This window comes from Pseudomonas sp. XS1P51, from assembly GCF_054897845.1.
The window spans coordinates 3,818,021-3,930,863 of sequence record NZ_CM142707.1; the positions used below are offsets into that span (position 1 = coordinate 3,818,021).

The 112,843-nt window shown below is 59.2% G+C and carries 105 protein-coding genes, 2 tRNA genes, 1 other RNA gene, 2 pseudogenes and 1 riboswitch (1 of these 111 only partly in view); of the genes and pseudogenes, 51 read left to right on the forward strand and 59 right to left on the reverse strand.

The genetic code is table 11. The annotated features are described in order from the left end of the window. The 4 genes from ACYZUD_RS17715 to ACYZUD_RS17730 all read right to left on the reverse strand — a co-directional run. Positions 1 to 1,017 carry the 5' portion of a transporter substrate-binding domain-containing protein gene (locus ACYZUD_RS17715; RefSeq protein WP_462025060.1) on the reverse strand. Its footprint begins 126 nt before the window's first position, so 1,017 of the gene's 1,143 nt are visible here — the first part of the coding sequence; the start codon lies at positions 1,015 to 1,017; its stop codon lies beyond the left edge, outside the window. Between the two features lie 141 nt (positions 1,018 to 1,158). Further along, positions 1,159 to 1,416 carry a hypothetical protein gene (locus ACYZUD_RS17720; RefSeq protein ID WP_008026610.1) on the reverse strand — a complete coding sequence of 86 codons (258 nt, stop codon included), beginning with the start codon at positions 1,414 to 1,416 and terminating at the stop codon, positions 1,159 to 1,161. Between the two features lie 263 nt (positions 1,417 to 1,679). Then, the gene (locus tag ACYZUD_RS17725) at positions 1,680 to 2,087 is read right to left on the reverse strand and encodes a hypothetical protein (RefSeq protein WP_462019465.1); all 408 of its coding nucleotides are present in this window, start codon (positions 2,085 to 2,087) and stop codon (positions 1,680 to 1,682) included. Continuing rightward, positions 2,050 to 2,679 carry a nucleotidyltransferase domain-containing protein gene (locus tag ACYZUD_RS17730; RefSeq protein ID WP_462019467.1) on the reverse strand — a complete coding sequence of 210 codons (630 nt, stop codon included), beginning with the start codon at positions 2,677 to 2,679 and terminating at the stop codon, positions 2,050 to 2,052. The genes ACYZUD_RS17725 and ACYZUD_RS17730 overlap by 38 nt, the downstream gene beginning before the upstream one ends. A 192-nt stretch (positions 2,680 to 2,871) precedes the next feature. Here ACYZUD_RS17730 and ACYZUD_RS17735 point away from each other — a divergent pair, with 192 nt between their 5' ends. The 6 genes from ACYZUD_RS17735 to ACYZUD_RS17760 all read left to right on the forward strand — a co-directional run bounded on the left by ACYZUD_RS17735 (position 2,872) and on the right by ACYZUD_RS17760 (position 11,431). Further along, a complete protein-coding gene (locus ACYZUD_RS17735) occupies positions 2,872 to 4,032 on the forward strand; it encodes an efflux RND transporter periplasmic adaptor subunit (RefSeq protein ID WP_462019468.1) in 1,161 nt (386 codons plus the stop codon). Then, on the forward strand, positions 4,029 to 7,130 hold the full coding sequence (locus tag ACYZUD_RS17740) for a multidrug efflux RND transporter permease subunit (RefSeq protein WP_462019469.1): 3,102 nt from the start codon (positions 4,029 to 4,031) through the stop codon (positions 7,128 to 7,130). The genes ACYZUD_RS17735 and ACYZUD_RS17740 overlap by 4 nt, the downstream gene beginning before the upstream one ends. A gap of 9 nt (positions 7,131 to 7,139) precedes the next feature. Then, positions 7,140 to 7,817: a heavy metal response regulator transcription factor gene (locus ACYZUD_RS17745; RefSeq protein ID WP_462019470.1), complete on the forward strand. Its 678-nt coding sequence runs from the start codon at positions 7,140 to 7,142 to the stop codon at positions 7,815 to 7,817. After that, the gene (locus ACYZUD_RS17750; protein WP_462019471.1) at positions 7,807 to 9,171 is read left to right on the forward strand and encodes a heavy metal sensor histidine kinase; all 1,365 of its coding nucleotides are present in this window, start codon (positions 7,807 to 7,809) and stop codon (positions 9,169 to 9,171) included. Before ACYZUD_RS17745 ends, ACYZUD_RS17750 begins: the two co-directional genes overlap by 11 nt. A gap of 191 nt (positions 9,172 to 9,362) precedes the next feature. Next, positions 9,363 to 9,587, forward strand: coding sequence for a hypothetical protein (locus ACYZUD_RS17755; protein ID WP_462019472.1), 225 nt, complete (start codon positions 9,363 to 9,365; stop codon positions 9,585 to 9,587). A gap of 347 nt (positions 9,588 to 9,934) precedes the next feature. Then, positions 9,935 to 11,431, forward strand: a complete 1,497-nt coding sequence (locus ACYZUD_RS17760) for a diguanylate cyclase (RefSeq protein ID WP_462019473.1) — start codon at positions 9,935 to 9,937, stop codon at positions 11,429 to 11,431. A gap of 158 nt (positions 11,432 to 11,589) precedes the next feature. Here the strand turns inward: ACYZUD_RS17760 and lpxC are convergent, their stop codons facing one another. The 18 genes from lpxC to rsmI all read right to left on the reverse strand — a co-directional run bounded on the left by lpxC (position 11,590) and on the right by rsmI (position 31,078). Then, positions 11,590 to 12,501, reverse strand: coding sequence for a UDP-3-O-acyl-N-acetylglucosamine deacetylase (lpxC, locus tag ACYZUD_RS17765; protein ID WP_095130494.1), 912 nt, complete (start codon positions 12,499 to 12,501; stop codon positions 11,590 to 11,592). 112 nt (positions 12,502 to 12,613) lie between these two features. Then, complete coding sequence (ftsZ, locus tag ACYZUD_RS17770) at positions 12,614 to 13,807, reverse strand: cell division protein FtsZ (RefSeq protein WP_017340680.1); 1,194 nt, start codon at positions 13,805 to 13,807, stop codon at positions 12,614 to 12,616. Between the two features lie 71 nt (positions 13,808 to 13,878). Next, positions 13,879 to 15,138 (reverse strand): cell division protein FtsA, encoded by a 1,260-nt coding sequence (gene ftsA, locus ACYZUD_RS17775; RefSeq protein WP_462019474.1) that lies wholly within the window; start codon positions 15,136 to 15,138, stop codon positions 13,879 to 13,881. Between the two features lie 15 nt (positions 15,139 to 15,153). Next, positions 15,154 to 16,020 carry a cell division protein FtsQ/DivIB gene (locus ACYZUD_RS17780; RefSeq protein ID WP_462019475.1) on the reverse strand — a complete coding sequence of 289 codons (867 nt, stop codon included), beginning with the start codon at positions 16,018 to 16,020 and terminating at the stop codon, positions 15,154 to 15,156. A gap of 4 nt (positions 16,021 to 16,024) precedes the next feature. Then, a complete protein-coding gene (locus tag ACYZUD_RS17785) occupies positions 16,025 to 16,981 on the reverse strand; it encodes a D-alanine--D-alanine ligase (protein WP_462019476.1) in 957 nt (318 codons plus the stop codon). Continuing rightward, a complete protein-coding gene (gene murC / locus ACYZUD_RS17790; RefSeq protein WP_462019477.1) occupies positions 16,978 to 18,438 on the reverse strand; it encodes a UDP-N-acetylmuramate--L-alanine ligase in 1,461 nt (486 codons plus the stop codon). The genes ACYZUD_RS17785 and murC overlap by 4 nt, the downstream gene beginning before the upstream one ends. Then, positions 18,431 to 19,501 (reverse strand): undecaprenyldiphospho-muramoylpentapeptide beta-N-acetylglucosaminyltransferase, encoded by a 1,071-nt coding sequence (gene murG / locus ACYZUD_RS17795; protein ID WP_462019478.1) that lies wholly within the window; start codon positions 19,499 to 19,501, stop codon positions 18,431 to 18,433. The genes murC and murG overlap by 8 nt, the downstream gene beginning before the upstream one ends. Beyond that, positions 19,491 to 20,708 carry a putative lipid II flippase FtsW gene (gene ftsW / locus ACYZUD_RS17800; protein ID WP_462019479.1) on the reverse strand — a complete coding sequence of 406 codons (1,218 nt, stop codon included), beginning with the start codon at positions 20,706 to 20,708 and terminating at the stop codon, positions 19,491 to 19,493. Before ftsW ends, murG begins: the two co-directional genes overlap by 11 nt. Next, on the reverse strand, positions 20,705 to 22,051 hold the full coding sequence (gene murD / locus ACYZUD_RS17805) for a UDP-N-acetylmuramoyl-L-alanine--D-glutamate ligase (protein ID WP_462019480.1): 1,347 nt from the start codon (positions 22,049 to 22,051) through the stop codon (positions 20,705 to 20,707). Before murD ends, ftsW begins: the two co-directional genes overlap by 4 nt. Positions 22,052 to 22,056: 5 nt before the next feature. Continuing rightward, positions 22,057 to 23,139: a phospho-N-acetylmuramoyl-pentapeptide-transferase gene (gene mraY, locus ACYZUD_RS17810; protein ID WP_462019482.1), complete on the reverse strand. Its 1,083-nt coding sequence runs from the start codon at positions 23,137 to 23,139 to the stop codon at positions 22,057 to 22,059. Beyond that, positions 23,139 to 24,506, reverse strand: coding sequence for a UDP-N-acetylmuramoyl-tripeptide--D-alanyl-D-alanine ligase (locus tag ACYZUD_RS17815; RefSeq protein WP_462019483.1), 1,368 nt, complete (start codon positions 24,504 to 24,506; stop codon positions 23,139 to 23,141). The genes mraY and ACYZUD_RS17815 overlap by 1 nt, the downstream gene beginning before the upstream one ends. After that, entirely contained in the window at positions 24,499 to 25,962 is a 1,464-nt protein-coding gene (locus ACYZUD_RS17820; protein WP_462019484.1) for a UDP-N-acetylmuramoyl-L-alanyl-D-glutamate--2,6-diaminopimelate ligase, read from the reverse strand. The genes ACYZUD_RS17815 and ACYZUD_RS17820 overlap by 8 nt, the downstream gene beginning before the upstream one ends. Next, entirely contained in the window at positions 25,962 to 27,701 is a 1,740-nt protein-coding gene (locus ACYZUD_RS17825; RefSeq protein ID WP_462025061.1) for a peptidoglycan D,D-transpeptidase FtsI family protein, read from the reverse strand. Before ACYZUD_RS17825 ends, ACYZUD_RS17820 begins: the two co-directional genes overlap by 1 nt. Further along, positions 27,701 to 27,994, reverse strand: a complete 294-nt coding sequence (gene ftsL, locus ACYZUD_RS17830) for a cell division protein FtsL (RefSeq protein ID WP_003205353.1) — start codon at positions 27,992 to 27,994, stop codon at positions 27,701 to 27,703. The genes ACYZUD_RS17825 and ftsL overlap by 1 nt, the downstream gene beginning before the upstream one ends. Then, positions 27,991 to 28,938: a 16S rRNA (cytosine(1402)-N(4))-methyltransferase RsmH gene (rsmH, locus tag ACYZUD_RS17835; RefSeq protein WP_462019485.1), complete on the reverse strand. Its 948-nt coding sequence runs from the start codon at positions 28,936 to 28,938 to the stop codon at positions 27,991 to 27,993. Before rsmH ends, ftsL begins: the two co-directional genes overlap by 4 nt. Then, on the reverse strand, positions 28,935 to 29,390 hold the full coding sequence (gene mraZ / locus ACYZUD_RS17840; RefSeq protein ID WP_201120587.1) for a division/cell wall cluster transcriptional repressor MraZ: 456 nt from the start codon (positions 29,388 to 29,390) through the stop codon (positions 28,935 to 28,937). The genes rsmH and mraZ overlap by 4 nt, the downstream gene beginning before the upstream one ends. 353 nt (positions 29,391 to 29,743) lie before the next feature. After that, an RNA gene (gene rnpB / locus ACYZUD_RS17845) (RNase P RNA component class A) lies at positions 29,744 to 30,097 on the reverse strand. A 75-nt stretch (positions 30,098 to 30,172) separates the two neighbouring features. Then, positions 30,173 to 31,078, reverse strand: a complete 906-nt coding sequence (rsmI, locus tag ACYZUD_RS17850; RefSeq protein WP_462019486.1) for a 16S rRNA (cytidine(1402)-2'-O)-methyltransferase — start codon at positions 31,076 to 31,078, stop codon at positions 30,173 to 30,175. A 176-nt stretch (positions 31,079 to 31,254) separates the two neighbouring features. Between rsmI and ACYZUD_RS17855 the strand changes: the two genes are divergently transcribed. The 5 genes and pseudogenes from ACYZUD_RS17855 (at position 31,255) to ACYZUD_RS17875 (ending at position 36,119) form a co-directional block, all read left to right on the forward strand. After that, on the forward strand, positions 31,255 to 33,066 hold the full coding sequence (locus ACYZUD_RS17855; RefSeq protein ID WP_462019487.1) for a penicillin-binding protein activator: 1,812 nt from the start codon (positions 31,255 to 31,257) through the stop codon (positions 33,064 to 33,066). Further along, entirely contained in the window at positions 33,066 to 33,428 is a 363-nt protein-coding gene (locus ACYZUD_RS17860) for a YraN family protein (protein ID WP_019582357.1), read from the forward strand. Before ACYZUD_RS17855 ends, ACYZUD_RS17860 begins: the two co-directional genes overlap by 1 nt. 104 nt (positions 33,429 to 33,532) lie before the next feature. Then, positions 33,533 to 34,126: a phosphoheptose isomerase gene (locus ACYZUD_RS17865; protein WP_008025961.1), complete on the forward strand. Its 594-nt coding sequence runs from the start codon at positions 33,533 to 33,535 to the stop codon at positions 34,124 to 34,126. Further along, positions 34,123 to 34,701: a BON domain-containing protein gene (locus tag ACYZUD_RS17870; protein ID WP_462019488.1), complete on the forward strand. Its 579-nt coding sequence runs from the start codon at positions 34,123 to 34,125 to the stop codon at positions 34,699 to 34,701. The genes ACYZUD_RS17865 and ACYZUD_RS17870 overlap by 4 nt, the downstream gene beginning before the upstream one ends. Positions 34,702 to 34,957: 256 nt before the next feature. After that, positions 34,958 to 36,119: pseudogene (locus tag ACYZUD_RS17875) on the forward strand (transposase). Between the two features lie 117 nt (positions 36,120 to 36,236). Here the strand turns inward: ACYZUD_RS17875 and ACYZUD_RS17880 are convergent. The 7 genes from ACYZUD_RS17880 to rplM all read right to left on the reverse strand — a co-directional run bounded on the left by ACYZUD_RS17880 (position 36,237) and on the right by rplM (position 41,122). Continuing rightward, positions 36,237 to 36,650, reverse strand: coding sequence for a ClpXP protease specificity-enhancing factor (locus tag ACYZUD_RS17880; RefSeq protein WP_008155980.1), 414 nt, complete (start codon positions 36,648 to 36,650; stop codon positions 36,237 to 36,239). Positions 36,651 to 36,666: 16 nt separating this feature from the next. Then, positions 36,667 to 37,284, reverse strand: a complete 618-nt coding sequence (locus ACYZUD_RS17885) for a glutathione S-transferase N-terminal domain-containing protein (protein WP_008155978.1) — start codon at positions 37,282 to 37,284, stop codon at positions 36,667 to 36,669. A 148-nt stretch (positions 37,285 to 37,432) separates the two neighbouring features. Then, on the reverse strand, positions 37,433 to 38,215 hold the full coding sequence (locus ACYZUD_RS17890; RefSeq protein ID WP_462019489.1) for a cytochrome c1: 783 nt from the start codon (positions 38,213 to 38,215) through the stop codon (positions 37,433 to 37,435). After that, entirely contained in the window at positions 38,215 to 39,426 is a 1,212-nt protein-coding gene (locus tag ACYZUD_RS17895) for a cytochrome b (RefSeq protein ID WP_462019490.1), read from the reverse strand. The genes ACYZUD_RS17890 and ACYZUD_RS17895 overlap by 1 nt, the downstream gene beginning before the upstream one ends. Continuing rightward, entirely contained in the window at positions 39,426 to 40,019 is a 594-nt protein-coding gene (petA, locus tag ACYZUD_RS17900; RefSeq protein WP_007905300.1) for a ubiquinol-cytochrome c reductase iron-sulfur subunit, read from the reverse strand. The genes ACYZUD_RS17895 and petA overlap by 1 nt, the downstream gene beginning before the upstream one ends. A 267-nt stretch (positions 40,020 to 40,286) precedes the next feature. Further along, a complete protein-coding gene (gene rpsI, locus ACYZUD_RS17905) occupies positions 40,287 to 40,679 on the reverse strand; it encodes a 30S ribosomal protein S9 (RefSeq protein WP_003205364.1) in 393 nt (130 codons plus the stop codon). 14 nt (positions 40,680 to 40,693) lie between these two features. Then, on the reverse strand, positions 40,694 to 41,122 hold the full coding sequence (gene rplM / locus ACYZUD_RS17910) for a 50S ribosomal protein L13 (RefSeq protein ID WP_007905295.1): 429 nt from the start codon (positions 41,120 to 41,122) through the stop codon (positions 40,694 to 40,696). A gap of 245 nt (positions 41,123 to 41,367) precedes the next feature. On the opposite strand from rplM, the gene ACYZUD_RS17915 reads away from it, so the two are divergent. Further along, complete coding sequence (locus ACYZUD_RS17915; protein ID WP_462019491.1) at positions 41,368 to 42,408, forward strand: NADP(H)-dependent aldo-keto reductase; 1,041 nt, start codon at positions 41,368 to 41,370, stop codon at positions 42,406 to 42,408. A 133-nt stretch (positions 42,409 to 42,541) separates the two neighbouring features. On the opposite strand, the gene ACYZUD_RS17920 is transcribed toward ACYZUD_RS17915, so the two are convergent. After that, complete coding sequence (locus ACYZUD_RS17920) at positions 42,542 to 43,678, reverse strand: acyl-CoA dehydrogenase family protein (RefSeq protein WP_462019492.1); 1,137 nt, start codon at positions 43,676 to 43,678, stop codon at positions 42,542 to 42,544. 244 nt (positions 43,679 to 43,922) lie between these two features. Here ACYZUD_RS17920 and ACYZUD_RS17925 point away from each other — a divergent pair, with 244 nt between their 5' ends. Next, complete coding sequence (locus ACYZUD_RS17925) at positions 43,923 to 44,819, forward strand: GlxA family transcriptional regulator (RefSeq protein WP_462025062.1); 897 nt, start codon at positions 43,923 to 43,925, stop codon at positions 44,817 to 44,819. 184 nt (positions 44,820 to 45,003) lie between these two features. Here the strand turns inward: ACYZUD_RS17925 and zapE are convergent, their stop codons facing one another. The 3 genes from zapE to ACYZUD_RS17940 all read right to left on the reverse strand — a co-directional run bounded on the left by zapE (position 45,004) and on the right by ACYZUD_RS17940 (position 48,198). After that, positions 45,004 to 46,098 (reverse strand): cell division protein ZapE, encoded by a 1,095-nt coding sequence (zapE, locus tag ACYZUD_RS17930; RefSeq protein ID WP_462019493.1) that lies wholly within the window; start codon positions 46,096 to 46,098, stop codon positions 45,004 to 45,006. A gap of 90 nt (positions 46,099 to 46,188) precedes the next feature. After that, on the reverse strand, positions 46,189 to 47,544 hold the full coding sequence (locus tag ACYZUD_RS17935) for a tryptophan--tRNA ligase (protein WP_462019494.1): 1,356 nt from the start codon (positions 47,542 to 47,544) through the stop codon (positions 46,189 to 46,191). A 24-nt stretch (positions 47,545 to 47,568) separates the two neighbouring features. Then, the gene (locus ACYZUD_RS17940; RefSeq protein WP_462025063.1) at positions 47,569 to 48,198 is read right to left on the reverse strand and encodes an alpha/beta hydrolase; all 630 of its coding nucleotides are present in this window, start codon (positions 48,196 to 48,198) and stop codon (positions 47,569 to 47,571) included. A 144-nt stretch (positions 48,199 to 48,342) separates the two neighbouring features. Here ACYZUD_RS17940 and ACYZUD_RS17945 point away from each other — a divergent pair, with 144 nt between their 5' ends. Further along, a complete protein-coding gene (locus tag ACYZUD_RS17945) occupies positions 48,343 to 48,777 on the forward strand; it encodes a Z-ring associated ZapG family protein (protein ID WP_403107237.1) in 435 nt (144 codons plus the stop codon). A 129-nt stretch (positions 48,778 to 48,906) separates the two neighbouring features. On the opposite strand, the gene ACYZUD_RS17950 is transcribed toward ACYZUD_RS17945, so the two are convergent. Further along, positions 48,907 to 49,635 (reverse strand): OmpA family protein, encoded by a 729-nt coding sequence (locus ACYZUD_RS17950; protein ID WP_462019496.1) that lies wholly within the window; start codon positions 49,633 to 49,635, stop codon positions 48,907 to 48,909. A gap of 114 nt (positions 49,636 to 49,749) precedes the next feature. Next, positions 49,750 to 50,394, reverse strand: coding sequence for an MBL fold metallo-hydrolase (locus ACYZUD_RS17955; RefSeq protein WP_462019497.1), 645 nt, complete (start codon positions 50,392 to 50,394; stop codon positions 49,750 to 49,752). 214 nt (positions 50,395 to 50,608) lie between these two features. Between ACYZUD_RS17955 and ACYZUD_RS17960 the strand changes: the two genes are divergently transcribed. Beyond that, a complete protein-coding gene (locus ACYZUD_RS17960; RefSeq protein ID WP_462019498.1) occupies positions 50,609 to 54,262 on the forward strand; it encodes a M10 family metallopeptidase C-terminal domain-containing protein in 3,654 nt (1,217 codons plus the stop codon). Positions 54,263 to 54,332: 70 nt separating this feature from the next. Here the strand turns inward: ACYZUD_RS17960 and ACYZUD_RS17965 are convergent, their stop codons facing one another. The 5 genes from ACYZUD_RS17965 to ACYZUD_RS17985 form a co-directional block, all read right to left on the reverse strand. Next, positions 54,333 to 57,071, reverse strand: a complete 2,739-nt coding sequence (locus ACYZUD_RS17965) for a LuxR C-terminal-related transcriptional regulator (RefSeq protein WP_462019499.1) — start codon at positions 57,069 to 57,071, stop codon at positions 54,333 to 54,335. A 275-nt stretch (positions 57,072 to 57,346) separates the two neighbouring features. After that, positions 57,347 to 58,711: a DUF1329 domain-containing protein gene (locus ACYZUD_RS17970; RefSeq protein WP_462019500.1), complete on the reverse strand. Its 1,365-nt coding sequence runs from the start codon at positions 58,709 to 58,711 to the stop codon at positions 57,347 to 57,349. 30 nt (positions 58,712 to 58,741) lie between these two features. After that, positions 58,742 to 60,604, reverse strand: a complete 1,863-nt coding sequence (locus ACYZUD_RS17975; protein WP_462019501.1) for a DUF1302 domain-containing protein — start codon at positions 60,602 to 60,604, stop codon at positions 58,742 to 58,744. Positions 60,605 to 60,941: 337 nt separating this feature from the next. Then, the gene (locus tag ACYZUD_RS17980) at positions 60,942 to 62,624 is read right to left on the reverse strand and encodes a fatty acid--CoA ligase (RefSeq protein WP_462019502.1); all 1,683 of its coding nucleotides are present in this window, start codon (positions 62,622 to 62,624) and stop codon (positions 60,942 to 60,944) included. Between the two features lie 247 nt (positions 62,625 to 62,871). Next, positions 62,872 to 63,501: a LysE family translocator gene (locus ACYZUD_RS17985; protein ID WP_462019503.1), complete on the reverse strand. Its 630-nt coding sequence runs from the start codon at positions 63,499 to 63,501 to the stop codon at positions 62,872 to 62,874. 240 nt (positions 63,502 to 63,741) lie between these two features. Here ACYZUD_RS17985 and ACYZUD_RS17990 point away from each other — a divergent pair, with 240 nt between their 5' ends. From ACYZUD_RS17990 to ACYZUD_RS18000, 3 genes are all read left to right on the forward strand, one after another. Continuing rightward, entirely contained in the window at positions 63,742 to 64,707 is a 966-nt protein-coding gene (locus ACYZUD_RS17990) for a 2-hydroxyacid dehydrogenase (RefSeq protein ID WP_462019504.1), read from the forward strand. Between the two features lie 33 nt (positions 64,708 to 64,740). After that, a complete protein-coding gene (locus ACYZUD_RS17995; protein ID WP_462019505.1) occupies positions 64,741 to 65,739 on the forward strand; it encodes a methyltransferase in 999 nt (332 codons plus the stop codon). 39 nt (positions 65,740 to 65,778) lie between these two features. After that, positions 65,779 to 65,903, forward strand: a riboswitch (yybP-ykoY riboswitch). An 88-nt stretch (positions 65,904 to 65,991) separates the two neighbouring features. Next, positions 65,992 to 66,576, forward strand: coding sequence for a TMEM165/GDT1 family protein (locus ACYZUD_RS18000; protein ID WP_462019506.1), 585 nt, complete (start codon positions 65,992 to 65,994; stop codon positions 66,574 to 66,576). Between the two features lie 120 nt (positions 66,577 to 66,696). On the opposite strand, the gene ACYZUD_RS18005 is transcribed toward ACYZUD_RS18000, so the two are convergent. Next, positions 66,697 to 67,515, reverse strand: a complete 819-nt coding sequence (locus ACYZUD_RS18005; RefSeq protein WP_462019507.1) for a M48 family metallopeptidase — start codon at positions 67,513 to 67,515, stop codon at positions 66,697 to 66,699. Positions 67,516 to 68,967: 1,452 nt separating this feature from the next. Here ACYZUD_RS18005 and ACYZUD_RS18010 point away from each other — a divergent pair. Further along, positions 68,968 to 69,027, forward strand: a pseudogene (locus ACYZUD_RS18010) (hypothetical protein); the annotation flags it as partial. A 198-nt stretch (positions 69,028 to 69,225) separates the two neighbouring features. After that, positions 69,226 to 69,930: a methyl-accepting chemotaxis protein gene (locus tag ACYZUD_RS18015; protein WP_462025064.1), complete on the forward strand. Its 705-nt coding sequence runs from the start codon at positions 69,226 to 69,228 to the stop codon at positions 69,928 to 69,930. Between the two features lie 72 nt (positions 69,931 to 70,002). Here the strand turns inward: ACYZUD_RS18015 and ACYZUD_RS18020 are convergent, their stop codons facing one another. The 3 genes from ACYZUD_RS18020 to ACYZUD_RS18030 are packed head-to-tail and all read right to left on the reverse strand — an operon-like array spanning position 70,003 to position 71,119. Next, a complete protein-coding gene (locus ACYZUD_RS18020) occupies positions 70,003 to 70,626 on the reverse strand; it encodes an SOS response-associated peptidase (RefSeq protein ID WP_462019508.1) in 624 nt (207 codons plus the stop codon). Positions 70,627 to 70,661: 35 nt separating this feature from the next. After that, positions 70,662 to 70,922, reverse strand: a complete 261-nt coding sequence (locus ACYZUD_RS18025; protein WP_462019509.1) for a putative signal transducing protein — start codon at positions 70,920 to 70,922, stop codon at positions 70,662 to 70,664. Positions 70,923 to 70,936: 14 nt separating this feature from the next. Continuing rightward, positions 70,937 to 71,119, reverse strand: a complete 183-nt coding sequence (locus tag ACYZUD_RS18030) for a CPXCG motif-containing cysteine-rich protein (protein ID WP_462019510.1) — start codon at positions 71,117 to 71,119, stop codon at positions 70,937 to 70,939. 142 nt (positions 71,120 to 71,261) lie between these two features. Here ACYZUD_RS18030 and ACYZUD_RS18035 point away from each other — a divergent pair, with 142 nt between their 5' ends. Continuing rightward, positions 71,262 to 72,425 carry a 1-acyl-sn-glycerol-3-phosphate acyltransferase gene (locus ACYZUD_RS18035; protein WP_462019511.1) on the forward strand — a complete coding sequence of 388 codons (1,164 nt, stop codon included), beginning with the start codon at positions 71,262 to 71,264 and terminating at the stop codon, positions 72,423 to 72,425. A 318-nt stretch (positions 72,426 to 72,743) separates the two neighbouring features. Next, positions 72,744 to 73,715: an IS110 family RNA-guided transposase gene (locus ACYZUD_RS18040; protein WP_462019512.1), complete on the forward strand. Its 972-nt coding sequence runs from the start codon at positions 72,744 to 72,746 to the stop codon at positions 73,713 to 73,715. A gap of 81 nt (positions 73,716 to 73,796) precedes the next feature. Here the strand turns inward: ACYZUD_RS18040 and ACYZUD_RS18045 are convergent, their stop codons facing one another. After that, a complete protein-coding gene (locus tag ACYZUD_RS18045) occupies positions 73,797 to 74,075 on the reverse strand; it encodes a hypothetical protein (protein ID WP_462019513.1) in 279 nt (92 codons plus the stop codon). 195 nt (positions 74,076 to 74,270) lie between these two features. On the opposite strand from ACYZUD_RS18045, the gene ACYZUD_RS18050 reads away from it, so the two are divergent. Continuing rightward, the gene (locus ACYZUD_RS18050) at positions 74,271 to 74,477 is read left to right on the forward strand and encodes a hypothetical protein (protein ID WP_462019514.1); all 207 of its coding nucleotides are present in this window, start codon (positions 74,271 to 74,273) and stop codon (positions 74,475 to 74,477) included. Positions 74,478 to 74,754: 277 nt separating this feature from the next. On the opposite strand, the gene ACYZUD_RS18055 is transcribed toward ACYZUD_RS18050, so the two are convergent. Further along, entirely contained in the window at positions 74,755 to 75,339 is a 585-nt protein-coding gene (locus tag ACYZUD_RS18055) for a YajG family lipoprotein (RefSeq protein ID WP_462019515.1), read from the reverse strand. A 251-nt stretch (positions 75,340 to 75,590) separates the two neighbouring features. Here ACYZUD_RS18055 and ACYZUD_RS18060 point away from each other — a divergent pair, with 251 nt between their 5' ends. Together ACYZUD_RS18060 and mqo are read left to right on the forward strand one after the other, a co-directional pair. Then, a complete protein-coding gene (locus ACYZUD_RS18060; protein WP_462019516.1) occupies positions 75,591 to 75,824 on the forward strand; it encodes a hypothetical protein in 234 nt (77 codons plus the stop codon). A gap of 739 nt (positions 75,825 to 76,563) precedes the next feature. Beyond that, a complete protein-coding gene (mqo, locus tag ACYZUD_RS18065) occupies positions 76,564 to 78,072 on the forward strand; it encodes a malate dehydrogenase (quinone) (protein ID WP_462019517.1) in 1,509 nt (502 codons plus the stop codon). Positions 78,073 to 78,238: 166 nt separating this feature from the next. Here mqo and ACYZUD_RS18070 read toward each other — a convergent pair whose 3' ends face one another. Together ACYZUD_RS18070 and ACYZUD_RS18075 are read right to left on the reverse strand one after the other, a co-directional pair. Beyond that, positions 78,239 to 78,526 carry a PA4642 family protein gene (locus tag ACYZUD_RS18070; RefSeq protein WP_462019518.1) on the reverse strand — a complete coding sequence of 96 codons (288 nt, stop codon included), beginning with the start codon at positions 78,524 to 78,526 and terminating at the stop codon, positions 78,239 to 78,241. A gap of 63 nt (positions 78,527 to 78,589) precedes the next feature. Next, positions 78,590 to 79,075 (reverse strand): hypothetical protein, encoded by a 486-nt coding sequence (locus ACYZUD_RS18075; RefSeq protein ID WP_462019519.1) that lies wholly within the window; start codon positions 79,073 to 79,075, stop codon positions 78,590 to 78,592. Positions 79,076 to 79,226: 151 nt separating this feature from the next. Between ACYZUD_RS18075 and dauA the strand changes: the two genes are divergently transcribed. Further along, entirely contained in the window at positions 79,227 to 80,948 is a 1,722-nt protein-coding gene (dauA, locus tag ACYZUD_RS18080) for a C4-dicarboxylic acid transporter DauA (RefSeq protein WP_462019521.1), read from the forward strand. Positions 80,949 to 80,955: 7 nt separating this feature from the next. Here dauA and ACYZUD_RS18085 read toward each other — a convergent pair whose 3' ends face one another. Both ACYZUD_RS18085 and ACYZUD_RS18090 read right to left on the reverse strand, forming a co-directional pair. After that, positions 80,956 to 81,429 carry a WbuC family cupin fold metalloprotein gene (locus tag ACYZUD_RS18085; protein WP_462019522.1) on the reverse strand — a complete coding sequence of 158 codons (474 nt, stop codon included), beginning with the start codon at positions 81,427 to 81,429 and terminating at the stop codon, positions 80,956 to 80,958. Positions 81,430 to 81,433: 4 nt separating this feature from the next. Next, positions 81,434 to 81,991: a hypoxanthine-guanine phosphoribosyltransferase gene (locus ACYZUD_RS18090; RefSeq protein WP_017340733.1), complete on the reverse strand. Its 558-nt coding sequence runs from the start codon at positions 81,989 to 81,991 to the stop codon at positions 81,434 to 81,436. Positions 81,992 to 82,168: 177 nt separating this feature from the next. Between ACYZUD_RS18090 and upp the strand changes: the two genes are divergently transcribed. Together upp and ACYZUD_RS18100 are read left to right on the forward strand one after the other, a co-directional pair. Further along, positions 82,169 to 82,807 carry a uracil phosphoribosyltransferase gene (gene upp / locus ACYZUD_RS18095; protein ID WP_462019523.1) on the forward strand — a complete coding sequence of 213 codons (639 nt, stop codon included), beginning with the start codon at positions 82,169 to 82,171 and terminating at the stop codon, positions 82,805 to 82,807. A 2-nt stretch (positions 82,808 to 82,809) separates the two neighbouring features. Beyond that, the gene (locus tag ACYZUD_RS18100) at positions 82,810 to 84,084 is read left to right on the forward strand and encodes a uracil-xanthine permease family protein (RefSeq protein ID WP_462019524.1); all 1,275 of its coding nucleotides are present in this window, start codon (positions 82,810 to 82,812) and stop codon (positions 84,082 to 84,084) included. A gap of 112 nt (positions 84,085 to 84,196) precedes the next feature. Here ACYZUD_RS18100 and hemH read toward each other — a convergent pair whose 3' ends face one another. After that, positions 84,197 to 85,222, reverse strand: a complete 1,026-nt coding sequence (gene hemH / locus ACYZUD_RS18105) for a ferrochelatase (protein WP_462019525.1) — start codon at positions 85,220 to 85,222, stop codon at positions 84,197 to 84,199. 13 nt (positions 85,223 to 85,235) lie between these two features. Then, positions 85,236 to 86,138, reverse strand: a complete 903-nt coding sequence (locus ACYZUD_RS18110; protein WP_462019526.1) for a TIGR01777 family oxidoreductase — start codon at positions 86,136 to 86,138, stop codon at positions 85,236 to 85,238. A 196-nt stretch (positions 86,139 to 86,334) separates the two neighbouring features. On the opposite strand from ACYZUD_RS18110, the gene ACYZUD_RS18115 reads away from it, so the two are divergent. The 7 genes from ACYZUD_RS18115 (at position 86,335) to ACYZUD_RS18145 (ending at position 92,317) form a co-directional block, all read left to right on the forward strand. Beyond that, a complete protein-coding gene (locus tag ACYZUD_RS18115; RefSeq protein WP_462019527.1) occupies positions 86,335 to 87,321 on the forward strand; it encodes an NAD(P)/FAD-dependent oxidoreductase in 987 nt (328 codons plus the stop codon). Beyond that, positions 87,318 to 87,578, forward strand: a complete 261-nt coding sequence (locus ACYZUD_RS18120) for a TIGR02450 family Trp-rich protein (RefSeq protein ID WP_462019528.1) — start codon at positions 87,318 to 87,320, stop codon at positions 87,576 to 87,578. The genes ACYZUD_RS18115 and ACYZUD_RS18120 overlap by 4 nt, the downstream gene beginning before the upstream one ends. Positions 87,579 to 87,754: 176 nt before the next feature. Then, the gene (locus tag ACYZUD_RS18125; protein ID WP_462019529.1) at positions 87,755 to 88,714 is read left to right on the forward strand and encodes a 2-thiouracil desulfurase family protein; all 960 of its coding nucleotides are present in this window, start codon (positions 87,755 to 87,757) and stop codon (positions 88,712 to 88,714) included. After that, the gene (locus ACYZUD_RS18130; RefSeq protein WP_462019530.1) at positions 88,714 to 89,655 is read left to right on the forward strand and encodes a MerR family transcriptional regulator; all 942 of its coding nucleotides are present in this window, start codon (positions 88,714 to 88,716) and stop codon (positions 89,653 to 89,655) included. The genes ACYZUD_RS18125 and ACYZUD_RS18130 overlap by 1 nt, the downstream gene beginning before the upstream one ends. A 16-nt stretch (positions 89,656 to 89,671) precedes the next feature. Next, the gene (phrB, locus tag ACYZUD_RS18135) at positions 89,672 to 91,117 is read left to right on the forward strand and encodes a deoxyribodipyrimidine photo-lyase (protein WP_462019531.1); all 1,446 of its coding nucleotides are present in this window, start codon (positions 89,672 to 89,674) and stop codon (positions 91,115 to 91,117) included. A gap of 26 nt (positions 91,118 to 91,143) precedes the next feature. Next, on the forward strand, positions 91,144 to 91,926 hold the full coding sequence (locus ACYZUD_RS18140) for an SDR family NAD(P)-dependent oxidoreductase (RefSeq protein ID WP_462019532.1): 783 nt from the start codon (positions 91,144 to 91,146) through the stop codon (positions 91,924 to 91,926). Positions 91,927 to 92,011: 85 nt separating this feature from the next. Further along, positions 92,012 to 92,317, forward strand: a complete 306-nt coding sequence (locus ACYZUD_RS18145) for a YkgJ family cysteine cluster protein (protein WP_462019533.1) — start codon at positions 92,012 to 92,014, stop codon at positions 92,315 to 92,317. A 125-nt stretch (positions 92,318 to 92,442) separates the two neighbouring features. On the opposite strand, the gene ACYZUD_RS18150 is transcribed toward ACYZUD_RS18145, so the two are convergent. The 6 genes from ACYZUD_RS18150 to hemA all read right to left on the reverse strand — a co-directional run bounded on the left by ACYZUD_RS18150 (position 92,443) and on the right by hemA (position 97,818). Beyond that, a complete protein-coding gene (locus ACYZUD_RS18150; RefSeq protein ID WP_462019534.1) occupies positions 92,443 to 92,961 on the reverse strand; it encodes an acyloxyacyl hydrolase in 519 nt (172 codons plus the stop codon). A 124-nt stretch (positions 92,962 to 93,085) separates the two neighbouring features. Then, a complete protein-coding gene (gene murI / locus ACYZUD_RS18155) occupies positions 93,086 to 93,877 on the reverse strand; it encodes a glutamate racemase (protein WP_462019535.1) in 792 nt (263 codons plus the stop codon). Continuing rightward, entirely contained in the window at positions 93,870 to 94,625 is a 756-nt protein-coding gene (locus ACYZUD_RS18160; protein ID WP_462019536.1) for a molybdopterin-synthase adenylyltransferase MoeB, read from the reverse strand. Before ACYZUD_RS18160 ends, murI begins: the two co-directional genes overlap by 8 nt. Further along, positions 94,619 to 95,449 (reverse strand): peptide chain release factor N(5)-glutamine methyltransferase, encoded by an 831-nt coding sequence (gene prmC, locus ACYZUD_RS18165; protein WP_462019537.1) that lies wholly within the window; start codon positions 95,447 to 95,449, stop codon positions 94,619 to 94,621. The genes ACYZUD_RS18160 and prmC overlap by 7 nt, the downstream gene beginning before the upstream one ends. Beyond that, on the reverse strand, positions 95,450 to 96,532 hold the full coding sequence (gene prfA, locus ACYZUD_RS18170) for a peptide chain release factor 1 (RefSeq protein WP_462019538.1): 1,083 nt from the start codon (positions 96,530 to 96,532) through the stop codon (positions 95,450 to 95,452). Further along, entirely contained in the window at positions 96,529 to 97,818 is a 1,290-nt protein-coding gene (hemA, locus tag ACYZUD_RS18175; protein ID WP_462019539.1) for a glutamyl-tRNA reductase, read from the reverse strand. Before hemA ends, prfA begins: the two co-directional genes overlap by 4 nt. 323 nt (positions 97,819 to 98,141) lie before the next feature. Between hemA and ACYZUD_RS18180 the strand changes: the two genes are divergently transcribed. The 8 genes from ACYZUD_RS18180 to ychF all read left to right on the forward strand — a co-directional run bounded on the left by ACYZUD_RS18180 (position 98,142) and on the right by ychF (position 105,065). After that, positions 98,142 to 99,866 (forward strand): tetratricopeptide repeat protein, encoded by a 1,725-nt coding sequence (locus ACYZUD_RS18180; protein WP_462019540.1) that lies wholly within the window; start codon positions 98,142 to 98,144, stop codon positions 99,864 to 99,866. Between the two features lie 4 nt (positions 99,867 to 99,870). After that, entirely contained in the window at positions 99,871 to 100,488 is a 618-nt protein-coding gene (gene lolB, locus ACYZUD_RS18185; protein WP_462019541.1) for a lipoprotein insertase outer membrane protein LolB, read from the forward strand. A gap of 2 nt (positions 100,489 to 100,490) precedes the next feature. After that, entirely contained in the window at positions 100,491 to 101,342 is an 852-nt protein-coding gene (ispE, locus tag ACYZUD_RS18190) for a 4-(cytidine 5'-diphospho)-2-C-methyl-D-erythritol kinase (RefSeq protein ID WP_462025065.1), read from the forward strand. A 37-nt stretch (positions 101,343 to 101,379) separates the two neighbouring features. Next, a tRNA-Gln gene (locus tag ACYZUD_RS18195) sits at positions 101,380 to 101,454 on the forward strand. A 46-nt stretch (positions 101,455 to 101,500) separates the two neighbouring features. After that, positions 101,501 to 102,442, forward strand: coding sequence for a ribose-phosphate pyrophosphokinase (locus ACYZUD_RS18200; protein ID WP_003208392.1), 942 nt, complete (start codon positions 101,501 to 101,503; stop codon positions 102,440 to 102,442). Between the two features lie 141 nt (positions 102,443 to 102,583). After that, positions 102,584 to 103,186 (forward strand): 50S ribosomal protein L25/general stress protein Ctc, encoded by a 603-nt coding sequence (locus ACYZUD_RS18205; protein WP_462025066.1) that lies wholly within the window; start codon positions 102,584 to 102,586, stop codon positions 103,184 to 103,186. A 170-nt stretch (positions 103,187 to 103,356) separates the two neighbouring features. Further along, positions 103,357 to 103,941 (forward strand): aminoacyl-tRNA hydrolase, encoded by a 585-nt coding sequence (gene pth / locus ACYZUD_RS18210; RefSeq protein ID WP_462019542.1) that lies wholly within the window; start codon positions 103,357 to 103,359, stop codon positions 103,939 to 103,941. A 23-nt stretch (positions 103,942 to 103,964) separates the two neighbouring features. Then, complete coding sequence (gene ychF / locus ACYZUD_RS18215) at positions 103,965 to 105,065, forward strand: redox-regulated ATPase YchF (RefSeq protein ID WP_008011955.1); 1,101 nt, start codon at positions 103,965 to 103,967, stop codon at positions 105,063 to 105,065. A gap of 187 nt (positions 105,066 to 105,252) precedes the next feature. On the opposite strand, the gene ACYZUD_RS18220 is transcribed toward ychF, so the two are convergent. After that, positions 105,253 to 106,470 carry an MFS transporter gene (locus ACYZUD_RS18220; protein ID WP_462019543.1) on the reverse strand — a complete coding sequence of 406 codons (1,218 nt, stop codon included), beginning with the start codon at positions 106,468 to 106,470 and terminating at the stop codon, positions 105,253 to 105,255. An 845-nt stretch (positions 106,471 to 107,315) separates the two neighbouring features. On the opposite strand from ACYZUD_RS18220, the gene ACYZUD_RS18225 reads away from it, so the two are divergent. The 8 genes from ACYZUD_RS18225 to ACYZUD_RS18260 all read left to right on the forward strand — a co-directional run bounded on the left by ACYZUD_RS18225 (position 107,316) and on the right by ACYZUD_RS18260 (position 112,763). Beyond that, a complete protein-coding gene (locus ACYZUD_RS18225) occupies positions 107,316 to 108,851 on the forward strand; it encodes a methyl-accepting chemotaxis protein (protein ID WP_462025067.1) in 1,536 nt (511 codons plus the stop codon). A gap of 116 nt (positions 108,852 to 108,967) precedes the next feature. Further along, positions 108,968 to 109,044 (forward strand) — tRNA-Met (locus ACYZUD_RS18230). Positions 109,045 to 109,213: 169 nt separating this feature from the next. After that, positions 109,214 to 110,446 (forward strand): tyrosine-type recombinase/integrase, encoded by a 1,233-nt coding sequence (locus tag ACYZUD_RS18235; RefSeq protein ID WP_462019544.1) that lies wholly within the window; start codon positions 109,214 to 109,216, stop codon positions 110,444 to 110,446. A 165-nt stretch (positions 110,447 to 110,611) separates the two neighbouring features. Next, positions 110,612 to 110,914, forward strand: a complete 303-nt coding sequence (locus ACYZUD_RS18240; RefSeq protein ID WP_462019545.1) for a hypothetical protein — start codon at positions 110,612 to 110,614, stop codon at positions 110,912 to 110,914. Beyond that, a complete protein-coding gene (locus ACYZUD_RS18245) occupies positions 110,890 to 111,504 on the forward strand; it encodes a DUF6387 family protein (RefSeq protein WP_462019546.1) in 615 nt (204 codons plus the stop codon). The genes ACYZUD_RS18240 and ACYZUD_RS18245 overlap by 25 nt, the downstream gene beginning before the upstream one ends. A 161-nt stretch (positions 111,505 to 111,665) precedes the next feature. Further along, positions 111,666 to 111,932 carry a helix-turn-helix transcriptional regulator gene (locus ACYZUD_RS18250; RefSeq protein WP_462019547.1) on the forward strand — a complete coding sequence of 89 codons (267 nt, stop codon included), beginning with the start codon at positions 111,666 to 111,668 and terminating at the stop codon, positions 111,930 to 111,932. A 1-nt stretch (position 111,933) separates the two neighbouring features. Next, complete coding sequence (locus ACYZUD_RS18255) at positions 111,934 to 112,293, forward strand: hypothetical protein (RefSeq protein WP_462019548.1); 360 nt, start codon at positions 111,934 to 111,936, stop codon at positions 112,291 to 112,293. Positions 112,294 to 112,301: 8 nt separating this feature from the next. Beyond that, positions 112,302 to 112,763, forward strand: a complete 462-nt coding sequence (locus tag ACYZUD_RS18260) for a Rha family transcriptional regulator (RefSeq protein WP_462019549.1) — start codon at positions 112,302 to 112,304, stop codon at positions 112,761 to 112,763. Positions 112,764 to 112,843 lie beyond the last annotated feature (80 nt).

Sequence of the window (112,843 nt, forward strand, 5' to 3'; positions counted from 1 at the left end):
ATCTGCGAAGTCGTTGATATCGGCAAGAATGATCGTGCATTTGGCCACATGCGCCAAGGACGAACCGTTACGTTGTAGTGCGCCACGCAGGTTCTCCATGGTCTGGGTCATCTGCGGGACAATGCCGCCCTCGACCAGCTTGCCATCGGCACCCGACCCGAGCACGCCAGACAGATAGAGGGTCTGGCCGATTTGCACCGCTTCGGAGAATGGGAGGTTTTCTTCAGCGGGGAAGTAGCGTGGCGAATCTGGCGCTGCGTCCGGGAAGTAGCGCTCGATGATCGCCTGGTACGGGCCATTTTGCATGATTCGCTCAAGGGCCGCATTCAGGTCATCGCGCAATGCGGTGTCGGTTTTGCGCACGGCCATGGCCACGCCACTGCCGAGCATCGGATCCATGAGAGCGGAGCCGACAAAGGCAAACGCTTGCCCTTGAGGCTGACTCAACAAGGCCAGGTTGATTTCAATCGAGTCTTGCAACGTGGCATCGATTTCACCCGCTAACAGGCTGTCGATCAAATGATTGTTGAAATTGAAACTGCGCACCGTTACTCCTGCCGGGGCCCAGCGTGCTTTTGCGAAAGCTTCGCGACTGGTGCCCGCCAGGACACCGATCCGTTTGCCCTTGAGTGATTGCGCGTCCGGTTGCAGCTTCGAGCCCCCGCGAGCCACCAGGTGACTACTCAAGGGATACAGATCGTTGGTGAAATCGATCCGCTCGCGACGCGCGGGTGTAGCGGTCATCGGCATGATGACATCAAATTTCCCGGCTTCCAGCGCATGGATGTTGGTGGCGTAGTCCTGATCGACCCAGACACAGCGCGCCTTGAGTTCGGCACACAGCGCATTGCCCAGCTCGATGTTCAAACCGACCAGCTCACCTTTGTCGTTTCGACTCTCGAAGGGTGGAACCAGCGCTTCGACTCCGAAACGGATCTGTGGATCGACCGCAGTCGAGACACACCCGGTGGTCAGAACCACCAGCGACAAAGCAGAGAGGATTTTTACCAGCGACATTTCGGTGACCTTCATCAAGCATTCAGGGACATGAATACTTCACGAGTGGCCACCGACGTTTCCAGAGGACGAATCGCTCATCCTTGTGAGAACCGTCTCAGTCTCAGAAAGAACTTTTACCGGGTAAAAAGCGCCGGACGGTCAGCGTTTGCCCATCGAGCGACGAGTGCCGGGAGGCGCTGCACCGGGGGTCTTGGTGTGGCCGTTCTTGGCGCCGTTCTTGTACCAGGGCTGGCTGGCGGTTTTCGCAGCGGCCAGTTCACCCGGTTTGAACGGGAACTTGAACGCCGGGATCGCGGCTTTGGTTTCGCTGTCTGCGCTGGAGTCGACGCTGTCTGGCAGGTCTGCCTGGTCGTCGCTCAAGGCGTCGGCAACCGGCGGTTGTGTCGGGGAAGTCATGAAAGCTCCGGGTGATGCAATAGAGTCGGGCCCGGTCAGCGAGCCGCGAAAGGCGGCAGTATACCTGTCTCGGGAGCTGCAAGCTTCAAGCCCCGAGCGAGTCCGTCGGGTTTTGTAGCGACTGCCATCGCGAGCAGGCTCGCTCCCACAGGGGTTCGGCGTCGATCACAACCGATCCAGTGTGGGAGCGAGCCTGCTCGCGATGGGACCAATGCAGGCAGCAGCTATTTGGGGCAGACTCGCTATCAGAGTCCGGTCAGCCGTTATTTCACGCAGCTCAACAATTGCGATGTGCTCTCCACCAATTGCGCCAACAACGCTTCATCCTCATCCATATAACCTTCGTACTCCGCCAGGTTGCGCCGCTCATGGCACAAGGCGAATAGCCGAACCTGCACTTTGCTCACATCAGCTGTATGAACCAGGCACTGGAACACCAGATATCGTTTATCGGAACGGTAGCCACACAAACGCAGGGCCGTGAGCGCCATGGCATGGGCAGCGTTGTAAGCCAGATCGAATCGACTCGCGAAAGACAGCGAAGAAGCTTGCGCATCATTCAGACGATCGACAGCCGAACGCATCAACCCTTCGCACTCCTTGCGATCCGGCGGCTCGGCTTTGAGTCCACCGCTACGTAACAGGTTCTCCAGATTCTCGTTGCTGCCCATCCTTGGACTCCAAAGGGTTTTCTCCCATCAGGTTGATCTTGTCCTGCTGCGCTACCCGCACGACAAAACTGTTTTCAGCAGCCAGTTTCGCCCCCCAGTCATCGAGGGTGTAGAGCGTGGGGTTGAGGGTGCGGCCCAATTGTTCTTCCACAGGTATAAGCCGCTCCATTACCTCACTGTAGTGCAGGCCTTCACCGATCAGCATGAGATCAATGTCACTGGATGCGTTTGCCTGACCCTTGGCGATGGAGCCATACACGAATGCCCAGATGATCTGCTCTGAAAATGTCTGGAGAGCTTGACGCAGAGGCTCGGCAATGCCGAACGTTTTGCGGGCGATGCCCAACAGTTCGGCATAAATCGGACAGGCAGGATTGGCCTGGTAGTGAGTCTGGTTGCCCAGCCGGGTCATGGTCAGTATTCCCGCGCGCTGCAACCGATCCAGCTCACGCATCAGGTTGCCTTTACCGACTTGAGCCCAGCGAGCGATCTCGTTGGCGTAGAAACTTTGGTCAGGTTTGCCGAATAACAGGCCCAGCACTTTTTGCTGAGTGGCCGTGAACAAGGCTTCGCTGAGAGAAAGGTTTTTCACAGTGACAACCAATAAGTCCCAAAAAGGGAACGATAGGTCCCTTTTTGGGACTTATCAAGCCATATGATTCACAACGCACCAAACTGACAGCGCCGTCAGTTAGCTGTCACCTTCCTGACCGGCGAACAGGTTTATAAAGGAAGGTATAACCCTGACAAAACTCCGACCATCCAGCCCCGGCGCCCCACTCGCATGCGAATTCAGAAAAAAACCGCCTTCATCGCAGGTCTGCTGATTGCCCTCGCAGCGCTGGGCACCTGGTACCTCACCAAACCTGCCACGGCGAAACTCGCAGCCCCCACCGCCATCCCGGTGCGCGTGGTCAATGTGGCCGAAAAAGACGTCCCTCGTTACGTCAGCGGCATCGGCTCGGTGCTGTCCCTGCACAGCGTCGTGGTGCGCCCGCAAATCGACGGTATCCTCACCAAAATCCTGGTCAAGGAAGGCCAACTGGTCAACAAAGGTGACCTGCTGGCCACCATCGACGACCGCTCGATCCGCGCCAGCCTCGACCAGGCCCGCGCGCAACTGGGCGAAAGCCAGGCGCAGCTGCAAGTGGCGCTGGTCAACCTCAAGCGCTACAAACTGCTGAGTGTCGACGATGGCGTGTCCAAGCAGACTTACGATCAGCAGCAAGCCCTGGTCAACCAGCTCAAGGCCACTGCCCAAGGCAATCAGGCGTCGATCGACGCCGCTCAGGTGCAGCTTTCCTACACACAGATCCGCTCCCCGGTCACCGGCCGCGTCGGGATTCGCACGGTAGACGAAGGAAACTTCCTGCGCATGACCGACACCCAAGGCCTGTTCACGGTGACCCAGATCGACCCGATCGCCGTGGAGTTTTCCCTGCCGCAGCAAATGCTGCCAACCTTGCAAGGCCTGATCGGCGACCCACAACGTGCGCAAGTAAAGGCCTACATCGGCGCCGATACCGATGGCGAAACCGGCAACCTGCTGGGTGAAGGTCATCTGACCCTGATCGACAACCAGATCAACGCCAACACCGGCACCATCCGCGCCAAGGCTGAATTCAATAACCCAGGGCAAAAGCTCTGGCCGGGTCTGTTGGTGACGGTAAAAATTCAGACAGCGCTGGAAAAAGATGCGCTGGTGGTACCGCCCACCGTCGTACAACGTGGGCTCGATCAACACTTCGTCTACCGGGTCAACGGTGACAAGGTCGAAACCGTCCAGGTGCAGATGGTCTATCAAGGCAGCGGTCAGGACATCATCAAAGGGGTGAAACCCGGCGACATATTGGTCAGCGACGGCCAGTCGAGACTCAAGCCCGGTTCGACGGTCCAGGTACTGACCGAGCCTGCGCAAGTGGTCCAATCGGAGCCTAAACCATGAAGGGCCACGGCTCGGTTTCCGCATGGTGCATCGATCATCCGGTCGCGACGATCCTGCTGACCTTTGCCCTCGTATTGCTCGGTGTCATCGCCTTTCCGCGACTGCCGATCGCGCCATTGCCGGAAGCCGAATTCCCGACCATCCAGGTGGCCGCGCAACTCCCCGGCGCCAGCCCGGAGACCATGGCTTCATCGGTGGCCACGCCCCTTGAAGTGCAATTCAGCGCCATCCCCGGCGTGACCCAGATGACGTCGAGCAGCGCCTTGGGCTCGACCAACCTGACCCTGCAATTCACCCTCGACAAAAGCATCGACACCGCCGCTCAGGAAGTCCAGGCCGCGATCAACACCGCCGCCGGCAAACTGCCCAAGGACATGCCGACCCTGCCGACCTGGCGCAAGGTCAACCCGGCCGACAGCCCGGTGCTGATCCTCAGCGTCAACTCGACCCAAATGCCCGGCACCGAACTCAGCGACTTGGTGGAAACCTTGCTCTCCCGTCAGATCAGTCAGATCGACGGTGTAGGCCAAATCAACATCACCGGTCAGCAACGTCCGGCGATCCGCGTTCAAGCCTCGGCTGACAAACTAGCTGCCATCGGCCTGACCCTGGCGGACATTCGTCTGGCGATCCAGAACACCAGCCTCAACCTGGCCAAAGGTGCGTTGTATGGCGAGTCGAGCATTTCGACGCTGTCGACCAACGACCAGTTGTTCCATCCTGAGGAATACAGCCAACTCATCGTTTCCTACAAGGACGGTGCCCCAGTTCACCTGAAGGATGTGGCCAAAGTCGTCAACGGTTCGGAAGATGCCTACGTGCAAGCCTGGGCCGGTGATAAGCCTGGGGTGAACCTGGTGATTTCCCGGCAACCGGGCGCCAACATCGTCGAAACCGTGGATCGCATTCAGGCCGCCTTGCCCGGCCTCGAAGCCATGCTGCCGGCGTCAGTGCAGGTCAAAGTGCTGGTCGACCGCACCCAGACCATCCGCGCCTCGCTGCACGAAGTGGAAGTCACCCTGCTGATCGCGATCATGCTGGTGGTGGCGGTGATGGCGCTGTTCCTGCGCCAGTGGTCGGCGACCCTGATCGTGTCCGCCGTGTTGGGTGTTTCGCTGGTCGCCAGTTTCGCCCTGATGTACATCATGGGTTTCAGCCTGAACAACCTGACGCTGGTAGCGATCGTGGTGGCCGTGGGGTTTGTGGTCGACGATGCGATTGTGGTGGTGGAGAACATTCACCGTCACCTTGAGGCTGGTGACGGCATGCGCGAGGCGGCAATCAAAGGTGCCGGCGAGATTGGTTTCACCGTGGTCTCCATCAGCTTTTCGCTGGTGGCGGCGTTTATTCCGTTGCTGTTCATGGGCGGCGTGGTCGGGCGACTGTTCAAGGAATTCGCCCTGACCGCCACTTCGACGATCATGATTTCGGTGGTGGTCTCGCTAACCTTGGCGCCGACGCTCGCCGCGCTGTTCATGCGCGCGCCGGTGCATCACGCCCACAGCAAACCCACGTTTGGCGAACGCTTGCTGGCAGGCTATGAAAAACTTCTGCGCCGCGCCCTCGCCCACCAGAAGCTGATGATCGGGGTGTTCTGCCTGTCCCTCGGTCTGGCCATCGCCGGGTACATCTTCATCCCCAAAGGCTTCTTCCCCGTGCAGGACACCGGGTTTGTCCTCGGCACCACCGAAGCCGCCGCCGATATTTCCTACGGCGACATGGTAAAAAAACACCTCGCGATGGCTGAAATCGTCGCCGCGGATCCGGCGGTTCAAGCGTTTTCCCACTCGGTCGGCGTCTCTGGCAGTAACCAGACCATCGCCAACGGTCGCTTCTGGATCTCCCTGAAAAAACGCGGCGACCGCGACGTCTCCGCCAGCCAGTTCATTGACCGGATTCGTCCGCAACTGATGAAAGTCCCGGGCATCGTGCTGTACCTGCGCGCCGGCCAGGACATCAACCTCAGCTCCGGCCCGAGTCGCGCTCAGTACCAATACGTGCTCAAGAGCAACGACGGCGCGACGCTCAGCACTTGGACCCAACGCCTCACGGAAAAGCTGCGCAGCAACCCGGCCTTCCGCGACATCTCCAATGACCTGCAACTGGGCGGCAGCATCACCCATATCAGCATCGACCGCAGCGCCGCCGCGCGTTTCGGCCTGACCGCCAGCGATGTCGACGAAGCGCTGTACGACGCCTTCGGCCAGCGCCAGATCAACGAATTCCAGACCCAGATCAACCAGTACAACGTGATCCTGGAGCTGGACACCAAGCAACGTGGCAAGGCCGAAAGCCTCAACTATTTCTACCTGCGCTCGCCCCTGAGCGGGGAAATGGTGCCGCTGTCGGCCCTGGCGAAATTCGATGCGCCGACCGTCGGCCCGCTGTCCATCGCCCATGATGGCATGTTCCCGGCCGCCAACCTGTCGTTCAACCTCGCGCCCGGTGTGGCGTTGGGCGATGCCGTCATCATGCTCAACCAGGCCAAAGCCGAAATCGGCATGCCGGCGGCCATGAGCGGCAACTTCCAGGGTGCGGCGCAGGCCTTCCAGAGTTCGCTGGCCAGCCAGCCATGGCTGATTCTGGCGGCGCTGGTGGCGGTGTACATCATTCTCGGCGTGCTCTACGAGAGCTTCGTCCATCCATTGACCATCATCTCGACGCTGCCGTCAGCGGGGCTCGGGGCGGTGATCATGTTGTGGATTTGCGGGCAGGACTTTTCGATCATGGCGCTGATCGGGTTGGTGCTATTGATCGGGATCGTGAAGAAAAACGGCATTCTGATGATCGACTTCGCCCTCGAAGCCCAGCGCAAAGGTGGCCTGCCACCGGAAGAAGCGATTTACCAGGCCTGTATCACGCGGTTCCGGCCAATCATCATGACCACCCTCGCTGCCCTGCTCGGCGCCCTGCCGCTGATGCTCGGTTACGGCACCGGCGCCGAACTGCGCCAGCCCTTGGGGATCGCGGTGGTTGGCGGCTTGCTGGTGAGCCAGGCGCTGACGCTGTTTACCACTCCGGTCATATACTTGTGGCTTGAGCGGCTGTTCCATCGGCCCGAACCAGCACCATTGCCGGCGCTGGCGACCACAGACTGAGGCGGGGTCATGCGCGTTCTGATTATCGAAGACGAGGAAAAAACCGCGGATTATCTGCACCGCGGTCTGACAGAACAGGGATACACCGTGGACCTGGCGCGCGATGGCGTCGAAGGCCTGCATCTGTCGCTGGAGAGCGACTACGCGGTGATCGTCCTCGACGTGATGTTGCCGGGCCTCGATGGCTTCGGTGTACTGCGCGCATTGCGTGCGCGCAAGCAAACCCCGGTGATCATGCTCACCGCCCGCGAGCGTGTGGAAGACCGCATCAAAGGCCTGCGCGATGGCGCCGACGATTACCTGGGCAAACCGTTTTCCTTCCTTGAACTGGTGGCGCGCCTGCAAGCGCTGACACGCCGCAGCGGTGGCCATGAACCAGTGCAAGTGAGCATCGCCGACCTGTGGATCGATTTGATCAGCCGCAAGGCCACCCGCGCCGGCACTCGTCTGGACCTGACCGCCAAGGAGTTCTCGCTGCTTAGCGTGCTGGCCCGTCGGCAAGGTGAAATCCTCTCGAAAACGGCGATTGCCGAAATGGTCTGGGACATCAATTTCGACAGCGACGCCAACGTCGTCGAAGTCGCGATCAAACGCCTGCGGGCCAAGCTCGACGGGCCGTTTGACGAGAAACTGCTGCACACGATTCGTGGCATGGGTTATGTGCTGGAGAGCCGCGGTGTCCAGTAATTCGATTGCGCTGCGCCTGAGCGGGATGTTTACGCTGGTGGCGCTGCTGGTGTTTTTGTTGATCGGCTGGGCGTTGTACCAGCAGGTCGATAAAGGCTTGGGCCTGTTGCCCGAAGCAGAGCTGGACGCGCGTTACAGCGTGCTCGAATCCACGGTCGGACGTTACGGCACCCCCGAGCATTGGGTGAAGATCAACAACAAGCTCAAGCTGCTCGGCGAAGAAGACAAGCGCATCAGTTTCTGGATCATCAGCGGCGATCCACACTACGAATACGGCAACCTGACGCCGCAGATCCGCGCCTTTGCCGAAGGGCCGCTGGGCATGCGCGACCTGAATCTGCCGGACCAGCCTTACCCGCTGAAAGTGCTGGTCAGCCAGTTCCCGGCCAAGGACCAACGTCCGCCGCTGCGCTTCATGATCGGCATCGATACCGAGACGTTTCTGCAGACTCAGCACCATTTATTGATTGCGCTGATCAGTCTGGCGATTATTGGTGTGCTGCTGGCCTCGGCCCTCGGTTATTGGGTGGCGCGGATCGGCCTCAAGCCATTGATCAAGTTGTCCCAGGAAGCCCAGCGACTGGCGCCCCCCTTGCGCTCCGGGCGTCTGCGATTGTCGTCGTTGCCGCCGGAACTCAATCAGTTCGTCAACTCGTTCAACTCCACGCTGGAGCGGGTCGAACAGGCCTACTCGCGCCTTGAATCGTTCAACGCCGACGTCGCCCACGAACTGCGCTCGCCGCTGACCAACCTGATCGGCCAGACCCAGGTGGCGCTGACTCGCGGACGTTCGGCCGAGCATTACTTCGAAGTGCTGCAATCAAACCTCGAAGAGCTGGAACGACTGCGTTCGATCATCAACGACATGCTGTTCCTCGCCAGTGCCGATCAGGGCAGCAAGGCCACCAAACTGACGTCTACCTCACTGGCCGATGAAGTGGCGACGACGTTGGAGTACCTGGATTTCATCCTCGAAGACGCGCAGGTTCAGGTGCAGGTCAGTGGTGATGCGCAGGTGCGGATCGAGATTGCTCACCTGCGCCGGGCGTTGATCAACTTGTTGAGCAATGCGGTGCAGCACACAGAACCCGGGCAAGTGATTCAGGTGCGGATCGAGGTCGAGGAGCATCAGGTCAGCATTGGTGTGGCGAACCCGGGTTCGCCGATTGCCAGCGAGCACCTGCCGCGCCTGTTCGAGCGTTTCTATCGGGTCGATGCCTCGCGCAGCAACAGCGGCAACAACCACGGCCTGGGGCTGGCGATCGTCAAGGCGATTGCGCTGATGCATGGCGGTGATGTATTCGTGCGCAGCGATCACGGCATGAATACCTTCGGCATCCACCTCCCCGTCTGACCGTTACCTAAAAGATCGCAGCCTTCGGCAGCTCCTACAGAGGAACGCATTCCAACTGTAGGAGCTGCCGAAGGCTGCGATCTTTGCTCTTATTGCAACAGTCCTTTCATGAATCCACTCTTTTTCCCTTCTCTAAAGCCCCTTATCTTTGCCGCACCAAACAGCACTTGCCAAGCAAGAAGGTTTTAAAGATGTCCAACACTATGGGTATTGCCAGCGCTTTCGTTTTGTCCTCGTTGTTCCTCTCCCCGCTCGCCATGGCTGAAGAGTCGCAGACCTTCGTCACGCACAACGCAGCGCGCGCCGCGGCGTTCGACGAGTATCAGAGCGAAATGACGGCCAAGGCGCCAGACGCTGCGCAACCCCCTCAAGCGTCGACCATTCAGGCCCAGCCACGGGTCGAGAAAGACAGCTGATCCAGCGTCTTCGCTCTGTTTCCCTCGACACTTTTCATCGGCTCTTCCCTTTGAAAAGTTGTCTTCAAGCCGCTGCTATCAGCGGCTTTTTTTCGTCACTACACCGACGGTTCATTGCAGCAGCTGCAACGATGGATGTCCTCGTGAATAGAGGCAGATGAATAGCGGGGGTCGTCGACTACCCGTTCAATGTCTTCTAAGCTTCAATAAGTAAAAGGCCAGCACGTTTTGCTGGCCTTTTTTTTGTACGGGATTTATACAGGCGCTGTGAACGCACCGGTTTCTGGGACTCTGCCCGATTCTTGCAAAAGAACTTTCATAACGCCTCATTAGCAGAAGTCAGAACCATGAGTGTGAGCAGTGCGATATCTCTCTTTCCGATCCGTTCGACGCGATCAGAACGACTTCTGGTTCTCAGCAGTTTGCTGTTGGTGATTGCCATCCTGAGCATCGTCGCCTTCCTGCTGATCCGTGAACGCGCCAATGCCGAACTGTCGGCCACTCGCTCAGCCTCCAATATCGTGCAATTGATCGACGCCGACGTGCTGCGCAATGTCGAACTCTATGACTTGTCCTTGCTCGGTTTGATCGCCGCCTCGCAGCGTGAAGACCTGAAAGCCGTTTCCCCGGCCATCCGCCATTTGGCCTTGTTCGACCGCGCCACCGCTGCGCCATACAAGGGCGATATTTTGTTGCTCGACAAACAGGGCAACGTGACTGCCGACTCGGCCTCGGTGGAACCCAGAAAAGGAAACTTTGCCGACCGCGAATACTTCCAGTCCCATGTGAACAATCGCGACCCGAGCATGTTCATCAGCCGCCCCTTCCGCTCCAGGCAGGCCGAACATGAGTGGCGCATCAGTTTCAGTCGCCGGGTCAGCGGCACACAGGGCGAATTCCTCGGGGTGGCCGAAGCGGCCATGCGCTTGAGTTACTTCGATCAGTTGTTCAATAGTTTGAGTATCGGTCGTGACAGCTCGGTCAACCTGATCAGCACCGATGGAATTCTTCTGGCCCAGGAGCCTCGTCTGGCCGAAGAGCTGATCGGCAAGGACTTCAGCAACCGCCCCAACTTCCAGCGCATCGTCAAAGAAGGCAACGGTAGTTTCACCGGTGTTTCAAGCCGCTACCAGGATGAGCGCCTGTACACGTTCTCAAGGGTCGGCAACTTGCCGTTGATCGTCATTGTGGCGCTGTCCAGTGATGAGGTGTTTGCGTCATGGAAGCGCACGGCGGTGGTGGTCAGCCTTGCGACCATCGCGCTGTGCGTCAGCCTGCTGTGGCTGACCTGGTTGCTCAGCCGGGAATTGCGCCTGCGTCATCACGCCGAGCAGGAACTGGCGCAACTGGCGGCCACCGATGCCTTGACCGGCCTGGCCAACCGCCGAACGCTGGATCAGGCCCTGCGCCATGAGTGGTTTCGCGCCCAACGGTCTGGCCAGCCGCTGTCAGTGCTGATGATCGATGCTGATCACTTCAAAGCGTTCAACGATCGCCATGGCCATCAGGGCGGCGACGATGCCCTGCGGTCACTGGCCAAGGTCATCAGTGCTCACGTCCGACGACCGGCTGACCTGGTCGCTCGTTATGGCGGCGAGGAGTTTTCGGTGATTCTTGCGGAAACCGACGGCGCGGGGGCGCAGCAGATTGCCGAGCACATCCGTGCAGCGGTGGAGCAGTTGCCGTTGGTAGAAAGTGCCGAATCGCCGATGACTGTCAGTATTGGGATCAGCACCTGGACGACGGCGAAAGAGATCATCTTGGAGCAGTTGCTGTTTGCCGCGGACAAAGCGCTGTATCAGGCCAAGGAGGGTGGGCGTAATCGGGTGGTTAGCGCGGACTAAAGCAAGATCAAAAGATCGCAGCCTTCGGCAGCTCCTACATTTTGAATGCGTTTCCCTGTAGGAGCTGCCGAAGGCTGCGATCTTTTGATCTTCTGGTGCCAAGACATAAAAAAAGGCCACCCGAAGGTAGCCTTTAAAAAACTAGAGAGGTTTTTTACTTACACGGCCGCGACGGGACGCATGTAAGAGATCGGTGCAGTGCTGGCGTCTTCGAAAGTCACGACTTCCCAAGCATCTGTCTGCTCAATCAACTTGCGCAGCAGCTGGTTGTTCAATGCATGTCCGGACTTGAAGCCCTTGAACTCACCAATCAGGCTATTGCCCAGCAGGTAGAGGTCACCAATTGCATCGAGGATCTTGTGCTTCACGAATTCGTCTTCATAGCGAAGGCCGTCTTCGTTCAGTACACCATCCGCGTCGACCACAATAGCGTTTTCAACGCTGCCGCCGAGTGCGAGGTTGTGCTTGCGCAGGTACTCGATGTCACTCATGAAACCAAAGGTACGGGCGCGGCTGACTTCTTTTACGAACGAAGTGCTGGAAAAATCCACGCTTGCACTTTGTGTGCGGTCACGGAAAACCGGGTGATCGAAATCGATCTCGAAGCTCACTTTGAAACCTTCGAAAGGGACGAAAGTGGCGCGCTTGTCGCCGTCTTCCACTGTCACTTCCCGCAGGATCCGGATGAACTTCTTGGCTGCGTCCTGTTCTTCCAGGCCGGCCGATTGAATCAGAAATACGAAGGGTCCAGCGCTACCATCCATGATCGGAACTTCGGACGCGGAGAGCTCGACGTAGGCGTTATCGATGCCCAGGCCAGCCATGGCCGAGAGCAAGTGCTCCACCGTATCCACTTTGGTGTCACCACTGACCAATGTGGTCGACATCGTGGTTTCACCAACGTTTTCCGCGCGGGCAGGAATCTGCACCACAGGGTCGAGGTCGGCACGAACAAACACAATGCCGGTGTCGATAGGTGCAGGCTTGAGGGTCAGGTATACCTTCTCCCCGGAGTGCAGGCCTACACCTGTAGCACGGATAATATTTTTCAGTGTGCGTTGTTTAATCATGGCTTGGGCCGCTTCAGCGCAAATTGCGAACTGGTATCAACAAAGGCTGGCGATGATAGCAGACCAGACCTTTGCTGAACACCAATCACCTTCATAGCCCTGATACATTCCATTAATCGGCCTGACGACGCAGGAAAGCCGGGATATCCAGGTAGTCCAGGTCATCTTGCGGATTCATCTTCGCGGCAGTCGCAGCACCGGCCTGAGCCTGGTTGCGCATGACGGTCGGACGGTCCAGGTCACGGTAGTTCACCGCTGGCGCTTCCTGACGAGCGGGAGCCGATTGTTGCGGCTGGGAGGCCATGGAGGTGTGAACGGTGTTGTCGATGACCTTCACAGGCTTCTCGATTTTCGCGCCCAGACCAGTGGCAACCACAGTCACGTGCAACTCATCGCGCATGTCCGGATCGATAACGGTACCGACCTTGACCATCGCGTGCTCGGAAGCAAAGGCTTCGATGATGCTACCCACATCCGAGTACTCACCCAGAGACAGGTCAGGACCGGCGGTGATGTTCACCAGGATGCCGCGTGCGCCTTGCAGGTTCACGTCTTCCAGCAGCGGGTTGCGAATGGCCGCTTCGGTGGCCTCACGTGCACGGTTCGGACCGCTGGCGCAGCCAGTGCCCATCATCGCCATGCCCATTTCGCTCATCACGGTACGCACGTCGGCAAAGTCGACGTTGATCATGCCTGGACGCTTGATGATGTCGGAGATACCGCGAACGGCACCGGCCAGTACATCGTCGGCCTTGGCGAAAGCCGACAAGAGGCTTGCGTCTTTACCAAGGATGGTCAGCAGCTTCTCGTTGGGAATGGTGATCAACGAGTCGACGCTTTCAGACAGCAGACGAATACCTTCGTCAGCGATCTGCATACGCTTGCGACCTTCGAACGGGAACGGACGAGTCACCACCGCAACGGTGAGAATCCCCATTTCCTTGGCCACTTCAGCAATGATCGGCGCAGCACCGGTACCGGTACCACCGCCCATGCCGGTGGTGATGAACACCATGTTGGTGCCCTGCAGGACTTCGGCAATGCGCTCACGGTCTTCGAGAGCGGCCTGACGACCTACTTCAGGGTTGGCGCCAGCGCCGAGACCTTTGGTCACGCCGGTGCCCAGTTGCAGGATGGTCCGCGCGCCGATGGATTTCAGCGCCTGGGCATCAGTGTTGGCGCAGATGAATTCAACGCCTTCAATGTTGCTCTTGACCATGTGATTGACAGCGTTGCCGCCGCCTCCGCCAACACCGATAACTTTAATAACCGGGCTTGCGGGGATGTTGTCTACGAGTTCGAACATTTTCCCTCTCCTTTCATTTCTCTAGTTTTTTCGCCTACTGCCTGTATCTACAACGGTGCTGCGGTAAATCTTTAGAAATTGCCTTGTACCCAGCTCTTGATGCGATCGAGCAAGGCGGCTTTCGGTTCTTCGTTGTTGTAACTGTCGCGGCTGCTGATGCCCGAGAACGAAATCCCGTCGGACTGCTTCTGCAGGCCGTACATCAACAGGCCAACGCCGGTGGAATAAATCGGGTTGCGGACCACGTCATCCAGGCCCTTGACGCCATGGGGCACGCCCAGGCGGACCGGCATGTGGAAGATTTCTTCGGCCAGTTCGACCGCGCCTTCCATTTTCGAAGTACCGCCGGTCAGCACGATGCCGGCCGGGATCAGGTCTTCGTAGCCGCTGCGACGCAGCTCGGCCTGGATCAGCGTGAACAGCTCGTCGTAACGCGGCTCGACCACTTCGGCCAGTGCCTGGCGGGACAGCTCGCGCGGTGGACGGTCGCCAACGCTTGGAACCTTGATGGTTTCACCGGCACCGGCCAGTTTGGCCAGGGCGCAGGCGTAGCGAATCTTGATTTCTTCGGCGTACTGGGTCGGGGTGCGCAACGCCATGGCGATGTCGTTGGTCACCTGGTCGCCCGCAATCGGGATCACCGCGGTGTGACGGATCGCGCCTTCGGTGAAGATCGCGATGTCGGTGGTGCCGCCGCCGATGTCCACCAGGCACACGCCCAGCTCTTTCTCGTCATCGGTCAGGACCGAATACGCGGACGCCAGTTGCTCGAGAATGATGTCGTCGATTTCCAGACCGCAGCGGCGCACGCATTTTTCAATGTTCTGTGCGGCGTTGACGGCGCAGGTGACCACGTGGACCTTGGCTTCCAGACGCACGCCGGACATGCCCAGCGGCTCACGAACGCCTTCCTGGTTATCGATCACGTAATCCTGCGGCAGGGTGTGCAGCACGCGCTGGTCAGCCGGGATTGCCACGGCCTGGGCGGCGTCGAGCACGCGCTCAAGGTCGGCGGAGCTGACTTCGCGATCCCGAATCGCCACGATGCCGTGGGAGTTCAGGCTGCGGATGTGATTGCCGGCCACGCCGACGAACGCCGAGTGGATGCGGCAACCGGCCATCAGCTGCGCTTCTTCGATCGCGCGCTGGATCGACTGCACGGTGGACTCGATGTTCACCACCACGCCCTTCTTCAGGCCGCGGGACGGATGAGTGCCGATCCCGACGATTTCCAGCGTGCCGTCGTCCGAGACCTCGCCTACCAGCGCCACCACCTTGGAGGTGCCGATATCGAGACCGACGATCATTTTGCCGCTTTGCACGTTTGCCATGGGTCCTGCCTCTTCTTAATTCTTCGCGACAGCGGGTTGGGCTGTCGTGGGCGCTACAGGTTCCCGCCAGCCAACAGCGAGGCCGTTGGCGTAGCGCAGATCGATGCGCGCAATGTTCGTAATCTGTTCTTTGAGCGTCTTGTCATAGATGGCAATGAAGCGGCGCATCTTTTCCACCAGGTTGCCGCGTCCCAGCAGCAGTTCGATTCCCGGGCCCGCGCTGCCGGCGCCGGTGGTCAGGAACCAGCTGCCTCGTTCACGCAACTCCAGGCGTGCAATCGAGAAGCCCAACGGCCTGAGCATCTGGCTCAGCACCTGGTATTGCTGCATCACTTGCTGTTGAGCCCGTTGTGGGCCGAACAGCTGTGGCAAGTGTTCGTAGTTCGCCAGCTCACGCGGGGTGAACGCCTGCCCCTGGTTGTTCAACAGCGATTCATCGCCCCAACGGGCCACCGGCAGTTGTTCTTCCAGGCGGATCACCACTTGATCCGGCCATACCCTGCGCACTTCGGCGTGGGCAATCCATGGCATCTGTTCCAGCTCGGTGCGCATGCTCGCCAGGTCGATGGTGAAGAAGCTCGACGCCACGTACGGGGCGATCCGCTGCTGCACCGCTTGCTGGCTGATGTAACTCAGGTCGCCCTGCACCGCGACCTTGGTGATCGGCCGGTCGGCGTACGGCAGCAAACGCTGTGCGCCTTCGTAAGTGCCGAACCCCAGCGCGACCAGCAACACGGGCCAGAACAGGCTTTTGAGAAAACCAAAATTGGCTTTCGGCAGGCGCGCGGACATCGGCTCTTTGGCCACCATTCGGCTGGCACCCCGCGGCACCGGCTTGCGGCCGGGTGCGGGTGGCTGATGTCTTAACTGTGCGCCTTGCATGTTCTTAACCTCTTGCCTCAACACTCGCGGCCAGAATCGCCAGTACCAGTTGCTGGAAATCCAGGCCGGCAGCACGGGCCGCCATCGGCACCAGACTGTGATCGGTCATGCCCGGTGCGGTGTTGACTTCCAGGAACCAGAACTGCCCGTCGGCGTCCTGCATCACGTCTGCCCTGCCCCAACCGGCGATACCCAGCGCCTCACAGGCTTTCGCCGTGAGGTCCATCAGTTCTTTTTCCTTGTTTCTGTCGAGCCCGCACGGGATCCGGTACTGGGTATCGGAAGCCACGTACTTGGCGTCGTAGTCATAGAAACTGTGCGTCGTGCCCAGGGCAATCGGTGGCAACACCTGGTCACGCAGGGTGGCGATGGTGAACTCCGGACCTTGAATCCATTGCTCAACCAACACTTGCGAATCGTAGGTACTGGCCGCTTTCCACGCGTCGATCAACGCAGGAGAGGAAGTCACTTTGGCCATCCCGATACTTGAACCTTCATGAGCCGGTTTGACGATCAATGGGAAGCCCAGTTCCGTCGCCGCCGAAATACAATCGGCCTCGGAACTCAGCACCGCGTGGCGTGGCGTCGGAATGCCGAGGCTGTGCCAGACCTGCTTGGTACGCAGCTTGTCCATGGCCAGTGCCGAGGCCAGGATGCCGCTACCGGTGTACGGAATGCCCAGGCATTCCAGCAGGCCTTGCATGCTGCCGTCTTCACCGCCACGACCGTGGAGAATGATGAAGGCGCGGTCGATCTTTTCGTTCAGCAGTCGCTGCAACAGGTCATCGCCCACGTCGAGGCCGAACGCGTCCACACCGGCACTTAGCAGCGCGTCGAGAACAGCGTTACCCGACTTCAGGGACACCTCACGCTCGGCACTCTTGCCGCCGAACAGCACGGCGACGCGGCCGAAGTCTTTCGGCGCGATCGTGGAGACGAGGTTGGCGTAAGCAGCAGTCATTTCAACTTCCCCACGCTTGGCGCGGCAACCGCGCCAGCGAACAACGGACTCTTCAACAGTTTTGGTGCGAGGCCGCCGATATCACCGGCGCCTTGGCACAGCAGAATGTCGCCGGCACGCAGCAGCGGCTTGACCAGCGGCGCAAGATCGACACCGCGCTCGATGTAGATCGGGTCGAGCTGACCGCGCTGGCGGATGCTGTGGCACAACTGACGGCTGTCGGCGCCCGGGATCGGCTCTTCACCGGCCGGATAGACTTCCATCAACAGCAAGACGTTGGCATCGGCCAATACCTGGACGAAATCGTCGTACAGGTCGCGAGTACGGCTGTAGCGGTGCGGCTGGTAGACCATCACCAGACGACGCTCCGGCCAGCCACCGCGCACGGCTTTGATCACGGCGGCGACTTCGGTCGGGTGGTGACCGTAGTCGTCGACCAGCATGACGTTGCCGCCCTCTACCGGCAGTTCGCCGTAGACCTGGAAGCGACGGCCGACACCCTGGAACCCGGACAAGCCCTGGACGATGGCTTCATCGCTGACGCCCTCGTCGGTGGCGATGCAAATGGTGGCCAGCGCGTTGAGCACGTTGTGGTTGCCCGGCATGTTCACCGAAACATCCAGCGGCTCGCGGTCTGGACGCAGCACAGTGAAGAAGGTCTGCATGCCTTGCTGGCGTACATTGATGGCGCGCACGTCGGCGTCTTCGCCGAAGCCGTAAGTGACGGTCGGGCGTTTGACCAGTGGCAGGATTTCACGCACCACCGGATCGTCCAGGCACACCACCGCCAGACCGTAGAACGGCAGGTTGTGAAGGAACTCAACGAAGGTTTTCTTCAGTTTGTTGAAGTCACCGTCGTAGGTCGCCATGTGATCGGCGTCGATGTTGGTGACCACGGCCACCAGCGGCTGCAAGTGCAGGAAACTGGCGTCGCTTTCGTCGGCTTCGGCGATCAGGTAGCGGCTGGTGCCGAGCTGGGCATTGGTACCCGCCGCATTCAGACGGCCACCGATGACGAATGTCGGGTCCAGGCCACCGGCGGCGAACACCGAAGCGATCAGGCTGGTGGTAGTGGTTTTGCCGTGCGTGCCGGCAACGGCGATGCCGTGGCGGTAGCGCATCAGCTCAGCCAGCATTTCTGCACGCGGCACCACCGGAATCCGGCGTTCCAGGGCGGTGGCGACTTCCGGGTTGGAGGTGTTCACGGCACTCGACGTCACCAGTACATCGGCGTTCGCGGCGTTCTCGGCACGGTGGCCGATAAAGATCTGGGCACCGAAGGATTCGAGACGCTCGGTCACCGGCGAAGCCTTCAGGTCGGAACCGGACACTTCATAGCCCAGGTTCAGCAACACCTCGGCAATCCCGCACATGCCCACGCCGCCGATACCGACGAAGTGGATGCGACGGATGCGGCGCATTTCCGGTTGCGGCATGGCTTTCTGATTCTCAACCATGGGCCACCTCCAGGCAGGTATCGACCACGTTACGGGTAGCATCGGGTTTGGCCAGGCGGCGTGCCGCGGTGGCCATCTCATTGAGTCGTTGCGGTTGCATCAGGACCTCTGTCAGGCGTGCGGCAAGATCCGTTGCGCCAGTCGTTCTTTGCGGCATCAGGAAGGCAGCGCCTTCACGGGCCAAATAATCGGCGTTGCGGGTCTGGTGATCGTCGATCGCGTGGGGCAAAGGCACCAGCATCGAGGGCAGACCGGCGGCAGCCAGTTCACTGATGGTCAGCGCGCCTGCGCGACATACCACCAGGTCGGCCCAGCCATAGGCTTGGGCCATGTCTTTGATGAAAGGCTGCACTTGCGCCTCGACGCCAGCCGCGCGATAGCGCTCTGCAGTCACTTCATCGTGGTTTTTGCCGGCCTGATGAAACACTTCCGGGCGCAGGTCGGGGGCGACTTGCGACAGGGCTTCAGGCAGCAACTTGTTCAACGGTTCTGCGCCCAGGCTTCCGCCCAGGATCAGCAAACGCGCCTTGCGACCGGCCAGGGCTGGTCGCGGTGTGTCGAGGAACAGCTCGGTGCGCACCGGGTTACCGGTGGTCCGTCGGCTGTCCGACAGGGTAAAGGTGTCGGGGAACGCTTCACAGACTCGGGCGGCCAACGGCACCAGCAACCGATTGGCGGTACCCGCCACGGCGTTCTGTTCATGAACGATCACCGGTACGCCGGCCAGTTTGGCTGCAACGCCACCAGGGCCAGTCACATAACCACCGAAGCCGACGACGCACACCGGCTGCAGCTGGCGAATGATCGCCCGCGCCTGCCAGATGGATTTGAGCAACATGAACGGTGCCTTGAGCAGGGACAATTTGCCCTTGCCGCGCAGACCGCTGGCATTGATCCGGTGCAACTCGATACCGGCCATCGGCACCAGGTCGTTCTCGATGCCGCGCGGGGTCCCGAGCCAGTGCACGGTGTAACCGCGGGCCTGGAACTCATGGGCACAGGCCAGCGCCGGGAACACGTGGCCGCCGGTGCCGCCCGCCATGATCAATACGTTAGCGCCCATGGGTCGGCTCCTCGGCGAAGTCGCTCTCATGGAACTCCATCTCTTCACTGCCCAGATGGGTTCGACTCTCCCATTCGATGCGCAGCAACAAGCCGAGACAGGCACAGCAGATCACCAACGAACTGCCGCCATAACTGAGGAACGGCAGGGTCAGGCCTTTGGTCGGTAGCAGGCCGACGTTCACCCCGATGTTGATCAGGAACTGACCAATCCACAGGAACGACAAACCATAGGCGATGTAGGCGGCGAAGAATTGCTTGGCCTTCTCGGCCCAATAACCGATGTACATGCCGCGAATACAGACAAACACGAACAGCGCGACGGTGCACAAGGAACCCACGGCGCCGAGCTCTTCGGCCAGGACCGAGAACACGAAGTCGGTGTGGGCTTCCGGCAGGTAGAACTGTTTCTGCACGCTGTTGCCCAGGCCCACGCCCAGCCATTCGCCGCGACCGAAAGCGATCAATGCTTGAGACAACTGATAGCCGGCACCGAACTGGTCAGCCCACGGATCCGCAAAGTTGGTCAGACGTGCCATTCGATACGGCTGCACTTGAATCAACAGCACCACCGCGGCGACCGCGAGCACAACCATCAAGGAAAAACGGAACAACCCGACGCCGCCGAGGAACAGCATCGCCGCAGCGGCACCCATCATCACGACGGTGGCACCGAAGTCTGGCTCCATCAGCAACAGGCCGGCCATTGGCAGCAGCACGATGAATGGCTTGAAGAAACCCATCCAGCTTTCGCGGACTTCTTTCTGACGACGCACGAGGTAACCAGCGAGGTAAATAACGACAAATACCTTGGCGATTTCCGACGGCTGAACGTTGAAGAAACTGAAACCGATCCAGCGCATCGAACCGTTCACTTCACGGCCGATCCCCGGGATGATCACCATCACCAGCAAACCGAACGCGCCGATCAGCATCAGCCAGCCCAGGCGTTGCCAGGTCGCAATCGGAATCATCATGGTGACGATGCAGGCACCCAGGCCCAACACGATATAGATGAGGTGGCGAATCATGTAATACAGGGCACTGCCCGACTGCACTGCCGCCACTTCGGTCGAAGCCGATGCAATCATGACCAACCCCAGGCCGAGCAATGCCAGGCAGCCGGCGAGCATCGGGAAGTCGAGGTCGATGCCGCGCCCGGTGATGATCGGCGACGGGTACGGCTTGATGATATTTCGCAGGCTCATGCCAAGTCCTCCACGGCGCGGACAAACTGGTGACCGCGATCTTCGTAGTTCTTGAACATGTCGAAACTGGCGCAGGCCGGTGACAGCAGCACGGCATCGCCCTTTTCTGCGATGGCGCGGCATTGCTCGACCGCTTCGATCAGCGAGTTGACGCGAATCAGTGGCACGGTGTCGCCGATGGCCTGACCGATCAGCTCGGAATCACGGCCCATCAACACCACAGCGCGGCAGTTGGCCGCCACCGGATCACGCAAATCCTTGAACTCGGCGCCCTTGCCGTCGCCGCCGGCGATCAGCACGAGTTTGCCGTCGATGTCCGCACCCAGACCTTCGATGGCCGCCAGTGCGGCACCGACGTTGGTGGCTTTGGAATCGTTGTAGTAGCTCACGCCGTCGAGGTCACGGACCCACTGGCAGCGATGTTCCAGACCGGCGAAAGTGCGCAGGCTCAAGAGCATGGCGTCGAACGGCAGGCCGACGGCGTGCCCCAGGGCCAATGCCGCCAGGGCGTTGGACTGGTTATGCGCACCGCGAATTTTCAGATCGCGCACCGGCATCAGGTTCTGGAATTCGAAGGCCAGGTATTTCTCGCCGTCTTCTTCCCGAATACCAAAGGCCTTGAAATCGGGTTTGCTCAAGCCGAAGGTCCAGCACGGCTGGCCCTCGCCCATCAACGGACGACTCAGGGCGTCCTGACGGTTGACCACAAACTGTTTGGCGCCACGGAAGATCCGATGCTTGGCCAGGTGATAGGCCGGCAGACCGCTGTAACGGTCCATGTGGTCTTCGCTGACGTTGAGCACAGTCGCCACTTCGGCACCGAGGTGGTCGGTGGTTTCCAGCTGGAAGCTCGACAGCTCCATCACGTACAGCTCGACGTCGTCGCTGAGCAGGTCCAGCGCCGGCGTGCCGAGGTTGCCGCCGACGGCGACGCGCTTGCCAGCCGCAGCCGCCATTTCGCCAACCAGCGTGGTGACGGTGCTTTTCGCGTTGGAACCGCTGATGGCGACGATCGGCGCTTTCGCGTTACGCGCGAACAACTCGATGTCACCGGACAATTTCACGCCACGGGCGGCGGCGGCCTGCAGCGCCGGGGTCGCCAGGGCCAGGCCGGGGCTCACGTAGAGCTCGTCGGCACGGCACAGAAATTCGACGTCCAGCTCGCCACAACGCACTTCCACGTGCGGATAGTCACGCTTGAGCGTGGCCAGTTCCGGTGGATTTTCCCGCGTATCGGCGACAGCAAACGACGTGCCCCGGTTCGCCAGGAAGCGAACCAGGGACATGCCGCTCTTGCCGAGGCCGACAACGATGCGGAAGTGGTCAGAAGCGATCAGAGACACTCGTTCTACCTCAGCTTCAGGGTGGCAAGGCCGACCAGTACGAGAATCACGGTGATGATCCAGAAACGGACGATCACACGCGGCTCGGGCCAGCCCTTGAGTTCAAAGTGGTGGTGAATCGGTGCCATGCGGAACACGCGGCGACCGGTCAGCTTGAAGGAAGCAACCTGGATGACGACCGACAGGGTCTCCATCACGAACACGCCGCCCATGATGAACAGGACGATTTCCTGACGGACGATGACCGCGATGGTGCCCAGGGCCGCGCCCAGCGCCAGTGCGCCGACGTCGCCCATGAAGACTTGCGCCGGGTAGGTGTTGAACCAGAGGAACCCGAGGCCCGCACCGATCAACGCACCGCAGAACACGATTAGCTCGCCTGCGCCCGGTACATAAGGGATCAGCAGGTATTCAGCGAACTTCACGTTACCCGACAGGTAGCAGAAGATGCCCAGGCCACCGCCCACCATCACGGTCGGCATGATCGCCAGGCCGTCGAGGCCATCGGTCAGGTTGACCGCGTTGCTCGAGCCGACGATCACGAAGTAGGTCAGGACAATGAAGCCCGCGCCCAGCGGAATGCTGTAGTCCTTGAGCATCGGCAGGATCAGGGTGGTTTCGACCGGTGTCGCGGCGGTCATATAAAGGAAGATCGCTGCGCCGAGGCCGAACACCGACTGCCAGAAATACTTCCAGCGGCTCGGCAAGCCACGGGAATTCTTCTCGATCACTTTGCGGTAGTCGTCGACCCAACCGACGGCGCCGAACAGCAACGTCACCAGCAACACAGTCCAGACATAACGGTTGCTCAAATCAGCCCAAAGCAAAGTGCTGACGCCAATGGACGACAGAATCAGCGCGCCGCCCATGGTCGGGGTGCCCGACTTGGACAGGTGCGATTGTGGACCGTCGTTGCGAACGGACTGGCCGATCTGACGGTTCTGCAAAGTGCGGATCATCCACGGGCCATAGCACAGCGACAAAACCAGCGCGGTCAGCACACCGAGGATCCCGCGCAGCGTCAGGTACTGAAAGACCGCGAAGCCTTTGTAGAACTGTTGCAGATACTCCGCTAGCAGCAGCAGCATTAATGTTTCTCCAGACGGGTCCCGCACAAAGCGGCGACGATGTTTTCCATCGCAGCGCTGCGCGAGCCCTTGATCAAAATGGTGGTGTTTGTGTCTTGCTCGGCGCCCAGGGCCTTGATCAGTTCAGCCTGAGTGGTGAAGTGATAAGCCTGCTCGCCGAAAGCGTTCACGGCATGGACCATCATTGGCCCGACGGCATACAGCGCGCAAACCTTGCCACGGGCGTACTCGCCCACGTCGCGATGTCCCTGCTGCGCCCAATCGCCCAACTCGCCGATATCCCCGAGCACCAGAACGGTGCGGCCGGAAAAGCCGGCGAGTATATCAACGGCGGCGCACATGGAGGTGGGGTTCGCGTTGTAAGTGTCATCGATGACGCGCATGCCATTGCTGGCCAGTTGCGCGACGGTGCGGCCCTTGACCGGTTGCACCGCGCCGAGGCCGGTGGCGATGCCGAACAGCGACACGCCCAAGGCATGAGCGGCAGCGGCAGCGGCCATCGCATTGGCGACGTTATGGGTGCCGAGCAGGTTCAGTTGAACCCGTTCCACACCTTCAGGACTGTGTAGGTTGAAGGCCGGGCAACCGCGCGCGTCGCGGTCCAGGTCGCTGGCATAGAAGTCGGCGCTGACGCTGCTGAGTGCGAAGGTCAGCACTTTGCGACCGGCGGCGCGGGTCTTCCAGATTTCGAACGCCTTGTCGTCAAGATTGAGCACGGCGACGCCATCGGCATCCAGCCCTTCGATGATCTCGCCTTTGGCTTCAACGATTTTTTCCGGCCCACCGAACTCGCCGACGTGGGCGGTCCCTGCATTATTGAGGATGGCCACGTGCGGTTTGGTCATGCCGACGGTGTAGGCAATTTCGCCGAGCCGCGAAGCACCCAGCTCGATCACGGCGGCGGTGTGTTCTGGCGCCAGTTCGAGCAGGGTCAGCGGAACGCCGAGGTCATTGTTCAGGTTGCCACGGGTTGCCAATACCGGACCACGGGTGCGCAGGATGCTTGCGAGCATTTCCTTGACCGTGGTCTTGCCGCTGGAGCCGGTAATCGCCGCCACAGGGTGGGTAAACGCAGCACGATTCATCGCACCCAACTGGCCCAATGCCTGGCGGGTGTCGTTGACCAGCAGTTGCGGCAGTGTGCTGTCGGCCACTTCACGCTCGACCAACGCCGCCACGGCGCCTTTTGCGGCAACGTCATTGAGATAGTCATGACCATCGAAACGCGGGCCGGTCAGGGCGATAAAGAGTTGGCCTGGCTGGATCGCACGGCTGTCGATGCTGACGCCATTGAAACTCGCGTCGACAGAGACCAGACGGGCATTCAATGCGCCAGTCAGTTCGCTCAGTTTCAAGGCTTTAAGCATGGGCCACCTCCCACGCGGTCAAGGCGTGATCGGCCTCGACCAGATCGGAGAAGTCATGGCGTTGGCCGTTGATTTCCTGATAGTCCTCGTGACCTTTACCGGCCAGGACAATCACGTCATCCACCGAAGCGCTGGCGATCAACTGGGCAATCGCCTGACCACGACCCGCAACGAAGGTGACTTTATCCACAGCCGTGAAGCCGGCGCGGATGTCATCGAAAATCACTGCAGGGTCTTCGGTGCGCGGGTTGTCATCGGTGACCAGCACGCCATCGGCCAGACGCTCGACCACTTCAGCCATCAGCGGACGCTTGCCGCGATCGCGATCACCGCCGCAACCGAACAGGCACAACAAACGGCCTTTGGCGTGAGGACGCAGGGCCCTCAAGACTTTTTCCAGCGCATCCGGTGTGTGGGCGTAATCGACCACCACCAAAGGCTGAGTGCCGCCGCCAAGACGCTGCATGCGACCGGCCGGGCCTTCGAGTTTCGGCAGGACCTTGAGGATTTCGTCCAGTGCGTAATCCAGGCCGAGCAACGCACCGACCGCGGCCAACACGTTGCTCAGGTTGAAGCGACCGAGCAAGGTGCTGCGCAAATGGTGCTCGCCTTGCGGCGTGACCAGCGTGGCGCGCACGCCTTCGTCGTCGAACTGGGCTTCGCGGCAATAGAGGTAGGCGCTGGAGTCTTCCAGGCTGTAGGTGATCAGTCGCGACTCGCGCTTTTCGGCAGCCAGTTGCCGGCCGAAATCGTCGTCGAGGTTAATCACCCGGCATTTCAAATCGTTCCAGGCAAACAGCTTGGCCTTGGCTTCGCCGTAGGCCTCCATCGTCCCGTGGTAATCCAGATGATCGCGGGACAGGTTGGTCATCACCGCCACATCGAACGCCAACGCGGTGACGCGGCCCTGATCCAGGCCATGGGAAGAAACTTCCATGGCCACGGCTTTGGCGCCGGCCTTTTTCAGGTCGGCGAGGGTCGCTTGCACGGCGATCGGGTTCGGCGTGGTGTGCAGGCCGCTTTCCAGCGCGCCGTAGAAACCGGTGCCCAGCGTGCCAACGATACCGCAATGTTGGCCAAGCAAATCCAAGGCTTGCGCAACCAACTGCGTCACGCTGGTTTTGCCATTGGTGCCGGTCACGCCGACCAGATTCAGGTGACGGCTCGGGTCACCGTAAAAACGCCCGGCGATGTCCGACAGCTGCGCCGCCAGGCCTTTGACCGGGATCAGCGGCACGTCGGTGATCGGTAATACGGTAGCGCCTTCGACTTCATAAGCCACAGCCGCGGCACCGCGCTGCAATGCGTCGGCGATGTGCGCACGACCGTCAAACTTGCCGCCAGGGACGGCGAGAAACAGATCGCCTGCCCGCACGTTGCGGCTGTCCAGGGTCAGTTCGCGGATCAACAGATCGCGACCGGCGTGGGCGAAAATCTTGTTCAGACTAAGAGACATCAGCCGCGCCCTCCATTGGCTTTCAGCGGGATGACCGGGGTTGCATTGGCTTGTTGAACAGGCGGCAGGTTGTCCGGGGTGACGTTCATCAGGCGCAAGGTCCCGGACATCACTTTGCTGAACACCGGCGCCGATACCAGGCCACCGAAGTAACCGGCCTTGGTCGGCTCATCAATCACCACGACGATCGCGTAACGCGGGTCGCTCATCGGACCGAAGCCTGCGAACAGCGAGCGGTAGGAGTTCTCGGCGTAGCCTTTGGTACCAACCGACGTTTTACGTGCGGTACCCGACTTGCCGCCCACGTGATATGCCGGCACCTGCGCACGGAATACGCCGCGCGGGGCTTCGATCACTTGTTGCAACATGGTTTGCATGGTTTTCGCGACCGCTTCGGGCAGCACTTGCGTGGTCTGCGGCGCCTTGTCGGTTTTGATCAGCGTCAGCGGCGCGAGGCGACCATTGTTGGCCAGGGCCGAGAAGGCGTGGACCAGCTGGATCGCCGTCACGGAAATACCATAGCCATAAGACAGCGTGGCGGTTTCAGCCTTGCGCCATTCGCGGTAGTTCGGCAGGTTGCCGACGCGCTCGCCCGGGAAGCCGAGGCCGGTGTCCTGGCCGAGGCCGACTTTCTGCGCCAGACGGAAAATCGTTTCGCCGCCGATATCGAACGCGACCTTACTCATGCCGACGTTACTGGAATTGATCAGAATGCCGGTCAGGTCGAGCACCGGGCCTTCGGTCTTCGATACGTCCTTGATGGTGTATTTACCAATCTGCAAGGAGCCCGGATACACCTCGACAGTGTCGGTTGGCTTCCAGCGACCGGTTTCGATGGCGGCGCTCATGGAGATCGCTTTCATGGTCGAACCCGGTTCGAACACGTCGATCATCGCGCGGTTACGCATCATCGCCGGTTGCAGGTTGCGACGGTTGTTCGGGTTGTAGGTCGGCTGGTTGACCATGGCGAGGATCTCGCCAGTCTTCACGTCCATGATCACCAGGCTGCCGGCCTTGGCGCCGTTCTCGATGATTGCGTTACGCAACTCACGGTTGGCCAGGTATTGCAGGCGCAGGTCAATGGACAACGCCAAGGGCTTGCCGGCCTTGGCGTTTTTGGTCACCTGAACATCTTTGATAAGTCGACCGCGCCGGTCCTTGATGACCTGTCGCTTGCCGGCAACCCCGGCGAGCCATTCGTCATAGGCCAGCTCGACACCTTCTCGACCGTGGTCATCGATGTCGGTAAATCCGACCATGTGGGCGGTGACTTCACCGGCCGGATAGAAACGCCGGAACTCTTCGATGCCATAGACGCCCGGCACTTTCAGATCGAGCACGGACTGGCCCTGCTCAGGCGTCAGCCCGCGCACCAGGTAAATGAATTCTTTGTTGGCCTGAGCTTCGAGACGTTCAGCCAGGGCTTTAGGGTCTTGCCCCAGAGCCGCCGCCAGTGCAGGCCATTTTTCTTTGGCCAGTTGCATTTCCTTGGCGTTGGCCCACAGGGTGGTGACCGGCGTACTGACGGCCAAAGGCTCGCCGTTACGGTCGGTGATCAGACCACGGTGAGCCGGAATCGGAATATGACGAACGCTGCGCGCATCGCCCTGGCCTTTAAGGAAGGCACGGTCGACCACTTGCAGGTCAATGATGCGCCAGGCAATCGCCGCCACCATGACGCCGAGCAAACCCAGCACCAGGCGGAACCGCCATGGGAACAGTGCGCCTTCGAGTTTCATCATGGCGCCACCATCTGCACTTCAGCGGCGCCAGGAATGCGCATCTTCAGTTGCTCGGTCGCCAGCACTTCGATACGGCTGTGGGCGGTCCAGGTGCTCTGCTCGAGAATCAACCGGCCCCATTCCGCCTGCGCCTTGTCGCGCACGCTCAACTCGTTATACAGCGAGTTCAACAGCTGACGGTTCCAGTGGGCGCTATAGGAGACACCGATGGCTGACACGAGCACGCCGATAAACAGCAGCAGCATGAAAAAGCTTCCGCCGGGAAGTGGCTTGGCGAAAAGCTTGCTCACCGCAGCTTCTCCGCGACGCGCATGACGGCGCTACGGGAGCGTGGGTTGGCTTTGAGTTCGGCCTCGGAGGCGGACTGCGCTTTGCCATGGACTTTGATTTTCGGTTCGAAGGCGACGTGACGTACCGGCAGGTTGCGCGGCAGGTTATCGGCTTCGCCTTTCACCAGTTTGCGCATGAACAGTTTGACGATGCGGTCTTCCAGCGAGTGGAAGCTGATCACCACCAGACGGCCGCCGATCTCCAGGGACTCCAGTGCGGCTTCAAGGCCGGCTTCCAGATCACCCAGTTCGTTGTTGACGTGAATACGCAGTCCCTGAAACGCGCGGGTTGCAGGGTTCTTGCCCTTTTCCCAGGCAGGGTTGGCAACTTTCAGGACTTCAGCCAGATCACCCGTGCGCTCGAACGGCTTGATGTCACGACGCTCGGCCACAGCACGGGCCATGCGGCCGGAAAAACGTTCTTCGCCGTATTCCTTGAACACCCGGGCGATTTCTTCCACCGGCGCGGTGTTGACGAATTCGGCAGCGCTGATCCCGCGGGACGGGTCCATGCGCATGTCGAGCGGGCCATCATTGAGAAAACTGAAGCCGCGCTCAGGGTCGTCGAGCTGTGGCGAGGACACGCCCAGGTCAAGCAGAACACCGCTGACCTTGCCGTCCAGACCGCGTTCGGCGACTTCAGAACCGAGCTCGGCAAAGCTGCGCTGCACAACGACAAAGCGGCCGTCTTCGGCCGCTAGCGCTTGCCCGGTGGCAATCGCTTGAGGATCTTTATCAAATCCGAGCACTCGACCATCGGGCCCCAGCTTGCTGAGGATCAACCGACTGTGCCCGCCTCGCCCGAACGTGCCGTCCAGATAGCAGCCATCAGGACGTACGGCGAGAGCCTCCACGGCTTCGTCAAGCAGTACGGTGATGTGGTTAAAGCCGCTATCAATAGTCACAGGATCAAATCACGCAGTTCATCAGGCATGGCGCCCGGTTGTTGAATAGCAGCCAGGTCAGCGGCAGAAACCGCATCCCAGGCATCCTCGTCCCACAATTGGAACTTGTTCAGTTGGCCTACCAACATCGCGCGTTTATCCAACTTGGCATATTCACGAAGACGCGGCGGAACCAGAAAACGACCACTGCCATCGAGTTCGAGGTCGACGGCATTACCAATCAGTAAACGTTGCAGGCGGCGGTTCTCTTCGCGAAGCGAAGGCAGTGCGCGCAGTTTGGTTTCGATAATTTCCCACTCATCGAGGGGGTAAACACACAAACACGGATCAACGGCATCAATTGTGATGATCAGCTGGCCGGAACTACGCGAAACGAGCTCGTCACGGTACCGGCTCGGCATGGCGAGACGGCCCTTTGCATCGAGACTGATAGCGTTAGCTCCGCGAAACACGTCAGCGTTTCTCCAAATATTAGCGTTTTGCGCTCAAAAAACCCACTTCATGCCACTTTCCGCCACTTGTGCACACTATAGGAATGCGGCCACTGCACCGTCAAGGCGCGGATTAAAGGAAAACCCTTACAGAACTGAGATTTAGGAGCGTATTAGGAGGGGTAACGAGAATCTGACGTGCCATTCAGCCCAATAACTTGAACCAGCACTGAGGGCTGCGCTCGAAAGTTAAAGTAATTTGTTAAGAGTAAGATTTTTTCGGTATTACGAAAGTGCTTCTGCTGATGTTTCTGGAAGGAGGGAAACTGCTACTACAGAGCCCTGCTCAATGATTCAAACAGGGAGGGAAAAAGGTGGAGAGTCGATCTGTAAGCCGGGTTCTGTCTTGAACAGTCATTCGTCTACGATGGCCATCACTGGACATCTTTAGCAACCTACCCGGTCCCAGCGCGGGCCACGCCTTGGGACCCTATTTGGTCTTGCTCCAAGTGGGGTTTACCTAGCCACGAACTGTTGCCAGACGTGCGGTGCGCTCTTACCGCACCTTTTCACCCTTACCGGCGCCGAAGCGCTTAGGCGGTTATTTTCTGTGGCACTTTCCGTAGGCTCACGCCTCCCAGGCATTACCTGGCACTTCGCCCTATGGAGCCCGGACTTTCCTCCCCCCCCTAATTTTCATAGAGGGCAGCGACTGTCCGATCGACTCTCCGCCGCGAAGGTTAACGGCAGAGCGGCCGAAGAACAAGCGTTAAACGCCGTCAGCCACGCCTGCACGTCGGGTTTTACTCGCCCTTCTGCTTATCCAGCGCTACCTGGTAAAGAACATTCTTGCGCTCGCCGGTAATTTGCGCCGCCAATGCCGCCGCACGCTTGAGCGGCATCTCTTCGAGCAACAGGTTGAGGATGCGCATCGCTTCACTGCTGACGGCGTCTTCGGTCTCGGGGGCGGACCAGCCGGCCACCAACACCACGCATTCACCACGCTGCTGATTGCTGTCCGACTCGACGAACTCGCGAAGCTCGGCCAACGGCAAACCTTTAAGGGTTTCAAACGTCTTGGTCAGTTCGCGTGCCAGCAATGCCGGACGCTCCGCACCGAACACCAGCTCCATGTCTTGCAGGCACTCAAGAATGCGGTGCGGCGCTTCATAGAAAATCAGCGTGCGCGGCTCTTCCTTTACGAGTTCCAGGCGAGCGCGCCGCCCGACTGCCTTGGCCGGCAGGAAGCCTTCGAAGATGAAACGGTCCGACGGCAGGCCCGCCGCCGACAACGCCGCAATCAACGCGCAGGCGCCCGGAACCGGCACCACATTAATTCCCGCCGCGCGGGCCTGACGCACCAGGTGATAACCCGGGTCGGAAATCAGCGGTGTCCCGGCGTCGGAGATCAGCGCCACATCGTCACCGGCGAGCAAGCGCGTAATAAAGCGGCTACCTTCATCGCGCTCGTTGTGCTCATGGCAGGCTGCCAGCGGCGTGGGAATGCCGAAGTGCTGCATCAACCGCTGGGAGTGGCGGGTGTCTTCGGCGGCGATCAAGGCGACCTCGCGCAGGATCTTCAGCGCACGCGCACTGATGTCGTCCAGGTTGCCGATGGGCGTCGCCACCACATAAAGCGAGCCAGCAGCGGAATTCAAAGCACCTGGAGCAGTCAAAGCGCACACCTCATGATCGGTAAAAGCCGCCATTGTAGCGCGTAGCGACGTTCGCGATACGCGCAAGCCACCCTCGGTTTTTCGGCCTTTTGTGCAGTACTGCAACATTTGCACGAGCTAAATTGATCGATTCACACCAGTAACATCGCGCCCCGGCCAGCGCTTGGGTACAATTCCACGCTAATTTGATCGAGTATCAGGAACACTACATGATCGCTTGCCTGCGGCTGTTCACTGCCCTCTGCCTCGCTGCCTTGCTGGCGGCTTGCGCCAGCTCGCCCTCTTCCAGCCTTGGCGAACTTCCACGGACCCCGGATGCCAGTATCGAGCAACTGCTCGACCAGGCCGCCAAAAGCAAAACCCCGGAACAAGCCGCCCTGTTGCGCCTGAGCGCGGCAGACCTGGCCTATCGCCAGGGGAATGCCGGCCAGTCCGCGCAAATCCTGCAACAAGTGCCTGTCGAGCAACTCAAGCCAGGCCAACAGGTCTTCGCCAGTACGCTGGCGGCTGAACTGGCCATGGTCCGCAATCAGCCCAAAGCGGCGCTGACTGCCTTGAGCCATCCGAGCCTTCAACGCTTGAGCGAATTGCCCGTCGAGCAACAGGTTCGCACCGGCACCGTGCATGCCCGCGCCCTTGAGGCCGATGGCCAGACCTTGGCCGCCGCACGAGAGCGCATCTTTATTGCACCAATGCTCGAAGGTGAAGCAGCGAGCAAAAACCACGAAGCGATCTGGACCCTGATCGCGTCGTTGCCGGCCGATCAACTGCAGCCGACTGCCACCGGCGACCTCGGCGGCTGGATGAGCCTGGCCCTGGCCGTTAAAACCGCCGGCACCCTGGAACAGCAGCAGGCCGCGATCGACACCTGGCGCGCCCAGAATCCGAAACACCCGGCCGCCATTCAACTGCCGCTGCCGCTGACCAAACTCAAGGAACTGGCCAGCCAGCCCCTGAGCAAAATCGCCCTGCTGCTGCCGCAAGACGGCCCGCTCGCGTCGGTCGGCAAAGCGCTTCGCGAAGGTTTTATGGCTGCGCACTACCAGGCGCAACAAGCCGGTCAGAAGCCGCCAGCCATCGAGTTTTATGACAGCTCGCGCCTGACCTCCATGGACGAGTTCTATCGCAAGGCCCAGGCCGACGGCGTTCAATTGGTCGTCGGCCCGCTGGAGAAGCCGCTGGTCAAACAGCTCAGCGCTCGCCCGCAACTGCCGATCACCACCCTGGCGCTGAACTACAGCGAAGGCGAACAAGGTCCGGCGCAGTTGTTCCAGTTCGGTCTTGCGGCTGAAGACGAAGCCCGTGAAGTATCCCGCCGCGCTCGTGCCGACGGCCTGCACCGCGCCGCCATCATGGTGCCGAAAGGCGAATGGGGCGACCGTGTACTCAGAGCGTTCAGCCAGGACTGGCAAGCCAACGGCGGCAGCATCGTCGCCACCGAGCGCGTCGATCAGCCGGTTCAACTGGCCCAGCAGATTGCCGATATGTTCCAGCTGCGTCAGAGCGAAGGTCGCGCCAAGAGCCTGCAGAGCACCGTTGGCTCGCAGGTAGCCGCCCAACCTTCTCGTCGACAGGACATCGAGTTCATCTTCCTTGCTGCAACGCCGCAACAGGCCCAGCAGATCAAACCGACCCTGAACTTCCAATACGCGGGCGACGTACCGGTTTACGCCACGTCCCACGTATTCAGTGCCAGCGGTGACGTGAACCAGTACAACGACATGAACGGCATTCGCTTCTGCGAAACCCCATGGTTGCTCGACACCAGCGATCCGCTGCGCAAACAAGTGACCACTCAATGGCCACAAGCCGCCGGCAGCCTGGGTCGTCTGTACGCGATGGGGGTTGATGCCTATCGCCTGGCACCGCGCCTGGGGCAACTCAAGGCTCTGCCGGACAGCCGCATCGAAGGTCAATCGGGCAGCTTGGGCATGACTCAGAATCAACGAGTGGTGCGTCAGTTGCCGTGGGCCCAGTTCGTCAATGGCCAGGTTCAACGCCTGCCGGATACTTCGCACTGATGCCCGACAGGTCACGCCAGCAAAGCGGTAAGGATGCCGAGCGCCATGCGCTCGAGCATCTTCAACAACAGGGTCTGCGCCTGCTGGCGCAGAACTGGTTGTGTAAACGCGGCGAGCTTGATCTGGTCATGCTTGATGGCGATACAGTAGTATTCGTTGAAGTCCGCTACAGAAAAAACACTCAATGGGGTGGCGCGCTCGATAGCATCGATGAGCGCAAACGGCAGAAGCTGATTTTTGCCGCGCAGTATTTTCTTCAGCGCGAGTCGCGTTGGGCCAATTCCCCTTGCCGTTTCGACGTGGTTGCCATCGACAGCAACCTCGATCAGTTGAATTGGTTACAGAATGCCTTCGACAGCTGATCGCGTACGTCCCGAACCGGACACTTTCACCCAACAATTTTGCTCTTTGCTTTGCGGGCTGCACATTCATGTGCCGAGTAGCCGCGCTAATTAAGGTCACACAGATGGACATGCAATCCCGAATTCGCCAGCTTTTTCAGGCCAGTATCGACACCAAGCAAATGGCGATGGACGTACTTGCACCGCACATCGAGCAAGCCAGCCAGGTGATGGTCAACGCCCTGCTCAACGAGGGCAAAATGCTGTCCTGCGGCAACGGCGGTTCCGCCGGTGACGCACAGCACTTCTCGTCGGAGCTGCTCAATCGCTTCGAGCGCGAGCGTCCGAGCCTGCCAGCCATCGCGCTGACCACCGACAGCTCGACGATCACCTCGATCGCCAACGACTACAGCTACAACGAAATCTTCTCAAAACAGATCCGCGCGCTCGGCCAGCCGGGTGACGTATTGCTGGCGATTTCCACCAGCGGCAACTCGGCGAACATTATTCAAGCAATCCAGGCCGCACATGATCGCGAAATGATTGTCGTAGCATTGACCGGTCGTGATGGCGGCGGCATGGCGTCACTGCTATTGCCCGAGGACGTCGAGATTCGCGTACCGGCCAACGTCACTGCACGTATTCAGGAAGTCCACCTGCTGGCGATCCATTGCCTTTGCGACTTGATCGACAGCCAACTGTTCGGGAGTGAAGAATGACCCCTAATCGCCTAGGCCTACTGGCCTTGACCCTGTGCCTCGGCATCAGCGGCTGCACCTCGGTGGTTAAAGCCAGCCGTGAAGCGCCGATTGAAGATGACCGCGGCACCCGCACCTTCGGCAGCAAGATCGACGACTCCCTGATCGACACCAAGGTCGGTGTGAACGTCGCCAAGGCCGATCCGGCCCTGGACAACGACTCGCACATCGTCGTCACCAGTTTCAACGGCGTGGTACTGCTCGCAGGCCAGACGCCGCGTGAAGACCTCAAGGCCAAGGCCGAACAGGCTGCCGCCGCGGTCCAGCGCGTGAAGAAGGTGCATAACGAACTGCAAGTACTGCCACCCTCCGGCTTCCTTGCCCGCCAGAACGACACCTGGCTGACCTCCAAGATCAAGACCCAGATGCTCACCGACCCGAACATCCCAGGCTCGCGCATCAAGGTTGTTACCGAGAACGGCATCGTCTACCTGTTGGGCCTGCTGACCAAGCAGGAAGCGGCTCAGGCGACCAACCTGGTGCAAGGTGTTTCCGGCGTGCAGAAGATCGTGAAGCTGTTCGAATACATCGACTGACACCTGCTTACTGGGTGATGGCATCCTTGGATCGCCATCGACCTGTAGGAGCTGTCGAGTGAAACGAGGCTGCGATCTTTTGATCTTTTAAAAGCAAAATCAAAAGATCGCAGCCTCGTTTCACTCGGCAGCTCCTACGTTTGAAATGGTGAAGTAATAAAAAAGGCGATCCATCCGCAGACTGTGTGAAAACCTAGCAATCTGCTGGCCGGTTAAAGAAAATGCCCGTATCGCGCAAGATACGGGCATTTTTCTTATGCGCTATATCCAAGGTGAAAACCGCTCCCAGACAGCACTGTTTCCAGTGTCGCTGGACGAACTTATTCCTGATGACCATCTGGTTCGCGTCATCGAAGCCTATGTTTCGCTTCTGGACTTTGAGCCACTGGGTTTCGACAAAGCCAGACCCAAGGCCACCGGACGCCCTTCGTACGATCCTGCCCTCAAGCCGCAAACAGATGACCCCGAAAAAACTCAAGCACCAGGACGCGGTGCTCAATCAGCGAATTGCGCGCTATCTGGCGCAGCTCGATGAAGCGGATCGTAATGAGGGAGGAGAGTCGATCAATCGCTCAGCCGTGCAAACGGCTCTTCGGGAGTTGCAGATAAAAAAGGCCAATAACCAGACCTGCCAAGGGCTGATGGAAGCTCAAGGTCTGGTTCAACCCATTGTGGGCGAGTCCGATGCGCAAAAAATGCGGACGCCTTCTGGCACGTTCGTGGCGTACAACATCCAAAGCGCTGTGGATGCTGAGCATTGTCTGATTCTGCACCACGAGGTAACTCAGGATGGCGCCGATCGGCAGCAGCTTGAGCCGATGGCAAAAGCTGCTAAAGCTGAGCTGAATCAATCGCAATTAAGCGTCACGGCCGATGCCGGCTACTCCAATGGCGAACAGTTTCAAGCCTGTGAAGATGCCGGCATCACGGCGTTCGTACCGCCTAATCGCTCGGTCAACAATCAAGGTGACGGTACTGAGTTTTTTGATCGCACGGACTTCAAATACGAGGAACAACGCGACGCTTATCAATGCCCTGGCGGTAAATTGCTAACACTTAAGCAGATTAACAAAGGCAATCGGATTTATCAGGCGACTATCGCCGATTGTGACGTTTGTCCGTTAAAAAGCCGCTGCACCCAAACGAGCCGCCGCTACCTCACGCGCCATGCTCATGAAGCCGCTTTTGAACGGATGGAGCAGCGAATGCGGGCCCATCCCGAGATGATGGTTAGCCGGCGATCCATCGTCGAACACCCCTTCGGCAATCTCAAGCAATGGCTATTTGGCAATGGCCGGTTCTTGCTGCGACAGCTGAAAGGCGCCAGAGCCGAAATGGCATTGGCGGTACAAGCCTACAACCTGAAAAGGGCGATCAAGGTGCTGGGAGCACAAAAGCTGATGGCGTTGATGGGCTGAGAGGCCCTTTATTTTTCAGATTTCAGAAAAGCAAATGCCCCGACAAGTCGGGGCATTTGTTTTTAAGCAGCGGCAGACTGCGTTTTCACACAGTCTGCATCCGGATCGCCTTTTTTATTACTTCACCACTTTCAAACTGGGTCGACCGCTGGGACGCGGCGGCTCGCTGTCGGGTGGCGGGATATCATCATCCGGCTCGATCTCTTCCTCGTCTTCCATTGGCGATTCCAGATCAAACACCATGCCCTGACCGTTCTCCCGAGCGTAAATGCCCAGGATCGATGCGATAGGCACGTACAGGGTGTGCGGCACGCCACCGAAGCGCCCCTCGAAGCTGACCGCTTCGTTGTCCATGTGCAAATGACGCACGGCCGCCGGCGATACGTTCAGGACAATCTGTCCATCACTGGCAAAACCCTGAGGCACCTGCACCGACGGATACTCGGAATTGACCAGCATGTGCGGGGTGCAATCGTTGTCCACAATCCACTCGTAGAGCGCGCGGACCAGATAAGGTCGACTGGAGTTCATAGCGGCTCCTTAAGCCTTAGCGCATATCGCGTTCGACACCAGACAGACTCGCCTGGAAAGCCTCACGCGCAAACGAGCGCTCCATATAATCAAGCAGCGGCTTGGCAGGCCGCGGCAGTTCAATACCCAGAATCGGCAATCGCCACAGTATTGGCAATAGGCAGCAATCCACCAGACTTTGTTCCTCACTGAGGAAAAACGGCTTGTCGGCGAACAACGGCGACACGCCAGTCAGGCTTTCGCGCAGCTCTTTACGAGCCACGACACGGGCTGCTTCCTTGGACCGGGAATCCAGGATCAGATCCACCAGGCCACACCAGTCACGCTGAATACGATGAATCAGCAGACGACTGTTGGCACGCGCCACTGGATAAACCGGCAGTAAAGGCGGGTGCGGGTAACGCTCATCCAGATATTCCATCACCACGGTCGACTCCCACAGCGCCAGGTCACGATCGACCAGGGTGGGCAGACTTCCGTAAGGGTTCACTTCAATCAGTTTAGGCGGCTGGCGACCAGCTTCCACGTAAATGATCTCGGCGCTGACACCCTTCTCTGCAAGCACGATGCGCACTCGGTGGGAATAGTGGTCGGCGGGGTCGGAGTAACAGGCCAACCGATTGGTCACGCCCATGGCGGTCCTCCTCGCTTGTTGAAATTATCGGAAACGGAAAAACGCGCGCGCCCAGAGGACGCCTCTCGTAACGCCTGGATCACCAGGCTCGTTACACCTTCAGAGACGCCCTTGGGCGCGCGCGATTGACAGCAATTTTACAGCTTTATCAATGGACGTCTTTCCAGTATTCGCGTTTAAGCAAGTAAGCGAATACGAAGAAGAACGCCAGGTACAGCAACACATAGGTACCGATGCGCTGATGCTGCAGCTTCACCGGGTTGGCCGAGTAGGCCAGGAAGGTCACCAGGTTCTTGACCTTCTCGTCGAACTGCTCTTCGTTCAGCGTGCCGGTTTTTGGCAGCACGGTCAGCTGGTCGCACGCCTCATGAGTCAGAGCCGTACCGGTCAGCGGATCGTATTGCTTCTTACCGTCTTCGACGATTTGAACTTGTTTACAGCCTACCACCTGACGACCCTGCAGGCCGACCAGAACGTTAGGCATCCCGACGTTCGGGAACACCTTGTTGTTCACGCCCCAAGGACGCGACGGGTCTTCATAGAACGAACGCAGGTAACCGTAGAGCCAGTCAGTACCACGAACGCGAGCCACCAGGGTCAGGTCGGGCGGAGCCGCACCGAACCAGGTCTTGGCGTCTGCCGGCTGCATGCCGATGTTCATGTGGTCGCCAATCTTGGCGCCGGTAAACACCAGTTTCGACAGCATGAGATCGTGAGGAATGCCCAGATCATCGGCTACACGCTCGTAACGCTGGAACTTGGCGCTGTGGCAACCCATGCAGTAGTTGGCGAACGTACGTGCGCCATCCTGCATGGCAGCCTTGTCGGAAACGTCGATGTCGACTTTTTCCAGCTCGGGACCACCGTGTTCAGCCGCGAAGGACAGTACAGGCATGGCAGCAAGAATCAGTACAGCAAATAGCTTTTTCATCAGCCAGTCACCCTTTCCGGAACCGGTTTTGTCTTCTCGAGCCTGGTGTAGAACGGCATCAGAATGAAGTAGGCGAAGTACAGGAAGGTACAGATCTGCGACAGCAGCGTACGGCCTGGAGTCGGAGCCAGAACACCCAACACACCCAGGATCACGAACGAGATGCAGAACACCCAGAGCCAGATCTTGCTCAGCCAGCCTTTGTAACGCATCGACTTGACCGGACTACGGTCCAGCCACGGCAGGACGAACAGCACAGCGATGGCCGCGCCCATGGCGATAACGCCCAGGAGCTTGTCCGGAACCGCCCGCAGAATCGCGTAGAACGGCGTGAAGTACCAGACCGGAGCAATGTGCTCTGGAGTCTTGAAGGCGTTCGCCACTTCAAAGTTCGGCTTCTCGAGGAAGTAACCGCCCATTTCCGGGAAGAAGAACACGATCGAGCAGAAGATGAACAGGAACACCACCACGCCGACGATATCTTTCACGGTGTAGTACGGGTGGAAGGCAATGCCGTCCAGCGGTACACCGTTTTCGTCTTTGTGTTTCTTGATGTCCACGCCGTCCGGGTTGTTCGAACCGACTTCGTGCAGCGCCAGAACGTGCAGCACCACCAGACCGAGAATCACGATCGGCAACGCGACAACGTGCAAGGCGAAGAAGCGGTTCAGGGTAATACCGGAAATCAGGTAGTCACCACGGATCCACTGAGTCAGGTCGTTACCGATAACCGGGATCGCACCGAACAGCGAGATGATCACCTGGGCTCCCCAGTAGGACATCTGGCCCCACGGCAGCAGGTAACCCATGAACGCTTCAGCCATCAGCGCCAGGTAGATCAGCATGCCGAAGACCCACACCAGCTCACGCGGCTTCTGGTACGAACCGTAGAGCAAGCCACGGAACATGTGCAGATAGACCACGATGAAGAACGCCGAAGCGCCGGTGGAGTGCAGCAGACGCAGGATCGAGCCGTACTCGACGTCGCGCATGATGTATTCGACGGAAGCAAACGCTTCTTCCGCCGACGGGGTGTAGCTCATGGTCAGCCAGACACCGGTGACGATCTGGTTAACCAGAACGAGCAGTGCCAGGGAGCCAAAGAAATAGAAGAAGTTGAAGTTCTTCGGGGCGTAGTACTTGCTGAGATGGTCTTCCCACATTTTGGTCGCGGGAAAGCGCGCATCAACCCAATCCATGAACTTGCTCATCACGCTTTCTCCGTATCGACGCCAATGACAATGATGTCATCGGTCTCATAGGAATGCGGGGGAACTGGCAGGTTCAAAGGCGCAGGTTGCGACTTGTAGACGCGACCAGCCAGATCGTAATGGGAACCGTGGCAAGGGCAGAAATAGCCACCTACCCAATCCTTGCCCAGATCCGCAGGTGCCACTTCTGGACGGAAGGTCGGCGAGCAACCCAGGTGCGTGCAAATACCGATCAGCAGCAGAACCTCTGGCTTGATCGAACGCGTTTCCGGGTCGACATAAGTCGGTTGTGTCGAGTTCTTGGAGGTCGGGTCAGACAACTGGCCCTCGATCTTTTTCAGATTCCCCAGGATTTCCTCGGTACGGCGGACAATGAACACCGGCTGACCTCGCCACTCAGCAATCATCTGCTGGCCTGGCTCGATTTTGCTGACATTCACTTTCACCGGTGCACCTGCGGCTTTCGCCTTGGCACTGGGAAACCATGACCCCACGAACGGGACCGCAGCCCCCACCGCTCCTGCAGCACCCACCACGGATGTGGCTGCTACCAAGAAGCGACGCCGGCCTGCATTCACGCCGTCATTGCTCATTCAGTCCTCTCCCATCAGCTTTGTGGCCTGTTAAATCAGGCATCTACTAAGTAAAAATCTGAACTTATAAAAATTTTGCCGAATGGTAATGAAAAGCCCCAATTCTGACAAGGTAATTACCGAGGGGCTCCACTGCCAAGCCTTGCAGTATAGGGCCTCTACGGATGTGGCAAGTTGTCACAGAGCAATTCCCTGATAAATCGCGCCCATAAAAAAACGCCCAGCTTCGCGAGGAAACTGGGCGTTCTTTTTGAACGCGAAAGCGAATTAACGCTTCGAGTACTGCGGACGCTTACGCGCTTTACGCAGACCAACTTTCTTACGTTCAACTTCACGTGCGTCACGGGTTACGAAGCCGGCTTTGCGCAGAGCACCGCGCAGAGTTTCGTCGTAGTCCATCAGAGCGCGAGTGATACCGTGGCGGATTGCGCCAGCTTGACCACTTACACCACCGCCGATCACGGTGACGTAGATGTCGAACTTCTCGACAGTCTCAGTCAATTCCAGCGGCTGACGAACTACCATGCGGGCAGTTTCGCGGCCGAAGAAATTATCCAGCGAACGGTTGTTGATGGAGATGTTACCAGTGCCCGGACGCAGGAAAACGCGTGCGGTTGCGGTCTTGCGACGGCCAGTGCCGTAATTTTGAGTCGCCGACATAATGAACTATTCCGTTAAAACTTCAGTTCTTGGGGCTGCTGAGCAGTATGAGGGTGTACAGCGCCCGCATAGACTTTCAGCTTACGATACATGTCGCGACCCAGCGGGTTCTTAGGCAGCATGCCTTTGACCGCGGTCTCGATCACGCGCTCAGGGGCTTTAGCGATCAGCTTTTCGAAGTTGATCGACTTGATGCCGCCCGGGAAACCGGAGTGGGAGTAGTAGATTTTGTCGGTGGTTTTAGCACCGGTTACACGAATCTGCTCGGCATTGATAACGACGATGTAATCGCCAGTGTCAACGTGAGGAGTGTACTCAGCTTTATGCTTGCCACGCAGACGGCTCGCGATTTCGGTGGCCAGACGACCCAGGGTCTGACCTGCAGCGTCGACGACAAACCAGTCGCGCTGTACTGTTTCCGGTTTAGCAGTAAAAGTTTTCATTCTTTATAGCCTCAGGGGCCGCCCTGTAAATTAGACGGCGGATCTTACTGAATAGTGCGTACTTTGACAAGTCAAAGGCAGCCGGATACAGACGCTTTCGGGGGCTCGGGTCGGCGCGTCCGTTCAACGGCAAGATTCTTCGGCGGCGGCGCATCACTTCCACTGCAGAAAGAGGTGCGCAATTATGCAGATTGCGAAAAATAATTCAACCTGCTTTTATGATTGTTTTGCCCAAGGAGCACCCGATGGACTATCGCCAGCTAGGCCGAACCAATCTGAACGTGAGTGCAATCTGCCTCGGAACCATGACCTGGGGCGAGCAAAACAGCGAAGCTGAAGCCTTCGCCCAGATTGAACGGGCCAAAGGCGCCGGGATCAATTTCATCGACACCGCCGAGATGTATCCGGTACCACCCAAGGCCGAAACCTACGCCACCACCGAACGCTACATCGGTAATTACTTCAAAAGTCGCGGTGATCGCGCCGACTGGATCCTGGCCAGCAAGATCGCCGGCCCCGGTAACACCATCGACTACATCCGCGACAAAAACCTGCGGCACAACCGCCAGCACATCACCGAAGCCGTGGACGCCAGCCTCAAGCGCCTGCAGACCGACTACATCGACCTCTATCAGCTGCACTGGCCGGAGCGCAGCACCAATTTCTTCGGTCAGCTGGGCTACAAGCACAAGAGCGAAGCCAACCTCACCCCGCTGGAGGACACCCTCGAAGCGCTGGACGAGCAAGTCAAGGCCGGCAAGATCCGCCACATCGGCCTGTCCAATGAAACGCCGTGGGGCACCATGCGCTTCCTGGCCCTGGCCGAAGCCCGTGGCTGGCCGCGCGCGGTGTCGATCCAGAACCCCTACAACCTGCTCAACCGCAGCTTCGAAGTCGGCCTGGCGGAAATCGCCATTCGCGAACAGTGTGGCCTGCTCGCCTATTCGCCGCTGGCATTCGGCTTCCTGTCGGGCAAGTACGAAGGTGGCGCACGTCCGCCGAAAGGTCGCCTGAGTCTCTACAGCCGCTTCAGCCGCTATTTCAATCCGCAGTCGGAAGCCGCGTGCAGTCGTTATGTGGCTCTGGCCCGCGAACACGGCCTGGATCCGGCTCAGATGGCATTGGCGTTTGTCACGCAACAGCCGTTCGTGACCAGCAACATCATCGGCGCGACGACGCTGGAACAACTGGACAGCAACATTGCCAGCTTCGAACTGAAACTTTCCGATGAAGTGCTGGCGGGGATTGAGGCGATTCACAAGGATCATCCGAATCCAGCGCCTTGATTGATCTTTAGATCCATTCGCAAGCAGGCTCGCTCCCACAAGGATTCGGTGTCGATCACAACAGGGTGATCAGTTGCAGATCCAGTGTGGGAGCGAGCCTGCTCGCGATGGCGGTCTGCCAGTCACGGCGCCATCAAAGCGACCGCGCAATAATCTCCTTCATGATTTCGTTAGTCCCGGCATAGATCCGCTGCACCCGCGCATCCGCCCACGCCCGGGCGATCGGGTATTCCCACATGAACCCGTAGCCACCATGCAACTGCACGCACTCGTCGAGCACCTTGCACTGCAGGTCCGTGCCCCAATACTTGGCCATCGCCGCCGTCGGAACGTCGAGCTTGCCTTGCAGATGCAGTTCCAGACATTTATCGACGAAGACCCGACCGATTTGAATCTCGGTCGCCATCTCCGCCAGTTTGAATCGGGTGTTCTGGAAGTCGGCGATGGCCTTGCCGAACGCCTTGCGCTCGCGGGTGTAATCCAGCGTCCATTGCAGTGCGGCTTCGGCCGATGCCAGGCCACCAACGGCGACGGTGAGACGCTCTTGCGGCAACTCTTGCATCAGATAAGCGAAACCCATCCCCGCCTGCCCCAAGAGGTTTTCCTTGGGCACCCGAACGTCCTGGAAGAACAATTCCGACGTGTCCTGGGCTTTCATGCCGACCTTTTCCAGGCGCTTGCCCTTGGCGAAGCCCGGAGTGTTGGCCTCCACCAGAAACAGACTGGTGCCTTTCGCGCCGGCCTTCGGATCAGTCTTGGCCACGACAATCACCAGGTCAGCGAGAAAACCGTTAGTGATGAACGTCTTGGAACCGTTGATCACATACTCGTCGCCATCGAGCACGGCGGTGGTTTTCACCCCTTGCAGATCGGAGCCGGCGCCCGGCTCGGTCATGGCAATGGCGGTGACCATCTCGCCGGACACCAGTTTTGGCAGGTATTTGTGTTTCAGCGCTTCACTGCCGTAATGCAGGATATAAGGCGCGACGATGTCCGAATGCAGGGAAAAACCGATACCGGTCAGGCCGAGACGACCCACCTCCTCGATCACCACGGCGCTGTAGAGAAAGTCCGCCCCCAACCCGCCGTACTCTTCCGGCAAGTGCGAACAGAGCATTCCCGCCTCCCCTGCCTTGTTCCAGAGTTTACGGTCGATGTAGCCTTGTTTTTCCCATTGCCCATGGAACGGCACGGCCTCTTTTTCGAGGAACGTTCGCACGCTGTCACGAAAAAGTTCGTGCTCGGAACTGAACAAGGTTCTGGGGATCATGCGGCACCTGTCGTTATTGTTAGAAGGAATTGACCTTCAGAGACTAAGCCCCGCTTCCGATACAGGACACTGGACACATCAGACAAAAAATAAGACGATCCAGCCGTCTGGTGACCACTTTCCCCTATAAGAATAAAGTTGAATTATGTCTATCCAAGTCTCCACGCCCTTGCGGCGCGTCAGCATCCTGGCTATCGACCGGGTTTTCGCTTCCACCCTCATGCAAGCCAAGGATTTCTTCCATCTGGCCAGCCTGCGTTACGGCAAACAGCTGGGCCAGGGCCTGACGCCCGCGTTCGAAACCCGGCTGGTCAGCCCCGACGGCAAACCGGTAAACAGCTTCAGTGATGTGATCATGCCGGTAGATGGCGGCCTGGAAAACGCCGACGTCATCATCCTCCCGGCGTTCTGGGACGATTTCGAAACCCTTTGCCAACGTTACCCACAAGTCCTGCCGTGGCTGCGCCAGCAACATGCGCGCGGCGCGGTACTGTGCGGCGAGGCCACCGGGGTGTTCTGGCTCGCCGAGGCCGGGTTGCTCGACGGCAAGGAAGCGACCACCTACTGGCGCTTCTTCAACGCCTTTGCCGAGCGTTTCCCGAAGGTACAGCTCAATCAGGACAAGCACCTGACCGACGCCGACAACCTGTATTGCGCCGGCGGTACAACCTCGGCGTGCGATCTCTACATCTACTTGATCGAGCGGTTCTGTGGCGCCAACGTGGCTCAGGCCGTGGCCCGCGACATTCTCTATGAAGTGCAACGCAGCTACTCGCCGGGAAGAATCGGTTTCGGTGGCCAGAAACTGCACCAGGACGTGATCATCCTGCAGATCCAGCACTGGCTCGAAGAACACTTCGCCGACAAATTCCGCTTCGAAGACGTCGCCCGCGAACACGGCATGAGCATCCGCAACTTCATGCGCCGCTTCCAGACCGCCACCGGCGACAAGCCGCTGCATTACCTGCAACGCCTGCGTATCGAGACGGCCAAGGGCTTGCTGTCCGGCAGCCGCAAGAGCATCAAGACCATCAGCTATGAAGTCGGCTACGACGATGCGAGCTTCTTTGCGCGGCTGTTCCGCCAGCACACGGAGTTGTCGCCGAACCAGTATCGGCAGCAGTTTCAGCAGGCAGCTTAAAGGCTAGACACAAATCCAATGTGGGAGCGAGCCTGCTCGCGATAGCGGCTGTACATCCAACAATGATGTGACTGACATACCGCTATCGCGAGCAGGCTCGCTCCCACAGGGATTGTACGGAGCCAAACAGCGCGCACAAAAAAAGGGCCTGCGTTGCAGGCCCTTTTTTATTTTCCGAACCGTCCTACGGCTTGTGCGCCCGGGACAGGAATTCGTGGGACTGCATTTCCAGCAGACGGCTGAGGGTGCGCTGGAACTCGAAGTTCAGGCGACCGCCGGTATAGAGGTCTTTGAGCTCGACTTCAGCAGAAATGATCAGCTTCACGTTACGGTCGTAGAACTCGTCGACCATGTTGATAAAGCGTCGGGCGATGTCGTCGGTGGTGACACTCATCTGCTCGACACCACTGAGCAACACGGCGTGGAAGATCTTGCCCAGCTCGATGTAATCGTTCTGGCTGCGCGGGCCGTCGCACAGTTCGCGGAAGTCGAACCAGGCCACGTCATCGCACGTGCGCAAGGCGCGGATTTCGCGGTTCTCGATCATCAGTACGTCGTTCTCGATGGCTGCCGTGCATTCCGGCGTCAGGGCGCGGAAGCTCTTGCGCAGGCTTTCTTGGGACGCTTCATCCAGCGGGAAGTGGAACAGCTCTGCTTGCTCGAGGTGACGCAGACGGTAGTCGACGCCGCTGTCGACGTTGACGATCTCGGTGTTCTGCTTGATCAGCGCAATGGCCGGCAGGAAACGTGCGCGTTGCAGGCCGTCCTTGTACAGACCGTCCGGCACGATGTTCGAGGTCGCAACCAGGGTCACGCCGTTCTTGAACAACTCTTCCATCAGCGTGCCGAGGATCATCGCGTCAGTGATGTCGGACACGAAGAATTCATCGAAACAAATCACCCGGGCTTCGTCAGAGAAGCGCTTGGCGATAATGGTCAGCGGGTTTTTCTCGCCGCCGAGGGTCTTCATCTCTTCGTGCACGCGCTTCATGAAGCGGTGGAAGTGAGTCCGGACCTTTTCCTTGAACGGCAGCGCTTCGAAGAAGGTGTCGACCAGGTAAGTCTTGCCGCGACCCACGCCGCCCCAGAAATACAGGCCCTTGACCGGCGTCTGGTCTTTCTTGCCAAACAGTTTGCCGAACAGACCCGGCTTGCTGTTCGACGCAGCGACCAAGTCGTCGTACAGGCGCTGCAAATGGCGCACCGCAGTTTCCTGCGCAGCGTCATGGAAGAATTCCGGGCGTTTCAGATCAGCTTGATATCGTTCTAGGGGCGTCATAATTCGTTAGCAAGGCAACAAAAACGGGCCGTCACTGTAGCGACGGCCCGTGGGAATGGCAATCGGCCCTTGGTCGGACCGAGCCGCTGATTATTCCTGAACCGGCGTCAGAGCAATCCGCAGTGCGTCGATGGCGACGTCGCGAGCGGCGCTGTCGGCGAAGGCCGGGCTGTCGGCAACACACTCGCCTTCGAGCCAGACGCTGAAGCTCAGGTCTTCGCTACGCACGTCCAGAGGCTGGCCCGCTTGCAGCTGCTTGGTCACCTGGCCGGCGGTTTTACCGTCGGCAAAGTTGCGCGACAGCAGCAGTTGCTCGCCATCGGCCGCCAGCAGACGGAAGCGGAAACTGCCGTCGTCTTCGCGGAAGCTGACGAAACGCGCGGCTTTCGCGGCTTTCTTTTTGGTAGTGGCAGCAACCTGGGTCTGAGCCACAAAAGAGCGCAGGCCAACCGCTTCACGCAGTTCATGGAGGAACGGCGTCGCCACCGAACGGGCCTTTTTGGCGCCGGTCTGCAGGATGTCTTCGAGATCCGCCGGGCGTTCGATCAACTGGTGATAACGCTCGCGGGATTCGCCCAACTCGTTGTCCAGCAATTGGAACAGACGATTCTTCGCCTCGCCCCAACCCAGGCCCTGCAACAGTTCGCTGCGGAATTCGTCGGACTGCGCCGGGGTAGCGAACGCCTGGAACAAGGTGAACAGGTGCGAGTTGTCCGGATCTTTCGCTTCGCCCGGCGCGCGGGAGTCGGTGACGATCCGCGAGATCGCGTCCTTCATCTCTTTGGCGCTGCTGAACAACGGGATGGTGTTGTCGTAGCTCTTCGACATCTTGCGACCGTCGAGGCCTGGCAGCGTAGCGACGCTTTCCTCGATCAGCGCCTCGGGCATGGTGAAGAACTCTTTGCCCTGACCGAACAGATGGTTGAAGCGCTGGCCGATGTCCCGGGCCATTTCGACGTGCTGGATCTGGTCACGACCGACCGGGACCTTGTGAGCGTTGAACATCAGAATGTCCGCTGCCATCAGTACCGGGTAGCTGTACAAACCCATGGAGATGCCGGCATCCGGGTCTTCGCCGGTTTCGACGTTCTTGTCCACCGAGGCCTTGTAGGCGTGGGCACGGTTGAGCAGGCCCTTGGCGGCAACGCAGGTCAGCAGCCAGGTCAGCTCGGGGATTTCCGGGATGTCGGACTGGCGATAAAAGGTTACTCGGTCCACATCCAGGCCACCGGCCAGCCAGGTCGCGGCGATTTCCAGACGCGAGCGCTGGATGCGCAGCGGGTCATCGCATTTGATCAGGGCGTGGTAGTCGGCCAGGAAGTAGAACGAATCGGCATTGCTGTCACGGCTGGCAAGGATCGCCGGGCGGATGGCGCCAGCGTAGTTGCCCAGGTGCGGCGTGCCGGTGGTGGTGATGCCGGTGAGGATACGGGTACGAGTCGTCATGGGTAATCGCTTGTCAGACTGCAATCAATTCGAAAGACGCGGCAGGATCAGATCCTTGAGATCGGTCAGCTTGCCATGAAAAAAGTGTCCGCATTCTGCCACTTTCAGCAGCTCATGGGGGCGATCGAGTTTCTCGGACCAGTCGTAGACAGCTTGTGGGTCGATGACTTCGTCGGTTTCTGGCTGGATCAGGGTCAGTTCGCCTTGCTGAGGCAGTTGATCCTGATCGCCCAGGCGCATGACCGCTGGTGCAACCATGAACAAATGCTTGAGCTGTTCGCCCTTGGCTTCCAGACGTCCGCCGAGACTTGCGGCCACAAAACCGCCGAAGGAGAAACCGAACAGGGTCAGCGGCAAGTCAGGATGTTTGGCCCGCAGCCATTCGGCGACCGCCTGCGCATCGTCGACTTCGCCCGTGGACATGTCGTGCGAGCCTTCGCTGGCACCGACGCCACGGTAGTTGAAGCGCGTGGTAATCAAACCGGCGTCGCGCGCGGTGCGCTGCAGGGTCGAGACGACTTTGTTGAGCATGGTGCCGCCCTGCACCGGGTTCGGATGGCAGATCAGCGCAATGCCGCGCGCCTGCTCGTTATCCAGGTAAAGGGCTTCCAGTTGGCCGACCGGGCCATCAATCACTACGGGGGTTTCGCGCATAAGCAAGGAAGGAACTCCGTGACCTCGAATCGGGTCGACTCGTCTAGCCAATTGTCTGTGCCAATCTATTGCGAGTGAATCGCGGTATACAGCGCAGGTTCGAGCCGTTAACGTAAAGCAAAGCCGTTTATAGAGGAAGGACTCGTGGAACACTCGCTCTTAGTTTGGTTGTTGCCGACTCTTGCCCTGGTTGTGGGTGTCGCCATTGGATTCCTGATCGCTCGCCTGGTGCCGAATGCCGCGCCTAGCAGCACGCAACGTCAGCTGGATGACATTCAGGAACGTTTTGACAGTTATCAGAACGAGGTGGTCACCCACTTCAACAGCACCGCAACGCTGGTCAAGAAACTGACTGCGAGCTATCAGGAAGTGCAGGATCATCTCGCCGAGGGCGCCAACCGTCTGGCCCTGGACGAGCAGACTCGTCAACGCTTGCTAGCCGCCCTGCACGCCGACGCGGCGCAGGCTCCGCGGGAACGCCTGACGCCGCCGCGCAATCAGGAACCGCCTCGCGACTACGCCCCCAAGGCCCCGAACGCGCCGGGCATGCTCGATGAGCATTACGGCCTGAAGAAGTAATCAGGTTTCGCGCGACATGAAAAAGCCCTCGAATCATTGCTGGTTCGAGGGCTTTTTTGTGGCTGATGGATTTAGGTTGCCTGATAGGGCCCTTTCGCGAGCAGGCTCGCTCCCACAGGTTTTGCGGTGTTACGGATACTGCTGAACGGTGCCTTGCTGCTGGCCACCATACTCTTGACCCGGAATCGCCTTCAGGTTGACCTCGACCCGGCGGTTCTGCGCCCGGCCATTGACGTCGCCGTTGCTGGCAATCGGGTTGTCCGGCCCGGCACCGCGAGCCGACAGGTTGGCGTTGCTGACACCTTGCGAGGTCAGGTAAGTCGCCACGCTCTGGGCGCGACGCTGGGACAGGTCCATGTTGTGCTGGCGGCTGCCGGTGCTGTCGGTGTAGCCGACGATCTCGATCTGGTTCTGGCTGAATTCCTTGAGCGACCCCGCCAGGTTGTTCAGCGGCTGATAGAAGCTCGAAGCGATATTCGCCGAATCGGTGGCGAACGTGATGTTCCCCGGCATGATCAGCTTGATCTGATCACCCTGGCGCTGCACTTCAACCCCGGTGTTGGCCATGCTGGCCCGCAGCTTTTTCTCCTGCTGGTCGGCGTAGTAACCGTAACCGGCAGCGGATGCACCCACCACGGCAGCGCCAATCAGTGCGCCCTTGCCACGGTTGTTGTGGTCGATGGCGGCACCGGCCAATGCACCGGCCAAAGCGCCGAGGCCACCGTACTTGGCGGTTTTGCTCATGCCCGTGGAGCCACCGTCGGCCTGGCCCTGGTTGTCGTAGGGGTTAGGCGAGGCACAGCCAGACAGCAAGGCCACAGCCGTAGCGACAATAATCAAACGCTGCTTGGTGAACATGAAGAGCTCCTACTTTTTGCATTCTGGGATGCAACGGACTAAGGCATTGGATCTTTGCGGGCGTTGGATCATTTCGGGCGACAAAAATTCCGTCGCGCCTGTAACAACTGCAGCTCACGCCCGCACAAAAGGGTTCTCGCGCATTTCGTCGCCCAAACGGGTATCCGGACCATGCCCGGTCACCACGGTCGCCTCTTCATCGAGGGTATACAGCCGCTGCTTGATTGAACGCACGATAGTCGCCTGATCGCCGCCCCACAAATCCGTGCGCCCTACCCCGCGACGAAACAGCGTGTCACCGGCAATCAACAGCTTGGCCTCTGAAAACCAAAAGCTCATGGACCCCGGCGTATGCCCCGGCGTGTGCAACGCCACACCACAACCGCAGGCCAGCTCTTCATCGTCGGCCAACCAGCGATCCGGCGACGGCACCGGCGTGTAGGGAACCCCGAACATCTGGCATTGCATCTCCAGGTTATCCCAGAGGAATTGATCTTCTTTGTGCAAGTGCAGGGTCGCGCCGGTTTTTTCCTTCAGCTGACCGGAGGCCAGGAAGTGATCGAGGTGCGCGTGGGTGTGGATGATGCTGACCACTTTCAAGCCCAGCGCATCGAGCCGCGCCAGGATCAATTCGTGATTGCCACCCGGATCGACCACGATGGCCTTTTTGGTGATCGGATCACCGATGATCGTGCAGTTGCACTGCAACGGGCCGACGGGGAAGGTTTCGCGGATCAGCGCGGGGCTTGGGGGATTCATGAGAAGTCCTGACGAGTCGATTTTGAACAGAATACCAGCCTGCTTTTCTTCAGGTTCAACAGGGCGCGCCGATACAGCAATGCTCGCCGGTTATTTGACGCCAACGGCATAAAAATAATGGCCATATGATATCAATTGGCGCTATTTCTGATGCAAAATCGCCTCCTTGTAGCGGCCACATATAGGACGGCCGCAGCCCTCTCAGGATATTCAGATGTCGACTCCTCTTGGTTACGTTTCAACACTCTCTGCTTCTTTGACTGGTAACCAACAGATCGACAGTCTGATCTACGGATCGTATTGGCTGAATTCCAGCCTGACCTATAGCTTCGCCAGTCCCGGCCGGTCGTTCTTCGCGTTCAACTACAGCTCCGAAAATGAGTATTTGAACAGTTATGCCCTGACCTTTGCCCAACAGGACGCCGTGAAAACTGCGCTGGGCACGTGGAGCGCCGTTGCCAATATAAAGTTCACTCAGGTCAGTGAAAGCGCCGTCAGCGCTGGCGACTTGCGATTCGGCGGCTATGCGGGAATGGACGACACAACCGCTGCCTGGGGCTACTTCCCCGACAGATCACCGGTGGGCGGGGATATATGGATCGGGCCGACGACGAATAACCCGACGCCCGTCAAAGGCACTTATGACTTCATGACGTTTGTGCATGAAATCGGTCATGCCCTGGGTCTCAAGCATCCATTCGAGGCAAGCCAATCCAACAGCACGGTACTCAATCCCGTGCTCGACGATTCGCATTTCACGGTCATGAGTTACCACAATGCGTATTCCTACCAACCGACTACGCCGATGCTGCTGGATATTCTTGCCATCCAGAAACTTTACGGCGCCAACATGCTTTGGCAAACCGGTGACAACGTTTATCGCTGGGCAGCAGATCAATCGGTGTTCCAGACCATCTGGGATGCGGGCGGCAACGATACGATCGATGGCAGCAACCAATTGGCAGCCGTTAGCCTGAACCTCAATGAGGGTGCGTTCAGCCAGATCGGCAAGGCATTCATCGATGGGGCCAATCAGACGCTCATCAATGACGGACTGGCGATTGCCTATGGCGCCAAAATCGAAAACGCCACAGGCTCGGCCTTTGACGATGTGCTGATCGGCAATGCGCTGAACAACGTGCTCAACGGCATGGGCGGTATTGACACCATGGACGGTGGCGCCGGAAACGACACTTATATTGTGGATAACGTTGGTGATGCCGTGATCGAAAGTAGCACGGCACTGACCGAGATCGACACGGTCATGGCGTCGAGCGATTTCACCCTGGGCAGCAACCTCGAGAACCTGACCCTCACCGGCACGGCCCACCTCAACGGTACCGGCAACGCCCTGAACAATGTGCTGATCGGCAACACCGGCAACAACATCCTCGACGGCGGCCTCGGCGCCGACACGATGATCGGCGGCACCGGCAATGACACCTACCTCGTCGACAATCTCAAGGACGTCGTCAGCGAAACCAGCACCCTGCTGACTGAAATCGACACCGTGGTCACTTCTCTGAGCTACACCCTCGGTGCCAACCTGGAAAACCTGACCCTCACCGGCAGCGACCACCTCAGCGGCACCGGCAACGCCCTCAACAACGTACTGACCGGCAACGACGGCAACAACCTGCTCAACGGCGGCCTCGGCATCGACACCCTGATCGGCGGTGGCGGCAATGACACCTATGTCCTCGATCAGGCTGCGGAACTGGCCCTGCTGCAAGAAGAGGCCGACAAGGGTCTCGACCTGTTGAACATCACCTACACCGCCACGACGCTGAACAGCATGATCGACCTGAGCCAGAGCAACCTGGCCAACGTCGAAAACGTCACCCTCACCGGCCTCGGTGCCTTCAACGTGATCGGCAACGAGCGCGACAACAGCCTGATCGGCAACGCCTACAACAACGCCCTGCAAGGCGGGGCCGGCAATGACCTGCTGGACGGCGGTCTGGGCGCCGACACCCTCAGTGGCGGCAGCGGTGATGATGTTTATATCGTCGACAACCTCACCGACAAGGTCATCGAACTGGCCGACGAAGGCCACGATCTGGTCAATACATCTATCAGCTACACCCTCGGCGCCAACCTCGAGGATGCTCGTCTGAATGGCATTGCAGCGCTCAATCTCACCGGCAACGAACTGAATAACACCCTCACCGGCAACGCCGCCGCCAACGTCCTCAATGGCGGCACGGGCGCGGACATTCTGATCGGCGGCACCGGCAACGATGTGTACGTGGTGGATCACGTCAATGACGTGGTCACGGAAACCAGTGCCCTGATCAGCGAAATCGACACCGTCCAGGCCTCGATCGACTACACCCTGGGCAGCAACCTCGAAAACCTGACCCTCACCGGCAGCGCCCACCTCAACGGCACCGGCAACGCCCTCAACAATGTGCTGATCGGCAACACCGGCAACAACATCCTCGACGGCGGCCTCGGCGCCGACACGATGATCGGCGGCACCGGCAACGACACCTACCTGGTCGACAACCTCAAGGACGTCGTCAGCGAGACCAGCACCCTGCTGACTGAAATCGACACCGTGGTCACTTCTCTGAGCTACACCCTCGGTGCCAACCTGGAAAACCTGACCCTCACCGGCAGCGACCACCTCAGCGCCACCGGCAACGCCCTGAATAACGTGCTGACCGGCAACGACGGCAACAACCTGCTCAACGGCGGCCTCGGCATCGACACCCTGATCGGCGGTGGTGGCAATGACACCTATGTCCTCGATCAGGCGGCCGAATTGGCGTTGTTGCAGGAAGACGCCAACAAAGGTCTCGACCTGCTGAACATCACCTACACCGCGACTGCGCTGAACAGCACGGTCGACCTGAGCCAGAGCAACCTGGTCAACGTCGAAAACGTCAGCGTCACCGGCCTCGGTGCCTTCAACGTGATCGGCAACGAGCGCGACAACAGCCTGATCGGCAACGCCGCCGCCAACGTTCTCAATGGCATGGCCGGTGCTGACGCCATGAACGGCGGCGCCGGTAACGACACCTACTTCGTCGACAATATCGGCGATAGCGTGATCGAAAGCGGCACGGCACTGAGCGAAATCGATACGGTCATGGCGTCGATCGACTACACCCTGGGCAGCAACCTCGAGAACCTGACCCTCACCGGCACGGTCAACCTCAACGCCACCGGCAACGCCCTGGCCAACCTGCTGATCGGCAACACCGGCAATAACGTGCTCGACGGCGGCCTCGGTGCTGACACGATGATCGGCGGCACCGGCAATGACACCTACTTCGTCGACAACCTCAAGGACGTCGTCAGCGAGACCAGCACCCTGCTGACTGAAATCGACACCGTGGTCACTTCGCTCAGCTACACCCTCGGCGCCAACCTGGAAAACCTGACCCTCACCGGCAGCGACCACCTCAGCGGCACCGGCAACACCCTCAACAACGTATTGACCGGTAACGATGGCAACAACTCGCTCAATGGCGGTGCCGGGAACGACCTGCTGGACGGCGGTGCCGGTAATGACACACTGATCGGCGGACTGGGTACCGACACATTGACCGGTGGCGCGGGCGCTGATCTGTTTGTGTTCAACGCACTGTACGAACTGGGTATAGGCGGCTTTAGCGACATCATCACCGACTTCAGCACCCTGGACGGCGATAAAATCGACCTCTCGAAATTCGATGCCAATCTCTTGAGTGCCGGGATCAACAAGTTCAGTTTCATCGACTCGAACGACTTCACGGCGGCAGGACAGTTGCGTTTCGTCGACCATGTGCTGTATGGCAACGTCAATGGTGACCTGGGCGCGGACTTCGAAATCCAGTTGGTGGGCGTCAACAGCTTCAGCTCCAATGAGCTGGTAGCGTGACAACAACGCAATAAAAAACGCCCCGACTGGTTCGGGGCGTTTTACTTCGGTGGGTACACTCGAACTGCAGCTATCCCAACACCCCTAACTCCTTCGCCCGCGCCACCGCTTGTGTGCGCCGCTCAACCCCAAGTTTGCTGTTGATGTGACTGGCATGGGTTTTAACCGTGTGCAGGGAAATGAATAGCTGATCGCTGATTTCCTGGTTCGAGCAACCTTGGGCAATGAGTTTCAGAACGGCCAGTTCACGAGAGCTGAGCTGCTCGCACGCTGGCGAGGGTTCCAGGGCAATGCGCGCAGCGACGGCGGGCAGTCGTTCTGAAAGACTCTGCGAAATCGTCGCTCTCGCACAGTGCTGGAGCTGCTCACGCAGCCAGTCAGGATACTTTCGCAACAAGCCGTCGAAAGGCTGCAGCACGCCACCGCTGGCCGCCTCCAGTGACTGGGCGAAGGCTTGCCGGGCCTCGGGTTCACGATTGCAGGCGAGAAGGAGTTCGGCTTTCTGAGTCAGAGCCATCACGCTGAGCAACTGGCGACCCGTTTGCTGACCATGCTCAAGCAACGCATTCAATCGCCCCTCGGCCAGCATCGGTTGCCCCTGAATGACCTCCAGCAGGGCCTGCTGCAACTCGATATGCAGCGGCAGTTGCGGATGGAACTCCGGAGGCGCTGCCGCGTGCTCGCCGTTGTAGGTCTGACCCAATCGCGCCAGCCAGGCTTCCGCCAGATCGGTACGCCCCTGAGCCAGCCACAGCTCGCATTTCACCAGGGTGATCATCGCCAGATAGTAGATCGGCGGCACGTCCCAGATGTGCATCAGCCGTTCGGCTTCGGCGAGTTCGGCAAAGGCTTTGGCAAATTCACCGCTGCTGCCTTCAAGCCTGGCGATCACACAATGACCGATCAAAACGCTGATGTCGCGACAGGCGCGCGCTTCAGTCAAACCCGCCTGCAAGCGTGCGCGAGCGGTCTGTGGTTGCAGGCGCAGGGCCAGTAAAAATCCCTCGTACAAGGTCAGTCGCGCGCGCACCGCATAAAGCCGTTGCGGTGATAAGCCTTGCAGGCGTTGCAACCCCTGACGGACTTCATCCAGCGAGCGAAGGATTTCCCCCCGCGCTTGCAATACCCGAGCGCGGTCGTAATGGGCCAGCGCTTCAAACAATGGATTGCCGACCCGTTGCGCCAATTCCAGAGAGTCACGGTTCAAGCCGCGGGCGCGCCACAAGTCGCCGTCGGCAATGGCCAGATTGGACAGGGTTGAGAGGCACATCAGGCGCTGGCCGTAACGCTTGGCTGGCAGGCTCTCCAGCGCTTCGGTGCAATAGAGCAACGTCAGCTCGCGATTGCCGCGCCCACGGGCGATGATTCCGCTCAAGGCCAGCCATTGCGCAAGCATGGACTTCTGCGCCGTGGCCGACGGCGCTGGCAGGAAGCGGCTCAAATGACTGGCCAGTTCCTCGGCAGCGTCCAGCTGACAGGCCAGCCCCAACGCCCAGCTGTACAGCACAATCAGCCGTGGTGTGCTGATCAGCAGGCTGTCGGGCAAGTCCATTTTCCAGCGCAACAACATGCCGACGTTCTGTTCGGCCAGCAGTTGCTCCTCGGAGAGGTTCTGCACCAGGTTCGCCGCGACGTCCAAGTGCCCGGCGCGCAACGCCTGTTCCACCGCCTCATCGAGCAGCCCCTGGGCATTGAACCAGCGACAGGCACGCAAATGCAGGCTGGCTGCCGGCACCATCGCCTGAGAGGCAGGCCGGGTGCGCAACAGATCGGAAAACAGATGGTGATAGCGATACCAGTGGCCATGTTCGTCCAGCGGCACCAGGAACACCTGGTGAGCCAGCAGAAAACGCAGGATCTCGGCACTGTCATGGGCTTCGCGAACGGCATCGCACAGCTCGCTGCAAAAGCGTTCCTGGGGCGCCGTGTCGTACAGGAATGACTGCACTTCGGCGGGCAGACAATCGATGACCTCTTCAAGCAGGTAGTCGCGAATCAGCCCTTCCCCACCGTGCAACGACTGGGGTAACACGCCATCAGTGCCCGCTTCGGAGGCGGCCAACAGCCAGAAACGCAGGCCGGCGACCCAACCTTCGCTACGCTGGATCAGGTTTTCCAGCGCTTCGCCACGCAAGGAACTGCTGTGCCGATCGAGCAGGGTCAAGGCTTCATCGTGGGTCAGGCGCAAGTCCTGCTCATGTAACTCGAGCAGTTGCCGCGACAGCCGCAGACGGGCCAGATGCCAGTCCGGACGCTGTCGACTGGTGACCATCACCAACAAGCCATCGGGAAGATGATTGAGGAAAAATTGCAGGCAGCGGTCGAGAACCGGGCCTTGGGCAAGATGGTAGTCATCGAGTACGAGCAGCAGTGGCGACGTCGGCAACAAGTGCACGGCCAACTCATCGAGCAAACCGTCCAGCCACTCTTCGAAGGCAAACGGCTGATGCCGCTGACGCATTTTCAGCAACCCCAGAGACTGACGGCCCAGTTGCGGGAAATAGTCCTGAAGGCCTTCGAGCAACCGTTCGAGAAAACGCCCTGGATCGCTGTCTCGCGGACTCAACCCCAGCCAAAGGCTTTGCCAGTGCGCCGGCAGTCCCTGACAGAACTCCACCGCCAACGAACTTTTGCCAAACCCCGCCGGGGCGCTGACCAGCAGCAGCCTGCCACCGAGACCCGCACTCAGGCGCTCGCACAGACGAGGTCGCAGCACATGGCCATCAGGCAGCGGTGGCCGAAAAAAACGCCCGTCCATTGTCGCGACGGCGGCGCTTGCGGGGCCCGGGAGTGGGGACAGATCAGTCATGGCCGGCTCTTGTTTGAATTGCTGTTGGCGGCGTTGCAGATGTCCGCAGACTAGCGGTAAACGAAGAGGGAATGAAGGTTAATGCTACAAATGGCTACAAAAAGACTACGAACAAAGGATCGCAGCCTCGTTTCACTCGACAGCTCCTATATGACGGATCGAACTCATCTGTAGGAGCTGTCGAGTGAAACGAGGCTACGATCTTTTCCAACGCAAAAAAACGCCCCGAACCAGTCGGGGCGTTTTTCGAGGATGCGGCCTCTGTTCAGTACAGGTTAGCGAACACCATCCTGACGCAATGCTGCCGGAGTAAAGTCACTGGTGGTTGCGGTGAAGCCGAAGTCATACGCGGATTTTTCTTCGTTCTTCATGCCCAGCGCCAGGTAACGGCCCGATTGCAGGTCGTACAAGGTTTCCAGGGTGTACCACGGCACCTGAACGTTGTAGTAGTTCTGGGAGTGAGCTTCCGCCACACGCCAGAGTTGACCACGACCGTCGTAGTGATCGATTACCGCAGCCTGCCAGGTGTCTTCGTCGATGTAGAAGTCACGCTTGGCGTAAATGTGACGCTGACCTTCCTTCAAGGTAGCCACCACATGCCAGACACGACGCAACTCGTAACGAGCCAGGTCCTGGTTGATGTGACCGGCCTTGATGATGTCGGCGTACTTCAGCTGAGGCGAGTCGAGCTTGTAGCTGTCGGAGGCGATGTAGATCTCTTTCTTGCCTTCGAGCTTCCAGTCGTAACGATCCGGCGCACCGTTGTACATGTCCAGGTTGTCGGAGGTACGCAGACCATCGGCAGCGGTACCCGGCCCGTCATAGGACACTTGAGGCGCACGACGCACACGACGCTGACCGGCGTTGTAGACCCACGCCGAACGCGGTTCCTTAACCTGATCGAGGGTTTCGTGCACCAGCAGCACACCACCGGCCAGACGTGCCGGCGCGGTCACTTTCTGCTTGAAGTAGAACAGGATGTTGCCCGGGTTCGCCGGATCGTAGTCCTTCATCTTGTCGCGGAACACGAACTGGTCCTGGAAGTACACCAGGCTGAACGAGCCGTTCGGTTGCGGCGTGGCCTGCGTTACCAGACGGGTCACGCTGCCGCCGCGATAGCGGGTGATGTGGTTCCAGATGACTTCGACGCCGGTTTTCGGAATCGGAAACGGCACGGCGGTTTCGAAGTTTTCCAGACCGTTGCCGCCGGACACCAGGTTGGTGTTGGTGGCGTTTTTCTTGATGGAGGCAAACACGTCATCCGGCACGGTCGCGCCGCGATGGGACGGATAGACCGGCATCTTGAAGGTTTCCGGGTAGCGCTTGAACATCGCGTACTGGCCCGGGGCGAGTTTTTCCTTGTACTGGTCGACGTTCTGCGCAGTGATGGTGAACAGCGGTTTTTCACTGGCGAACGGGTCAGACAGGAAACCTTTGCTGTCGACAGCGCCAGCGTTTTTCGGCATTGGCTTCCAGGCTGGAATCGAACCGTCGGCATTACCCGCCATCTCGGCGCCCATCGGGGTCAGGCTCTTGCCCAGCTTGTCCGCTTCGGCCGCAGGGACCGCCGCCATCACGCTGGTCGCCAGCAGCGAAAGGCCCAGAACACCGGCGTGGAACAGACTCTTTGTTGTTTTCATATGTGTGTTCGTCCTGAAAATGCAGTGTGCTTAGAAGTTCACGCCAAGGCTCAAGGCTACGAAGTCCCGATCATCCGTGGTGGTGTAGTCGCCACCAAAGAAGTTGGTGTAGGCCAGGCTCGCGGTGTAGGTGTTCTGGTACTCGGCATCGAGACCCAGGCTCACCGCCTTGCGACCTTCTTCGAAGTTGCCGCCAGGGCCAGGCGAGTAACCGCTCACGTCATGGGACCAGGCTACGTTGGGCTTGAGGTTTACACCGGCGAAGACATCCGGGTATTCCCAGATGGCGCGACCGCGATAGCCCCAGGAAGTGGAGGTGGTAAAACCGTCGTTGTCGCAGTTGGAGGTGCGATTGCTGGCATCTGCTCCGGCACCGGCACCGGCAATGGTGCTGCTGTTGAGCGTGGTGCAAAAACCATTAGGCAATTCACCTGGGCCGAAGACAGGATCACGGCCATAACGGGCTTTAGATCTACTTTCCAGACCGCCAACGTATGTAACACCAATCTCACCAACCAGAGTCAGACGACTCGCGCCCATGACCTGATCCAGGAAGTGGGTGAAGGTTGTCTGGAACTGAGTGATTTCCTTACGACGATAGCCATGCAGATCCTGGCCTGGAGTGCCCTTCAAGACAGATGCGTTGCCAAAACCTGGAATGGGTGTAACACCGGCAAAAAGAATATCGGTGGAGTTCAGTTGAACCGGTGCATTTGGCCGGTAGCTCAACTCACCGCTCCATGCCGTGCCGGTAGGCAGGGTGGTAGAGAAGCTCAAGCCATACAGGCGAATATCTTCCGGATACTCGACAAAGTAGTTGGAGTTACCCGCCACAACCAACGGTCGCGCGCTGGCCAAAGGTCCCAACGGGACGTTGTAGTAGAACTGGTTTGCACCTTGAGCACTGAAAATGGGTGCGCGGCTATGGTAGTTCATGAAGTACGCGCCGAATTCGGTGTCCAGCGGCTCGAAGTTATAGTGCATGGCCACACCAAACTGACCACTGTCACGAGCATCACGGTCTGGACCGCGCTTAACCAGAACCCCTTCTTCGTTAGCGTTGACCCCTAGCGCAGTCAAAGTAGGAATTGCCGCGGGGTTAATGGTCGAACGTTTGTTGAGAACGCGCAGATTGTTGTCGCAACCATCGGCAATGATGTCCGGCTGCGAGAAGAAAGTGCCGCAGTTATCGGTAACCGTCTGGTCCCACTCCAGCTGATAGAACGCCTCGGCCGACAGATTGTCGGTCAGTGTCTGGGACACATAGAACATGTTGACCGGGATCAGACCTTCCTTGACCTCGGCACCTGGACGGCGAAACGCCGACACGTCGATCGGGTTGATCGAGTTGATACCGCCACCGATAAAGGTGCTTTCACCCCAGCTCACGACCTGCTTGCCCAGACGCACGGAACCCGGCTGATCGGCAATCGCATAGTTGTGGTAGACGAACGCATCGAGAATCTGCCCGCCGGCGGACTTGGCGCCCTCCTTGCGGTTTTCATCACTGATGTCCTTGAACAGACGGCTTTCGTCCTTGAGTTCAAAGTCATACCAGTATTTGCCACGTACAAAGACACCGGTATCGCCGTACTTCAGTTCCAGGTCATGGATACCCTTGAAGATCTTCGAAAACGTTTCCCCGCGCTTGAAGTTCAAGTGTCCGTCGTCAGAGGTTTGCGACAACCCCTTGCCGCCGTTGTTGACCCCGATCAGGTCGCTGTTGGGTTTGGCAGTAGACCAACTGGCACCAACGGAAAGGGACGAATCGAAGCTGCCTTCGATTTCACCAACGTTGAAACTGACGCCGAATGCGGGCCCGGCGAGCGTAGAGGCGAGACTGACAGCCAGGGGCAGTTTTGCCCGGCGCCAGAACTGGTTTACTGATGTCATCGACGCTACTCCATGTGCATTATTGTTATGGCAGTGAGTACTTTTAAAAACGCTGTGGTTGACCGGGAGCCAGGGCGTCCCGAAGTCACTCCAAAGTTGCATCGCCCCGTTTTGTGCGTTTGCCCCGTTCTTAAAAATCCTTGAGCGGACTATAGCCAGCAGGTAGTACTGCTTGATCCCTCTAAAGTGTGATTTGCAGCTGCCGGCCACTCTGGAACAGTCCTTTCGCCAGTCCGACACCTGTCGGCACGGCAAGGATGGCTGAAATTTCGGATTTCACAAGCCAAGCGCTTGCTTGGTGGGGCTGGCGTGCCTTTTCGGGCACGCCAGAAGACGCTTAAAGCGTCGAGAGGAAGGTGCTGTTGTTGGCTTGCCATTCGGTGATGTCGACGCGAATCCGCTTCTTGTCGAGTTTGCCGACACTGGTCTTGGGAATTTCAGTAACAAGGGCAATCTGGCTCGGGATAGCCCACTTGCTCAGGTGCCCCAGCTCCACAAACGGCTTGAGGTGTTCCTTGAGTTCCTTGGCCCCGATTACATGGCCCTCGCGGATCACCAGCAGGGCAAACGGCCGCTCGCCCCACTGCGGATCGGCAATGCCCACCACTGCTACTTCGCGTACCGCTACATGGCGGCTGATCAGGTCTTCCAGGTCCAGGGAGGAGATCCACTCGCCACCGGTCTTGATCACATCCTTGATCCGGTCGCGAATGTCGATCACGCCCATGCTGTCCAGCGTCGCAACGTCACCGGTGTGCAGCCAGCCCCCGGCCCAGAGCTCCGCGCCCTTCTGCGGTTCATTGAAATAGCCTTCGGTGAGCCACGGCGCACGCAGCACCAGTTCACCTTGGGTCTCGCCATCGGCAGGCAAGAAGTTGCCGTCGGTGTCGACGATCGCCGCCTCCACCAATGGCCCCGGCACACCGGCCTTGATCCGGTACGTGGTGCGTTCGTCTTCGGTGCCGGCCATCAGCTCGTCGTTGAGGTGCGCGCACGACACCAGTGGCCCGGTTTCCGACATGCCATAAGCGGCGGTCAGTTGAATGCCCTTGGCTTTGGCGGCTTCGTACAACGCACGGTTCAGCGCACTGCCACCGATCACGATTTTCCAGCCGCCGAAATCGGTGTTTTGCGCAGCCTTGGAATTGAGGACCATTTGCAGAATGGTCGGTACGCAGTGGGAAAAGGTGACTTTCTCCTTGCGCCACAGCTCCACCAAGTATTCCGGGTCGTAGCGACCGGGGTAGACCTGCTTGAGCCCGAGCATGGTCGCCACATACGGCAGGCCCCAGGCGTGCACATGGAACATCGGGGTGATCGGCATGTACACGTCGTTGGTGCCCAGCAGCCGCACACTGTCGATGGCGCCCATGATGGTCGACACGCCCATGGTGTGCAGCACCAACTGCCGATGGGTGAAGTACACGCCTTTGGGATTGCCGGTGGTGCCGGTGGTGTAGAACGTGGTCGCGACCGAGTTTTCGTCGAAGTCCTGGAAGTCGTACCGGGTGCTCGCGGCGGCCAGCAACTGCTCGTACTCGCCGACAAGGTTCGGCAAGTCAGCGGTTTTTTCCGGCAGGTCGGTGAGCAGCAGGGTTTTCTCGACCGTGGTCAGGTGCCCGGCTATTGCGTTGTAAAGCCCCACAAACTCGCTGTTGACCAGCACGAAGCGGTCCTCGGCATGGTTCATGGTGTAGAGGATCTGTTCCGGCGACAGGCGCACGTTGATGGTGTGGATCACCGCACCGATCATCGGGATGGCAAACATGCATTCCAGATAACGATGGCTGTCCCAGTCCATCACCGCCACGGTGTCGCCAGGTTTGACCCCGGCCGCCGTCAGCACGTTGGCCAGTCGAGCGACCCGCTCGATCAGGGTCGGATAGCTGTAGCGCAACTGATCGCGGTAAATGATCTCGCGGGTTTTCTCGTAACGCGCGCCGGACATCAGCAGCCGTTTGATCAGCAGCGGATACTGGTAAGCGCCTTCGGCTGGGGGAATAACGCGAGTCTGCAACATAAGAATCCCTTTTCTGACTGCACGGTCGTGGCTGAAAGTAAGCACTCTAGTGCCCTTCAACGCCAGCCAAATCAGCCAAAGGAATGATTTGCAGAGCCTAGCAAATGCTAGCGTTGCGCCAGCATTCGTAGGAGCTGCCGCAGGCTGCGATCTTTTGATCTTTGGCGATTTCGCTACAGCCCAGAGTCAAAAGATCGTCCGAACGCGGCTCAAACCTTCGGCAGCTCCTACCGGGTCCTGTGTGCGATCAATGCATCTCGGTAAAGGCGAGTTTCACGCCGATGGCGATCAGCACGGCGCCCATGGTCCGGTCGAACCAGTGCCCCATGCGCGCGAAGCCGGCGCGCACGCGCTGCTGGCTGAACAGCATTGCCACCAGACAGAACCAGACCGCCGTTGCTGCCGCCAGATAAATCCCGTAACCGGCTTGTACCGACAGCGGCGTGTGCGGGTTGATCACAACCGTGAACAACGACAGGAAGAACAGCGTGGCTTTCGGGTTCAGACCGTTGGTCACGAAACCCGAGGTGAAAGCGCCGCGAGCCGTGCGCTCACCCGCCTCCTTGTGCAGATTGTCCGTGACCGGTTTGGCCGGCTGCGCACGCAAGGCCTTGAAGCCGATGTACAGCAGATAAGCGGCGGCGGCCCACTTCAGGGCATTGAACAGCACGATCGACTGGGACACGATCAGGCCGATGCCGAGCAGCGAATAACCGACGTGCAGGAAAATCGCCGTACCGACGCCCAACGCCGTCCAGGTACCGGCGCGACGACCGTGGGTCACGCTCTCACGCACCACCACGGCAAAGTCCGGGCCGGGGCTGGCCACGGCCAGCAGGTGAATGAGGGCAACGGTCAAGAACTCTGTCCAGTACATGGGGGCTCCTCAGAGGCAGATCAGTCAAAGTGAAATTCATCGGTTTATCGCCCCGCCTGTGAGCGAGCCTGCTCGCGAAGGCGGTGTGCCAGGCCACATCAATATCGACTGACACGCCTTCTTCGCGAGCAGGCTCGCTCCCACAGGTTCGGCATTCGGCTTGATGATGCGTAACGATTTGTTTCATCTGGTAGGCTCGGCAGATTACGCCTTCAGTTCATTGCACAAAAGGTACAGTTGATGACGAACTCTCGCCGCGCCGTTTTTCTCGACCACCCCTCCCTGGACCTTGGCGATCTTGACCTCAGTCCATTGCGCGATTGCTTCGATGATCTGCAACTGTTCGCACAGACCACGCCAGACCAGGTGATCGAACGTCTCAAGGGCGCCACCGTCGCCATCAGCAACAAAATCCTGATTGATGCCGAGGCGATCGCGGCCAGTCCCGATTTGAAGCTGATCCTGATCACCGCCACCGGCACCAACAACGTCGACCTTGCCGCCGCCCGCGCCCACGGGATTACCGTCTGCAATTGCCGGGGCTACGGTACGCCATCGGTGGCTCAACACACGATCATGCTGCTGCTCAATCTGGCGACACGCCTGGCCGACTATCAGAAAGCCGTCGGTGAAGGCCGTTGGCAACAAGCGAAACAGTTCTGCCTGCTGGACTACCCGATCGTCGAACTGGAAGGCAAAACCCTCGGCCTGCTTGGCCATGGTGAATTGGGCGGCGCGGTGGCGCGGCTGGCCGAAGCCTTCGGCATGCGCGTGCTGCTCGGTCAGATTCCGGGGCGCCCTGCCCGGCCAGACCGCTTGCCACTGGACGAACTGCTGCCGCAGATCGACGCCCTCACCCTGCACTGCCCGCTCAACGAACACACCCGGCACTTCATCGGTGCCCGTGAGCTGGCCTCGATGAAACCCGGTGCGTTCGTGGTCAACACTGCGCGCGGCGGCCTGATCGACGAACAGGCGCTGGCCGATGCCTTACGCAACGGCCATCTGGGCGGCGCCGCCACCGACGTGCTGAGCGTTGAACCACCGACGGCCGGCAATCCGCTGTTGGCTGCTGACATTCCACGACTGATCGTCACCCCGCACAACGCCTGGGGCAGCCGCGAGGCGCGGCAGCGGATCGTTGGCCAATTGACCGAAAACGCTCAGGGATATTTCAGCGGTAAAGCGCTGCGGGTCGTCAGTTGATAAACTGCCGCACTTTTTTTCAAGGAGCAGAGTATGGATCCGCGCAGTGAAGTACTGCTTCGACAGGCCGAGTTATTCCAGGGTTCGGTGCTGCTGGCCGGTTTGCCCGCCGATGACCTGCTGGGCCGTCTGCCCGACGCTCATGGCTGGTGCTGGCATGCCGGCGATCAAGCAGCGCTCGACGCCCGTTTCGCCGAGCGCAGCCATTTCGGTGTGAACGCCCCCGAGCGCGGGTTCGACACTGCCGTGGTGTTCCTGCCCAAATCCAAGGACCTGACCGACTACATCCTCAACGCCCTCGCCTCGCGCCTCGCCGGTCGCGAGTTGTATCTGGTGGGTGAAAAACGCAGCGGCATCGAAGGCGCGGCCAAGCAACTGAACCCGCTCGGCAAACCGCGCAAACTCGACAGCGCACGTCACTGCCAGCTCTGGCAGGTCACCGTGGCCACTGCGCCAGAAGCCAAGCCACTGGAAAGCCTGGCCCAGGAGTATGAATTGCCGCTGGCCGAAGGTCCGCTGAAAGTCATCAGCCTGCCGGGCGTGTTCAGCCACGGTCGACTGGATCGCGGTAGCGCGCTGCTGCTGGAGCATCTGGACAAACTGCCGAGCGGCCATTTGCTGGACTTCGGTTGTGGTGCCGGCGTGTTGGGCGCGGCGGTGAAACGTCGTTATCCGCACAACCAGGTCACGTTGCTCGACGTGGATGCCTTCGCCGCCGCCAGCAGTCGCCTTACGTTGGCTGCCAACGGTCTGGAGGCAGACGTGATTACCGGAGACGGCATCGACGCTGCGCCGATGGGTTTGAGTGCAATCCTGAGCAATCCACCGTTCCATGTCGGCGTCCATACCGACTACTTCGCTACCGAGAACTTGCTGCGAAAAGCAGCCAAACATCTGAAAAATGGTGGCGAACTGCGCTTGGTGGCGAACAGTTTCCTGAAGTATCAACCGCTGATCGAAGAGCACCTTGGCGTGTGTGCAATCAAGGCTGAAGGGCAGGGTTTCAGAATTTATCGAGCCAAACGCGGTTAGAAATTTGTACTTGCCCAATCGGATTTGCCTAGGCAGAATCCGCTCCGTCCTAGGGGAGTAGTCTCCCACGAGCGCCATGCTCGTCCGGCATACGTCAACATACTTGGTCAAAAGACCATGGCGTATGCGACCCAAGCGTCCGCATCAGACGGATCGCAGGGTTTGACAAGACCTATGACACGAACACCTTACCCGGGGCGGGAAGGCTGTACGTGTCATAGCCGTGTCGACCCGCCCCTTAGGAAAACCCTGATGTTGGATTCACTTCTCGTTCCCACCGCAATCGTTGCCTTGGCCGAAATCGGCGACAAGACGCAACTGCTCGCGCTCATTCTCGCTGCCCGCTTTCGCAAACCTTGGCCGATCATCGCCGGCATCGTCGCCGCGACCCTGGCCAACCATGCGGCAGCCGGTGCGGTAGGCGCCTGGTTCGGCAGTTTCTTCTCGGATGCGACGTTGCACTGGATCCTGGCCGCAAGCTTTGCCGCGACGGCGCTGTGGACCCTGGTGCCGGACAAGATGGATGAGGATGAAGCCAGCACCGCTCGCAAGTTCGGGCCGTTCCTGACCACGCTGATTGCCTTCTTCCTCGCGGAAATCGGTGACAAGACCCAGATCGCGACCGTGATGCTCGCCGCGCAATACCCGGAGCTGTGGCTGGTGATCATCGGCACCACTGTCGGTATGTTGATTGCCAACGTGCCGGTGGTACTGGCAGGTAACTTTGCGGCGGACAAATTGCCATTGACGTTGATCCGTCGCCTAGCGGCGTCGGCGTTTTTCATCCTGGCTGTTGTTGCGGTGTACAAGGCGATGCAGAGCAGTGGGTGGGTTTGATGCCGTAGGTCGGTAGACCTCGTTATCGTTCATCGCGAGCAGGCTCGCTCCCACATTGAAATGCAATCAACCGTGGGAGCGAGCCTGCTCGCGATGGCGTCAGCAGCCTCAATACAAAACTCAGGACTTTTTGGCTTTCTCGTACAGCGGCATGACTTTCGGAATCGCTGCCTGCAACGAAGCGATACGACTGGACGACGCCGGGTGAGTACTCATGAATTCCGGCGGCGAACCTTCCGAAGCCTTGGTCATCTTGTTCCACAGGGTGATCGCGGCGTTCGGGTTGTAACCGGCACGTGCCGCCAGTTCCAGACCAATCAGGTCTGCCTCGTTTTCATTGGAGCGGCTGTTGGGCAAGGTCATTCCGTAGTTGGCCACGGTATCCGCCAGAGCCAGGCTGTCCTGCCCCAGACCGAACAAGGCACCGGCGCCCTGCTTGGCCATTTCGATGCCGTAAGCCTTGGACATCGCTTCGCGACCGTGTTCGCGCAGGGCGTGGGCGATTTCATGGCCCATGATCGCGGCGATTTCATCGTCGGTCAGTTTCAGGCTGTCGATCAGCCCGGTGTAGAAAATGATCTTGCCGCCGGGCCCGCAGTTGGCATTGAGCTCATCGCTCTTGATCAGGTTGACTTCCCATTTCCACTGGGCCGAATCCGGACGAAAAACCGGTGCCTGGGCAATCAGCCGGTCGGCAATCGCCTGCACGCGTTTGGCATCGGTACTGGTCTTGTCCAGCACACCTTTGGTGTTCGCCTCGCCGACGGTCTTTTGATAAGACTGGGCGTACATCTGGTTGACCTCGTCCGTGGACAACATGCTGAACATGTACTGTTTACGCTCAACGCCCACGGCGCCACCGCTGGTGGTGTTGACCGACTGACAACCGGCAAGCAGCAAACCTACGCTCAGCGCACACAAAACCAATGTCTTGCTCATCAAAAAACTCCTTGAAAACATGCCGCGTATCCTAGGCGTGGAATTGTATCGACGCCAGATACAACAGATGTGTAGACGCACATTTCAGACAAAGCTCTCATGGCCGTAGGAAAAAATTCACATAACCGCCCCCGCCACGGCCCGTAACGGCCGGCAATGATGCATTTGCGACATCGACCACTCCAAAACAGCCATTTCGCCAAGCCCCATTCATGGCCATCAAGCCCCCTGCCGATACAGCACCGCAGATGTCCTCTTGCGTGCGGAGCACCCATGAAATTCAAGTCGATCCAGTTTTCCGTGGCGGCCCTCGCTGGCGCCATCGTTTTAAGTGTCGTGGCGGCCCTGGTGCTGTATGCATTGTTTTCCGGCGCACGGACGCAAGACATGGTCCAGGAGCGGACCCAGGCGCAATTCGAGCAAGTCATCGAACAGCGCCTGACGTCACTGGCGCAAACCCAGGTCAGCCAGATCCAGCGTGAGCTCGAAGCGCCGCTGCTGATCGCCGGCGGACTGGTACGGGTCAACGCCTTGATCGGCACGCCGGGCGCCGATGGCCAGCCGCAGCTGAGCCTGAGCCGTGAGCAATTGATCAGCCTGATCAAGGAAAACGTGGTCAAAAACCCGAAAATTCTCGGGACCTACATCGGCTGGGAAAAAAACGCCCTCGACCACAACGATGCAGCCTACGTCGGCACCCAGGTGGTCGGCATCGACGCCAGCAACGGTCGCTTCCTGCCCTGGTGGTTCCGCAACGAAGACGGGACCCTGGGCCTGGACAAACTGGTGGACGTCGACGACCAGAAAACCCTGTCCACCGGCGTGCGCGCCAGCGAGTACTACCTGTGCTCGAAAGAAACCAAAAAATCCTGCGTGATCGATCCGGCGCCCTACAAGGTCGGCGACAAAATCGTCATGCTCGCCTCCTTTATTGAACCGATCATGCTCGACGGTGCCTTCCAGGGCATCGTCGGCGCCGACCTGTCGGTGAACTTCATCCAGGAAATGCTCCTGGGCGCGAATCAGAAGCTGTACAGCGGCGCCGGCGAAATGGCCCTGATCGGCGGTAACGGCCGGATCGTTGCCTACACCAAAGACCCAAGCAAATTCGGCGAGAAAGTCAGCGACATCCTCGACAGCCAGCAGATCGCCAACATGGCCAACCTCAAGCGCGGTGAAGTCACCTACACCGTCGACAAGGCTCAAGGCCGGATCGAGTTGTACCTGCCGTTCGGCATCGGCCAGACCGACGCCCGCTGGACCTTGATGCTGCAACTGCCGCTGAACGCGGTCATGGCCGACCTGCAAAAACTTCAGGGCGATCTCAACACTCAGCGCAAATCCGACACGTTCGGCATGGCCATGGTCGGTTTGCTGATCGCCGGTATCGGCTTGCTGGTGATCTGGCTGGTGGGCCACGGCATTGCCCGGCCGCTGAAGCAGATGGTCGCCATGCTCGACGACATCGCGAAAGGTGAAGGTGACCTGACTCGCCGATTGACCAGTGATCGCGCCGACGAACTGGGCTCGATCGCCAAAGGGTTCAACACGTTCCTGGCCAAACTGCAGGCGATGATTACCCAGGTCGTGACCTCGGTGCAGAGCGTCAGTGATTCGTCGGAACACACTGCCGACATCGCCATCCGCACCAACATCGGCGTCCAGAAGCAGATGGTCGAGATCGATCAGGTCGCCACCGCGGTGCATGAAATGACCGCTACCGCCCAGGACGTCGCGCGCAACGCGACCCAGGCTGCGCAAGCCGCCAGCCATGCCGACCAGGCAGCGGCGCAGGGCATGCAAATCGTGCGGGACACGTCGAACTCGATCGGCGTGCTGGCGGTGGAAATCGGCAAGGCTGTCAGCGTGGTGCAGACCCTGGCCAAGGACAGCGAAAACATCAACGCCATCCTCACGGCCATTCGCGGGATCGCCGAGCAGACTAACCTGCTGGCCTTGAACGCCGCGATCGAAGCGGCCCGCGCCGGCGAGCAAGGTCGCGGTTTTGCGGTGGTGGCCGATGAAGTGCGCAACCTGGCGCAGAAAACCCAGAAGGCCACTGAAGAAATCCAGACCATGATCCAGCAGTTGCAGCAGGGAACGCGCGATGTGGTGCGGGTGATGGAGGACAGTCAGAACCGTACCGATGAAAGCGTGCAGCATGCGGCGAAAGCGGCCGAAGCGCTGGAGACGATTACTCAGGCGGTGTCGGTGATCAACGACATGAACACCCAGATCGCCAGCGCGGCTGAAGAGCAAAGCGCAGTGGCCGACGACATCAACCGCAACGTCATCAACATTGGGCAAGTGGCCAATGAAGTGGCAGGTGGTGCGGATGAATCGAGTGCGGCCAGTGCGGACCTGACCAAGTTGGCGGAACAGCAGCGGCGGTTGATCAATCAGTTCAAGGTCTAAAGATCGCTGGAAGGTCCTGCGGACCTTATCGCGAGCAGGCTCGCGATGGCATCAGCACGGACGCTACACCCCTCAACCCGGAGTAAGACACTCCGGCCCATTGAGCTTCGGATCATTCACCATGTTCGCCAGCACCCGTTCGCGCAAGGCCGCAGGTTCACTGGCCAGCAACGCCTGCAACCCATGCAGTGGCGTCTCGGGATTGAGCCAGGCGTCCTGCCCCGCCGCATCGAGAATCAACGGCCGACGCTGACTCGCAGCCGGCTGGGTGATCACTGCCGTACTCAGCCACACCTGCTCCTGCACCGGATACGCCTCCCAGATCGCCGCAAAAAACAGCGCCGAGCCCTCCCCCGGCGTCAGCCAATACGGCCGCTTGCGGGTCGTGCCGCGCCATTCGTAAAAACCATTGGCCGGCAGCAGGCAACGGCGCTCGCGCAAGGCCTGGCGAAACATCGGCTGTTCGGCAACGGTTTCGGCGCGGGCATGGGCGGGGGTGCGGGACAGGTCGGTCAGCCACGGCGGTGTCAGCCCCCAACGAGCACGGGCCAACTCACGCTGGCCGTCAGCGCCTGCACGCAGCATCAACACCGAATCGTTGGGAGAAATATTCCACTGGGCCTGCTGATCGGCGGGGAAGCCAGGCAGGGCCGCGAAGGCGGGGTTCCAGCGAAACAGGGCATAACGTCCACACATGGGGCAGCACGACTCTTGATAAAACGAACGTCAGCCTAACAGACCAGCGTGCCGGGAAAACTCTCCGGTTCATCACCGGGCATCGGCAGTGCGGCATTGTACGCGGTGATCAGTTCCCGGGCGTATTCGGCCTGATCGTTATCGACCGCCAACCCCAGCAGGCCGAAAATCGGCAATTCGCCGGTCCCCCTGAGCAAATCGCGGCCCACCAAATGCGCCTCGACACCTTCACTGGCCAACATGCTTTGCAGCAACTCGCCTTCCATCAGGTTTTCCGGCTCGTAGATTCGCTGCATTGAGGGTGCCCCTTTCATTCATTTTCGCTGTAAACGTCGAGGTGCCATTCCTCACCCTCGACCTGCAAGACAAAGGTGATCGGGCGACAACACACCGGACAATCCTCAATATAGGTCTGATCTCCGCCGGACAAGTCCAGAACGGCCTCGGCCTCTTCACCACAATACGGACATTCGTAGCGCTCGGTTTCCAGCATCGCGGTCTCCCGGGTGACTTGTGCGTATAATCGCCGGTCTATTTGCAGGGCTATTTTTGTCTGGCTACCTTTTCAGACCGTGTCCCGTTGGTTTTCGATCAAAACCTTTACTTACCCTAGCCGTTTCTAACAAGAGAGCATGATGGGCGAATTCGATGCCATCCGACCTTACGACGACAGCGAAGTCCCAGCGGTGCTGGCACGGCTGCTCAGCGACAAGGCGCTTCTAGATATCCTCATCCACTTCCGCTTCCCGCGTTATGCCGGTGCCTTCGGCTGGATGCTCAAACCTCTTATAGCTCATCGGCTGCGCCGTGAGTTCGCCAGCGTCAACTCGGTGGCCACATTGCAAGACAAGGTCGAGGTGTACGTCGACCACACCATCGAGCGCGCCACCGACGGTGTCACCTACACCGGCGTCGAGCAGTTCAAGTCCGGCAGTGCCTACCTGTTTATCGCCAACCACCGCGACATCGTGATGGACCCGGCCTTCGTCAACTATGCCGTGTACCACGCCGGCCTGCCGACACCGCGCATCGCCATTGGCGACAACCTGTTGCAAAAGCCCTTCGTCAGCGACCTGATGCGCCTGAACAAGAGCTTCATCGTGCACCGCTCGATCACCGGTCGCCGCGAGAAAATGGCGGCGTATCAGCTGTTGTCGGCTTACATCAACCACTCGATCCGCAACGATTGCGCGTCGATCTGGATCGCTCAGGCCGAAGGCCGGGCCAAGGATGGTGACGACCGTACCGAGTCGGCGATCCTGAAAATGTTCCACATGAGCCGCAAGGACGAGCCGTTCGGCGAAGTCATCCGCTCGCTGAACGTCACCCCGGTGTCGATCAGCTACGAATACGATCCGTGCGACCAAGCCAAGGCACGCGAGCTGTTCATCCGCGCCACCACTGGCAGCTACACCAAAGTGCCGGGCGAGGACGATGTCAGCATCGCCAAGGGCATCACCGGCTATAAGGGCCGGGTCCACGTGAACTTCGCATCGCCAATCACCGAGCTGTTCGACGACACCAAGCAATTGGCGATCGAGATGGACCGGCAAATCCTCGGCGGCTACCGCCTGTTCCCGGTGCACTACCTGGCCTACGCACAGTGGGAAGACGCCGACCCGCAATTGCAGGTGCCGAAAGCCGCCGACGTGTTTGCGGCCGACGAGCTGGCCAAGGCTCAGGAACAATGGCAGCAACGTCTGGATGCTTGCCCGGAGGAACATCGTCCGTTCCTGGTGCTGCAATACGCGACACCGGTGCGCAATCAGTACCGCGTCAAGGCCGGGTTGCCGCTGTAAGGCAATGGCTGGAGACGATAACGGCACCTTCGGGTGCCGTTATTTTTGCAAGATCAAAAGATCGCAGCCTTCGGCAGCTCCTTGTATCTCGACTATCGCTCCGTCAGGAGCGATAGTTCTCGACTGATCATCGAGGGAGGGATCTGGAAGACGCGCAGCTCCTTAGGCGTTATGCCTGCAATGTAGATGGTGCTCCAACCCTCCACACTCACTCGTATAGTTCGAACGGTATCTTGGGCCCGTCTTCGGCGAGAGCCCGCATTTGCAAGGTTGGACAGAGTGCAGTGATGATCGCAATTGATCTGATTGGAGGTATTCATGTCCAGTTTCGTTGGCGTCGATGTCGCAAAAAATACTTTTGATATCGCCACTCATCTGCCTAATGGCAAACACAAAACCAAGGCCAAACTCGCTAACGATGCCAAGGGCTTCAAGGAACTTGAGGCTTGGTTGCACAAGCAGGCCGAGCCTTCGGCCCTGATCGTGATGGAAGCCACCAGCGTCTACCACCTGGCGCTCGCCGAGTTTGTTTACAACAAGGGTTATCGGGTCTGTGTGGTCAACCCGGCTACGACCCATGCCTATGCCAACAGCGAACTGCGTCGAGTCAAAACCGATAAAAGCGACGCCAAGCTGATCGCTGACTTCGCCAGAGAAAAACATGAAAAACTGTCGCTCTGGGCCCCGGAACCGCTGAAGTTTCGCCAACTGAAGGCGATGGTTCGCCGCCTCGATGATCTTCAGGAAATGCAGCAAATGGAGCGTAATCGTCTGGACGTGTCCGACGAAAGCGTCAAAGACTCGATCCAGTCGGTACTGCGCCACGTCGAAAAAGAGATCGCTGAGACGCACAAGGTAATCAAGCAACACATCGATGACGACCCCGACATGCGTCAGATGCGCGACTTGATCGTGACCATCGATGGCATCGGCGAAAAAACACTTGAGAGACTACTGGCCGAACTGGGCGACCTGCGCAAATACGACGATCCGCGCAAACTGGTGGCTGCTGCGGGACTCAACCCGAAGCTGCATGACTCGGGCATGCTCAAGGGCCGCACCCCGATCTCGAAAATCGGCTCGGTACGACTGCGCGCCAGCCTCTACATGCCAGGAATCGTGGCGCTGAAACACAACGAAGCAATCATCGCCCTCAAAGACCGCCTGAAGGCCAACGGCAAGGCTCCCAAGCAAATCATCTGTGCCGCGATGCGCAAGCTGCTGCACTTCGTCTATGGCGTGCTCAAGTCGGGTCAACCCTTCGACCCGAAACTTGCGCTTGCTCGGTGAGAGTCAAGACGGTATCTACAGGGTGAACTCGAATCCCATGTAGGAGCTGCCGAAGGCTGCGATCTTGTGATCTCTATAAGCTCAGAACCGTGTGCTGATCCACGACACCAGCAGTGCCAGCCCAAGGCAGGCGAAACCGAAGCGATAGAAAAACCGGTTCATGCGCAAGGTCGCCCAATCCAGAACGGGCTCCTCGCTGGGACGACTCTGGCGCTGGGCTGCAAGACTGGCCTGCGCGCGCTGTTCGCGACGACGCGTGGCGTGCAGCAACCAGCCGCCCGGGAAAGCGAACAGCAAGGCGAGCAGGTTGATCAATTTGGCGGGATGGGCGGTAAACAGCGTCATCAAATGCAGCGACATCACGGACCTCAGACAAAACAGGTGTGGCAGACGCCGGACCGACGACCGCGGCGCGGATTCTACCGAAAGCCTTCCCTCTTGCCCGCCGCTTTACGACAAATAACTCACCATTTGGCAGATTCCTGCCCTGAGTCACGGCTTCGTCATCTGAATACGTCAGTCTCTCGCCCCACGAAAACCGACACGGAAACCGTCATGCTTCACGCCGAAAACCAGGATCGTCTCTACCTCATCGCCCAAAGCGACGAACAACAAGCATTAGTCGGCAGCCTTGCCTTCAACGTTCAGGATCGTCATTGGCTGGTTTACTGCGCGTTGGGTGGCCATCAACATGCGGATTTGCCGGAAACGGATTTGCTGACCGGGGTGAGTGTGCTGGATTTTTATTCGGAAGCGGCTTGAGCCTTTGCGTCGACGTGCCGGATTCTACGCCGCACAGCTGATCCTCTGTGGGAGCGAGCCTGCTCGCGATAGCGTTGCATCAGTTGACAACAATGTTGAATGACCCATCGTCATCGTGAGCAGGCTCACTCCCACAATTGAACGGTGTATGGCCGACTGGGCGCTATCGCGGGCAAGCCCGGCTCCCACAGCGACCGAGTAGTGCTCACAAGAAATGTGGGCATAAAAAAGCCCGGGGCCATTGCTGGCACCGGGCTTTTTTGAATCCGGCGAACCGTTATTCGCCGAGAATCTGACCAATCGTTGGATCCTTGAACAGACGCGTCAACGCGTCGCTCAACACATCACTGACCAGCTTGGTGTTGGTTTCCTGATTCGGCGCCATACCAAAACGCTGATCCAGGGACGCGCCATAACGACCGCTGTACCGGCGGTTGGCATTCTGCACATCGGAGCGGAAGGTCGCGCCAATTGTTGCCTCGGTCACGTACATGCCTTCTTTAGGCGACTGGTATTTCAGCTCGGCCAGGGTCACGGTCAGTTGCGGAGCATTCAGCGCATTGGACGTCGGGGTGAAGCCCAGCAACCGCACGGCGGCTTCGGCCTGAGCCTGCAACTTCGGTAGAATCTGCGCGCCCTGCACCGTGATCGCACTGGTCTCCGGATACAGACCGCCACGGGTGCCCAGGGTTGGCGACGGACGACCGTCCACCACACGCACCACCACCGGTTGACCATGGCCAATCGGAGCCAGCTGAGCCGTCAGCTTGGGTTCCGGATTCAGTTGTTGCGGGCTGTGGGCGCAGCCGACCAGGGTCAAGCTGGTCACAGTGATCAAACCGAACAACAGGCGTTGCAACATGCGCTTCTCTCCAGAATCAGGCACTAAGGCCCGCAGTATAGCGGTGGGCCACTGCGGCGAACCAGTGCCCGGTCTCACCAAAAAGAAACAGTATTTGTGAGACCGGACGCTCAGGCCTGCAATGATTACTGAAATGTCTGACAAACCCTTGGGAAACCGGTTCCTGTCACAGATATGTCACCGCCCATACACTTGCACGTCACGGCTCGCTGACAATCTTCACAGCAGTCACCCCTTCAAGGTACTTCCCCATGCGCTATCTCATTTCTTTGTTCGCGCCACGCCCGCGTCACCGCAGCTTCGCCCTGCTCGACCGCAATGGCCATTGCCAGGCATTCAAGCAGTGCAGCCTCCAGCCGATGGGCGATGGCTGGGTCGAAATCGAAGAAATTCGTCTCAACTGGCTGCACCATCCCCTGCCCGCCAGCGCCCGTGTCAGCCAGCGCCAGCCACGCGCACGCGCCCAACAACTGTTGACCACCTGACCAGACGCCTAATAAAAGTCATTAAACACGTCCATTTCCCTGCGTTTCTTAGATACAATCTCCCCCCGATTATAAGGACGTCTCCTGATCGGGCCTCGCAGCATCGTCAATGCCTCGGTATTGGCACCCCGCACCGCCCACAGAGAGCCGCCCACACAGATCGAGTGAAGCTGGCGCGCTTGCTGTTCCTTGAGCAAAACCCCCACTTTTCGCGAATCTGCAGAGCTGTCATTACGCTCGGTCACTGAGCTGTTTGCCCGTTTTGCCTGTCATGTACCCCATGACGGCAATCCATCCGGGCACGGTGCCAGGCTGGGGCAGCCCTTTTTTGAGGTTCACGTCTTCAAAAGAGCGTGAAAAAAACGGGTTTTCACAACTTCACAAGAGTGTGGCGAGCAAATGAATAGTTTTGCGTCTGAACATGCACCATTAGCGTCTGAAACAGCCCAACGACACAGGACCGGGTACGCCTCGAATACCGGATCCTGAAGCCTGTCCTCTACGGATTTGGTTGCACAAACGGGTGTATCGACCATAAGTCGAATTGCCAGCCGCGCGTCGAAGTGAGTTCATGTGACTCTTTTAGACTCGGCCGGTAGCGTCCGTCGAAGTTGCGAAAAATTGCGAAGATTCGGACATGGCGATCCTGCCATGAGTACCAGGGGCATCACTGACTCGCCCCGGAACGCCTGGCAGCCATGCCGACAATTTGGTGCTGCAGATTTTGGAGACGCGTTAAATGGCGCATAACGAAGCAGTCGACGTAGTACTGGTTGGGGCCGGCATCATGAGTGCCACCCTCGCTGTACTGCTCAAAGAGCTCGACCCCGCGATCAAGCTGGAAGTCGTCGAGCTGATGGATTCCGGTGCCGCGGAGAGTTCGAACCCGTGGAACAACGCCGGTACCGGTCACGCCGGGCTGTGTGAGCTCAATTACACGCCGCAGGCCGCCGATGGCACCGTCGACATCAAGAAAGCCGTGCACATCAACACCCAGTTCGAGGTGTCGAAGCAGTTCTGGTCCTATCTGACCAAAAAAGGCACCTTCGGCTCGTCCAAGACCTTCATCAGCCCGGTGCCGCACCTGAGCTTCGTGCAGGGCAATGATGGCGTTTCCTTCCTCAAGGAACGCTTCAAGGTGCTGAGCAAGCACCACGCCTTCGCGGACATGGAATACACCGAAGACAAGGCCAAAATGGCCGAGTGGATGCCGCTGATGATGCCGGGCCGTCCGGCCGATGAAGTCATCGCCGCCACCCGCGTGATGAACGGCACCGACGTCAACTTCGGCGCCCTGACCAATCAATTGCTCGCACACCTGACCAGCGCACCCGATGCCCAGGTCAAGTACTGCAAGCGCGTGACCGGCCTGAAGCGTAACAACGGTGGCTGGACCGTCAGCATCAAGGACGTCAACAGCGGCAACACCCGTGAAGTCGATGCAAAATTCGTCTTCCTCGGCGCTGGCGGCGCGGCACTGCCGCTGTTGCAGGCGTCGGGCATCGAAGAAAGCAAAGGCTTCGGCGGCTTCCCGATCAGCGGCCAGTGGCTGCGTTGCGACAACCCGGAAGTGGTCAAACACCACCAGGCCAAGGTTTACAGCCAGGCTGCCGTGGGTTCGCCACCGATGTCCGTGCCGCACCTGGATACCCGCGTGGTCGATGGCAAGAAGTCCCTGCTGTTCGGGCCGTACGCTGGCTTCACCACCAAGTTCCTCAAGCACGGCTCCTTCATGGACCTGCCGATGTCGGTTCGCGCCGGCAACATCGGCCCGATGCTGGCCGTGGCGAAAAACAACATGGACCTGACCAAGTACCTGGTCAGCGAAGTGATGCAATCGATGGAACAACGCCTGGAGTCCCTGCGTCGCTTCTACCCTGAAGCGAAAGCCGAAGACTGGCGCCTGGAAGTGGCCGGCCAACGGGTGCAGATCATCAAGAAAGACCCGAAAAAGGGTGGCGTCCTGCAGTTCGGTACCGAACTGGTCGCGGCCAAGGACGGTTCTCTTGCTGCACTGCTCGGCGCTTCGCCAGGCGCTTCGGTGACGGTTTCGATCATGCTTGAGCTGATCGAAAAATGCTTCCCGAACAAAGCTTCCGGCGAGTGGGCTGCCAAACTCGCGGAAATCTTCCCGGCTCGGGAAAAAGTCCTGGAAACCGATGCGGCGCTGTATCGCAAGATCAATGCGCATAACAACGTCGCACTGGAACTGGTTGAAGCCAGTAACGAGACCGAAAGCTACGCTTGATTCGGTCACATGAAAAACGCCCCGTTCTCATTGAGAGCGGGGCGTTTTTTTGTGCCGCTTAAAAGATCGCAGCCTCGTTTCACTCGACAGCTCCTACAGGCGTAAGCGTTTCCATTTGTAGGAGCTGTCGAGTGAAACGAGGCTGCGATCTTTTGATCTTGAGAGCTTAGCCGCGAACCTTGTCGATCAGCTCGATGTACTCGGCCGCATTGCGCTGATCCTTGATCAGGGCGACGAAGTCATTGCCGTGCTCATCCTTGCCGTCCAGGTCAAAACCGGCTTCGACGAAGAACGTCAGGAAACGCTCGAAATCATCGATGCGCAGGCCGCGGTAGGCCTTGATCAGTTTGTGCAGCGACGGTGAAGTGGCGTCGACCGGCTCGAAATCGAGGAACAGTTTGATCTGCGCATCGCCGATCTCGTCACCAATCACTTGCTTCTTATCTTTACGCATTGCCGACTCCAGCTCGCAGACATTTCACGGGGCGGGCAGTTTACCCCTCACTTGGCGCCGGGCTCAACGCGGACGAACACTGCCTGTGTGCAGATCAGCCCAGACATGGCCGTTGGCGTAGCTGAGGAATTGGCAATACACCGTGTCGTTGCGCAACAAGTCGATCACCACCCGGTACTGAGCCATCGGGTAAAAGAGCGTCAGGGTTTTGCTCTTGTCGTCATAGATCGGCTTTTTAAGGCTTTTGCTTTCGCCATCGAAGTTGATCAACACCTGGTTGATGGTCGCGCCCTTGTTCAAGGATTTTCCCTTGAGGCGGATCAACAAGGGTGAAGTGACCGGGATCGGCTGCTGGTTGGACTGGCGTTGACTGCCAACCACCACCGAGTACTCGGTGACCTGCAGCAGCTGTTGCTGCTCGGGTTCGGCGTCACGCAGGGTCAGGTCATCCGGGGGCAGGAACTGCGCGTGCATCGGCGCCGGGGCGGCCGCCAGGGGCAGGCTGAGAGTCAGCAACAGGGCGGCGCAGCTGCGGATCAAAAGGCTCATGAAGGGCTCCCAAGGCGAAGCCGAGCACTCTAGCATGAGGATCAACCGCGCGAATTAGCGATATGGGTCAATACTTCGCAGGGTGAAACTGGCCATACTGAAAGAGCTTTCAGCCGTCGTTCAACGGTGCACCGTCTACCGTGGAGTGCTCATGTCGTTCTCCGTTCCCCCGTTGTTCGCCGCCTGGCGTCAGACCTGGCGCGCTGGCTATACCCTCAGACGCTTACGCGGCGACATCAGTGCCGGGGTAACGGTAGGGATTATCGCCATCCCGCTGGCCATGGCCCTGGCGATTGCCGTGGGTGTACCGCCTCAGCATGGGTTGTATACGGTACTGATCGCCGCGCCCCTGATCGCCCTGACAGGAGGTTCGCGTTTCAATGTCAGCGGACCGACCGCTGCCTTCGTGGTCATTCTGTTACCCATCACCCAACAATATGGCCTGGGCGGCCTGCTGCTCTGCACCATGCTCGCTGGAGTCATCCTCATTGCCCTGGGGCTGATTCGAGCCGGGCGGTTGATCCAGTACATTCCGTATCCGGTCACCCTGGGCTTTACCGCCGGGATCGGCATTGTCATTGCCACCCTGCAATTGAAGGATTTGCTGGGCCTGAACACCGCCGGCCAGGCCGAACACTACATCGAACAGTTGGGAGTACTGATTCTGGCCTTGCCCAGCGCCAAGCTGGGGGACGGGATCATCGGCATCACATGCCTGGCGGTTCTGATTGTCTGGCCACGGTGGGTACCGAGGATTCCGGGGCATCTGGTGGCGCTGACCGTCGGCGCGCTGCTGGGGTTGGCCCTGGAGAACGGCGGGCTGCCGGTGGCGACATTGGGTGAGCGTTTCAGCTATATGGTCGACGGCGTCAGCCATCCCGGGATTCCGCCGTTTCTGCCGAGCTTCGATTGGCCGTGGAATCTGCCGGGGCCCGACGGCCAGCCTCTGCACCTGTCTTACGACTTGATCCGTCAGTTACTGGCGCCGGCGTTCGCCATTGCCATGCTCGGCGCCATCGAATCCTTGCTGTGTGCGGTGGTGGCGGATGGCATGACCGGCAGCAAACACGACCCGAATGCAGAACTGCTGGGCCAGGGCCTGGGCAACCTGATCGCACCGCTGTTCGGTGGCATTACCGCCACGGCGGCGATCGCCCGAAGTGCCACCAACGTGCGCAGCGGGGCCTTTTCGCCATTGGCCGCCATTATTCACAGCGCGGTGGTGTTGATGGCGATACTCGTCCTCGCACCGCTTTTCAGCTACCTGCCGATGGCGGCACTGGCCGCGTTGCTGGTGATGGTCGCGTGGAATATGAGCGAGGCGCGACACGTACTGCACACGTTGCGCATCGCGCCCCGCAGCGATGTGCTGGTCTTGCTGACCTGCCTGAGCCTGACGGTGTTGTTCGACATGGTGATGGCTGTCGCCGTCGGCCTGCTGCTGGCCGCCGGGTTGTTTATCAAGCGCATGAGCGATCTCACGGACACCGCCGAACTGCCCCGCGGCTTCCATCAAGCCTTGCAGGACATGCCGGAGCATGTTCGTTGCTATGCCATCCGCGGGCCGCTGTTCTTCGGCGCCGCCGAAAAAGCCCTGGGGGTGCTACGCAAATTCAGCCCGGAGGTCAAAGTGGTGATTGTCGAGATGAGCGCCGTACCGATGCTGGACATGACGGCGCTGGCCGCCTTCGACAATATCCTGAGGGATTACCGCACCGACGGCATCGGCCTGATTCTGGTGGCGACCGCCCCACGGGTGCGCCTGAAGCTCAGGCGCGCGGGCATCCATCGGGAACAGCGCCAATTGGCCTACGTGAACAGCCTGGAACAGGCTCGTCGCAAAAGCGAACGCTGGCTGGCCGGGGAGAATTGAGCGCGGCTCAGGCGAACTGCGCGTGCATCCACGCCTGATACTCGGCCACACCGGCCTCGCCTTCGCGCGGCGCCCAGTGAGCAAGCTCACCTTCGCCGACCGGGCGATAGGGACCGGCCTTGCACTCGAACATCAGGCTGTCGGCTTCCAGCACCACAAGTCCATGGAAGATACCGGTGGGCAGGTCCACGCCGACACAGTCGCCACCAGCCTGCAGGATCTGTTTTTTCACCACCACGCCGGATTCGTCGAAGATCAGCACACCCAACCGTCCTTTGAGGACCAACAAGGTTTCAGCCTTGTTGTCCCCCAGATGCCGGTGAGGCGGGATATAGGTGTCGGGCTGCAAACCCACCGCCATGCGATGACAAGCGTCTTCCATCTGGTGGAAGTTGTGATGCTGGCGACCGCGTGGATTGGCCGCCGCTTTCTCGGCCAACTCAGTGAACAAGGTTTGATCGAGAAAGCGCGGCGCGGTCATTTTCTTACATTCCTTTAACGGCAAAAATCCCGTTGGCGTTACGCCAGTAGCCTTTGTAGTCCATGCCGTAACCGAAGATGTAGCGGTCGATGCACGGCAGGCCGACGAAATCGGCTTTGAGGTCCGGGCGAGCCTTGCGGTCGTGGTCCTTGTCGATCAGCACGGCGGTGTGCACTTTGCGCGCGCCGGCGTGTTTGCAGAAGTCGATGATCGCGCCCAGGGTGTGACCTTCGTCGAGAATGTCGTCGATGATCAGCACGTCACGGTCGATGAACGACACTTCCGGCTTGGCTTTCCAGAACAGGTCGCCGCCGCTGGTTTCGTTGCGATAACGGGTGGCGTGCAGGTAGGACGCTTCCAGCGGGAATTGCAAATGGGTGAGCAGCTTGCCGGCGAAAATCAGGCCGCCGTTCATCACACAGAACACCACCGGGTTGGTTTCTGCCAATTGTTCGTTGATGTGTGCACCGACGCGGGCGATGGCCGCCTCGACTTCAGCTTCGGTGTACAGGCAGTCAGCCTCTCGCATGATTTGACGGATATGCTCGAGATCAGCGGACATGGCGCTCTCCAGGGGGAGGTTGAGGGGAGGGACTGGTTCGGAAAAGCGGGCAAAGGTACGCATCCCGCACGGCCAGATCAAGCGTTTGTGGACTAACGTACTGTATGTCTATAGGACAACACCCTCGGATAGATTAATCTAGGCCGGTTTTTTTGCCCGCCGCCGGAGCCTTTCCCCATGCCCATCCGTGAGATCCGCCATCCGCTGATCCGTCATAAACTTGGCCTTATGCGCCGCGCCGACATCAGCACCAAGAATTTCCGTGAGCTCGCCCAGGAAGTCGGTGCCCTGCTGACCTATGAAGCCACCAAAGACCTGCCGCTGGAAACCTACGATATCGAAGGTTGGGCCGGCACCGTGTCGGTCGAGAAAATCGCCGGCAAGAAAATTACCGTGGTGCCGATCCTGCGCGCCGGTATCGGCATGCTCGAAGGCGTGCTGAGCCTGATCCCGGGCGCCAAGGTCAGCGCCGTGGGCGTGGCCCGCAACGAACAAACCTTGCAGGCTCACACCTACCTGGAAAAACTCGTTCCGGAAATCAACGAACGCCTGGCGATGATCATCGACCCGATGCTCGCCACCGGCAGCTCCATGGTCGCCACCATCGACCTGCTGAAAAAAGCCGGTTGCCGCGACATCCGCGCGATGGTGCTGGTGGCCGCGCCGGAAGGCATCGCCGCTGTCGAGAAGGCTCACCCGGACGTGACCATCTACACCGCGTCCATTGACGAAAAACTCAACGAACACGGTTACATCATCCCAGGCCTGGGCGATGCCGGTGACAAGATCTTCGGCACCAAGCAGAAGGACGCGTGACCATGCAGCAAGAGTTCAACGATCCGCTCTGGCGCACGGTGCTGTCTGGCGCGCAGATGCTGTTCGTGGCGTTCGGCGCGTTGGTGTTGATGCCGCTGATTACCGGCCTCGACCCCAACGTGGCGCTGTTCACCGCAGGCCTGGGGACGATTCTGTTCCAGATCGTCACCGGGCGTCAGGTGCCGGTGTTCCTGGCGTCGAGCTTTGCCTTCATCACCCCGATCATTCTCGCCAAGGGCCAGTTCGGCCTCGCGGCGACCATGGGCGGTGTGATGGCGGCCGGTTTCGTCTACACCTTCCTCGGCCTGGCCGTGAAGATCAAAGGCACCGGGTTCATCGACCGTCTGCTGCCACCGGTGGTGATTGGCCCGGTGATCATCTCCATCGGCCTGGCCATGGCGCCAATCGCTGCCAACATGGCGATGGGCAAGGCCGGCGATGGCACCGAGCTGATTCATTACCAGACGGCGATGCTGATCTCGATGCCGGCGTTGCTGACCACCCTGATCGTCGCAGTATTCGGCAAAGGCATTTTCCGCCTGGTGCCAATTATCTCCGGCGTGCTGGTGGGTTTTGCGATGGCGTTCTATTTCGGTGTCGTTGATACCGCGAAAATTGCCGCCGCACCGTGGTTCGCAATCCCGCACTTCACCGCACCGGAATTCAACTGGCAGGCGATTCTGTTCATCGTTCCGGTAGCCCTGGCCCCGGCCATCGAACACATCGGCGGTGTGATTGCGGTTGGTAGCGTGACCGGTCGCGATTACCTGAAGAAACCTGGCCTGCACCGCACCCTGCTCGGCGATGGCATTGCCACCACCGCCGCTGGCTTGTTCGGCGGCCCGCCCAACACCACGTACGCCGAAGTGACGGGCGCGGTGATGCTGACCAAGAACTACAACCCGAAAATCATGACCTGGGCGGCGATCTTCGCCATCAGCCTGGCGTTCATCGGCAAGTTCGGCGCGCTGCTGCAAAGCATACCCGTGCCGGTGATGGGCGGGATTCTGTGCCTCTTGTTCGGCTCGATCGCGGCAGTGGGCATGAACACGCTGATTCGCCACAAGATCGATCTGGGCGAAGCGCGCAATCTGGTGATTGTGTCGGTGACCTTGGTGTTCGGGATTGGCGGTGTGCTGGTCGGCACCGGTACGGGTCCGGATGACTGGGGCCTCAAGGGCATCGCGCTGTGCGCGGTGACGGCGATTGCGCTGAACCTGTTGCTGCCGGGCAATGACAGCTGGAAGCACAAGAAGGCGGATGAGCCGTTGTTGTAATGGACTGAGTTCTTTGCTGTCAGTGCAACAGCTATCGCGAGCAGGCTCGCTCCCACAGGGGATGTGTGAACCACACAGATCTAATGTGGGAGCGGGCTTGCCCGCGATGCTTTTAAGGTGCCAACGGCGCCCTTTCGCATAAGGTATTCAACGCCCGCGCCCACTGCGGGTCATCGTTGAGGCACGGCACCAGCACTAACTCTTCCCCTCCCGCCTCGCGGAACTGCTCCAACCCGCGATCACCGATTTCTTCCAGCGTCTCGATGCAATCGGCGACAAATGCCGGGCACATCACCAGCACCTTCTTCACGCCGCGTTTAGCCAACTCATCGAGTCGTGCCTCGGTATAGGGTTCGATCCATTTCGCCCGCCCCAGACGCGACTGAAATGACACCGACCACTTGCCGTCCGGCAGGCCCAGCCGCTTGGCAAACTCGGAAGCGGTGCGCAGGCATTGGGAGCGGTAGCAGGTCGCCAATACTTCCGGCGAAGCGTTCTGACAACAGTTATCGTTTTGAAAGCAATGATGACCAGTAGGGTCGATTTTGGTCAGGTGCCGCTCCGGCAAGCCGTGAAAGCTCAACAGCAGGTGATCATGATCCTGCTCCAGATAAGGCCTGGCGCTGGTCACCAACGCATCGAGGTATTCCGGCTGATCGTAGAAGGGTTCAAGAATCGAGAACTGCACGTCGAGTTTCTTCTCCCGCACCACCCGTCTGGCTTCCTCGATCACCGTGGTCACGGTGCTGTCGGCGAACTGCGGATACAGCGGCGCGATCGTCACCCGCTTGTGCCCCTGAGCAGCCAGACGCACCAGCGTCGATTCAATGGATGGCTCGCCGTAGCGCATCGCCAACTCCACCGGCCCATGGGTCCACTGCTCGGTCATGGCCTGCTGCAAGCGACGACTGAGCACCACCAGCGGCGAGCCCTCCTCCCACCAGATCGAGGCGTAGGCGTGGGCCGACTGCTCCGGACGCTTGATCAGGATCAGCGATACCAGCAAGCGTCGCACCGGCCATGGCAGGTCGATCACATACGGGTCCATCAGAAATTGATTGAGGTAGCTGCGCACATCCGCCACCGAAGTGGAGGCAGGTGAACCCAGATTGACCAGAAGCAACGCGTGATCGGTCATGCAACGTCCTATTTCAAAGGCGGCTGGACAGATCGTCCAGGGCCGCGCGCAAATCAGTGAACTGGAAGGTGAATCCCGCTTTCAGCAAGCGAGCCGGTATGGTCTTCTGGCCGCCCAGCAACAGTAATGACAACTCGCCCAGACACACCTTTAACGCCAAGGCCGGCATGGGCATGAACGCCGGGCGATGAAGCACGCCGGCCAACGTCCTGGCAAACTCGCGATTGCGCACCGGTTTGGGCGCGCAGGCATTATAAGGACCGCTGGCGTCATTCTGATGCAGAAGAAAATCAATCAGGGCGATTTGATCGTTGATATGGATCCACGGCATCCACTGCCGACCATTGCCCAAAGGCCCGCCCAGCCCCAGTTTGAACGGCAGCAACAGCCGCGACAAAAAGCCGCCCTCGGCGGACAGCACCAGCCCCGTGCGAATCAGGATTACGCGAATGCCCAACGCCTCGGCACGCTGCGCGGTTTCCTCCCAGGCAATGCACAACTGACTGGCGAAATCATCGATGACCGGCGGAGATTCTTCAGTCAACTCCCGCTCGCCACCGTCGCCATACCAGCCAATGGCGGAGCCCGAGATCAGGACCTGGGGTTTGTGTTCACGGTTTTCGAGCCAGGCCAGCAGCGTCTCGGTCAGGGTGATGCGACTGCTCCATAACAGCGCTTTGCGTCTGGACGTCCAGGGCCGGTCGGCAATCGGTGCGCCCGCGAGGTTGATAATCGCATCCACCGGTTCCTGTCCAATGTCCTCAAGCCGGGCAATCGCGCGCACTTGAGCGCCACAGACTTTCGCAACTTTTGCAGGCTTGCGACTCCAGACCGTCAGACGATGTCCCTGACTCAACCAGTGTCGGCAAAGCTGACGTCCTATCAAACCAGTACCGCCGGTCAGCAATATGTGCATGACTTCTTCCTCGCGTGGCGTTTTACCCTGTTCACTAGTCTATTTTTATAAGCAGGGATCTTTGGTATCGGGCAGGCTCTGTGTTTAACAATAGGCCAAGCTGTCAGAACGAGAACGCTAAAAGTTATACCAAAAAACAATATTGTACAGGTTTCAACCACGGCGTAGTCTGTACAGAAAGGTAAACGAGGCCCCTATGACTGTACCTATCGCAATCATCGGCACCGGCATCGCCGGGCTCTCAGCCGCCCAGGCCCTGACAGAGGTCGGGCATGTCGTTCAACTTTTCGATAAAAGCCGCGGCAGTGGCGGACGCATGTCGAGCAAGCGCAGCGATGCGGGTGCCCTGGACATGGGCGCGCAATATTTCACCGCCCGCGATCGCCGCTTTGTGACTGAAGTCACGCGCTGGCAAGCCAACGGCTGGGTCGCAGAATGGACGCCACAGCTCTATACCTTCCATGGCGGCCAGCTCAACCTGTCGCCGGACGAACAGACGCGGTGGGTCGGTACGCCGCGCATGAGCGCCATCACCCGCGGCCTGCTCGGCGACCTGGAAGTGCATTTCGCCTGCCGGATTACCGAGGTCTATCGCGGTGAAGAGCATTGGCATCTGCAGGATGCCGAAGGCTTCACTCACGGCCCGTTCAGTCATGTCGTGATCGCCACGCCGGCGCCTCAGGCGACAGCCTTGCTGGCCTCGGCACCGAAACTCGCCGGTGCCGCCGCCGGGGTGAAAATGGAGCCGACCTGGGCGGTCGCGCTGGCGTTCGAGACACCGCTGGACACCCCCATGGAAGGCTGCTTCGTGCAGGACAGCCCGCTCGACTGGCTGGCTCGCAACCGCAGCAAACCCGGGCGGGACAACACGCTGGACACTTGGGTACTGCACGCAACGAGCGCCTGGAGCCGGCAGCATATCGACCTGTCCAAAGAAGCGGTGATCGAACAATTGCACGGTGCTTTCGCCGAACTGCTGCACAGCGCCATGCCGGCCCCGACCTTCAGCCTCGCCCACCGCTGGCTCTACGCCCGCCCCGCCGGCAGCCATGAATGGGGCGCGCTGGCCGACGCCGACCTGGGCCTGTATGTATGTGGCGACTGGTGCCTGTCCGGCCGTGTCGAAGGTGCCTGGCTCAGCGGCCAGGAAGCCGCTCGCCGCCTGCACGCGCACTTGCAGTGAACCGTATTAATCCGCACAAATTGCTGCTGTCGAAATGGACAGCAGCCCATCCGCAAAACCGCGAAAAGCATTTTCTGATCACCGAACTGTTCCGCGACGAGGAAGGCACGGTGCTGGATGTCGAGTTGCAGGCGGTGCTGACGAAGCGCAGTGAACGCCTGACTTGGCAGACCTTGAAGAACAGCGACGCCTGGCGATTGGGCTGGAAGCAGATCCCTTGTAGGAGCGAGCTCGCTCGCGAAGGTCGCCAACAATAACGCTGTAAGTCTGGCGCACCACGGCGCTCTCATGTTTTTCGCGAGCAAGCTCGCTCCTACAGAGAGCCCATCAGAAAACCTGTACAAATAATTTGACTTGTACACCTTTGAATCTATGATGAAGTTATGTTGTACAGAACCAAAACACTGTACAGGTTTAGATTCGAGGTAGTCCGATGCCCCACGCCACCCTGAAACCGAAAATCGCTATCAGCGCCTGCCTGATGGGTGTCGAGGTGCGCTTCAACGGCGGGCACAAGGAGTCACGGCTGTGCAGCCGCACCCTCACTGACTACTTCGATTTTGTCCCGGTGTGTCCGGAAGTCGCCATCGGCCTGGGCATTCCTCGTCAACCCATCCGCTTGGTGGGCAACCCTGAACACCCCGAAGCCATCGGCACGATAAACCCCGCGATCAATGTCACCCGGCCACTCGCCGAGTACGGTCAGAAAATGGCAGCAGAGCTGGGCGATATTTGCGGCTACATCTTCATGCAAAAATCCCCGTCGTGTGGGCTGGACCGGGTCAAGGTCTACCACGCCAACGGAGCACCGGTGGACGGCGGCGGTCGCGGCATCTACGCCCGCGCCTTCTGCGCCCTGCATCCGGATTTGCCGGTGGAAGAGGACGGTCGACTCAACGACCCGGTGCTGCGGGAAAACTTCCTCACTCGCGTATTTGCCTACAGTGCCTGGCAGCAGTTACTGCAAGAAGGCCTGACTCGTCACAACCTCACGGATTTTCACTCACGCTACAAATACCTGCTGATGGCTCACAACCCGGAGCAATACAAAACCCTGGGCAACCTGTTGGGCAACATGGGCCGGACCGACCCCGACGAACTCGGCCCGCGCTATTTCAGCGAGCTGATGGCGGCCTTGAAAAAATGCGCCACCCGCCGTACCCACAGCAATGTCCTGCAACACATCAGTGGATACCTCAAACAGGCGATCAGCGCTGAAGATAAGCAGGAAGTGCAGCACGTCATTGGCCAGTACCGGCACGGCATCGTGCCGTTGGTGGTACCGCTGACGCTGCTAAAGCATTACTTTCGCCAACACCCGGATCCGTACATTGCGCAGCAGGTTTACCTGCAACCGCACCCGGAAAATCTCAGCCTGCGAAACGCGATCTGATGAAAACCCCACTCGACACCAGCGCCAGTGAAGACCTCGGCGCCGACTTCAAGAAAGCGCTGGACGAAGGCTGGCTGCCCATTCGTGAAGTCGCGCGGCAGACCGGGGTCAACGCCGTTACCCTGCGTGCCTGGGAACGGCGCTACGGCCTGATCGTGCCGCAACGCACACCCAAGGGCCATCGGCTGTTTTGCGCCGAACACGTACAACGCATCCTGATGATTCTCACCTGGCTCAATCGCGGCGTGGCCGTCAGCCAGGTCAAGCAACTGCTCGACACCCCGCAAGCGTTTACCGAATCGGTCGAAAACGATTGGCAAGTGCTGCGCCATACGCTGCTGCATGCGGTCACTCAACTGTCCGAGCGCACCCTCGATGACACCGTCAATCAGGCCATGGCGCTGTATCCGCCGCGAACCTTGTGCGCACAACTGCTGATGCCATTGCTGGCAGAACTGGAACAGCGCTGGCAGGGCCAGTTCGGCGCGCAGATGGAGCGGGTGTTTTTCTTTTCCTGGTTGCGCAGCAAGTTCGGCGCACGCATCTACCATAACAACCGTCAGTTGCGCACCGCGCCGCTGCTGTTGATCAATCACTCGGACCTGCCGCTGGAACCTCACCTGTGGCTCACCGCGTGGCTGATCAGCAGCGCCGATTGCCCGGTGGAAGTATTCGACTGGCCACTGCCCGCCGGTGAACTCGCACTGGCGGTCGAACACTTGAAAGCTCGCGGCGTACTGCTGTATTCCAGCAAAGCCATGAACATTTCGCAGCTGACGAAACTTTTGAATGGCGTCAGTTGCCCAAAAATGATTGTCGGACCAACGGTATGTATCCACCACGCCGAGTTGTCCGCAAAAACTTGCGAAATTGCTGAGTTGTTCCTGGCCGAAGATCCGTTGTCGGCTCATCAGGACCTGGTTCAGCGCGGGCTTATTTAATGGCACGGACACCACTATGCAATTGATCTGGCTGCGCAGCGACTTGCGCCTGCATGACAACACTGCCCTCTCGGCCGCCGCCGCCCGCGGCCCGAGCGTGGCGGTGTATGTGCTGAGTCCGGAACAATGGCTTGAACACGACGATGCGCCGTGCAAGGTGGATTTCTGGCTGCGTAACCTGAGTCAATTGAGCCGCGCGCTGGGTGACCTGAACATCCCCCTGCTGATCCGCAAGGCACCACGCTGGGATGACGCGCCGACCGTGCTGCTCGATCTTTGCCAGCAATTGAATATCGACACGGTGCACGTCAACGAGGAATACGGCATTCATGAAACCCGTCGCGATGCAGCGGTCGCCGCAGCACTGAAGGCCCAGGGCATAGCGTTTCACGGCTACCTCGACCAGTTGCTGTTCAAGCCTGGCACGGTGCTGACCAGGACAGGCACTTACTTCCAGGTTTTTAGTCAGTTCCGTAAGGTTTGCTACGACCGCCTGCGCAGTTCACTCCCGCCGCTGGTCACGGCACCCGCCGTCCAGGCTCCACTGGCGATCAACAGCGACAGGGTTCCCTCCCGTATCGACGGGTTCGAAACACCCGGCGAAACCTTGCGCGCCCTCTGGCCGGCCGGTGAAATCGAAGCCCGACGCCGCCTCGACACCTTCGCCGATGCACAGATCGACTACTACAAAAACGAACGCGACTTCCCGGCCAAACCCGGCACCAGTCAGCTCTCGGCCTATATCGCCGCCGGGGTGATTTCCCCGCGCCAATGCCTGCACGCCGCGCTGCAAAGCAATCAGGGCGAGTTCGAAAGCGGCAAGGCCGGCGCCATCACCTGGGTCAACGAACTGCTGTGGCGCGAGTTCTACAAACACATTTTGGTGGGCTACCCACGAGTCTCTCGTCACCGCGCCTTCCGCCCGGAAACCGAAGCCCTGGCTTGGCGCGACGCTCCAGAAGAACTCGCGGCGTGGCAGCAGGCCCGCACCGGTTTGCCGATCATCGACGCCGCCATGCGCCAACTGCTCGAAACCGGCTGGATGCACAACCGCTTGCGTATGGTGGTGGCAATGTTCCTGACCAAAAACCTGCTGATCGACTGGCGCGAAGGCGAACGCTTTTTCATGCGGCACCTGATCGATGGCGACCTGGCGGCCAACAATGGCGGCTGGCAGTGGAGCTCGTCCACCGGCACCGATTCGGCGCCCTACTTCCGGATTTTCAACCCGCTGAGCCAGTCGGAAAAATTCGATGCCGAAGGCGTGTTCATCAAGCATTGGCTGCCGGAGCTGGCCGGGCTGAACAAAAAGGAAGTGCACAACCCGGCGAACCTCGGCGGGTTGTTCGGCGTTACAGATTATCCATCACCCATCGTCAATCTCAGTACTTCTCGCGAACGTGCCCTTGCCGCGTTCAAGAACCTGCCATCGCGGCAGAAAGAGGGAAGTGCCTATGAATGATTTCCCGAGCTGAAAAGGAGAATGGGATGAGTCTTACAGCTCCACGGCGGTATTGGCTGACCGGCGCCAGCAATGGCATTGGCGCGGCGCTGGCCGAAGAAATACTGAAAACCGGTGCGCACCTGGCCGTCAGTTCACGTTCGGTGGCCCTTTTGAAAGTCTTGTCCCAGCGTTATCCCGGGCAAGTGCTGGTCGTGGCCGGAGACCTGACCAACAGCCAGACCGTACGTGAAATCGGCGAGCAAATAGCTGAAGACTGGGGCTCGCTGGATACGGTGATCCTCAATGCCGGGACTTGCGAATATGTCGACGCTCACCAGTTCGACTCGTCGCTGGTCGAGCACGTTGTGCGCACTAATCTGCTCGCCAGCAGCTATTGCATCGAAGCCGCCCTGCCACTGCTGCGGGCCGGAATCGCACCACACCTGGTGGGCGTCGCCAGTTCGATCACTTACCTGCCGCTGCCACGGGCCGAAGCCTACGGCGCCGTGAAGCCCGGGCTGCGTTACCTGTTCGAATCCTTGCGCATCGATATCGCTCCCGAAGGTATCGAAATCACCGTGGTCAGCCCAGGATTCGTCGAGACGCCGCGGCCAGCGCAAAACGACTTTCCGACACCCCTCGGCTGGGCGGCGGATAAAGCCGCGCGGCATATCTTCGACAAACTCAAGAACCGCCCACTGGAAATCGCGTTTCCGGGGATGTTCATGGCCGCCCTCTGGCCGCTGTCGAAACTGCCCGACCGGGCGAAACTCGCTATCGGCAAACGCATGGTGCGCAGCAATCCGCCGATCATGGATCAGCCTTGAAAATCACAATCTGTGTGAATACCTGCAACTGAGCGTCCGTCAGGCCTTTCACACAGCATCGGCCCTCTGCCTTACACTGCGCGCCATGAAAACCATTCCCCACACACAACTCGCCGAGCCTGCGATCACGTGCTCGACCTGCGCAGCCTGCTGCTGCCAGCTCGAAGTCATGCTGATCACCGACACTGGCGTGCCCGAACGTTTTATCGATACCGATGATTGGGGCGGGGAAGTCATGCTGCGCCTGGATGACGGCTGGTGCGCCGCGCTGGATCGCAACACGATGATGTGCACCATCTACGAAAAACGCCCGCTGATCTGTCGGGAGTTCGAGACGGGGGCACCGGAGTGCATCGATGAACGCCAGGGGATTACCACGGCGTATCGCTGAAAGTCAGACCACCGAAGAACTAATGTGGGAGCGAGCCTGCTCGCGATGACGGACTAACACTCAACATCAGCGTTGACCGTTAGAGCGCTATCGCGAGCAGGCTCGCTCCCACATTTGACCGAGCCTTACAGCGGCATCGTGTAGTGAAGCGCGTAACTCTCTACACCGTTGTTCGGACTACTGATCCCGGCATTGGAATAGTGCGTCGCGCGGATCCCGACTTCATGTCCGCCCGCAAAGCGCAGACCAAAGCCGAAGCTGTCTTCAAACTGGAAAGCGCTGCCAAGTTGGTTGTTTTCAACTTCGGTATTGGCGAAAAGCGCTACGCCAACACCCAACTCCACATAAGGTTTGACGGTCTGGCCGGCAAACTCGTAAACCAACACCGGCGAGAACGACAGGCTGTGGTTACTGGAGGCCTCGTCGCCTTCCCAATAGGTGTAGGCGCCGCTCCAGTAACCGGTCAAACGACCGACGTCACTTTGCAGCCAGCTCTTGTCCCAATCGAATTGCATGCCCAGTCGATAGGTCATGGTCGACTCGCTGGTCTGGCCGACCGCGAACTCCACGCCTGCCGCCTGAGCGGTAAAACTGTGCCCCATCAGTGCGGTCGCAATCGCGGCCAAGCAGAATAGTCGCTTCATTAGAAACATCCTTTTCCGAACGATTTTCGTAAGGTTTTTTTTGTTGCCCAACAGTCACTAAAACTATAGAAGTCGACGCTTAATCAGAAGTTCACCCCAATTACTCGTTTGCCCCAAGATTTACTTACCCGTCGAAGCTTCGCACAACGCCAGACGTATTCCACAGTATCGGCAAGATATTTCTGAACTGGTCCGGATCGGCACTCGTCCAGAATTGCGCCTCACGAGCAGGTCCTTCAGCGAGCAATTCACGCTCGGCCAATAGACGTTGAAGTTGCCGTGCCACCGCAGCGCCGGTGTCGATCAGGCTGATGTCATCCGGGATCATCTGCTTAAGCATAGGCTTTAGAAAGGGATAATGCGTGCAACCGAGAATTATCGTGTCGCACCCGGCGCCCAACAGCGGCGCGACATAGCCGGCAAGCAACTGGCGCAAGACCGGACTGTGCAGATCGCCGTTTTCAATCAGCTCCACGAGGCCGGGGCACGGTTGAGTGATTACCCGTACATCAGTGGCGAAGCGGTCGAGTAACGCGGCGAACTTGGCGCTCTGCAAGGTGCCGGTGGTGGCCAGTACACCGACCACGCCGCTGCGGGTCGCGGCGGCGGCCGGCTTGACTGCGGGCTCCATGCCGACAATAGGCCACTCAGGATAATCGCGGCGCAAATCCGCAACACCGGCGACAGTCGCCGTGTTGCAGGCCAGCACCAGGGCCTTGGCGCCCTGCTGCTGAAAAAAACCGGCCATCACACTGCAACGCTGACGGATGAATTCCGGGGTTTTCTCACCGTAGGGAATATTCCCGCAATCGGCGACGTACAGCAGTGATTCATTGGGCAGCAACCGCTGGATCTCGGCCAGCACCGAAAGCCCGCCGACACCGGAGTCGAACACGCCAATCGGCGCTTCACGCATGTTTCGGCCCACAGACGCTGCAGCCCGGATCACGCTTGACCCGCAATTCACGAAAGCGCGAGCCCAAGGCATCGATCAACAACAGACGCCCCACCAGCGGCTCGCCAAAACCCACCAGCAGTTTCATGGCTTCCAGCGCCTGGAGGCTGCCGACCAGCCCAACCAAAGGCCCTATGACGCCGGCTTCGCTGCACGTCAGTTCGGCTTCGCTGCCATGCCCGTATAAACAGTGGTAGCAAGGGCTTTCCGGGCGGCGCGGGTCGAACACCGACAGCTGCCCTTCGAGGCGAATCGCCGCGCCACTGACCAAAGGCTTGCCGGCGGCCACGCAAGCGGCGTTGACCGCTTCGCGGGTGGAAAAATTGTCGGAACAGTCGAGGACCAGATCCACGGCAGCGACCGCAGCGGCCAGGGAATCTTCGTCCAGCGCCGCACGATGGGCAATCAGTTGGATCTCGGGGTTGATCGCGTTCAGACGACGGATCGCCGAGTCGACCTTGGTCACGCCGACGCTGTCGGTGTCATGAATGATCTGGCGTTGCAGGTTGGTCAGGTCGACGGTGTCGAAGTCCGCCAGATGCAGTTCACCGACGCCTGCGGCGGCGAGGTAAAGCGCAACCGGTGAGCCGAGACCGCCAAGGCCGACGATCAACACGCGGCTTTCTTTCAGTCGCAACTGACCGTCGATGTCGACGTGTTGCAACAGAATCTGCCGACTGTAGCGCAACAATTCCTGATCATTCAGCACGGCAGGCGCCCCAGGCTGATACGTTGGTGACCGCCCAGATCGGTGCGGCTGTGGACTTCTTCAAAGCCGCGGGTCAGCAGCAAATCGCGCACCGCTTCGGCTTGATCGTAACCGTGTTCGAGCATCAACCAGCCGCCCGCTTCGAGGTAATCCGGCGCCTGGGCAACAATCAAACGCAAATCGTCGAGCCCATCGATGCCGGCCACCAAGGCACTGGCGGGCTCGAAGCGGACGTCGCCTTCCACCAGATGCGGATCGGCCGATGCGATGTAAGGCGGGTTGCTGATGATCAGCTGAAAATGCTGACCTTCCAGGGCGCTGAACCAATGACTGCTCAGCACGGTGGCGTTGTTCAGGTGCAGGCGCTGACGATTGCGCTCGGCCAGGGCCACGGCTTCGAGCACGCGATCCACGGCGGTGACCTTCCAGGCCGGACGTTCGCTGGCCAAGGCCAGGGCGATGGCGCCGCTGCCGGTGCCAAGGTCGAGAACCCTGGCCGGTGTGGCTGGCAGGAGTTCAAGCGCGGCTTCCACCAGCAGCTCGGTGTCCGGGCGCGGGATCAACGTGTGCGGCGCCACTTCCAGATCGAGCTTCCAGAAACCTTGCTGGCCAAGGATGTACGCCACCGGCTCACCACCACGGCGACGCTGCAAATACTCGGCAAATTTCAGTGCGGCTTCGCTCGGGACGATGCGCTCCGGCCAGGTGTGCAGAAAACTGCGGGACTTGCCCAACGCAGCCGCCAGCAGCAGTTCGGCATCCAGGCGCGCCGAGGGCGAGTCGGGTAAATCAGCGGCGCGCAACAAGCTGGCAATGATCGTCATTTAGTCACCTATCGCTGCCAATTGGTCGGCCTGGTACTCGGCCAGCAACGGTTCGATCACGGCATCGACGCCACCGGCGAGGATTTCATCGAGGGAATACAGCGTCAGGTTGACCCGGTGGTCGGTGACCCGGCCCTGGGCAAAGTTGTAGGTGCGGATCCGCTCGGAGCGATCGCCCGAACCCACCAGCAATTTACGCTCACTGGCGATGGCATTGGCGGCGGCGCTGGTCTGCTGGTCGTTGAGTTTGGCCGACAACCAGGACATCGCCCGGGCGCGGTTCTTGTGCTGGGAACGTTCTTCCTGGCACTCGACGACGATACCGGACGGCAAGTGGGTGATGCGGATCGCCGAGTCCGTCTTGTTGACGTGCTGACCACCGGCCCCGGAGGATTTGTAGGTGTCGATGCGCAAATCCGACGGGTTGATCTCGATGGCTTCCTGCTCGTCCGGCTCGGGCAACACCGCCACGGTGCAAGCCGAGGTGTGAATGCGCCCCTGGGATTCGGTGGCTGGCACACGCTGTACGCGATGGGCACCGGACTCGAATTTCAGCTTGCCGTAGACGCTGTCGCCTTCAACCCGGGCGATGACTTCTTTATAGCCGCCGTGTTCACCGATGTTCTCCGACAGGATCTCCACCCGCCAGCCACGCCGTTCGGCGTAACGCGAATACATGCGGAACAGGTCGCCGGAGAAAATCGCCGCCTCGTCACCGCCGGTACCGGCGCGGATTTCGAGGAACACATTGCGCCCGTCGTTCGGGTCCTTGGGCAGCAGCATGCGTTGCAGGTCAGCTTCGAGCTCGATCAGTCGCTCCTTGGCTTCGCGGACTTCTTCCACGGCCATTTCACGCATGTCCGGGTCGCTGTCCTTGAGCAATGCCTGGGCACCGTCGAGGTCGCCCTGGGTTTTAAGCAGCTGTTTATAGGTGTCGACAATCGGCTCGACTTCCGCGTATTCCTTGGAATAGGTGCGGAATTTGTTCTGATCGGAAATGACTTCGCCGTCGCCAAGCAAGGCGGTCAATTCCTCGAAACGGTCCTGGAGGATGTCCAGCTTATTGAGCAGTGACGCTTTCATTGCGGTTTTTTATCCGAAAAGCTATCCGATGAGCCCTCACCGAGGGCAAAGAGTTCCTGGGCCATGGCCAGTGCATCGAGGCGACCTTCGGCAGAGAGCTTTTTCAACTGCACGCTCGGTGCGTGCAAAAGTTTGTTGGTCAGGCCGCGCGCCAGTTGCACCAGCACGTCTTCGGCGCTGCTACCGTTGGCCAGCATGCGCTGGGCCTTCAGCAATTCTTCGTCGCGCATGCGCTCGCTTTGTTGACGATAGGCCTTGAGCACATCCACCGCCGCCAGCTCGCGCAGGCGGATCATGAAATCTTCCGCGCCGACCGAGACCATCTCTTCCGCTGCTTGCGCAGCGCCCTGACGGCTCTTGAGGTTTTCGGCGACCACTTCGTGCAGATCGTCGACGCTATACAGGTAAACGTCGTCCAACTCGCCGACTTCCGGCTCGATATCCCGTGGTACGGCGATATCCACCATGAAAATCGGCTTGTGCTTGCGCAGCTTCAAGGCGCTTTCCACGGCGCCCTTGCCCAGAATCGGCAGCTGGCTGGCGGTGGAGCTGATGACGATGTCGCTGCGCACCAGTTCGGCCGGGATGTCCGAGAGCAACACCGCATGAGCACCGAACTGCTCGGCCAGAATGCTCGCGCGTTCCAGGGTACGGTTGGCCACGACGATGCGCTTGACCCCCAGCTCATGCAGGTGACGGGCGACCAGGGTAATGGTCTCGCCGGCGCCGATCAGCAAGGCCTGACTGCGTTGCAGGTCGCTGAAAATCTGTTTCGCCAGGCTGACCGCGGCAAACGCCACGGACACCGGGTTTTCACCGATGGCGGTGTCGGTGCGCACCTGCTTGGCGGCGTTGAACGTCGCCTGAAACAAACGCCCGAGCAGCGGACCGATGGTGCCGGCCTCACGGGCCACGGCGTAGGCCGATTTCATCTGGCCGAGAATCTGCGGTTCGCCCAACACCAGCGAGTCGAGCCCGGAGGCCACCCGCATCATGTGACGAACTGCCGCATCATCTTCGTGCACATAAGCGCTCGCACGCAGCTCTTCGAGGCTCAAATGGTGATAATCGGCCAGCCAGCGCAACACGATGTCAGCCGAAAGGTGATCCTGTTCTATATAGAGTTCACTGCGATTGCAGGTGGAGAGGATCGCAGCTTCGCGGCTGTCGGTGAGTCGGCAGAGCTGCTGCAAGGCCTCCACCAGCTGCTCAGGGGTAAAGGCCACGCGCTCGCGGACGTCTACTGAAGCAGTCTTGTGGTTAATACCGAGTGCAAGGAAGGCCATTCAAGGTCGCTGATGGTGACGTGAAGCCGGCAATTGTCCTACTTCGACAGAGCCAGAACAACTACTCGATATCTATCACCCCTGTAGACACCCTCACGGGCTGCGAGCGGTTCTTATTTACACAGTCACCGGGCTTTGTAGGAGCTGCCGAAGGCTGCGATCTTTTGGCAGCTCAAGGGGCACCGAAGGACAAGATCAAAAGATCGCAGCCTTCGGCAGCTCCTACGGGGAATGCGTGCGCGGGTAAATTGCCAGGCCGGTTATGTTTGGCCGAAGGCTTGTGTCATGATGATCCGACCGCAGGTTAGTCGTCCTCTTCCTATATGAATAGATCTTCCGCGTTGCTCCTCGCTTTTGTCTTCCTCAGCGGCTGCCAGACTTTGGCTCCCGTTTCGTCGGACGGTACGCCGCCGGTCGAAGACAGCACTCCGGCCCCTGAAAAGCCCAAGGTTTACAGTTCATTCAGCGAAGAAACCGTCTTCAGCCTGTTGAGCGCCGAACTGGCTGGCCAGCGCAATCGTTTCGACATTGCCCTGGACAACTATGTGACCCAGGCCATCAACACTCAGGATCCGGGCATCTCGGAGCGGGCATTCCGCATCGCCGAGTACCTGGGCGCCGATCAGGCCGCGCTGGATACCGCGCTGATCTGGGCGAAAAACGCCCCGGACGACCTCGAGGCGCAACGGGCCGCGGCCGTGCAACTGGCTCGCGCCGGGCGTTATGACGACTCCATGGTCTATATGGAAAAAGTCCTGCAAGGCAAGGGCGACACCCATTTCGACTTCCTCGCCCTGTCCGCCGCCGATACCGACCAGGAAACGCGCAACGGGTTGACGAAAAGTTTTGACCGGTTGTTGCAGCGTCATCCGAACAATAGCCAGCTGATTTTCGGAAAGGCCTTGCTGATGCAACAGGACGGTGACGTCAAGGGTGCACTGACCCTGCTGGAAGACAATCCGCCGGACGACGGTGAAATAGCGCCGATTCTGCTGCGCGCGCGCCTGCTGCAAACGCTCAATCGTGGCGATGAAGCTTTGCCGCTGCTGCAAAAAAGCATCAAGAAGTACCCGGATGACAAACGCCTACGCCTGACCTACGCACGCATGCTGGTCGAACAGGACCGCATGGACGATGCCAAAGTCGAGTTCTCGAGCCTGGTCCAGCAGTATCCGGAAGACGACGATCTGCGTTACTCCCTGGCGCTGGTGTGCCTGGAAGCCAAGGCATGGGACGAGGCCAAGGGCTACCTGGAAGACCTGATCGCCCGGGAAAGCCACGTCGATTCGGCGCACCTGAACCTCGGCCGTATCGCTGAAGAGCGCAACGATCCCCAAGGCGCATTGGTCGAGTACGGACTGGTCGGCCCGGGTAACGATTACCTGCCGGCGCAATTGCGTCAGGCCGATATCCTGATGAACAACGGCAAGACCGCCGAAGCCCAAAGCCGTCTGGCGGCCGAGCGCGAAGAGCAGCCCGATTACGCGATCCAGCTGTATCTGATCGAAGCCGAAACCCTGTCCGCCAACAAACAGGGCGACAAGGCCTGGAATGTTTTGCAGAAAGCCTTGCAGCAATACCCGGACGATCTGAACCTGCTGTACACCCGCGCCATGCAGGCAGAAAAACGTAATGACCTGGCGCAGATGGAAAAAGACCTGCGACTGATCATCAAGCGCGACCCGGATAATGCGATGGCGTTGAACGCCCTCGGCTACACCCTGTCCGACCGCACGACGCGTTACGTTGAAGCCAAGGCCCTGATCGAACAGGCACACCAGATCAATCCGGAAGACCCGGCGGTACTCGACAGTCTTGGCTGGGTGCATTTCCGCCTGGGCAATCTCGATGAGGCCGAACGTTACTTGCGCCAGGCCCTGGAGCGCTTCCCCGACCAGGAAGTCGCTGCTCACCTGGGTGAAGTCCTGTGGGCCAACGGCAAGCAACGGGAAGCCAAACAAATCTGGGGCAAGTTCCTCAAGGAGCAGCCCGACAGCCCAATTCTGCGCGGCACCATCAAGCGCCTGACCGGATCAGAGACTCTTTAAGATTATGTTTTTGCGCCACCTCATCGTATTCAGCTTCATCGCCCTGCTCGCCGGTTGCGCAGGCTTCGGCGCCCGCGAATCGGTCCAGGGCCAAGGTGACCCGGCCCAATGGCGCGAGCACAAACAGCAATTGACCGGCCTCGACGGCTGGCAGATCAACGGCAAAATCGGCATCCGCGCACCCAAAGACTCGGGCAGTGGCACCTTGTTCTGGCTGCAGCGACAGGAGTACTACGACATTCGCCTCTCCGGCCCCCTGGGTCGCGGTGCAGCACGCCTGACCGGTCGCCCCGGCAAGGTCTCGCTGGAAGTTGCCAACCAGGGTCGCTATGAAGCGCCGACCCCGGAAGCCCTGCTTGAAGAACAGCTTGGCTGGAAATTGCCGGTGTCCCATCTGGCCTGGTGGGTCCGCGGGCTCCCCGCACCGGACAGCAAAAGCCGCCTGACCCTGGATGCCGACAGCCGCCTGGCCAATCTGGATCAGGATGGTTGGCAGGTCGAATACCTCAGCTATGCCGAGCAAAACGGCTTTTGGCTGCCCGACCGGATCAAGCTGCACGGCACCGACCTTGACGTCACGCTGGTGATCAAGGAATGGCTACCTCGCAAACTGGGGCAATGAACATGACGGCCCCGCGCTTGACGCTGCCCTCCCCGGCCAAACTCAATTTGATGCTGCACATCCTCGGTCGCCGTGAAGACGGTTACCACGAGCTGCAGACGATTTTTCAGTTTCTCGATTACGGCGATGAAATCACCTTCGCCGTGCGTGACGATGGTGTGATTCAACTGCACACCGAATTCGACGGCGTTCCTCACGACAGCAATCTGATTGTTCGAGCCGCGAAAAAACTTCAGGAGCAATCCGGTTGTTCGCTCGGCATCGACATCTGGATCGAAAAAATCCTGCCCATGGGCGGTGGAATCGGTGGCGGCAGTTCGAATGCCGCAACGACATTGCTCGGCCTGAATCATCTCTGGCAACTGGGCTGGGATGAGGATCGACTGGCCGCTCTGGGCTTGACGCTGGGCGCCGACGTCCCGGTTTTCGTGCGTGGCCACGCGGCTTTCGCCGAAGGCGTCGGGGAGAAACTCACCCCTGTAGACCCCGAAGAACCGTGGTATCTCGTGCTTGTGCCGCAAGTATCTGTAAGTACAGCAGAAATTTTTTCAGATCCACTGTTGACACGTAACTCTCCTCCCATTAAAGTGCGCCCCGTTCCCAAGGGAAACAGTCGAAATGACTGCTTACCGGTGGTAGCAAGGCGTTATCCAGATGTACGTAACGCATTGAATTTGTTAGGTAAATTTACCGAAGCAAAACTCACCGGAACTGGAAGTTGTGTGTTTGGGGGCTTCCCAAGCAAAGCTGAAGCTGATAAAGTCTCGGCCCTTCTGACAGAGACCCTTACAGGGTTTGTAGCAAAAGGAAGCAACGTTTCGATGTTGCATCGCAAGCTGCAAAGTCTGCTCTAAAAGGAATCGAGTACTGGGTACTCGTTGCAACAGATACAGGGGCGTCGCCAAGCGGTAAGGCAGCAGGTTTTGATCCTGCCATGCGTTGGTTCGAATCCAGCCGCCCCTGCCATTTTCCTATACTCATCCAGGTTACCCTCAGCCTCTAGGTACTGCGCGTGTCCAAGATGATGGTCTTTACGGGGAACGCTAACCCCGATCTGGCTCGACGTGTCGTACGTCAGCTGCATATCCCTCTCGGTGACATCTCTGTCGGTAAGTTTTCCGACGGCGAAATTACAGCCGAGATCAATGAAAACGTCCGCGGTAAAGATGTCTTCATTATTCAGCCGACTTGCGCTCCGACCAACGATAACCTGATGGAACTGGTAGTGATGGCTGATGCCTTCCGCCGCTCCTCGGCTACTCGTATCACTGCTGTAATTCCTTACTTTGGTTATGCCCGTCAGGATCGCCGTCCGCGTTCCGCACGTGTGGCTATCAGCGCGAAAGTCGTTGCTGACATGCTTACCGTAGTCGGCATCGACCGTGTTCTCACGGTTGATCTGCATGCTGACCAGATCCAGGGTTTCTTCGATATTCCGGTAGATAACATCTACGGCTCCCCGGTACTGGTGGATGACATTGAAGATCAGCGCTTCGAAAACCTGATGATCGTGTCCCCGGACATTGGTGGCGTCGTGCGTGCACGTGCTGTTGCCAAATCCCTGGGCGTGGATCTCGGGATCATCGACAAACGCCGTGAGAAAGCCAATCACTCTGAAGTGATGCATATCATCGGTGATGTCGAAGGGCGTACCTGCATTCTGGTCGATGACATGGTCGATACCGCCGGCACTCTGTGCCACGCGGCCAAGGCCCTGAAAGAGCATGGCGCTGCCAAGGTTTTCGCCTACTGCACACACCCTGTGCTGTCCGGTCGGGCGATCGAAAACATTGAAAATTCCATGCTGGACGAACTGGTGGTGACTAACACCATCCCGTTGTCCGCTGCTGCTCAAGCCTGCTCGCGTATCCGTCAACTGGATATCGCGCCGGTAGTTGCCGAAGCGGTCCGCCGCATCAGCAATGAAGAATCGATCAGCGCGATGTTCCGTTAAGGGCCCTGCCCTTCTCGAATATCTCGTTGACGAAAAGCGCCCCGCCCCGGCATTCCTGTCGGGGCGGGGCTTTTTTGCCCATATCGCCTTTAGCGCTGGTCGCAAACGCTGGGGCGAATGTGGTTATTTTGGAGATACAACATGAACGATTTTACTCTGAATGCTGAAGTGCGTTCCGACCTGGGGAAAGGTGCGAGCCGCCGCCTGCGTCGTCTCGCAAGCCTGGTACCTGCTGTAGTTTACGGTGGCGAAAAAGCCCCTGAATCCATCAGCATGCTGGCTAAAGAAGTTGCCAAACTGCTCGAAAACGAAGCGGCTTACAGCCACATCATCGAGCTGAACGTTGGCGGCACCAAGCAAAACGTAATCATCAAGGCTCTGCAGCGTCACCCGGCCAAAGGCCACGTGATGCACGCTGACTTCGTACGCGTTGTAGCTGGCCAGAAACTGACCGCTATCGTGCCTGTACACTTTGTTGGCGAAGCTGCTCCGATCAAGAAAGGCGGCGAAATTTCGCACGTTGTTTCGGAAATCGAAGTTTCCTGCCTGCCGAAAGACCTGCCTGAATTCATCGAAGTTGACCTGGCTGATGCCGAAGTCGGCTCGATCATTCACCTGTCCGACCTCAAAGCCCCTAAAGGCGTTGAGTTTGTTGCTCTGGCTCACGGTAACGACCTGGCTGTTGCCAACGTTCACGCTCCACGTGTTGCTCCAGAAGCTACTGAAGAAGGCGCTGCAGAGTAATTCACTCTGTGATGCCGGAGTGATCAAGTAACATCGCGGACTGGAACGTAGCGAGAAAGCGGGCGAGAACGCGGAGTTTACATAATGGTAAATGAGCACTTGTCGTCCACTTTCGCCGCACACACTGATTGCGGCGATGTTATCCACCACTCCAAGGAAGGGTCCCTATCGTGACTGCCATCAAACTGATCGTTGGCCTGGGAAATCCAGGCGCTGAATACGAACAGACCCGGCATAACGCAGGGGCCCTTTTTGTTGAGCGCATCGCGAACGCACAGGGTGTCAACCTTGTGGCCGATCGCAAATATTTCGGCCTGACCGGGCGCTATTCGCATCAGGGTCAGGATGTTCGCCTGCTGATTCCCACCACGTACATGAACCGCAGCGGCCAGGCCGTAGCGGCGCTTGCCGGCTTCTTTCGCATCAAGCCGGAAGAGATACTCGTGGCGCACGACGAACTCGACCTGCCACCCGGCGTTGCCAAGCTCAAACAGGGCGGCGGCCATGGCGGTCACAACGGGTTGCGCGACATCATCGCGCAACTGGGCAATCAGAATACCTTTCACCGCTTGCGGCTTGGCATTGGCCACCCGGGCGTTGCCAGTATGGTTTCAAACTTCGTCCTGAGTCGTGCGCCACGCGCCGAACAGGAAAAACTCGATGCCAGCATCGACTTTGCCCTCGGCGTGCTGCCGGATATCCTCGCCGGTGAATGGAACCGCGCGATGAAAAACCTGCACAGCCAGAAGGCCTGACTCTACTCCTCGGGGAAAACACCATGGGATTCAATTGCGGCATCGTCGGCCTGCCTAACGTCGGCAAGTCCACCCTGTTCAACGCCCTGACCAAATCCGGGATCGCGGCCGAGAACTTCCCCTTCTGCACCATCGAGCCGAACACCGGTATCGTGCCGATGCCGGATCCGCGCCTGGAAGCCCTGGCGGCCATCGTCAATCCAAAGCGCATCCTGCCGACCACCATGGAATTCGTCGACATCGCGGGCCTCGTTGCCGGTGCCTCGAAAGGTGAAGGCCTGGGCAACAAGTTCCTCGCCAACATCCGTGAAACCGATGCTATCGCTCACGTGGTCCGCTGCTTCGAAGACGAGAACGTGATTCACGTCTCCAACAGCGTCGACCCGAAACGCGACATCGAAATCATCGACCTGGAACTGATCTTCGCCGACCTCGACAGCTGCGAGAAGCAACTGCAGAAAGTTGCCCGCAACGCCAAGGGTGGCGACAAGGACGCCGTTGTCCAGAAGGGCCTGCTGGAGCAGTTGATCGCTCACTTCACCCTCGGTAAGCCAGCGCGCACCCTGATGAAGAACATGGGTGCCGATGACAAAGCAGTGATCCGTGGCTTCCACCTGCTGACCACCAAGCCGGTCATGTACATCGCCAACGTCGCTGAAGACGGTTTCGAGAACAACCCGCTGCTGGACATCGTCAAAGCCATCGCCGAAGAAGAAGGCGCCATGGTGGTTCCGGTCTGCAACAAGATCGAAGCCGAAATCGCCGAGCTGGAAGACGGCGAAGAGAAAGACATGTTCCTCGAAGCCCTGGGCCTCGAAGAGCCTGGCCTGAACCGCGTGATCCGCGCTGGCTATGAGATGCTGCACCTGCAGACCTACTTCACCGCCGGTGTCGAAGAAGTCCGCGCCTGGACCGTCCGCGTCGGTGCCACCGCACCACAAGCCGCTGGCGTGATCCACACCGACTTCGAAAAAGGCTTCATCCGCGCCGAAGTCATCGCCTATGACGACTTCATCCAGTACAAGGGCGAAGCCGGCACCAAAGAAGCCGGTAAATGGCGTCTGGAAGGCAAGGACTACATCGTTAAAGACGGCGACGTGATGCACTTCCGTTTCAACGTGTAAAACACCTGCCCAAGAAAAAGCCGCGTTTAGACGCGGCTTTTTTGTGCCCGAAACATTCACCCGCCACACCACCGAACCAATGTGGAAGCGAGCCTGCTCGCGAATACAGACCAACATTCAACGAAGATGTTGGCTGATATACCGCCTACGCGAGCAGGCTCGCTCCCACAAAGGGAATTGCGTGGGCTCAGGCTTTTTTGGTTCTTGGCAGGAAGATCGCCAGCACACCCAACAACGGCAGGAACGAACACAGGAAGTACACGTACTCGATGCCGTGAATGTCCGCCAAGTGCCCGAGCAACGCCGCACCAATCCCGCCGAAACCGAACATCAATCCGAAGAACACCCCGGCGATCATCCCGACATTACCCGGCACCAGTTCCTGGGCATACACCACGATGGCTGAGAACGCCGACGCCAGGATGAAGCCGATCACCACACTGAGAATGCTGGTCCAGAACAGGTCGACGTGAGGCAGGATCAAGGTGAACGGCGCAACGCCGAGGATCGAGAACCAGATCACCGCCTTACGCCCGATCTTGTCGCCGATCGGCCCGCCGAAGAAGGTCCCCGCCGCTACCGCGCCGAGAAACAGGAACAGGTGCAGCTGCGAACTGGCCACCGACAGATTGAACTTCTCGATCAGGTAAAAGGTGAAGTAGCTGGTGAAACTGGCCATGTAGAAGTACTTGGAAAACACCAGCAACCCAAGCACCACCAGCGCACTGATCACCCGGCGTTTCGACAGGCCGTGCGTCGCTGCCTGACCTTGCTTGAGCTTGAACAGGTTCAAGTGATTGGCGTACCAGCGGCTGATCCGGTAGAGCACGAACAGCGCAAACACCGCGAACAATCCGAACCAGGCCACATGGCCCTGGCCGAAAGGAATGATGATCGCCGCCGCCAACAAAGGACCGAAAGCCGAGCCTGCATTGCCACCCACCTGAAAGGTCGATTGCGCCAGGCCGAAACGTCCACCCGAAGCCAGTCGCGCGACGCGAGAGGCTTCCGGGTGAAAGGTCGATGAACCGATACCGATCAACCCCGCCGCCAGCAGAATCATCGGGAAGCTACCGACCACCGACATCATCAGAATGCCGATCAGCGTGCACACCGTCCCGGCCGGCAACAGCCAGGGTTTGGGATGTCGATCAGTGTGGTAACCGACCCACGGCTGCAGCAGCGAGGCCGTCAGCTGGAAAGTCAGGGTGATCAAGCCAACCTGAGTAAACGTCAGGCCGTAATTGGCCTTGAGCATCGGATAAATCGACGGCAGCACCGACTGAATCAAGTCGTTGATCAAATGCGCCAACGCCACGGCGCCGATGATGCGCATGACCAAAGGGCTGCTTTGTGAAGTCGCGGATGCCAGCGAAGCGCCGGTCTGGACATTGCTGATAGCCATGAGAATTTCCGTACAGCAGATGGGTGCACACAGGCAAGTGCGTCAATGTGCCATTTTTCAGTGCAGCAGCGCCATCCCCTTAGCCTGCTAACGACTTCAAAAATTAACGTAATGGCGCAACGCCATGGTCTGAATCTTGCCTTCCTAATCCCCTTCAACGCGGCCCCTTACAAAGGGGACCGAGAATGGGAAGTTTCGCTACAGAGTCGGCCTACAGAGCTGACAAGGGTGAACTTTCGAGGCCTTTAAAAAGGGCACAAGTCGTGGTCGCAATGGCCTCGACGCACGCCAATGGGGCGTGGTGTCCAGAGGAGTCATGGGGCATGCAGGCTTTTTTATCACCGGGGATCGGGTTGCTGGGGCGTTTCGGCTTCGCACGCAAATTTCAGCTGTTGTTTTTGCTGTTTATCCTGCCGCTGGCAGGCAGCCTGTTGATGATCGGCCAGGACTATCGCGACAAACTGAACCTGATCTCCGGCGAGCGTGCCGGGGTCCGTCAATTGCTCGCCCTGGATGCTCTGGATAACGTGCTCGCCGCCCAACGTGACCGCGCTGCCCGTTGGCGCGCCACGGAAACCAATCGTCAGCCAACGCCTGCCACGCTCGCGGCGATGGCGGCATTTGATGCGGTTCAGCCGGCCGTTGCCCAAGCCACCTCGGACCTCGGCAACGCGCTGCAAACCGAAGGCGCCGAAGGTGAAACCCTCGCCCGCTATCAAGCCTTGCAAACCGCCCTCAATGGCCTCGACTCGAAAAGCCTGAGCAGCGTTGGCTGGTGGCCGGACGGTTACGATCGCTTCACCAACGCCTTGAGCGCCCTGCAAGCCTTGCGCGAACAGATCGCCATGGACAATCGCCTGACGCTTGCGCCGTGGCTGGAAACCTACCTGCTGACCCAGATTTCCACGCAGCATGCACCGGACCTGATCGAACGCGTCGGCCGTCTGGCCAGCGTCGGCCAGGCCTCAGTGGTGTCCGGGCAGTTCACCCTGCAAAGCCGTCTGCAACTGCGCGACCTGCGTAGCCGCATCGGCGACGCCCGGGAGCAACTCGTAAAAACCGCGAGCCTCCTGGAAGCGCGTTTACCCAGCGTCTTGCAAGCCTGGGCCGGGCAATATCACGACAGCCTCAAGCACCTCGACGCCGAGCTGAAAGTCCTCGATGACGGTGTGTTCGGCGGCAGCATCAAACTCAAGCCTGAGGAGTTCGAACGCAGTCTGGACACCCTGCTGACCGACCTCGCTTCGTTGCGCCAGCAGTCCTTGGTGTCGCTGGATCAGCGTCTGGATTACTACCATGGTTCGGCGATTCGCCAGTTCATCCTGGTGGCGACGATCTTTGGTTGCCTGCTTCTGGCCGCGTTGTACCTGTTCATCTGCTTGCAGGCCTCGATCCGTCGCAGCGCCAGCGGTATCACGCTGCTGGCCGAAGCGTTGCGCGACGGCAATTTGAGCTTGCAAGTACCGGTGGAGGGCCGCGACGAACTGGCGGCGATCAGCACCGCCCTCAACGTGGCGGTGGTGCAGCTGCGCAACAGCCTGCTGGGGGTCGATCATGAAACCTTGCAACTGAGCAATGCGGTGCGCACGCTCAATCACCATTCCAGCGGCGCGCTTGGGGAAGTCGAAGCCCAGCAATTGCAGATCAGCCAGATCGCTGCGGCGGCCACGCAATTGGCCGCCACCTCGCAAGGGGTCGCCCAGAGTTGCGAACAGGCCTCCGGCAGCGCTCAACACACCCAGCGCATCGCCGCCGACAGCAGCCGTGACAGCCAACGCACGACCGCCAGCATTCAGCAGCTCAATCAACGCCTGAACGACACCGCTGCGGCACTCGGCCGGGTGAGTGAACAAGGGCAGCAGATTCAATTGGTGGTCGACACCATTCGCGGCGTCGCCGAGCAGACCAACCTGCTGGCACTCAACGCCGCCATCGAGGCCGCCCGCGCCGGCGAACAAGGTCGCGGCTTTGCGGTGGTGGCCGACGAAGTGCGCAGCCTGTCGCAACGTACCCAGTCCTCTACCGCGCAGATCGCCGGCACTGTCGACAGCCTGCGCAACACGGTAAACGAAGCGGTGAGCCTGATGGAAGCCGCCTGCGGCCAGGCACAATCCGACGCGCAAGCGGTCACTGGTCTCGGTGAGCGCCTGGGGGAAATCGCCAGTGCGGTGCAGAGCGTCACCGATACCCTGGCGCAGATCGCCACAGCGGTTGACGAGCAAGCGACTACCGCCGATGAAGTCAGCGGCAACATCCAGCAAGTCGATCAGGCGGCAGTACGCTTGCTCGAAGGTGCGCGGGCGGTGAACCTGGCAGCAGACACGCTGAGCCAGGGCAGCAAGGCCTTAAGCGCGAATACCGGGAGATTTCAGCTCAGTTGACGCCCTCACCTGAGCCGTTTTTTCGGCTCAGGTGGATAAGCGGTTGAAAGCGTAGAGAAATATTTTAGATTTGCGCTTGACACATCATCATTACGAGCCAATAATGCGCGCCACTTGGCTACATAGCTCAGTTGGTTAGAGCATAGCATTCATAATGCTGGGGTCCGGGGTTCAAGTCCCTGTGTAGCCACCAAGTACCTGTTTAGAGATGTCTCCATGAGTCTCTAAGCAACATCAAGAAGCCCGCCTAGTGCGGGCTTTCTTGTTTCTGGCTATCTCTCCCTGTATCCCCCTATATCTTCCCTTCGTGTATCCCGCTGTGTATCCTCGACAAATAATTGAACCGAAGGGATACAAGCCAAATGAAGCGTTCAGAGATAAAGCGCCGTCCCCTCTCCGACACCGCATTGGCCGGGCTAGAGCCTGACGCCAAGGAGTATCGCGAGCTCGACGGGAACAGCCTTTATTTCCGCGTGAAAACTGACGGTCAGAAGTCCTGGCAGCTTCGCTACAAGAAGCCCGACGGAAAATGGTCATGGCTTGGGCTGGGCGGTTATCCCGATGTGAGCGGATCGGTGGCTAGGCAGAAAGCTGCCGAGTTGCGCGCCGACGCCGCTGACGGCAAGAACCCGATCGTCACAAAGCAGGCTCGCAAGAAAGCGGAAAGGAACATTGCCGGCGAGACATTCGAGCCGCTGGCGCGGGAATGGTACACCTCACGACTCACCAATTGGGACACAGGCACGGCGAAGCGAATCATGGGCGCCTTCGAGCGTCATGTTTTCCCAGTGTTCGGTAAGCGCCCCTATGCAGAGATCACCCCGCTCGAATGGATGGAGTTTCTTCGGGGCATGGAACAGCAGGGTATCCTCGAGCAGATGAGCCGTGTTCGCTCGTACTGCCGAGACGTCTACGACCTGGCAAGAGTAACCGGCCGCGCAACTCACAACCCGCTTGAAGGCCTTCAAAAATACCTCCAGTCAGGAAAGGCAGAGAACTACGCCCACGTGTCGGCGGATGAACTGCCGAGCCTGATCCGCGCTATCGCAGCTTACCCCCACGCCCACGACGTGCGCCTCGGTCTGCGCTTGCTGAGCCTGTTCGCTGTGCGCCCCAGTGAGTTGCGCGAGGCAAAGTGGTCTGAGTTCGACTTTGCCAAGAAGGTTTGGACAATCCCCGTCGAGCGAAAAGGCCGGAAAAAAGGACTTGAGCACCTGGTGCCGCTTTCGACTCAAGCGATCGAAGCTCTGGAAGAACTACGCCAATACACAGGCAGCTATCCACTTCTGTTCCCAGGCCGCAGTGATCACACCAAGCCGCGCAGTGACACCGTGTTTCTGATGGCGCTCCGCAGGATGGGATATGAAGGTCGGCAGACCGGACATGGCTTTCGACACATCGCGTCAACGGTGCTCAACGAAAACGGATTCGACGAGAACCATGTCGAAGCCCAGCTTTCACACAAGAAGCCCGGCGTCGCTGGCGTGTACAACAAAGCCCAGTACTTGGCCCAACGCACGACCATGATGCAATGGTACGCCGACCATCTGGACACCCTAGCTCGGGGCAATGTCGTGTCGATCAAGAGGGCCTGACGCGGGCCTTCCTTTGTGCGCATAGACAGATATAGACTGAATGCTATTACTGGTTAAATAACCAGTCCAAAAAACAGAAAGTTCGGCTAACCAAATTAGTAAATAGCGGGCGACTCTCCCGCATGGAAAGCTGATTTATTCCAGGAAGCCCGCCCGGGGGACAGTATGGCCAGAGCCGAAATTCCAGAATGGTTTGATCTCAGAGATTATCAAACATCTCTATCGCATGATCAGTGGGGCGTGAGCATAGAAATGCGCGCGCTGTTTATAAAGACGAAGCCATTTTTAGGAAAGGACCAGCAGGAAAGTTATTTTAGAACCTTTGCCGGCCGCATCCCTGGCGATTTTGGATTGATCGAGCGCCACACTGATCCATTTCCAGTGAGATCGATGATTGCTGCCGATCTGGCAGTAATCTCTGCGTCTTGGTCAGTGGACGACTCTTGGCAGGCACTTGCTCTGTCGTAGGTAAGGATGCCCCAGCGGAGCTGTTAGAGGAGGTAGTCAGTATTTACGAAAGTGGAAGCTCGCTAAAAAAAGAAGCGTTGGAAAAGGTTGGCTGGCTTGCTCCAGAGTTCTGCCACGGCGTCCCAATTACGGTTGACCTCGATAGCGACGACGAAACACTCAAGCTTGCTTTTAGCGTTTGGCTCGCAGGAGTCAGAAGCGATATGAATGAGCGATTCAAAAAGCCCATAAGCGACGACGATTTTCAAAAATGGCACAAGTACAGAATTCTAGCGGCCTTTGATCTGTACCAATGGGCAGAAATCAAAGGCGTACGCTTCACGAATAACCAGATAGCGAATGCACTGTTTCCACCCAACTCGATCACCTTTGAGGACAGAGACGTCGATATGGGGGAGCGGATTAGGAAAGTAGTCAAACCGCTAATGGAGCAGAGCATTACGTCAGAGACGGTTCGCCTAATTGGTGCCACTACCAGGCTTGAAAGATACCTGGGCCAGGTGGTGGAAAAAGACAAGGCGGAACGGAGGGCTGCCGAAGCGGAATCAAAACTAGAAAAAACCCTTCCGGAGTCGCCCGCCCCCTCCTGAGTTCCGGATTAAAATCCCGGCACCAAGGTGCCGGAAAGGCTTTCGCCGATAGCTCATCCGGAACGAAAACCAAGCTTGTCCATGACTTCTGTTGCTGGGCGTAACCCCTTTAAATCTGAACCCGAGGACACACCAGTCTCTATCACTCGGGATACAGAACTATGCACTCGACCCAAGCTCATATACAGCCAGCCGCTGCGACCATTCACCAATTCGACCCCGCCACGGTCATCATCCGCATCAGCGAACTATCGGCCATCACTGGCTACGCCCGCCCTACCATCTACAAACGCCTGAAAGACGATCCGACCTTTCCACGCCCCGTGCCACTGAGCGATAGCAAATCGCGTGGGGCGCCTGTTGGCTGGGTTTTGGCTGAAGCTCAAGAATGGGTGCGCCAGCGCATTGCGCTGCGCGAGGTGGCCTGAAATGAAAAAGAGCCAGCCCCTTAACCAGCAGACCGACCCCTCGCCCGCCGATATTACCACCAGCACAGGGAAAGCGCCGACGAAGATCAGTCGCGTCCTGGCCTTTATGCTTCAGGATCACAGCCTCAACCGCTTCGAGGCCGAGCGCCTGGGCGACCACTGTCTCCACTCGACCATCAGCAGGCTTTCCAATGCCTACGGGCTGAACTTCAACCGCCAGCCCGAGCGTGTGCCTAACCACTGGGGCCAGCCTTGCATGGTGACTCGCTACAGCCTGCCAGCCAGTGAGCGTAAGCGCGCCCGCAACGTCCTGAAGATGCTTTGCAACGCCGCTGACGTTAAGCGTGAGGTGGCGGCATGAACGCAGTTATGTTGACCCTGATCGAGGATGAGCCTCGAGTTGATAGCAGACAGCTCGCCGAGCAGTTGGGCAATCAACACAAAAATACGATGGCGCTGATCGAGCGTTACACCGACAAAATCAAACAATTTGGTTTGCTGCCGTTTCAAACGGAGGCAAGACCAGTCGGACAACACGGCGGTGGTGACGCTCGTTTCGCGTTGCTGAACGAGGATCAAGCGTTCTTCCTGCTGGCGCTGTCTCGCAACACTGATCGCGTCGTAGAGCTGAAGTCGAGTCTGATAATGGCGTTCCGCGAAGCACGGTATGGGCACGCCTGCCAGACGCTGGAGGCCCGCAAGAAGGAAGCCAGCAGCAGTGGTCGGCGCCTAGCTCACTGGCGTTATGACAAGCCTAGCGTTTACCAGCACGTCGCCCACCTGAGGGATCAACTCAAGCTTCCACTCGATCTGGAGGACGTGCGCCCATGATGAATGCCTTGCTCATGCCCCGCGATGAGTGGTCTATAACTTCTCTTGCCAGCAATCACGCCCGCCGGTATCGTCTGCTC

Bases quoted from the DNA above. Each gene is read 5' to 3' on its own strand.
- ACYZUD_RS18005 (WP_462019507.1), bottom strand. From the start codon at position 67,515: ATGAGCAAGACATTGGTTTTGTGTGCGCTGAGCGTAGGTTTGCTGCTT.
- ACYZUD_RS17890 (WP_462019489.1), bottom strand. From the start codon at position 38,215: ATGAAAAAGCTATTTGCTGTACTGATTCTTGCTGCCATGCCTGTACTG.
- ACYZUD_RS17960 (WP_462019498.1), top strand. From the start codon at position 50,609: ATGTCGACTCCTCTTGGTTACGTTTCAACACTCTCTGCTTCTTTGACT.
- ACYZUD_RS17920 (WP_462019492.1), bottom strand. From the start codon at position 43,678: ATGATCCCCAGAACCTTGTTCAGTTCCGAGCACGAACTTTTTCGTGAC.
- ACYZUD_RS17980 (WP_462019502.1), bottom strand. From the start codon at position 62,624: ATGTTGCAGACTCGCGTTATTCCCCCAGCCGAAGGCGCTTACCAGTAT.
- ACYZUD_RS17975 (WP_462019501.1), bottom strand. From the start codon at position 60,604: ATGACATCAGTAAACCAGTTCTGGCGCCGGGCAAAACTGCCCCTGGCT.
- murI (WP_462019535.1), bottom strand. From the start codon at position 93,877: ATGCGTGAAGCGCCGATTGGCGTGTTCGACTCCGGTGTCGGCGGGCTT.
- ACYZUD_RS17955 (WP_462019497.1), bottom strand. From the start codon at position 50,394: ATGAATCCCCCAAGCCCCGCGCTGATCCGCGAAACCTTCCCCGTCGGC.
- ACYZUD_RS17915 (WP_462019491.1), top strand. From the start codon at position 41,368: ATGGACTATCGCCAGCTAGGCCGAACCAATCTGAACGTGAGTGCAATC.
- ACYZUD_RS17735 (WP_462019468.1), top strand. From the start codon at position 2,872: ATGCGAATTCAGAAAAAAACCGCCTTCATCGCAGGTCTGCTGATTGCC.
- murC (WP_462019477.1), bottom strand. From the start codon at position 18,438: ATGGTTGAGAATCAGAAAGCCATGCCGCAACCGGAAATGCGCCGCATC.
- ACYZUD_RS17995 (WP_462019505.1), top strand. From the start codon at position 64,741: ATGGATCCGCGCAGTGAAGTACTGCTTCGACAGGCCGAGTTATTCCAG.
- ACYZUD_RS18205 (WP_462025066.1), top strand. From the start codon at position 102,584: ATGAACGATTTTACTCTGAATGCTGAAGTGCGTTCCGACCTGGGGAAA.
- ispE (WP_462025065.1), top strand. From the start codon at position 100,491: ATGACGGCCCCGCGCTTGACGCTGCCCTCCCCGGCCAAACTCAATTTG.
- ACYZUD_RS17990 (WP_462019504.1), top strand. From the start codon at position 63,742: ATGACGAACTCTCGCCGCGCCGTTTTTCTCGACCACCCCTCCCTGGAC.
- ACYZUD_RS17940 (WP_462025063.1), bottom strand. From the start codon at position 48,198: ATGCGCGAAACCCCCGTAGTGATTGATGGCCCGGTCGGCCAACTGGAA.
- ACYZUD_RS18110 (WP_462019526.1), bottom strand. From the start codon at position 86,138: ATGCACATATTGCTGACCGGCGGTACTGGTTTGATAGGACGTCAGCTT.
- ACYZUD_RS18040 (WP_462019512.1), top strand. From the start codon at position 72,744: ATGTCCAGTTTCGTTGGCGTCGATGTCGCAAAAAATACTTTTGATATC.
- mraY (WP_462019482.1), bottom strand. From the start codon at position 23,139: ATGCTGCTGCTGCTAGCGGAGTATCTGCAACAGTTCTACAAAGGCTTC.
- ACYZUD_RS18085 (WP_462019522.1), bottom strand. From the start codon at position 81,429: ATGACCGCGCCGCGCTTTCTCGATCAAACCTTGTTCACTGAGTTGGCC.
- phrB (WP_462019531.1), top strand. From the start codon at position 89,672: ATGCAATTGATCTGGCTGCGCAGCGACTTGCGCCTGCATGACAACACT.
- ACYZUD_RS17970 (WP_462019500.1), bottom strand. From the start codon at position 58,711: ATGAAAACAACAAAGAGTCTGTTCCACGCCGGTGTTCTGGGCCTTTCG.
- ACYZUD_RS18250 (WP_462019547.1), top strand. From the start codon at position 111,666: ATGCACTCGACCCAAGCTCATATACAGCCAGCCGCTGCGACCATTCAC.
- ACYZUD_RS18140 (WP_462019532.1), top strand. From the start codon at position 91,144: ATGAGTCTTACAGCTCCACGGCGGTATTGGCTGACCGGCGCCAGCAAT.
- ACYZUD_RS18220 (WP_462019543.1), bottom strand. From the start codon at position 106,470: ATGGCTATCAGCAATGTCCAGACCGGCGCTTCGCTGGCATCCGCGACT.
- ACYZUD_RS17965 (WP_462019499.1), bottom strand. From the start codon at position 57,071: ATGACTGATCTGTCCCCACTCCCGGGCCCCGCAAGCGCCGCCGTCGCG.
- ACYZUD_RS18255 (WP_462019548.1), top strand. From the start codon at position 111,934: ATGAAAAAGAGCCAGCCCCTTAACCAGCAGACCGACCCCTCGCCCGCC.
- prfA (WP_462019538.1), bottom strand. From the start codon at position 96,532: ATGAAAGCGTCACTGCTCAATAAGCTGGACATCCTCCAGGACCGTTTC.
- zapE (WP_462019493.1), bottom strand. From the start codon at position 46,098: ATGACGCCCCTAGAACGATATCAAGCTGATCTGAAACGCCCGGAATTC.
- ACYZUD_RS17745 (WP_462019470.1), top strand. From the start codon at position 7,140: ATGCGCGTTCTGATTATCGAAGACGAGGAAAAAACCGCGGATTATCTG.
- ACYZUD_RS17825 (WP_462025061.1), bottom strand. From the start codon at position 27,701: ATGAAACTCGAAGGCGCACTGTTCCCATGGCGGTTCCGCCTGGTGCTG.
- rplM (WP_007905295.1), bottom strand. From the start codon at position 41,122: ATGAAAACTTTTACTGCTAAACCGGAAACAGTACAGCGCGACTGGTTT.
- rsmI (WP_462019486.1), bottom strand. From the start codon at position 31,078: ATGGCGGCTTTTACCGATCATGAGGTGTGCGCTTTGACTGCTCCAGGT.
- ftsZ (WP_017340680.1), bottom strand. From the start codon at position 13,807: ATGTTCGAACTCGTAGACAACATCCCCGCAAGCCCGGTTATTAAAGTT.
- lpxC (WP_095130494.1), bottom strand. From the start codon at position 12,501: ATGATTAAACAACGCACACTGAAAAATATTATCCGTGCTACAGGTGTA.
- ACYZUD_RS17935 (WP_462019494.1), bottom strand. From the start codon at position 47,544: ATGACGACTCGTACCCGTATCCTCACCGGCATCACCACCACCGGCACG.
- upp (WP_462019523.1), top strand. From the start codon at position 82,169: ATGCCCATCCGTGAGATCCGCCATCCGCTGATCCGTCATAAACTTGGC.
- ACYZUD_RS17785 (WP_462019476.1), bottom strand. From the start codon at position 16,981: ATGACTGCTGCTTACGCCAACCTCGTCTCCACGATCGCGCCGAAAGAC.
- petA (WP_007905300.1), bottom strand. From the start codon at position 40,019: ATGAGCAATGACGGCGTGAATGCAGGCCGGCGTCGCTTCTTGGTAGCA.
- ACYZUD_RS17720 (WP_008026610.1), bottom strand. From the start codon at position 1,416: ATGACTTCCCCGACACAACCGCCGGTTGCCGACGCCTTGAGCGACGAC.
- ACYZUD_RS17780 (WP_462019475.1), bottom strand. From the start codon at position 16,020: ATGCAAGGCGCACAGTTAAGACATCAGCCACCCGCACCCGGCCGCAAG.
- ACYZUD_RS18150 (WP_462019534.1), bottom strand. From the start codon at position 92,961: ATGAAGCGACTATTCTGCTTGGCCGCGATTGCGACCGCACTGATGGGG.
- ACYZUD_RS18020 (WP_462019508.1), bottom strand. From the start codon at position 70,626: ATGTGTGGACGTTATGCCCTGTTTCGCTGGAACCCCGCCTTCGCGGCC.
- ACYZUD_RS18000 (WP_462019506.1), top strand. From the start codon at position 65,992: ATGTTGGATTCACTTCTCGTTCCCACCGCAATCGTTGCCTTGGCCGAA.
- ACYZUD_RS18125 (WP_462019529.1), top strand. From the start codon at position 87,755: ATGCCCCACGCCACCCTGAAACCGAAAATCGCTATCAGCGCCTGCCTG.
- ACYZUD_RS18240 (WP_462019545.1), top strand. From the start codon at position 110,612: ATGGCCAGAGCCGAAATTCCAGAATGGTTTGATCTCAGAGATTATCAA.
- ACYZUD_RS18225 (WP_462025067.1), top strand. From the start codon at position 107,316: ATGGACAATCGCCTGACGCTTGCGCCGTGGCTGGAAACCTACCTGCTG.
- prmC (WP_462019537.1), bottom strand. From the start codon at position 95,449: ATGACGATCATTGCCAGCTTGTTGCGCGCCGCTGATTTACCCGACTCG.
- ACYZUD_RS18030 (WP_462019510.1), bottom strand. From the start codon at position 71,119: ATGCTGGAAACCGAGCGCTACGAATGTCCGTATTGTGGTGAAGAGGCC.
- ACYZUD_RS18015 (WP_462025064.1), top strand. From the start codon at position 69,226: ATGACCGCTACCGCCCAGGACGTCGCGCGCAACGCGACCCAGGCTGCG.
- ACYZUD_RS17860 (WP_019582357.1), top strand. From the start codon at position 33,066: ATGCCCGACAGGTCACGCCAGCAAAGCGGTAAGGATGCCGAGCGCCAT.
- ACYZUD_RS17815 (WP_462019483.1), bottom strand. From the start codon at position 24,506: ATGCTTAAAGCCTTGAAACTGAGCGAACTGACTGGCGCATTGAATGCC.
- ACYZUD_RS18235 (WP_462019544.1), top strand. From the start codon at position 109,214: ATGAAGCGTTCAGAGATAAAGCGCCGTCCCCTCTCCGACACCGCATTG.
- ACYZUD_RS17895 (WP_462019490.1), bottom strand. From the start codon at position 39,426: ATGAGCAAGTTCATGGATTGGGTTGATGCGCGCTTTCCCGCGACCAAA.
- ACYZUD_RS17855 (WP_462019487.1), top strand. From the start codon at position 31,255: ATGATCGCTTGCCTGCGGCTGTTCACTGCCCTCTGCCTCGCTGCCTTG.
- ACYZUD_RS17885 (WP_008155978.1), bottom strand. From the start codon at position 37,284: ATGGGCGTGACCAATCGGTTGGCCTGTTACTCCGACCCCGCCGACCAC.
- ACYZUD_RS17760 (WP_462019473.1), top strand. From the start codon at position 9,935: ATGAGTGTGAGCAGTGCGATATCTCTCTTTCCGATCCGTTCGACGCGA.
- ACYZUD_RS17950 (WP_462019496.1), bottom strand. From the start codon at position 49,635: ATGTTCACCAAGCAGCGTTTGATTATTGTCGCTACGGCTGTGGCCTTG.
- murG (WP_462019478.1), bottom strand. From the start codon at position 19,501: ATGGGCGCTAACGTATTGATCATGGCGGGCGGCACCGGCGGCCACGTG.
- ACYZUD_RS18045 (WP_462019513.1), bottom strand. From the start codon at position 74,075: ATGTCGCTGCATTTGATGACGCTGTTTACCGCCCATCCCGCCAAATTG.
- dauA (WP_462019521.1), top strand. From the start codon at position 79,227: ATGTCGTTCTCCGTTCCCCCGTTGTTCGCCGCCTGGCGTCAGACCTGG.
- hemA (WP_462019539.1), bottom strand. From the start codon at position 97,818: ATGGCCTTCCTTGCACTCGGTATTAACCACAAGACTGCTTCAGTAGAC.
- lolB (WP_462019541.1), top strand. From the start codon at position 99,871: ATGTTTTTGCGCCACCTCATCGTATTCAGCTTCATCGCCCTGCTCGCC.
- ACYZUD_RS17820 (WP_462019484.1), bottom strand. From the start codon at position 25,962: ATGTCTCTTAGTCTGAACAAGATTTTCGCCCACGCCGGTCGCGATCTG.
- ACYZUD_RS17740 (WP_462019469.1), top strand. From the start codon at position 4,029: ATGAAGGGCCACGGCTCGGTTTCCGCATGGTGCATCGATCATCCGGTC.
- ychF (WP_008011955.1), top strand. From the start codon at position 103,965: ATGGGATTCAATTGCGGCATCGTCGGCCTGCCTAACGTCGGCAAGTCC.
- ftsA (WP_462019474.1), bottom strand. From the start codon at position 15,138: ATGGCAAACGTGCAAAGCGGCAAAATGATCGTCGGTCTCGATATCGGC.
- ACYZUD_RS18035 (WP_462019511.1), top strand. From the start codon at position 71,262: ATGGGCGAATTCGATGCCATCCGACCTTACGACGACAGCGAAGTCCCA.
- ACYZUD_RS18060 (WP_462019516.1), top strand. From the start codon at position 75,591: ATGCGCTATCTCATTTCTTTGTTCGCGCCACGCCCGCGTCACCGCAGC.
- ACYZUD_RS18180 (WP_462019540.1), top strand. From the start codon at position 98,142: ATGAATAGATCTTCCGCGTTGCTCCTCGCTTTTGTCTTCCTCAGCGGC.
- ACYZUD_RS17725 (WP_462019465.1), bottom strand. From the start codon at position 2,087: ATGGGCAGCAACGAGAATCTGGAGAACCTGTTACGTAGCGGTGGACTC.
- ACYZUD_RS18090 (WP_017340733.1), bottom strand. From the start codon at position 81,991: ATGTCCGCTGATCTCGAGCATATCCGTCAAATCATGCGAGAGGCTGAC.
- mqo (WP_462019517.1), top strand. From the start codon at position 76,564: ATGGCGCATAACGAAGCAGTCGACGTAGTACTGGTTGGGGCCGGCATC.
- ACYZUD_RS18115 (WP_462019527.1), top strand. From the start codon at position 86,335: ATGACTGTACCTATCGCAATCATCGGCACCGGCATCGCCGGGCTCTCA.
- ftsW (WP_462019479.1), bottom strand. From the start codon at position 20,708: ATGAGCCTGCGAAATATCATCAAGCCGTACCCGTCGCCGATCATCACC.
- ACYZUD_RS18100 (WP_462019524.1), top strand. From the start codon at position 82,810: ATGCAGCAAGAGTTCAACGATCCGCTCTGGCGCACGGTGCTGTCTGGC.
- ACYZUD_RS17880 (WP_008155980.1), bottom strand. From the start codon at position 36,650: ATGAACTCCAGTCGACCTTATCTGGTCCGCGCGCTCTACGAGTGGATT.
- ACYZUD_RS17755 (WP_462019472.1), top strand. From the start codon at position 9,363: ATGTCCAACACTATGGGTATTGCCAGCGCTTTCGTTTTGTCCTCGTTG.
- ACYZUD_RS18075 (WP_462019519.1), bottom strand. From the start codon at position 79,075: ATGAGCCTTTTGATCCGCAGCTGCGCCGCCCTGTTGCTGACTCTCAGC.
- ACYZUD_RS18070 (WP_462019518.1), bottom strand. From the start codon at position 78,526: ATGCGTAAAGATAAGAAGCAAGTGATTGGTGACGAGATCGGCGATGCG.
- ACYZUD_RS18025 (WP_462019509.1), bottom strand. From the start codon at position 70,922: ATGCAGCGAATCTACGAGCCGGAAAACCTGATGGAAGGCGAGTTGCTG.
- ACYZUD_RS17865 (WP_008025961.1), top strand. From the start codon at position 33,533: ATGGACATGCAATCCCGAATTCGCCAGCTTTTTCAGGCCAGTATCGAC.
- rpsI (WP_003205364.1), bottom strand. From the start codon at position 40,679: ATGTCGGCGACTCAAAATTACGGCACTGGCCGTCGCAAGACCGCAACC.
- hemH (WP_462019525.1), bottom strand. From the start codon at position 85,222: ATGACCGATCACGCGTTGCTTCTGGTCAATCTGGGTTCACCTGCCTCC.
- ACYZUD_RS17870 (WP_462019488.1), top strand. From the start codon at position 34,123: ATGACCCCTAATCGCCTAGGCCTACTGGCCTTGACCCTGTGCCTCGGC.
- ACYZUD_RS18130 (WP_462019530.1), top strand. From the start codon at position 88,714: ATGAAAACCCCACTCGACACCAGCGCCAGTGAAGACCTCGGCGCCGAC.
- ACYZUD_RS18050 (WP_462019514.1), top strand. From the start codon at position 74,271: ATGCTTCACGCCGAAAACCAGGATCGTCTCTACCTCATCGCCCAAAGC.
- ACYZUD_RS18055 (WP_462019515.1), bottom strand. From the start codon at position 75,339: ATGTTGCAACGCCTGTTGTTCGGTTTGATCACTGTGACCAGCTTGACC.
- ACYZUD_RS17985 (WP_462019503.1), bottom strand. From the start codon at position 63,501: ATGTACTGGACAGAGTTCTTGACCGTTGCCCTCATTCACCTGCTGGCC.
- ACYZUD_RS18260 (WP_462019549.1), top strand. From the start codon at position 112,302: ATGTTGACCCTGATCGAGGATGAGCCTCGAGTTGATAGCAGACAGCTC.
- ACYZUD_RS18145 (WP_462019533.1), top strand. From the start codon at position 92,012: ATGAAAACCATTCCCCACACACAACTCGCCGAGCCTGCGATCACGTGC.